General features: G+C 71.7%; 106 protein-coding genes and 1 tRNA gene (1 of these 107 only partly in view). 40 read left to right on the top strand and 67 right to left on the bottom strand.

Annotated features, from left to right (window positions below; genetic code table 11):
- From ACWEGE_RS34780 to ACWEGE_RS34760, 5 genes are all read right to left on the bottom strand, one after another.
- A protein-coding gene (locus tag ACWEGE_RS34780; protein WP_449664717.1) for an ATP-binding protein crosses the window boundary here: on the bottom strand, positions 1 to 807 show its 5' portion. The gene continues 615 nt to the left of window position 1, outside the view; the window shows 807 of its 1,422 coding nt (coding positions 1–807); the start codon lies at positions 805 to 807; the stop codon falls past the left edge of the window.
- Entirely contained in the window at positions 804 to 2,456 is a 1,653-nt protein-coding gene (locus ACWEGE_RS34775; protein ID WP_449664716.1) for an FAD-dependent oxidoreductase, read from the bottom strand. Before ACWEGE_RS34775 ends, ACWEGE_RS34780 begins: the two co-directional genes overlap by 4 nt.
- A 19-nt stretch (positions 2,457 to 2,475) precedes the next feature.
- Positions 2,476 to 3,393, bottom strand: coding sequence for a ribonuclease Z (locus tag ACWEGE_RS34770; RefSeq protein ID WP_449664715.1), 918 nt, complete (start codon positions 3,391 to 3,393; stop codon positions 2,476 to 2,478).
- A gap of 13 nt (positions 3,394 to 3,406) precedes the next feature.
- Positions 3,407 to 3,976: an HdeD family acid-resistance protein gene (locus tag ACWEGE_RS34765; RefSeq protein ID WP_176172590.1), complete on the bottom strand. Its 570-nt coding sequence runs from the start codon at positions 3,974 to 3,976 to the stop codon at positions 3,407 to 3,409.
- Between the two features lie 134 nt (positions 3,977 to 4,110).
- On the bottom strand, positions 4,111 to 6,276 hold the full coding sequence (locus ACWEGE_RS34760) for an RICIN domain-containing protein (protein WP_449664714.1): 2,166 nt from the start codon (positions 6,274 to 6,276) through the stop codon (positions 4,111 to 4,113).
- Between the two features lie 271 nt (positions 6,277 to 6,547).
- On the opposite strand from ACWEGE_RS34760, the gene ACWEGE_RS34755 reads away from it, so the two are divergent.
- Positions 6,548 to 6,620 (top strand) — tRNA-Ala (locus ACWEGE_RS34755).
- A gap of 22 nt (positions 6,621 to 6,642) precedes the next feature.
- On the opposite strand, the gene ACWEGE_RS34750 is transcribed toward ACWEGE_RS34755, so the two are convergent.
- On the bottom strand, positions 6,643 to 7,818 hold the full coding sequence (locus ACWEGE_RS34750; RefSeq protein WP_449664713.1) for a tyrosine-type recombinase/integrase: 1,176 nt from the start codon (positions 7,816 to 7,818) through the stop codon (positions 6,643 to 6,645).
- A 341-nt stretch (positions 7,819 to 8,159) separates the two neighbouring features.
- On the opposite strand from ACWEGE_RS34750, the gene ACWEGE_RS34745 reads away from it, so the two are divergent.
- Positions 8,160 to 10,292 carry an ATP-binding protein gene (locus ACWEGE_RS34745; protein ID WP_449664712.1) on the top strand — a complete coding sequence of 711 codons (2,133 nt, stop codon included), beginning with the start codon at positions 8,160 to 8,162 and terminating at the stop codon, positions 10,290 to 10,292.
- A 364-nt stretch (positions 10,293 to 10,656) separates the two neighbouring features.
- The gene (locus ACWEGE_RS34740; protein ID WP_449664711.1) at positions 10,657 to 11,127 is read left to right on the top strand and encodes a hypothetical protein; all 471 of its coding nucleotides are present in this window, start codon (positions 10,657 to 10,659) and stop codon (positions 11,125 to 11,127) included.
- A 675-nt stretch (positions 11,128 to 11,802) separates the two neighbouring features.
- Here ACWEGE_RS34740 and ACWEGE_RS34735 read toward each other — a convergent pair.
- Positions 11,803 to 12,633 carry an SDR family NAD(P)-dependent oxidoreductase gene (locus tag ACWEGE_RS34735; protein ID WP_449664710.1) on the bottom strand — a complete coding sequence of 277 codons (831 nt, stop codon included), beginning with the start codon at positions 12,631 to 12,633 and terminating at the stop codon, positions 11,803 to 11,805.
- A 37-nt stretch (positions 12,634 to 12,670) separates the two neighbouring features.
- Positions 12,671 to 13,027: a nuclear transport factor 2 family protein gene (locus ACWEGE_RS34730; RefSeq protein WP_449664709.1), complete on the bottom strand. Its 357-nt coding sequence runs from the start codon at positions 13,025 to 13,027 to the stop codon at positions 12,671 to 12,673.
- 78 nt (positions 13,028 to 13,105) lie between these two features.
- Here ACWEGE_RS34730 and ACWEGE_RS34725 point away from each other — a divergent pair, with 78 nt between their 5' ends.
- Positions 13,106 to 13,900 (top strand): MerR family transcriptional regulator, encoded by a 795-nt coding sequence (locus ACWEGE_RS34725; protein ID WP_449664708.1) that lies wholly within the window; start codon positions 13,106 to 13,108, stop codon positions 13,898 to 13,900.
- Between the two features lie 108 nt (positions 13,901 to 14,008).
- Here the strand turns inward: ACWEGE_RS34725 and ACWEGE_RS34720 are convergent, their stop codons facing one another.
- The gene (locus ACWEGE_RS34720; RefSeq protein WP_449664707.1) at positions 14,009 to 14,944 is read right to left on the bottom strand and encodes an LLM class flavin-dependent oxidoreductase; all 936 of its coding nucleotides are present in this window, start codon (positions 14,942 to 14,944) and stop codon (positions 14,009 to 14,011) included.
- Between the two features lie 91 nt (positions 14,945 to 15,035).
- Here ACWEGE_RS34720 and ACWEGE_RS34715 point away from each other — a divergent pair, with 91 nt between their 5' ends.
- From ACWEGE_RS34715 to ACWEGE_RS34705, 3 genes are read left to right on the top strand one after another with little or no spacing between them, the layout of a single operon-like run.
- Positions 15,036 to 15,836 carry an alpha/beta fold hydrolase gene (locus tag ACWEGE_RS34715; RefSeq protein ID WP_449664706.1) on the top strand — a complete coding sequence of 267 codons (801 nt, stop codon included), beginning with the start codon at positions 15,036 to 15,038 and terminating at the stop codon, positions 15,834 to 15,836.
- The gene (locus tag ACWEGE_RS34710; RefSeq protein WP_449664705.1) at positions 15,830 to 16,378 is read left to right on the top strand and encodes a MerR family transcriptional regulator; all 549 of its coding nucleotides are present in this window, start codon (positions 15,830 to 15,832) and stop codon (positions 16,376 to 16,378) included. Before ACWEGE_RS34715 ends, ACWEGE_RS34710 begins: the two co-directional genes overlap by 7 nt.
- Positions 16,347 to 16,646: a hypothetical protein gene (locus ACWEGE_RS34705; RefSeq protein WP_449664704.1), complete on the top strand. Its 300-nt coding sequence runs from the start codon at positions 16,347 to 16,349 to the stop codon at positions 16,644 to 16,646. The genes ACWEGE_RS34710 and ACWEGE_RS34705 overlap by 32 nt, the downstream gene beginning before the upstream one ends.
- Here the strand turns inward: ACWEGE_RS34705 and ACWEGE_RS34700 are convergent.
- Positions 16,630 to 19,341, bottom strand: coding sequence for a BTAD domain-containing putative transcriptional regulator (locus ACWEGE_RS34700; RefSeq protein ID WP_449664703.1), 2,712 nt, complete (start codon positions 19,339 to 19,341; stop codon positions 16,630 to 16,632). The genes ACWEGE_RS34705 and ACWEGE_RS34700 overlap by 17 nt on opposite strands.
- Before the next feature lie 261 nt (positions 19,342 to 19,602).
- Here ACWEGE_RS34700 and ACWEGE_RS34695 point away from each other — a divergent pair, with 261 nt between their 5' ends.
- From ACWEGE_RS34695 to ACWEGE_RS34685, 3 genes are all read left to right on the top strand, one after another.
- Complete coding sequence (locus ACWEGE_RS34695; RefSeq protein ID WP_449664702.1) at positions 19,603 to 20,052, top strand: peptidoglycan-binding domain-containing protein; 450 nt, start codon at positions 19,603 to 19,605, stop codon at positions 20,050 to 20,052.
- 263 nt (positions 20,053 to 20,315) lie between these two features.
- Positions 20,316 to 20,801 carry a hypothetical protein gene (locus ACWEGE_RS34690; protein WP_449664701.1) on the top strand — a complete coding sequence of 162 codons (486 nt, stop codon included), beginning with the start codon at positions 20,316 to 20,318 and terminating at the stop codon, positions 20,799 to 20,801.
- A gap of 443 nt (positions 20,802 to 21,244) precedes the next feature.
- Positions 21,245 to 21,910, top strand: a complete 666-nt coding sequence (locus tag ACWEGE_RS34685) for a hypothetical protein (RefSeq protein ID WP_449664700.1) — start codon at positions 21,245 to 21,247, stop codon at positions 21,908 to 21,910.
- 24 nt (positions 21,911 to 21,934) lie between these two features.
- Here the strand turns inward: ACWEGE_RS34685 and ACWEGE_RS34680 are convergent, their stop codons facing one another.
- The 3 genes from ACWEGE_RS34680 to ACWEGE_RS34670 form a co-directional block, all read right to left on the bottom strand.
- Positions 21,935 to 22,429 (bottom strand): allene oxide cyclase barrel-like domain-containing protein, encoded by a 495-nt coding sequence (locus ACWEGE_RS34680; RefSeq protein ID WP_449664699.1) that lies wholly within the window; start codon positions 22,427 to 22,429, stop codon positions 21,935 to 21,937.
- Positions 22,430 to 22,518: 89 nt separating this feature from the next.
- Positions 22,519 to 23,451, bottom strand: coding sequence for a LysR substrate-binding domain-containing protein (locus ACWEGE_RS34675; RefSeq protein WP_449664698.1), 933 nt, complete (start codon positions 23,449 to 23,451; stop codon positions 22,519 to 22,521).
- 69 nt (positions 23,452 to 23,520) lie between these two features.
- Complete coding sequence (locus tag ACWEGE_RS34670; protein ID WP_449664697.1) at positions 23,521 to 23,979, bottom strand: MarR family winged helix-turn-helix transcriptional regulator; 459 nt, start codon at positions 23,977 to 23,979, stop codon at positions 23,521 to 23,523.
- A gap of 57 nt (positions 23,980 to 24,036) precedes the next feature.
- Between ACWEGE_RS34670 and ACWEGE_RS34665 the strand changes: the two genes are divergently transcribed.
- On the top strand, positions 24,037 to 24,972 hold the full coding sequence (locus ACWEGE_RS34665) for an amidohydrolase family protein (RefSeq protein WP_449664696.1): 936 nt from the start codon (positions 24,037 to 24,039) through the stop codon (positions 24,970 to 24,972).
- Positions 24,973 to 25,117: 145 nt separating this feature from the next.
- Here the strand turns inward: ACWEGE_RS34665 and ACWEGE_RS34660 are convergent, their stop codons facing one another.
- The 3 genes from ACWEGE_RS34660 to ACWEGE_RS34650 form a co-directional block, all read right to left on the bottom strand.
- A complete protein-coding gene (locus ACWEGE_RS34660) occupies positions 25,118 to 25,873 on the bottom strand; it encodes a class I SAM-dependent methyltransferase (RefSeq protein ID WP_449664695.1) in 756 nt (251 codons plus the stop codon).
- Between the two features lie 165 nt (positions 25,874 to 26,038).
- Positions 26,039 to 26,959 carry a hypothetical protein gene (locus ACWEGE_RS34655; protein WP_449664694.1) on the bottom strand — a complete coding sequence of 307 codons (921 nt, stop codon included), beginning with the start codon at positions 26,957 to 26,959 and terminating at the stop codon, positions 26,039 to 26,041.
- Positions 26,960 to 27,103: 144 nt separating this feature from the next.
- On the bottom strand, positions 27,104 to 27,349 hold the full coding sequence (locus tag ACWEGE_RS34650) for a hypothetical protein (RefSeq protein ID WP_449664693.1): 246 nt from the start codon (positions 27,347 to 27,349) through the stop codon (positions 27,104 to 27,106).
- Positions 27,350 to 27,477: 128 nt separating this feature from the next.
- Here ACWEGE_RS34650 and ACWEGE_RS34645 point away from each other — a divergent pair, with 128 nt between their 5' ends.
- A complete protein-coding gene (locus ACWEGE_RS34645; RefSeq protein ID WP_449664692.1) occupies positions 27,478 to 27,690 on the top strand; it encodes a hypothetical protein in 213 nt (70 codons plus the stop codon).
- 25 nt (positions 27,691 to 27,715) lie between these two features.
- On the opposite strand, the gene ACWEGE_RS34640 is transcribed toward ACWEGE_RS34645, so the two are convergent.
- Positions 27,716 to 28,318 (bottom strand): response regulator, encoded by a 603-nt coding sequence (locus tag ACWEGE_RS34640; protein ID WP_449664691.1) that lies wholly within the window; start codon positions 28,316 to 28,318, stop codon positions 27,716 to 27,718.
- Positions 28,315 to 29,454, bottom strand: a complete 1,140-nt coding sequence (locus ACWEGE_RS34635; RefSeq protein WP_449664690.1) for a sensor histidine kinase — start codon at positions 29,452 to 29,454, stop codon at positions 28,315 to 28,317. Before ACWEGE_RS34635 ends, ACWEGE_RS34640 begins: the two co-directional genes overlap by 4 nt.
- A gap of 109 nt (positions 29,455 to 29,563) precedes the next feature.
- Between ACWEGE_RS34635 and ACWEGE_RS34630 the strand changes: the two genes are divergently transcribed.
- The 3 genes from ACWEGE_RS34630 to ACWEGE_RS34620 are packed head-to-tail and all read left to right on the top strand — an operon-like array spanning position 29,564 to position 32,639.
- Positions 29,564 to 30,448 (top strand): ABC transporter ATP-binding protein, encoded by an 885-nt coding sequence (locus ACWEGE_RS34630; protein ID WP_449664689.1) that lies wholly within the window; start codon positions 29,564 to 29,566, stop codon positions 30,446 to 30,448.
- 10 nt (positions 30,449 to 30,458) lie between these two features.
- Positions 30,459 to 31,178 carry an ABC transporter permease gene (locus ACWEGE_RS34625; RefSeq protein ID WP_449664688.1) on the top strand — a complete coding sequence of 240 codons (720 nt, stop codon included), beginning with the start codon at positions 30,459 to 30,461 and terminating at the stop codon, positions 31,176 to 31,178.
- A 27-nt stretch (positions 31,179 to 31,205) separates the two neighbouring features.
- Positions 31,206 to 32,639, top strand: a complete 1,434-nt coding sequence (locus tag ACWEGE_RS34620; protein ID WP_449664687.1) for an alpha/beta hydrolase — start codon at positions 31,206 to 31,208, stop codon at positions 32,637 to 32,639.
- A gap of 72 nt (positions 32,640 to 32,711) precedes the next feature.
- Here the strand turns inward: ACWEGE_RS34620 and ACWEGE_RS34615 are convergent, their stop codons facing one another.
- Positions 32,712 to 33,428 (bottom strand): SDR family oxidoreductase, encoded by a 717-nt coding sequence (locus ACWEGE_RS34615; protein WP_449664686.1) that lies wholly within the window; start codon positions 33,426 to 33,428, stop codon positions 32,712 to 32,714.
- 129 nt (positions 33,429 to 33,557) lie between these two features.
- On the opposite strand from ACWEGE_RS34615, the gene ACWEGE_RS34610 reads away from it, so the two are divergent.
- A complete protein-coding gene (locus ACWEGE_RS34610) occupies positions 33,558 to 34,487 on the top strand; it encodes an AraC family transcriptional regulator (protein WP_449664685.1) in 930 nt (309 codons plus the stop codon).
- 153 nt (positions 34,488 to 34,640) lie between these two features.
- Here ACWEGE_RS34610 and ACWEGE_RS34605 read toward each other — a convergent pair whose 3' ends face one another.
- The 7 genes from ACWEGE_RS34605 to ACWEGE_RS34575 all read right to left on the bottom strand — a co-directional run bounded on the left by ACWEGE_RS34605 (position 34,641) and on the right by ACWEGE_RS34575 (position 42,251).
- Entirely contained in the window at positions 34,641 to 35,252 is a 612-nt protein-coding gene (locus ACWEGE_RS34605; RefSeq protein WP_449664684.1) for a TMEM175 family protein, read from the bottom strand.
- A 58-nt stretch (positions 35,253 to 35,310) separates the two neighbouring features.
- Positions 35,311 to 37,455 (bottom strand): ATP-binding protein, encoded by a 2,145-nt coding sequence (locus ACWEGE_RS34600; protein WP_449664683.1) that lies wholly within the window; start codon positions 37,453 to 37,455, stop codon positions 35,311 to 35,313.
- A gap of 208 nt (positions 37,456 to 37,663) precedes the next feature.
- A complete protein-coding gene (locus ACWEGE_RS34595) occupies positions 37,664 to 37,861 on the bottom strand; it encodes a ferredoxin (RefSeq protein ID WP_449664682.1) in 198 nt (65 codons plus the stop codon).
- 13 nt (positions 37,862 to 37,874) lie between these two features.
- Positions 37,875 to 39,059 (bottom strand): cytochrome P450, encoded by a 1,185-nt coding sequence (locus ACWEGE_RS34590; protein ID WP_449664681.1) that lies wholly within the window; start codon positions 39,057 to 39,059, stop codon positions 37,875 to 37,877.
- 50 nt (positions 39,060 to 39,109) lie between these two features.
- Positions 39,110 to 39,451: a DoxX family protein gene (locus ACWEGE_RS34585; RefSeq protein ID WP_449664680.1), complete on the bottom strand. Its 342-nt coding sequence runs from the start codon at positions 39,449 to 39,451 to the stop codon at positions 39,110 to 39,112.
- Positions 39,448 to 41,325 (bottom strand): acyl-CoA synthetase, encoded by a 1,878-nt coding sequence (locus ACWEGE_RS34580; RefSeq protein WP_449664679.1) that lies wholly within the window; start codon positions 41,323 to 41,325, stop codon positions 39,448 to 39,450. Before ACWEGE_RS34580 ends, ACWEGE_RS34585 begins: the two co-directional genes overlap by 4 nt.
- Positions 41,322 to 42,251, bottom strand: coding sequence for a fumarylacetoacetate hydrolase family protein (locus tag ACWEGE_RS34575; RefSeq protein WP_449664678.1), 930 nt, complete (start codon positions 42,249 to 42,251; stop codon positions 41,322 to 41,324). Before ACWEGE_RS34575 ends, ACWEGE_RS34580 begins: the two co-directional genes overlap by 4 nt.
- 228 nt (positions 42,252 to 42,479) lie before the next feature.
- Here ACWEGE_RS34575 and ACWEGE_RS34570 point away from each other — a divergent pair, with 228 nt between their 5' ends.
- Entirely contained in the window at positions 42,480 to 43,136 is a 657-nt protein-coding gene (locus tag ACWEGE_RS34570) for a TetR/AcrR family transcriptional regulator (protein ID WP_449664677.1), read from the top strand.
- Between the two features lie 97 nt (positions 43,137 to 43,233).
- On the opposite strand, the gene ACWEGE_RS34565 is transcribed toward ACWEGE_RS34570, so the two are convergent.
- From ACWEGE_RS34565 to ACWEGE_RS34550, 4 genes are all read right to left on the bottom strand, one after another.
- On the bottom strand, positions 43,234 to 43,566 hold the full coding sequence (locus ACWEGE_RS34565; protein ID WP_449664676.1) for a hypothetical protein: 333 nt from the start codon (positions 43,564 to 43,566) through the stop codon (positions 43,234 to 43,236).
- Positions 43,567 to 43,634: 68 nt separating this feature from the next.
- On the bottom strand, positions 43,635 to 44,789 hold the full coding sequence (locus ACWEGE_RS34560; RefSeq protein WP_449664675.1) for a 4-hydroxybenzoate 3-monooxygenase: 1,155 nt from the start codon (positions 44,787 to 44,789) through the stop codon (positions 43,635 to 43,637).
- Between the two features lie 75 nt (positions 44,790 to 44,864).
- A complete protein-coding gene (locus tag ACWEGE_RS34555; protein WP_449664674.1) occupies positions 44,865 to 45,644 on the bottom strand; it encodes an AraC family transcriptional regulator in 780 nt (259 codons plus the stop codon).
- Between the two features lie 64 nt (positions 45,645 to 45,708).
- Entirely contained in the window at positions 45,709 to 46,695 is a 987-nt protein-coding gene (locus ACWEGE_RS34550) for a helix-turn-helix domain-containing protein (RefSeq protein ID WP_449664673.1), read from the bottom strand.
- 183 nt (positions 46,696 to 46,878) lie between these two features.
- On the opposite strand from ACWEGE_RS34550, the gene ACWEGE_RS34545 reads away from it, so the two are divergent.
- The gene (locus tag ACWEGE_RS34545) at positions 46,879 to 48,294 is read left to right on the top strand and encodes a M1 family metallopeptidase (RefSeq protein WP_449664672.1); all 1,416 of its coding nucleotides are present in this window, start codon (positions 46,879 to 46,881) and stop codon (positions 48,292 to 48,294) included.
- Positions 48,295 to 48,305: 11 nt separating this feature from the next.
- Here ACWEGE_RS34545 and ACWEGE_RS34540 read toward each other — a convergent pair whose 3' ends face one another.
- Both ACWEGE_RS34540 and ACWEGE_RS34535 read right to left on the bottom strand, forming a co-directional pair.
- A complete protein-coding gene (locus ACWEGE_RS34540; protein WP_449664671.1) occupies positions 48,306 to 50,258 on the bottom strand; it encodes a YhgE/Pip family protein in 1,953 nt (650 codons plus the stop codon).
- Positions 50,258 to 52,936, bottom strand: coding sequence for an MMPL family transporter (locus tag ACWEGE_RS34535; protein WP_449664670.1), 2,679 nt, complete (start codon positions 52,934 to 52,936; stop codon positions 50,258 to 50,260). Before ACWEGE_RS34535 ends, ACWEGE_RS34540 begins: the two co-directional genes overlap by 1 nt.
- Positions 52,937 to 53,047: 111 nt before the next feature.
- On the opposite strand from ACWEGE_RS34535, the gene ACWEGE_RS34530 reads away from it, so the two are divergent.
- Entirely contained in the window at positions 53,048 to 53,713 is a 666-nt protein-coding gene (locus ACWEGE_RS34530) for a TetR/AcrR family transcriptional regulator (RefSeq protein ID WP_449664669.1), read from the top strand.
- The gene (locus ACWEGE_RS34525) at positions 53,710 to 54,246 is read left to right on the top strand and encodes a DUF1990 family protein (RefSeq protein ID WP_449664668.1); all 537 of its coding nucleotides are present in this window, start codon (positions 53,710 to 53,712) and stop codon (positions 54,244 to 54,246) included. The genes ACWEGE_RS34530 and ACWEGE_RS34525 overlap by 4 nt, the downstream gene beginning before the upstream one ends.
- Here ACWEGE_RS34525 and ACWEGE_RS34520 read toward each other — a convergent pair.
- Entirely contained in the window at positions 54,239 to 55,018 is a 780-nt protein-coding gene (locus ACWEGE_RS34520; RefSeq protein WP_449664667.1) for a TetR/AcrR family transcriptional regulator, read from the bottom strand. The genes ACWEGE_RS34525 and ACWEGE_RS34520 overlap by 8 nt on opposite strands.
- Before the next feature lie 86 nt (positions 55,019 to 55,104).
- Between ACWEGE_RS34520 and ACWEGE_RS34515 the strand changes: the two genes are divergently transcribed.
- From ACWEGE_RS34515 to ACWEGE_RS34505, 3 genes are all read left to right on the top strand, one after another.
- Complete coding sequence (locus ACWEGE_RS34515; protein ID WP_449664666.1) at positions 55,105 to 56,220, top strand: FAD-dependent oxidoreductase; 1,116 nt, start codon at positions 55,105 to 55,107, stop codon at positions 56,218 to 56,220.
- Between the two features lie 156 nt (positions 56,221 to 56,376).
- Positions 56,377 to 56,655, top strand: a complete 279-nt coding sequence (locus tag ACWEGE_RS34510) for a hypothetical protein (RefSeq protein ID WP_449664665.1) — start codon at positions 56,377 to 56,379, stop codon at positions 56,653 to 56,655.
- Entirely contained in the window at positions 56,652 to 59,588 is a 2,937-nt protein-coding gene (locus ACWEGE_RS34505; protein WP_449664664.1) for an RNA polymerase sigma factor, read from the top strand. Before ACWEGE_RS34510 ends, ACWEGE_RS34505 begins: the two co-directional genes overlap by 4 nt.
- Here ACWEGE_RS34505 and ACWEGE_RS34500 read toward each other — a convergent pair.
- The 3 genes from ACWEGE_RS34500 to ACWEGE_RS34490 all read right to left on the bottom strand — a co-directional run bounded on the left by ACWEGE_RS34500 (position 59,566) and on the right by ACWEGE_RS34490 (position 63,041).
- Positions 59,566 to 60,201: a hypothetical protein gene (locus tag ACWEGE_RS34500; protein WP_449664663.1), complete on the bottom strand. Its 636-nt coding sequence runs from the start codon at positions 60,199 to 60,201 to the stop codon at positions 59,566 to 59,568. The two genes, ACWEGE_RS34505 and ACWEGE_RS34500, sit on opposite strands and share 23 nt — an antisense overlap.
- Positions 60,202 to 60,286: 85 nt before the next feature.
- Complete coding sequence (locus ACWEGE_RS34495; RefSeq protein WP_449664662.1) at positions 60,287 to 62,188, bottom strand: P-loop NTPase fold protein; 1,902 nt, start codon at positions 62,186 to 62,188, stop codon at positions 60,287 to 60,289.
- Between the two features lie 28 nt (positions 62,189 to 62,216).
- Complete coding sequence (locus ACWEGE_RS34490) at positions 62,217 to 63,041, bottom strand: DUF72 domain-containing protein (protein WP_449664661.1); 825 nt, start codon at positions 63,039 to 63,041, stop codon at positions 62,217 to 62,219.
- Positions 63,042 to 63,218: 177 nt separating this feature from the next.
- Between ACWEGE_RS34490 and ACWEGE_RS34485 the strand changes: the two genes are divergently transcribed.
- On the top strand, positions 63,219 to 64,112 hold the full coding sequence (locus ACWEGE_RS34485) for a TIGR03619 family F420-dependent LLM class oxidoreductase (RefSeq protein WP_449664660.1): 894 nt from the start codon (positions 63,219 to 63,221) through the stop codon (positions 64,110 to 64,112).
- A gap of 34 nt (positions 64,113 to 64,146) precedes the next feature.
- On the opposite strand, the gene ACWEGE_RS34480 is transcribed toward ACWEGE_RS34485, so the two are convergent.
- The 4 genes from ACWEGE_RS34480 to ACWEGE_RS34465 are packed head-to-tail and all read right to left on the bottom strand — an operon-like array spanning position 64,147 to position 67,028.
- Complete coding sequence (locus ACWEGE_RS34480) at positions 64,147 to 64,431, bottom strand: hypothetical protein (protein WP_449664659.1); 285 nt, start codon at positions 64,429 to 64,431, stop codon at positions 64,147 to 64,149.
- The gene (locus ACWEGE_RS34475; RefSeq protein ID WP_449664658.1) at positions 64,428 to 65,735 is read right to left on the bottom strand and encodes an erythromycin esterase family protein; all 1,308 of its coding nucleotides are present in this window, start codon (positions 65,733 to 65,735) and stop codon (positions 64,428 to 64,430) included. The genes ACWEGE_RS34480 and ACWEGE_RS34475 overlap by 4 nt, the downstream gene beginning before the upstream one ends.
- Position 65,736: 1 nt before the next feature.
- On the bottom strand, positions 65,737 to 66,525 hold the full coding sequence (locus tag ACWEGE_RS34470; RefSeq protein ID WP_449664657.1) for a MerR family transcriptional regulator: 789 nt from the start codon (positions 66,523 to 66,525) through the stop codon (positions 65,737 to 65,739).
- A gap of 50 nt (positions 66,526 to 66,575) precedes the next feature.
- Entirely contained in the window at positions 66,576 to 67,028 is a 453-nt protein-coding gene (locus ACWEGE_RS34465; protein ID WP_449664656.1) for a MarR family winged helix-turn-helix transcriptional regulator, read from the bottom strand.
- A 409-nt stretch (positions 67,029 to 67,437) separates the two neighbouring features.
- Between ACWEGE_RS34465 and ACWEGE_RS34460 the strand changes: the two genes are divergently transcribed.
- Both ACWEGE_RS34460 and ACWEGE_RS34455 read left to right on the top strand, forming a co-directional pair.
- Positions 67,438 to 68,100 carry a lytic polysaccharide monooxygenase auxiliary activity family 9 protein gene (locus ACWEGE_RS34460; protein WP_449664655.1) on the top strand — a complete coding sequence of 221 codons (663 nt, stop codon included), beginning with the start codon at positions 67,438 to 67,440 and terminating at the stop codon, positions 68,098 to 68,100.
- 165 nt (positions 68,101 to 68,265) lie between these two features.
- Positions 68,266 to 69,711 (top strand): RICIN domain-containing protein, encoded by a 1,446-nt coding sequence (locus tag ACWEGE_RS34455; RefSeq protein ID WP_449664654.1) that lies wholly within the window; start codon positions 68,266 to 68,268, stop codon positions 69,709 to 69,711.
- Between the two features lie 216 nt (positions 69,712 to 69,927).
- Here ACWEGE_RS34455 and ACWEGE_RS34450 read toward each other — a convergent pair whose 3' ends face one another.
- Positions 69,928 to 70,479, bottom strand: a complete 552-nt coding sequence (locus ACWEGE_RS34450) for a TetR/AcrR family transcriptional regulator (RefSeq protein ID WP_449664653.1) — start codon at positions 70,477 to 70,479, stop codon at positions 69,928 to 69,930.
- Between the two features lie 132 nt (positions 70,480 to 70,611).
- On the opposite strand from ACWEGE_RS34450, the gene ACWEGE_RS34445 reads away from it, so the two are divergent.
- Together ACWEGE_RS34445 and ACWEGE_RS34440 are read left to right on the top strand one after the other, a co-directional pair.
- Positions 70,612 to 72,066, top strand: coding sequence for an aldehyde dehydrogenase (locus ACWEGE_RS34445; RefSeq protein ID WP_449664652.1), 1,455 nt, complete (start codon positions 70,612 to 70,614; stop codon positions 72,064 to 72,066).
- Entirely contained in the window at positions 72,063 to 73,448 is a 1,386-nt protein-coding gene (locus tag ACWEGE_RS34440) for an MDR family MFS transporter (protein WP_449664651.1), read from the top strand. The genes ACWEGE_RS34445 and ACWEGE_RS34440 overlap by 4 nt, the downstream gene beginning before the upstream one ends.
- Here ACWEGE_RS34440 and ACWEGE_RS34435 read toward each other — a convergent pair.
- Positions 73,406 to 73,897 carry a carboxymuconolactone decarboxylase family protein gene (locus tag ACWEGE_RS34435; RefSeq protein WP_449664650.1) on the bottom strand — a complete coding sequence of 164 codons (492 nt, stop codon included), beginning with the start codon at positions 73,895 to 73,897 and terminating at the stop codon, positions 73,406 to 73,408. The two genes, ACWEGE_RS34440 and ACWEGE_RS34435, sit on opposite strands and share 43 nt — an antisense overlap.
- A 78-nt stretch (positions 73,898 to 73,975) precedes the next feature.
- Positions 73,976 to 74,590: a hypothetical protein gene (locus ACWEGE_RS34430; RefSeq protein ID WP_449664649.1), complete on the bottom strand. Its 615-nt coding sequence runs from the start codon at positions 74,588 to 74,590 to the stop codon at positions 73,976 to 73,978.
- Between the two features lie 85 nt (positions 74,591 to 74,675).
- Here ACWEGE_RS34430 and ACWEGE_RS34425 point away from each other — a divergent pair, with 85 nt between their 5' ends.
- Together ACWEGE_RS34425 and ACWEGE_RS34420 are read left to right on the top strand one after the other, a co-directional pair.
- Entirely contained in the window at positions 74,676 to 75,266 is a 591-nt protein-coding gene (locus tag ACWEGE_RS34425) for a GNAT family N-acetyltransferase (RefSeq protein WP_449664724.1), read from the top strand.
- Positions 75,267 to 75,810: 544 nt separating this feature from the next.
- Positions 75,811 to 76,023: a DUF5988 family protein gene (locus tag ACWEGE_RS34420; protein ID WP_449664648.1), complete on the top strand. Its 213-nt coding sequence runs from the start codon at positions 75,811 to 75,813 to the stop codon at positions 76,021 to 76,023.
- Between the two features lie 221 nt (positions 76,024 to 76,244).
- Here the strand turns inward: ACWEGE_RS34420 and ACWEGE_RS34415 are convergent, their stop codons facing one another.
- The 3 genes from ACWEGE_RS34415 to ACWEGE_RS34405 all read right to left on the bottom strand — a co-directional run bounded on the left by ACWEGE_RS34415 (position 76,245) and on the right by ACWEGE_RS34405 (position 78,363).
- Positions 76,245 to 76,913, bottom strand: a complete 669-nt coding sequence (locus ACWEGE_RS34415) for a response regulator (RefSeq protein WP_449664647.1) — start codon at positions 76,911 to 76,913, stop codon at positions 76,245 to 76,247.
- A gap of 116 nt (positions 76,914 to 77,029) precedes the next feature.
- Positions 77,030 to 77,695, bottom strand: a complete 666-nt coding sequence (locus tag ACWEGE_RS34410; protein WP_449664646.1) for a polysaccharide deacetylase family protein — start codon at positions 77,693 to 77,695, stop codon at positions 77,030 to 77,032.
- 2 nt (positions 77,696 to 77,697) lie between these two features.
- Entirely contained in the window at positions 77,698 to 78,363 is a 666-nt protein-coding gene (locus tag ACWEGE_RS34405) for a glycoside hydrolase family 11 protein (protein ID WP_449664645.1), read from the bottom strand.
- Positions 78,364 to 78,569: 206 nt separating this feature from the next.
- Between ACWEGE_RS34405 and ACWEGE_RS34400 the strand changes: the two genes are divergently transcribed.
- Entirely contained in the window at positions 78,570 to 78,905 is a 336-nt protein-coding gene (locus ACWEGE_RS34400; protein ID WP_449664644.1) for a hypothetical protein, read from the top strand.
- Between the two features lie 44 nt (positions 78,906 to 78,949).
- Here ACWEGE_RS34400 and ACWEGE_RS34395 read toward each other — a convergent pair whose 3' ends face one another.
- Positions 78,950 to 81,490, bottom strand: coding sequence for an ABC transporter permease (locus tag ACWEGE_RS34395; RefSeq protein WP_449664643.1), 2,541 nt, complete (start codon positions 81,488 to 81,490; stop codon positions 78,950 to 78,952).
- A complete protein-coding gene (locus ACWEGE_RS34390; protein WP_449664642.1) occupies positions 81,484 to 82,218 on the bottom strand; it encodes an ABC transporter ATP-binding protein in 735 nt (244 codons plus the stop codon). The genes ACWEGE_RS34395 and ACWEGE_RS34390 overlap by 7 nt, the downstream gene beginning before the upstream one ends.
- Positions 82,219 to 82,344: 126 nt before the next feature.
- On the opposite strand from ACWEGE_RS34390, the gene ACWEGE_RS34385 reads away from it, so the two are divergent.
- From ACWEGE_RS34385 to ACWEGE_RS34375, 3 genes are all read left to right on the top strand, one after another.
- Complete coding sequence (locus tag ACWEGE_RS34385; RefSeq protein ID WP_449664641.1) at positions 82,345 to 83,544, top strand: sensor histidine kinase; 1,200 nt, start codon at positions 82,345 to 82,347, stop codon at positions 83,542 to 83,544.
- Complete coding sequence (locus tag ACWEGE_RS34380; protein WP_449664640.1) at positions 83,532 to 84,188, top strand: response regulator; 657 nt, start codon at positions 83,532 to 83,534, stop codon at positions 84,186 to 84,188. The genes ACWEGE_RS34385 and ACWEGE_RS34380 overlap by 13 nt, the downstream gene beginning before the upstream one ends.
- 71 nt (positions 84,189 to 84,259) lie before the next feature.
- Positions 84,260 to 84,454, top strand: coding sequence for a hypothetical protein (locus tag ACWEGE_RS34375; RefSeq protein WP_449664639.1), 195 nt, complete (start codon positions 84,260 to 84,262; stop codon positions 84,452 to 84,454).
- A gap of 421 nt (positions 84,455 to 84,875) precedes the next feature.
- Here ACWEGE_RS34375 and ACWEGE_RS34370 read toward each other — a convergent pair whose 3' ends face one another.
- From ACWEGE_RS34370 to ACWEGE_RS34325, 10 genes are all read right to left on the bottom strand, one after another.
- A complete protein-coding gene (locus ACWEGE_RS34370) occupies positions 84,876 to 85,235 on the bottom strand; it encodes an HPF/RaiA family ribosome-associated protein (protein WP_449664638.1) in 360 nt (119 codons plus the stop codon).
- Between the two features lie 67 nt (positions 85,236 to 85,302).
- Positions 85,303 to 85,869, bottom strand: a complete 567-nt coding sequence (locus tag ACWEGE_RS34365) for a TetR/AcrR family transcriptional regulator (RefSeq protein WP_449664637.1) — start codon at positions 85,867 to 85,869, stop codon at positions 85,303 to 85,305.
- 59 nt (positions 85,870 to 85,928) lie between these two features.
- Entirely contained in the window at positions 85,929 to 87,242 is a 1,314-nt protein-coding gene (locus ACWEGE_RS34360) for an ABC transporter substrate-binding protein (protein WP_449664636.1), read from the bottom strand.
- On the bottom strand, positions 87,229 to 88,299 hold the full coding sequence (locus ACWEGE_RS34355) for a branched-chain amino acid ABC transporter permease (RefSeq protein ID WP_449664635.1): 1,071 nt from the start codon (positions 88,297 to 88,299) through the stop codon (positions 87,229 to 87,231). Before ACWEGE_RS34355 ends, ACWEGE_RS34360 begins: the two co-directional genes overlap by 14 nt.
- Complete coding sequence (locus ACWEGE_RS34350; RefSeq protein ID WP_449664634.1) at positions 88,296 to 89,147, bottom strand: branched-chain amino acid ABC transporter permease; 852 nt, start codon at positions 89,145 to 89,147, stop codon at positions 88,296 to 88,298. Before ACWEGE_RS34350 ends, ACWEGE_RS34355 begins: the two co-directional genes overlap by 4 nt.
- 24 nt (positions 89,148 to 89,171) lie before the next feature.
- A complete protein-coding gene (locus ACWEGE_RS34345; RefSeq protein ID WP_449664633.1) occupies positions 89,172 to 89,879 on the bottom strand; it encodes an ABC transporter ATP-binding protein in 708 nt (235 codons plus the stop codon).
- Positions 89,872 to 90,663 carry an ABC transporter ATP-binding protein gene (locus ACWEGE_RS34340; RefSeq protein WP_449664632.1) on the bottom strand — a complete coding sequence of 264 codons (792 nt, stop codon included), beginning with the start codon at positions 90,661 to 90,663 and terminating at the stop codon, positions 89,872 to 89,874. The genes ACWEGE_RS34345 and ACWEGE_RS34340 overlap by 8 nt, the downstream gene beginning before the upstream one ends.
- A gap of 222 nt (positions 90,664 to 90,885) precedes the next feature.
- Positions 90,886 to 91,863: an ABC transporter substrate-binding protein gene (locus ACWEGE_RS34335; protein ID WP_449664631.1), complete on the bottom strand. Its 978-nt coding sequence runs from the start codon at positions 91,861 to 91,863 to the stop codon at positions 90,886 to 90,888.
- A 684-nt stretch (positions 91,864 to 92,547) separates the two neighbouring features.
- Positions 92,548 to 93,795 (bottom strand): MFS transporter, encoded by a 1,248-nt coding sequence (locus ACWEGE_RS34330; protein WP_449664630.1) that lies wholly within the window; start codon positions 93,793 to 93,795, stop codon positions 92,548 to 92,550.
- A gap of 138 nt (positions 93,796 to 93,933) precedes the next feature.
- Positions 93,934 to 94,554 carry a thioesterase II family protein gene (locus ACWEGE_RS34325; protein ID WP_449664629.1) on the bottom strand — a complete coding sequence of 207 codons (621 nt, stop codon included), beginning with the start codon at positions 94,552 to 94,554 and terminating at the stop codon, positions 93,934 to 93,936.
- 86 nt (positions 94,555 to 94,640) lie between these two features.
- Between ACWEGE_RS34325 and ACWEGE_RS34320 the strand changes: the two genes are divergently transcribed.
- A complete protein-coding gene (locus ACWEGE_RS34320; protein ID WP_449664628.1) occupies positions 94,641 to 97,715 on the top strand; it encodes a BTAD domain-containing putative transcriptional regulator in 3,075 nt (1,024 codons plus the stop codon).
- Positions 97,716 to 97,763: 48 nt separating this feature from the next.
- Positions 97,764 to 98,534, top strand: coding sequence for a GntR family transcriptional regulator (locus ACWEGE_RS34315; RefSeq protein ID WP_449664627.1), 771 nt, complete (start codon positions 97,764 to 97,766; stop codon positions 98,532 to 98,534).
- A 262-nt stretch (positions 98,535 to 98,796) separates the two neighbouring features.
- On the opposite strand, the gene ACWEGE_RS34310 is transcribed toward ACWEGE_RS34315, so the two are convergent.
- From ACWEGE_RS34310 to ACWEGE_RS34295, 4 genes are read right to left on the bottom strand one after another with little or no spacing between them, the layout of a single operon-like run.
- Positions 98,797 to 100,107, bottom strand: coding sequence for a hypothetical protein (locus ACWEGE_RS34310; RefSeq protein WP_449664626.1), 1,311 nt, complete (start codon positions 100,105 to 100,107; stop codon positions 98,797 to 98,799).
- Positions 100,104 to 100,493 (bottom strand): PTS sugar transporter subunit IIA, encoded by a 390-nt coding sequence (locus ACWEGE_RS34305; RefSeq protein ID WP_449664625.1) that lies wholly within the window; start codon positions 100,491 to 100,493, stop codon positions 100,104 to 100,106. Before ACWEGE_RS34305 ends, ACWEGE_RS34310 begins: the two co-directional genes overlap by 4 nt.
- 12 nt (positions 100,494 to 100,505) lie before the next feature.
- A complete protein-coding gene (locus ACWEGE_RS34300) occupies positions 100,506 to 102,125 on the bottom strand; it encodes a PTS system mannose/fructose/sorbose family transporter subunit IID (protein WP_449664624.1) in 1,620 nt (539 codons plus the stop codon).
- A 6-nt stretch (positions 102,126 to 102,131) separates the two neighbouring features.
- Positions 102,132 to 102,608 (bottom strand): PTS system mannose/fructose/N-acetylgalactosamine-transporter subunit IIB, encoded by a 477-nt coding sequence (locus ACWEGE_RS34295; RefSeq protein ID WP_449664623.1) that lies wholly within the window; start codon positions 102,606 to 102,608, stop codon positions 102,132 to 102,134.
- Between the two features lie 337 nt (positions 102,609 to 102,945).
- Between ACWEGE_RS34295 and ACWEGE_RS34290 the strand changes: the two genes are divergently transcribed.
- Positions 102,946 to 103,890, top strand: coding sequence for an MBL fold metallo-hydrolase (locus tag ACWEGE_RS34290; protein ID WP_449664622.1), 945 nt, complete (start codon positions 102,946 to 102,948; stop codon positions 103,888 to 103,890).
- Here ACWEGE_RS34290 and ACWEGE_RS34285 read toward each other — a convergent pair.
- Positions 103,887 to 104,384: a MarR family winged helix-turn-helix transcriptional regulator gene (locus ACWEGE_RS34285; protein ID WP_449664621.1), complete on the bottom strand. Its 498-nt coding sequence runs from the start codon at positions 104,382 to 104,384 to the stop codon at positions 103,887 to 103,889. The two genes, ACWEGE_RS34290 and ACWEGE_RS34285, sit on opposite strands and share 4 nt — an antisense overlap.
- Before the next feature lie 76 nt (positions 104,385 to 104,460).
- On the opposite strand from ACWEGE_RS34285, the gene ACWEGE_RS34280 reads away from it, so the two are divergent.
- Positions 104,461 to 105,375: an EamA family transporter gene (locus tag ACWEGE_RS34280; protein WP_449664620.1), complete on the top strand. Its 915-nt coding sequence runs from the start codon at positions 104,461 to 104,463 to the stop codon at positions 105,373 to 105,375.
- A gap of 37 nt (positions 105,376 to 105,412) precedes the next feature.
- Positions 105,413 to 106,597, top strand: coding sequence for a glycoside hydrolase family 64 protein (locus ACWEGE_RS34275; protein ID WP_449664619.1), 1,185 nt, complete (start codon positions 105,413 to 105,415; stop codon positions 106,595 to 106,597).
- Here ACWEGE_RS34275 and ACWEGE_RS34270 read toward each other — a convergent pair.
- On the bottom strand, positions 106,594 to 106,767 hold the full coding sequence (locus tag ACWEGE_RS34270; RefSeq protein ID WP_449664618.1) for a hypothetical protein: 174 nt from the start codon (positions 106,765 to 106,767) through the stop codon (positions 106,594 to 106,596). The two genes, ACWEGE_RS34275 and ACWEGE_RS34270, sit on opposite strands and share 4 nt — an antisense overlap.
- A gap of 250 nt (positions 106,768 to 107,017) precedes the next feature.
- Here ACWEGE_RS34270 and ACWEGE_RS34265 point away from each other — a divergent pair, with 250 nt between their 5' ends.
- The gene (locus ACWEGE_RS34265; RefSeq protein WP_449664617.1) at positions 107,018 to 107,824 is read left to right on the top strand and encodes a PGAP1-like alpha/beta domain-containing protein; all 807 of its coding nucleotides are present in this window, start codon (positions 107,018 to 107,020) and stop codon (positions 107,822 to 107,824) included.
- Here ACWEGE_RS34265 and ACWEGE_RS34260 read toward each other — a convergent pair.
- The 3 genes from ACWEGE_RS34260 to ACWEGE_RS34250 are packed head-to-tail and all read right to left on the bottom strand — an operon-like array spanning position 107,814 to position 110,610.
- Positions 107,814 to 108,656: an ABC transporter permease gene (locus ACWEGE_RS34260; protein WP_449664616.1), complete on the bottom strand. Its 843-nt coding sequence runs from the start codon at positions 108,654 to 108,656 to the stop codon at positions 107,814 to 107,816. The genes ACWEGE_RS34265 and ACWEGE_RS34260 overlap by 11 nt on opposite strands.
- Positions 108,653 to 109,564, bottom strand: a complete 912-nt coding sequence (locus tag ACWEGE_RS34255; protein ID WP_449664615.1) for an ABC transporter ATP-binding protein — start codon at positions 109,562 to 109,564, stop codon at positions 108,653 to 108,655. Before ACWEGE_RS34255 ends, ACWEGE_RS34260 begins: the two co-directional genes overlap by 4 nt.
- Positions 109,561 to 110,610, bottom strand: coding sequence for a hypothetical protein (locus ACWEGE_RS34250; RefSeq protein ID WP_449664614.1), 1,050 nt, complete (start codon positions 110,608 to 110,610; stop codon positions 109,561 to 109,563). The genes ACWEGE_RS34255 and ACWEGE_RS34250 overlap by 4 nt, the downstream gene beginning before the upstream one ends.
- Positions 110,611 to 111,117: the final 507 nt, after the last annotated feature.

Genomic DNA, 111,117 nt, shown 5'->3' with positions numbered 1-111,117 from the left:
CAGCACGTGGTCCAGGTCCGCCGTGGTCAGCCCGGCGCGGACGTAGATGTCGGCGAGGTCCCAGCCGCCGTCGATGCCGCGGTCGTCGAACCAGTCGGTGATCTCGTCCTCGCGGTCGGCCTGCTGCATCGCCGTCAGCTTCTCGGCCTGCGCGACCTGCTTGACCAGGCGTTCCTGGACGTCGATGAGCTGGTAGAGCAGCTCGGGTTCGATGTCCTTCTTGGCCAGGAAGGCGAGCTTGTGGCGCATGCCGGCGACACGTTCGCGCAGGGCGGACGTCGCCCGGACGGCGGCCGCGGCCGGGTTGTTCAGCTCGTGCGTCAGACCCGCCGACAGCTCGCCCAGCGCCAGCAGGCGGCGGCGGGAGCCGATCACCGTGTCGCTGTTGCGCCAGCCGAGGTACATGCCCTCCAGCAGGTGCGTCGCCATCGGGAACCACTTGCGGAACTCGAAGGAGAACTCCCTGGACGGCAGCGCCAGGAACGTGACGTCGGAGAGCGCGCGCACGGTGGCGTTGTAGGTGTGCTCGGTCTCCTGGTGCACGAAGAACTGCGTCGCGCCGAAGTAGGCGCCGCGCTGGTCGGACCGGTTGGTCTCCACCTCGGTGCCGCTGACCATGCGCGTCATCCGGATCGCGCCGTTCAGCAGGACGTAGAAGCAGGTCGCCTCGCCGCCCTCGCTGATGACGGTCGAGTCGGCCGCGTACTCCTCGAGCACGGCGTTGGCGGCGATCCAGTCGAGCTGGTCTTCGGAAAGGTGTTCGAACAGGAAGAGCCCGCGAAGCTCCTCCCGCGGCAGTGCGCTCATTGTTCCTCCAGGTACCGGTGTACCAGCGTCACGGCCATCGCGCCCTCGCCGACCGCGGACGCCACCCGCTTGACCGACTGCGACCGCACGTCACCGGCCACGAACACGCCGGGGATGGACGACTCGAGGTAGTGCGGATCACGATCGAGCGTCCAGCCGGCCGGTCGCTGCCCGGCCTTCAGCAGGTCCGGCCCGGTGCACACGAAGCCGTGCTCGTCGCGGTGGATGTCGTCGCCGAGCCAGTCGGTGCGCGGGGCGGCGCCGATGAAGATGAACAGGTGCCCGCTTTCGACCGTCTCGGTGACGCCGTCCTCGCACAGCGTGATCCGCTCGAGGTGCCCGTCGCCGTGCACCTGCTTGACGGTGGTGTGCGTCCGGACGTGGATGTTCTCGATGCCGGCGATCTGCTCGATCAGGTAGTGCGACATCGACGCTTCGAGCGACTCGCCGCGCACCAGGATCGTGACGTCGCTGGCGTGCCGGGAGAAGAACACCGCCGCCTGGCCCGCGGAGTTCGCGCCGCCGACGATGTAGACGTGCTCGCCCTTGCACTCGGGTGCCTCGGTCGCGGCCGAGCCGTAGTAGACACCGCGGCCGCTGAGCTCTTCGACGCCCTCGGCTTCCAGAGCGCGGTAGGTGACGCCGCTGGCGAGGATCACCGAGTGCGCGGCGATCTCGCTGCCGTCGCCGAAGGTGATCACCCGCGCCGAGCCGCGGGCCTCCAGGCCGACGACGTCGCGCGCGGTCAGCACCTCGGCGCCGAACTTCTGCGCCTGGCGCCGCGCCCGGTCGGTCAGCTGCGCGCCGGAGACGCCGTCGGGGAAGCCGAGGTAGTTCTCGATGCGCGAACTCGTGCCCGCCTGGCCGCCGGTCGCCTTCTTCTCGACGAGCACGGTCCGCAGGCCCTCGGAAGCGCCGTACACCGCGGCGCCGAGGCCGGCCGGGCCGCCGCCGATGACGACGAGGTCGTAGAACTCCTGCGCCGGCCGGGTCGACAGGCCGACCGCGTCGGCGATCTCGCTGCCGGACGGGTTCTTGAGGACGGTGCCGTCCGGGGTGACGACGACCGGGATGTCCTTGTCGGTGGCCTCGGCGGCCTGCAGGATCCGGCAGGCCTCGTCGTCGTCGACCGAGTACCAGCGGTAGGGCACCGCGTTGCGGGCGAGGAAGTCGCGCAGGTGGAACGACGGCGAGTTGTAGCGGTGGCCGATGAGCTTGACCTCCTCGACCGGCCGGTCTCCGACCGCTTTCCAGGTCTCGACCAGCGCGTCGATCACCGGGTAGAGCTTCTCCTCCGGCGGGTCCCACGGCTTGAGCAGGTAGTGGTCGACGTCGACGACGTTGATCGCCTGGATCGCGGCGTCGGTGTCGGCGTAGGCGGTCAGCAGGGCGCGGCGGGCGTGCGGGAACAGGTCCATCGCCTTCTCGAGGAAGGCGATGCCGTCCATCTGCGGCATCCGGTAGTCGGCGAGGATGGCCGCGACGGCGTCGCCGCGCAGCTTGATCTCGCGCAGCGCGTCGAGGGCGTCCGGGCCGGAGTCGGCGCGGATGACGCGGTAGTCCTTCCCGTAGCGCCGGCGCAGGTCACGGGCGACCGAGCGGGACACGGCGGGATCGTCGTCGACGGTCATCAGGATCGGCTGGCTCACGAGATGCAGCCTACGGCGCTCACCGCCCGGTTGGGGAGGAACGCCGTTTCGGCACCTGGACCCGCTCCAGGTCCTCGGCCACCACGATTTCGCCGTCGAACTCCGCCCGCGCCTCTTCTTCGAACCGCTTCGGATCGGGGTAGCGCTGCGAGAAGTGGGTCAGCACAAGCTGCCGGACGCCGGACTCGGCGGCGACGCGGGCGGCCTGCTGCGCGGTGAGGTGGCCGAAGTCTCTTGCCAGTGAGGTGTCCTCGGCCAGGAACGTCGCCTCGATCACGAGCGTGTCGGCGTTTTCGCTGAGGGCGTACACCGCGTCGCAGAGGCGGGTGTCCATCACGAACGCGAACCGCTGGCCGGGCCGCGGCTCGCTGACGTCGTCGAGCTTCGTGCTTCCCAGCTGCCCTTCTCGCTGCAGCCGGCCGACGTCCGGGCCCGCGATGCCGCGTTCCCGCAGCTTCCCGGGCAGCATCGTGCGGCCGTCCGGCTCGGTCAGCCGGTAGCCGAACGCCTCGACGGGGTGGCTCAGGCGCCTCGCCTCGAGGGTGAGCTTCCCGGTGGCGATCGGGCCGTCTTCGGCGATCGGGTGTTCCCGCAGGTCGGCCTGTTCGTAGAAAGCCGTCGCGTGCCGCATCCGCTCGAAGTAGTGCGCGCCGGAGGCCGGGAAGTGGGCGTGGACCGGGTGGCTGACCTTGTCCAGCGACAGCCGCTGGATCACGCCGGGCAGACCGAGGCTGTGGTCGCCGTGGAAGTGCGTCACGCAGATCCGCGTGACGTCCGTGGCGGCCACACCGGCCCGCAGCATCTGGCGCTGGGTGCCCTCGCCGGGGTCGAAGAGGATGCCTTCGCCGTCCCAGCGCAGCAGGTAGCCGTTCTGGTTGCGGTGGCGCGTTGGCACCTGGGAAGCGGTGCCCAGCACCACCAGTTCGCGGGTCGACACCCCCGCACGGTACTCAGGCGGCCGGGGTGGTGCCGCCCAGTTTCCGCAGCCGGAAGGCCAGCACGAGCAGCATGATCCCGTAGAGCAGGGCGTAGATCCCGACGAGCAGCGCGATGCCGTACGCGCCGGCGATCGGGTTGATCACGATCAGGATGCCGGCGAGCACGGAGATCGCGCCGGCCGCGATGAGGAACGCCTCGCCCTCGATCTGCTTGCGCAGCCGGACCGCCGCGGCGATTTCGGCGATCCCGGTGATGATGGCCCAGAAGCCGACCAGCAGGGCCAGCAGCAGGACGGTGATGCCGGGCCAGACCAGGACGAGGATCCCGGCGACGATGCCGAGCGCGCCGAGGACGCCGTAGGCCACCCGGTGGCCGGTGTCACCCGGACGGAACGCCTGCATCAGGCCGCCGATGCCGTCGACGATCGCGTACACGCCGTACAGGATCGCCAGGACGAGGACGGTGGCACCGGGCCAGATCAGCGCGAAGAGCCCGAAGAGCACGGCGAACACACCGCGGACGGCCACCAGCGGCCACGCTTTGCGGGGTTCGACGACGGTGAACGCTGCGAAAGAGGTCATCTGCCGCTCCTGGATCGGATTGGGGCTCTCAGTATTGAGGCAGTTACCCCGTCCGGCTCCCGGAACACCCCGTTCGGTGTACTCGAATAGGACCGGCGTGCGCCGCGGCCGCCACCACGGCGCACGCCGGTTGCTCAGGGGTAACTCACCAGGTTGACGGCCTTGGTCCCGGACGGCGTGGCCGGGCCCGTGTTGTTGATCACGTGCGTGATCGTGCCCTGGTAGTTGAGCGACACGGTCACCATGTCGTGGAACCGGACACCCGGTGTGTTCGGCGCCTCGTACGCGTGCGCGCTCGCCACGGACGGGTTGGTGCTGAAGTAGCAGTAGCTGCCCAGCCCCCACGCTTCGTGACTGGTGACGTTCGGGCTCACCTGGTAGGCGGAGAAGCCCTGGGTGGAGCCGTTCATCCAGCTCGACTGGTTCGGGACGTCGTAGGGCATCTCGTTCTGGAAGAAGTAGGTCCGGCCGCCGTTGCCGTTCCAGACCACCTGCGTCTTCTGGTAGTGCTCGACGAACAGGCCGTACATCGTGACGTCGTTGCCGTTGACGATCAGGCCGGTGTCGGCGGTGTTGGTGGTCCAGCCGACGTACTCGTTGCGGTCGGCGTGGTCGGCGCGCCAGATCCACATGTGGTCGCCGATCACGTTGCTGCTGTTGACGACCAGGCTGTTCGTCGCCTTCCCGACGGCGGCACCGCCGATCCGGAAGAACACGTCGTGCAGCGACGTCGGGTCGGCCGCGTGGTTCGCGCTCGAGCCGGCCGGGCCGACCTGCATGAGCGTGTTCGAACTGGTCGTGCCCGCGTCGATCAGCAGGCCGGCGACCTTGATGCCGTCGACGTCGTCGACGGTCATCGCGGTGATGCCGTTGTCCGGGATCAGCGTGGCGATGCCGAGGCCGAGCACGACGGTGTCCGGACGGGTGACGCGCAGCGTCTGGTTCAGGTGGTAGACACCGGGCGTGACCAGCAGGTTCTTGCCGGCGGCGAGGGCGGCGTTCATGTCCGCGGCGGTGGCGCCGGGCTTGGCGATATAGAACTGGCCGATCGGGACGGACGTGCCCGGCGCGGTGCCGTTCGCCCAGGTCGTGCCGGACGCGTTGGTCCTGAGGCCGGGGACGAAGACCTGGTAGTTGCCGCCGCCGTCGACGTAGAGGAACGGCTTCTCGCGCACGACCGGCGTCTGGCCGACGGTGGTGTAGGGCGGCGACGGGAAGGTGTTCGCCGGGGCGCCCTGGACGCCCGCGAAGACCATGTTCCAGTTCGAGCCGTTCCAGCTGCCGAACTGCGAGTTGCGGGAGATCCACTGCTGCTGCGAGCCGGAGCGGACCTGGCCGTCGATCTTCGAGTCGGAGATCCAGCCGCCGCTGGCCCAGCCGCCGTCGTCGAGCTGCAGGTCACCGCGGACGTGCATGCGGCGGTAGGGCGCGGCCTGGCTGACGGCCCAGCGGTCGGCGCCGGAGTTCGGGGTCACGGACAGGTTTTCCGCGCCCCGCCAGAAGTTCTGGGTGGCGTTCTGCGGCGGGAACCAGTCGGCCTCGACGTGCACGGCGCCGTTGATGTTCACCGCGTCGGGGCTCAGCCCGAGGCCGAGGACCTGCGTGTAGAAGCCGACGTTGACGTCGTTGGCGTAGGTGCCGGGCTTGAACATGACGGCGTAGCGCTGGCTGCCGAACTGGTTGCGTTCCTGCTGGCCGAAGATGCTGTTGAGCCGGCTCTGGATGGTCGAGCTCGGCATGGACGGGTCGAAGACGACGACGTTCGGGCCGAAGTCGGGCTGGCTCGTGTCCACGGGGGTCAGCATGAAGGACTGGGCGGCGGTGCCGTTGCAGGCGTACTGCTGCAGCTGCACGTCGCCGGCGGAGGCGCCGGGGACGTCGAGGCACTTCCCGCTGTTGCGGCTGACGAAGTGGTACCGGCCGTTGCCTTCGTCGACGGCCTGCCACTGCTGGTTGGCCCCGCCCCCGTAGGTCCAGAGCTGGAGCAGGCCGCCATCGGCGGTGGAGACGTCCTTGACGTCCCAGGCCTCGGCCGGGTTGGTGCGGGCGTTGATCCGGAAGTAGCCGTCCCCGGTGGACTGGAACTGCCACTGCTGCGAGGTGGTCTGGTTGCAGGTGTACTGCTGGACAACGGTTCCATCAGCGGTCCCGGCACCCCTCGCATCGACGCACTTGCCGCTGTTGGCGGCGGCAACGGTGTACCACCCATCCGGGGTTACGGCGGCTTGTGCCGTCGTCGTCAGGTTCCCGACCAGGACCGACGCTGCCGCGAGCAGCGTGATCACCTGCCGTCTCGTCATCGAAGCCTCCTCTGCCGCTTCCGCGGCGTCCATCGAGAGGTGTGCCCGGTGTTGGAGACGCGGCGTAACGGGCGGGGACCTCGGCGTCACAACCGCGCAAAATGTAACGGCGGCCACAGTGGGGCGTCAATACAGGACTAAAAATAAGGTGTGAACGTGCAGGTCAGAGCGTTGTGGATCGCGAGGCGGGGTTGTTGGGACCCCCGCGTGGAGGGCCTCTGGGCGGGGTGTACTGTATGGGCATACGAGATGCGGAGTTCACCTTCGCCTCGGGGCTATGGCGCAGCTGGTAGCGCACCTCACTGGCAGTGAGGGGGTCAGGGGTTCGAGTCCCCTTAGCTCCACATCGTAAGGAACCCCTTCGTTTCAGCCGTTGTGGCTGGTCGGAGGGGTTTTCTGCATTCCGGGTTCGATCTTCGGTGATCGGCTTGCGGCGTGATCTTGTGCTCCTGGTGGGGCAGAACTGGAGCACCACCCACCGCTGATCCGACGTCGGTGCGGTATTCCTGCTGCTCCCCGGCTCGCCTGGCGGGTGACCCCCACCGTGGCGAAGAGGGGGACAACCGGCGCCACCCGCCCACCGTCGGCCACACTCGGTGACGGCGTCGGTGGTGGCGGGGCCGCTGTGTGCCAGCGCCGCTCGAGATCGTCGAGCAGCCGCTGCTCGACCTCCGGGGCGACGTGGGAGTAGGTCTCGACCACGCGGTTGTCCAGGTGATGGCCGAGCCGGCGGGCCTGGGCGATCTCCGGCGCGCCACCCGCGATCAGCCACGTCTTGTGGCTGTGCCGCAACCCATGAAAAGTCAACCCGGGCCGCACCGCCGCACAGCCCGCCTTCGTCCCGGATGCGTCGCTGCCGTCGACCGCGGGACGGAAGACCCGCCGGAGGAACGTCGAGCGCCACAACCAGGTTCCGCTCGGCGTGGTGAACACAAAACCATACGGGTGCTGCGCGAGGTGCTCGCGTAGTAGCACGACCAGGAACGGCGGCAACGCGATCGGCCCACCGAGCAGACCGGCCTGCTCGGCGATCCGCACCACCTGCTCCGGCATCGCCCAGATCCGCTCCGCCACGGCCCGCCGCGACCGCCGGCCCCGGCGCCGCCGTCGACGCACCGGATTGAACGGAATCAGCCGCTCATCGGCCGCATCGGTCAGCAGCATCGACAGCAGGTTCAGCTGGGAGCTCACGGTCGACGGGGCGAATTCCGTTCGCTCCAGTTCCCGAGCCCACTCGGTCACACCCAGCGCCGTGATCGCACCCAACGGCAGGGCGCCGAACTTCGGGAGGATGTGACACCGCAGTCGGCTGCGGTAGCTCTCGATCGTCCGCAGATCGAGATCCAGCGACCGGAACCACCGCGCCACCCACTCAGCGACCGTGACCGCGCTGTCGACCGGATCGATCCACACCCGCCGATGCCGATCCACCTCCAACCCGGCGGCATAGGCCACAGCGTCACGCCGCGAGCCAAATCCGGACACCGAACGAACACCGAAACCTTGCGCCGATACCTCACGCGCCACGACCTGCTGCCGCACTGCTCCACCCACGCCACAACGACCTCCACACCTGGATAAGACCAACGACGCGTTGGCCCCAACGGTGGAGTTCTCCGGCACAGACATCTCCAGCATCCGCCCTCAACGACTATGCAGCCGCCAGCCGGCATCCAAATGGGGTCTACCCCGATCTTGGAACAGTCCCGGTTCCGCCTTCGTCGGGTGATGCTCGCCAGGGGCTGTGCATGCGAGGCACTGGATCGGCGTCGACACCGACGCCTGCAAACGGGTGAACCGTGGCTTGGCCTTCCGATCGCACCGGACTACCGCGGGGATGCTGGAGCCGTACACCAGTCGCGAATGCTGAGTGAGGCACCAAGTTGGCAGCCGATTCGAACTCGACCAGCAATGAGCTGTCCGCCGGCGTGGTCTCCGGCGCTGTAGTGCAGGCCGGCGTCGTGCACGGCGGCGTCCACGTCGTCGGGTCGCCGCGCGAACACCTGGTGCCGCGGCAACTCCCGGCACCGCCGCAACCATTCGTCGGCCGCGAGGACGACCTGGCGGTGCTCGACGCAGCGCTCGGCCCGGGCGGTACTCCTGTGCTGATCTCCGCCATCCGCGGTGCGGGCGGGATCGGCAAGACGTGGTTGGCACTTCACTGGGCACACCGGCATCGGGATCGCTTCCCCGACGGGCAGCTGTTCGTGGACTTGCGTGGGTTCAGCCCGGACAGCGCGCCAATGCAGCCCGCCGCAGTCATCCGCGGCTTCCTTGATGCGCTCGGCGTCGATCCCGGTCGCATTCCGGTCGAGCCACAGGCACAGGCCGCCTTGTTCCGGAGCCTCGCCGCCGGCCGCCGGATGCTGATACTCCTGGACAACGCAGCCGACACAGACCAGGCGGTTCCGCTGCTGCCGGGCGGCGACCGTTGCCTGGTCGTGGTCACCAGCCGTCGGACGCTTGACGGCCTGATCACCCGCCACGGCGGCCGGCACGTGACTTTGAACATGCTGCCGGACGAAGATGCCCACGCTCTGCTGACGGCCAAGCTCGGCCCCGACCGACTCGCGGCCGAGCCTGACGCGGCGACCGAATTGATCAGGTTCTGCCGCGGCTTCGCACTCGCGCTCGGCCTCATTGCGAGTCAGGCTCAACTTCGGCCCCATCTCCCACTTTCCGAGCTCGTCACCGAACTACACGATCTCGGACTAGCAGCGCTGGACAACGAAGACCCCGTCGCCAGCCTCCCTGCGGTGTTCTCCATGTCGGTGCGCGTTCTGACGCAGCAACAGCGCACGGTATTCGCGTTGCTGGGTATCGCGCCTGGTCCAGATATCAGCCTGCCGGCCGCCGCCGACCTCACAGGCCTGTCCACGCTGCAGATACGCGCGGTGCTGGTGACGTTGGAGGAAGCATCACTGCTGGAGCGCCACCCCGGTGGTCGTTACAGGATGCATGACCTCATTCGCAGCTACGCCACAACCACCGCGAACGACCTGTCCGAGGCGGCGCGCGACGAGGCCTTGCGACGGGTGCTGGACTTCTACATCCACAGCGCAGATTCGGCGGACCGTCTCCTGGACCCGCACCGTCCGCCTCACCCACCTGACCGACCTGAAGTTGGTGCAGGTCGTAAGGCGCCATCAGATCTTCGGGCAGCACTGGACTGGTTCAATACCGAACAGCTATGCCTGTCGGCTGCTCAAAGCACCGCCTTCAATCATGGCTGGCACCGCGACGTCTGGCGACTGGCCTGGGTCTTGGATACCTTCTATTACCGGACTGGTCGTAGAGATGACCAACTCGCTGCGTGGCAGGCGGCGCTGAACGGCGCCACACGCTTGGCAGACCCCGCCCTCCTCACAATCGCCCACCGACGTCTCGGCTTCGTCAGGACCACACTTGGAGAGTACGAGGTGGGGATCGATCACCTGTTCCAGGCTCTCGAATTGGCCAGCGAACAAAAGGCCACCGATCAACAAGCTGAAACCCGCCGGATGCTCGCATGGGCACTATTACGCGCAGGTTCCAACCAGCAAGCCCTGGAAAACGCCACGCAAGCTCTCAGCCTGTACCGCACCCTGAAACAGCCCGCGGGGGAAGCCAACGCGCTGAACGCTGCTGGTTGGTGTGCAGCCAAGCTGGGTCAATACGATGATGCCCGCTCGTATTGTGAAGCCGCTCTCCTCCTGCATCGAAGCAACCTCAACCTCGATGGCGAGGCCAACGCCCTAGACAGCCTCGCCTACGTCGCGCACCACAGCGGCGACCACCGGCAGGCCGTCCGCGGTTACCGACATGCCATCGCCCTGAGCCGCACAATTGGTGACACCTCCCAGGTCGGCAGCAGTCTCGAAGCCCTCGGACATCCCTACGTCGCACTTGGCGAGTACGTGCAAGCCGGCAAAGTGTGGCAGGAAGCGCTGGACCTGTACCGGCAACAAGGCCGCACCGCCGACGCCGAGCGGCTCCGGCAGCAACTCGACGTCCTCGACCATTCCGCCGGTCAATAGCCATCATGGCGCCCTTCCGGTAGTACTTGGCGTGCGAGCAGTGCTCGGCAACCTTGCCTACCTCCGCGATCACATCACCCGAACGAAACCAAACACCGCTACACCGCCTCCCTCACTGAACACCTTGCCGTGCTGGACATCTCTGCGCGGATGCTCGCCCGGAGCGCGGGACACCCTGGCCAGCAGCCACAACCTCGCCGCCACACTCCGAGCGTTGGGGCGGTTGGAGTATGGCCTTGGCTCCGGAGCCTTTGTGCTGGTCACCGCACGATGCCCGGCCGTCCGAGTCCAGCTCAGCCGACGGGAGCGAAACGGCAAGTAAATCGGATGACGGCGGCCGTCGCCTCCCATCACAATGCCGGACGTGCGACTTACCTGGACGCTCAGGCACCACGGTTGGGCCCTCTGCTCCGTCACGGACGGGCACACCAGTGCCGAGGCGTTCGCGTCCTACGTCACCGATGGCCCCGAACAGCTACTGAGAGCCGTCGCCACAGTCGTCCTCCACGAAACGCGCACCCAGGCCGAGTTCGAGGCAGAACCCACCGTCTACCGGTGGTTCTTCCATCGCCGCGACAACACGGTCGCGATCCGCCTTGTCGAAGCAGCCGGCCGGAAGACGCCTGAGCACGCCGGAAGTCTGCTCTGGCGCAGCGACCAACCGACGACCACGCTCGCCAGAACAGTGCTCAGGGCGTTTGACACTGTCGTCGACGACCTGGGAGAGATCAGTTACCAAACCGAGTGGGGCCGCCCGTTTCCTCGACACGAACTCGAAGCTCTCCGGATCGCCTGGCGCAAAGCGTCCGCCACAACGGCTCATCGACGTCGGTGATCACCGATTGCACTGCCATGCCGATGTGCGGACGTTTGGCCCGGTCCACGTATGCCGTCAACATAGTATCCGACGAAGTGTAAATCATCCGCGCTCATGCGAGACAGACACAGGTTCGAGACCTCGTTGTCGCTCGTCGAGGACGAAGCGAACCTGGTCAGCACTACCGGTCCTGAGCTTTCGTTGACGTGGTGGACGATCCCGGCCTGCACGGCTTTCGGTGCAGCAAACAAGAAGTCGACGCCGGTCCTCTCCAGGTAAACTGCATAACCGGCGACTCCCGAGATAGTCAAGCCGAGGCACACGACAATGACCGATAGACCGGCTCGCTGTTCAACTCGCACCACCAGGCCGAGAACCCCGGTGCCAACTATGACGAGGCCGAGAACGGCCATTGCGATTTCGAGAAGGAGACTCAATCGCCTGGTCATGGGTCGGAAGGTCGGTGCAGCCGTCGCCGTGGCGGCCGCGGGCGCGGCTTGGCGCCGACGGGCAACAGCGGTTGCAGCAGCGCCCACTGCGCGTCGATCAAATCGGCCCGCGCCGTTGCCGCTGGGCCGGCCACGAGGTCTCCGGTGGTGCAGGTTTGCTTGGTCGCTAACCCGTCTACCTTCCCTATTTGATCACCGACACGCCGCCGCGATCACCCGCGCAGCCCGACCTTTGAAACACGGTCTAGAAGTCCGTGCTGCGTGAAAGCTTCTCGTTGGCTCGTAGCTCCACGAGGGCGTTCTCGTGCATCTCGGTGACGACGTCGTAGCCGGAGTTGCCGAGTACGATCCGGCGCGGCGGAACGGGTGCGTTCATCGCGCTGATCACGGCCCGCACTCCCCGCACGGGATCGCCCTCTTGCTTGCCGTTGTGTTCCACGAACGCCGCCTTGACGCTCTCGACCATCGGCATGTAAGCGTCGACGACCTCGGTGACGGACTGGTCCTGGAAGCCGGCGAAGGCATTGGTGCGGGTTGCTCCCGGCTCCACGACGAGCACCCGCACACCGAACGGCTCGACCTCGAGCCGCAGCGTCTCCGACAGTCCTTCGACCGCGAACTTCGCCGCCGAGTAGTAGCCGAACCCCTGCGCGCTGACGAGGCCCGCCACCGACGACATGTTCACGATCCAGCCGCCGCCGCGTGCCCGCATACCCGGCAGGACCGCACGCACGACGTCGACCACGGCGAACAGGTTGAGGTCGAACGTGCGGCGGATCGTCTCGTCAGGGGCCCCTTCGATCGAGCCGAACCAGCCGCGGCCCGCGTTGTTGACGAGCACGTCGATTCCGCCGAACCGCTCCTCCGCCGCCTTGACCGCCGCACGCACCTGCTGGGCATCGGTGACGTCGAGCTCGAGAACCAGCACGCGGTCGCCGTAAGGCTCAGCCCATTCCCGCAGCTCAGCAGGCCGACGGGCGGTCACCGCGACTCGATCGCCCTGGTCCAGTGCGGCCTCGGCGTAGACCAGACCGAACCCTCCGGGCGTCCCACCGGTGATGAACCACGTCTTCATGATTTTCTCCATTCAAGATCGACGTGCGCGGGTTCGGTCAGGCTGCGTGGTTGGCGATGACGAGTTCGGCGATGCGGTCATCCCGGAGCGTGAACCGGTAGTCGAGCTCGGCGACGCCACCCGGGAAGGTGCCCTCGAGCCGCACGGTCACCACCCAGTGGGTGTCGTCGACGCGGTGAGCGCCGACCTGCTCGGTCGTGTACTCGAACTCGGACCCGGCGTCCCGGAGGAACGCGTAGACCTCTTTGCGGCCGTGGAAAGTCTCGTCCTGGTCGACGACCACCGCGTCCTCGGTGAGGAACGACGAGGCGGTGTCGGCGTCGTGGACGACGTGGGCGGCGAAGAACTCGCGCACGGTGGCCGGGAGGGACGGGGAATCGGTGTGCTGTGTCATGAGCCCATCGTGTGAGCTCACGGCGTGGGAGGGTCAAGCCGTGGACTCTCCCCCGGGGAGAGAGTCCAGAATGGAGGGGTGCTGAGCATCGGGGAGTTTTCGCGGCTGACCCACTTGAGCGTGCGGACGCTGCGCCGGTACCACGAAGCGGCCCTGCTGGAGCCCGCCGTGGTGGACCAGACCACCGGTTACCGCTACTACGGCGTCGACCAGATCCCGACCGCGCAGGTCATCCACCGGCTCCGCGAGCTCGACGTCCCGTTGAGCGATGTGCAGCGCATCCTGCGGACCCCCGACCCCGACGTGCGGGCGGCCCTGGTCGCGGACCACCTGCAACGCCTCGAGGACGTGCTCGACCGCACCCGGGCCGCGGTCGTGTCGCTGCGGCGCCTGCTCCGGCCCGACCCCGCGCCGATCGATGTCGAGCTGCGTGCGGAGCCCGCGCGGACGGTCGCGGCGGTGGAGGCCGTGGTCGGGCATGGCGACGTCGAGACCTGGTTCGCCGGCGCGATGGCCGAACTGGAGGCGGCCGTGGGCGCCGCCGTGACCGGACCGCCGGGCGGCTGCTACGACAACGCTCTTTTCGAACAGGAACGCGGTCACGCGCTCGTCTACGTGCCGACCGCGGCGCCGCCTCGCACCGGACGCGTGCACCCGGTGGTTCTCCCGGCCGCGGAACTGGCCGTCACCACCCACGTCGGCGAGCACGACGGCGTCGAGGTCACCTACGGCGAACTGGGGACCTGGGTGGTGGAGAACGCGATGTCGGTGGCCGGACCGGTGCGGGAGGTCTACGTCGTCGGCCCTCGTGATGCAAGCGATCCCGCCGCGTGGCGCACCGAGATCGGCTGGCCGGTCTTTCGCGTCACCTGAAGCGCCGGTCCGTGCGGACAGCGGCCGCCCAGTACTCGGTGTCAGATGTGAACAGGTCGAGCGTCCGCTCGTGTCCTGCCCGGCGGTTGCGCCAGCATGCCGTCGCGGTTACCGTCCCGCCAGCTCGGCAACGACCGGCGCAAGAGCACCGGCGGCCTCGGCGCCGAACACGAAGTAGGAGAATCCCATCTCCTCCCGTCGCCGTTGAATCTCCTCGGCGGCGGCAGAAGGATCACTGGGCAGGAACGCCAGCGAGTCCGCGGCCCGGACGGCAGCGGGGTCGGTGTCGGGTCCGGCCATGAACGCGGCGACCGAGTCGCCGACCACCGGCACGTGCAACGCCAGTTCCACACCGCGGCGGTTCTCGAATTGTTCCACCCGTTTCCTCGTCTCGGCCCGCGTCTCGATCTGCGGCATCACGAAAGTCACCGTGTCGGCGAGTTCCGCGGCGAGCGCTTGCGCCTTCGGGCCGCCCACCGCCATGACCACCGGCGTGTGCCGGTCCGGGCCGTCGAGGTCACGCAGGGCCGCGACCACGTCACGCACCTGGCTCAACCGCCGGCCCGCCGGGGTGGGCGGCAGGCCCAGCTCACGGAGTTGGCCCGCGATCCCGGGCCGGCCGGTGCCGATGCCCATCTCGAAACGCCCCTCGGTGAGCACCGACAACGAGTGCGCCTCCCACGCGGTGATCCACGCAGGCCGGACCGGAGACGCGTACACCCAGGTGCCCACGCGCAAGCCGGTGATCGTCGCCGCCACCGCGAGCGCCGGCCCCGGTGCCGGCTGCCACTGCGGCACATCGGGCATCAAAATCGTCGAGTAACCGCTGTCGGCCAGCACACGCAGCTGATCACGCCAGGCCGGCAGGTCAGCGGTGATCGGCGCCACGACCCCGAACCGCAACGGCCTGTTCTCGCGTGCGGAGGTATCCGCCATGGTGAAGCCCCTTCTCCCGCGGCCCGGCCTGGTGCCGAGCTCATCCCTACCACGAACGAGCCACCGCGCATCCGACACAACCCGCCAAGCAATCCGGCGTCCGCTCAAGGGCTGATCGAAATCTTGAGCAGAAGACGCACGGCGACCAGCGCTGCCGAGGTTGACTCTGACGCAGGGTCAACCCCGCAGCATGGCTGCCATGACCACGAAAGCCAGTCAGTTCGAAGTCCACCGCAACGGCGTGACGATCTCGGTCTCCCGCGGCGGCCGGGGACGGCCGCTGGTCCTGTGCCCCGGGCTCCTCACCACACAGGCCGACCTGCACGAGCTGATCGACCTGCTGCGCCGCGACCACGACGTGGTGGCCTTCGACCTCCGGGGCCACGGGCTGTCCTCGCCCGCCGACGGGTACAGCTTCGAGGCGTTCCTCGGCGACCTCGACGCCGTCGTGACGGCGCTGGGACATTGCTCGCCGCTTCTCGTGGGACATTCGCTGGGCGCGGACCTGGCCGTGCACTACGCCGCCGGGCATCCGGGCGCGGTGACCGGGCTCGTTCTCGTCGACGGCGCGAACCCGGCACCCGAACCGTTCCTCACCGAGGCCGACCTGCCGGACTTCTGCGCGATGGCGGAAGAACTACGCCACGAGCTCGAGCCGGCCAAGGACACTCCGCGTCAAGTGCTCCTCAGCCCGCAGGACTTCCTCGACCTCAACCTCGAGATCGAGGAAGTCCGATCCGGCATCCTCGACCGGTACCGGAAGATCGACCGCCCGATCCACCTGATCATGTCGACCTCGATGGCGGGCAACGGCAATGATGCGCGTACGCGGTGGCGCAACCAGAACTGGCGGGCCGGCATCGAGCGGCTCACGCGCGAACGGCCGCACGTCACAACGTCGTGGTTCGACGCCGGCCACCGGCTCGTCGTCACCCACGCTCCGGAGATCGCCCGGCTGATCCGCGATACGCAGACGCCGGGGACACTGGACCGATGCTGACCATCGGCGAACTGGCGTCGTACGCGGGAGTCACCGTGCGGGCGGTGCGGCACTACCACGCCAAAGGGCTGCTGCCGGAACCCGAGCGCGACCGCTCCGGGTACCGGAGGTACGACGCCGGTGCCGTGGTCGAGCTGATCAGGATCAGGACCCTCGCCGAGGCAGGAGTCCCGCTGTCGCGGGTGCGGGAGCTGCTCCAGGCCGGCGAAGAGGAGTTCGGCGCGGCGGTCACCGACATCGACCGGCGGCTGCAGGCGGAAATCCGGCAGCGGCAGCGGCATCGCCGGCGGATCCGCCGCATCGCCTCCGGGGACAGTCTGGCGCTGGCTCCGGAGGTGGTCGAAATCCTCGACCGGCTGCGGGCGCTCGGCGTCGACGAGCGGATCGTCCGGGTCGAGCGGGACGGCTGGATCCTGCTCGCCGCGCACTCACCCGAGCGGGTCCCCGAGTGGGCGGCGCGCAAGCGGAAGCAGATCGCCGACCCCCCCGCTCATCGACTTCTACCGCACCTTGGGCGAAGCCCTCGACCGAGCCGACGGTGATCCGGAGCTGATCGAACTGGCCGACAGGCTGGCCACCTACATCACGCACCTGGCCGAGCAGGGTGCCGGCGACACCGACGTCGAACCACCCTTCGCCGAACTGATGGACGCCCTGGCCTTCGACACCGCCCCGCCGGCCCGCCGGCTGATCGAGCTGCTGAGAACCCGCGGCTGGACCGGCTGGACGAAACTCGAACGCGTCGACCCGGCACCGAGGGACGTGTCGGACATCCTCCCGGGTCGCGGATCGCTCAACGGCCCTCCGTGAGGCGGTCTCGCAGCCGGGCGTGGCGGAACTGGTACACCGCGCCTGCCTGGCGCAGCACACCGCGCCGGTGGGCGTCGGCGAGGAAGCGGTTCAACCGCGGAGGCGTGTGCCCCAACAGCGCCAGCCAGATCCGGCAGCACAAATAGGCGCCCCACGACCGCGAAAGGGTCATGGTGACGCCGACCGCGAGCCCGAAGACCGCGCCCGCCGCGAGCCCCAAGCCCAGGGAAATGTGGTGGGACATGGCAACGCCGCCGACGACGAAGCCGGCGAACCCGTAACCGAGGCAGCCGATGTGCCGGAACGCGAACCAGCCGAACAACGCCGACACGGCCCCGGCCGGCAGTGCCCGGACGAGGTGGAAAGGATCCCGCACCGCGCCGAGGTTCGAGTGTGGCGCACTGAGCGCGATCGCGAACGCGTAGAACAGCCCGATCGCCACGGCCACCGAAACGGCAAGGGTCAGCGTTGCGACCCGGTCCTGGGCATGGGTCGCCGCCGGGCTGGACGCCTGGGCCACGTCGGTCGGCACCTTCACCCAGACATGGACCCCCAAGCTGAACCCGAACACGGCGCCGAGCACAGCCACCGCGCCGAGCGGGAGCGACCAGACCAGCCCGATCGCGACGCTGATGGCGAGCCCGATCGCGAACCGGCCGAGGAACGGCCAGACCGTGCCGTGGAACCGGACCTCCACTCGCAGCGGCCCCGCCCGCGTGCCCCAGCCCTGGGCAGCACAACCACCGACGGCGGTGGCCAGCCCGTAGACCGTGGCCATGAGGGGGCCGTTGGCCAGCTGGCCGGCGAGTGAGAACAGACCTGCCGATGGCAGGCCCAGGAGAACGCCCCTGGCGGGCCTCGGTACCGACCGCACCAAGAGCCACCAGGCGATTTCGGCGGTTTGGGTGCGCCGCAGATGGTGGGCCAGGAACGTCAACCATCGCCGGGCCTGGTCCGGGCGGTATCCGCGGACCGCGGTGCCCGGCGGCCGGGGACGTCCGGCGTAGGAGGCCGGCAGGAACGCGTCGAGCAAGTGGTCTTCGACCGCGGCGCGATCCGGGAAGCGTCGCCTGTCGGAAAGCTCCGCCGGGTCACTGGCGGGATCGCGGTAGGCCGCGCGGGCCAAGTCGACCATCAGCGGGGTCGACAGGGCCTGCGCGAGCGGGCTGTCGCCGCGGCGGCGCAGGTGGTCGACGACGGGTTGCCAGCGTGTGTCGCCCGCGTGCTGGCGCGCGGTGAGGAACCGGATGGCGTCGTCGAGCCGGACGGGTTCGATCTCCACCACCGCGGCCCCGGCCAGGATGGCGCCGTGCCGGACCGCGGTCTCGTACTCCTCGGCCCGGCACGACACGACGAGCGGGCGATTCCCCGCTATCGCTTGGTCGAGGGCGTCGATCGCGGCGGCGTGCATCCCGGGCGGCAGCTCGTCGAGGCCGTCGAGCACCGGTATCACCCGCTCATCGGTCACCAGGTTGGCCGCGGCGTCGGGTCCGTACGCCGAGGCGTTGCGCAGGCCGGGGTGGTCTTCCCGCAATCTGCGGGCCAGCCAGTGGTGCAGGTGCTCCCGGCAGGGGTTCCAGGACGAGAGCGGAAACAGCACCGGCGTCGGGTCCCCCGGGGTGCGGTCGGCCAGCAGGGCGAGCGTCAGCAGGATCGTCAGCACCGTCTTTCCCGACCCCGGTGCGCCCAGCACGACCAGCCGGCGCACCGGAAGCTCGCGGAACTGTGCCGCCAGTTCGGAGATATCGCCGCGGAGCACGTCGTTCACGGCGGTCACCGGCCGGCCGGTGCTCGACCACCGCACCCGCAACGGCGCCGGGCGGTGCAGCGACCGGATCTCGGCTTCCGCGGTCCATTGCCGGGTCACGGCGGTGGCCAGTTCGCGCACCGCCCGGTCGAGTGGTGCGTCCGGTACGTGTCGGTCACCGACGGTGGGGCCTGCCTGCGGCCCGGGGGTGGCCAGGCCCGGGTCGGACGTCAGGATCCGCTGGTGCAGCCGGCGGAGGTCCGCACCCGGGTCGATGCCGAACTCTTCGGCCAACCGCACCCGGGTCCGTTCGTAGTGGGCGAGGGCATCGGCTTGACGGCCGGATCGGTACAGCGCGAGCATCAGCTGCGCGGCGAGCCGCTCGTCCCACTGGTGTTCGCCGGTGCGGGTGAGCAGTTCGGGGACAAGCTCGGCGTGCTGACCCTGTTCCAGCCGCAGATCGGTCAAGTCGAGCTCGGCGGTGAAGCGCTCCTTCTCCAAGATGTCGCGGACACCGTTCAGCCACGGGCTGTCCACGCCGGAGAACGGATCGCCCCGCCACAACGCCAGCGCCTCGTCGAACAGGGCGATCGCAGCGGAGCCGTCGGCCGCCCGGGCTTGCCGAACCAGCTCGCGAAACCGGTGCGTATCGATCAGGGCTTCGTCGACGGTGATCAGATAGCCGCCTGATCGCCGGACGATCTCCGCCCCGGCCACGGGGGCCAGCGCTCGGCGCAACCTGTGCAGGTAGCTGTAAAGCGTGTCTCGTGCGCTTCGCGGTGGCCGGCCGGCCCACACCCGTTCGATCAGGTGGTCGGCGGACACGAGCCGATTGGCGTCCACCAGCAGGACAGCCAGCACCGAACGCTGTCGAAGAGGCCCCAGATCGACCAAGCGGCCATCGACGCGAGCCTCGATGTCCCCCAGCAGACGGAACTCAGCCGTCATCATCCCACCCTCGCCGCACGATCCCGAACAATCGTTCACCAACCCGACAGCCGGACAGTCTGTAACCACCCTTACCGCATGTGGCCGCGGGGCGGCAGGTTCAGCAGCGGGCCGGCGTCCGATCCCGCCTTCGACGACCCTGGCCGGTTCGCCTCGAAACCCGCTCCCACCAGGGGATTCAAGATGGGTTCCAGGTCCGCGTCCGGACTGCCGTGGAGGTTTGTCCGTGCAGTCAACGAGCCGGAGAGAAAGGAAACGAGAATGAGTGACTTCCGGAAGACGCTCGTCGGGATCGCGGTCGTCGCCGCGGTGGCCGCGGGCGGCGTCGTGGGTGCGGGCAGTGCCTTCGCGGCAGCTGAACCAGTCGCGCAGGCCGCGACGAACCACGAATCCGCCGCGCTCGCCGTGGACAACCTCGGCCTGAGCACCGGCGAGGCCAAGTCCGTCCAGGATTTCTTGATCTACAAGGGTTACAACCCCGGCCCGGTCGACGGGCAGCTGGGCACGGCCAGCTGGAAGGCCATGCAGCGCTACCTCAGGGACTACCGCTACGGCTACCAGGGGAAGATCGACGGGATCGCCGGCTCCGAGACGATCAAGGCCCTGCAGCGCAGGCTCGCGGACGGCTTCGGGTACACCGGTGAGATCGACGGGGTCGCCGGTCCGGCCACCAAAGCCGCGTTCAAGTACTTCGCCAACTTCTGGAGCTGACGCCGGCGTTCATTCCCCGACACGGCGGTCAGCTGCGTGGCTTGGGGTACGCAGCTGACCGCCGGTGGATGCATGAGCGGTTGTGGCGACGAGACCGCGCCTTCGCCCAGGATCCGGATGCCCGCATCACCGCGGTTCCCGGTCGGCCCTGCCGCGAAAGGGTCGAAGCCGCGTTGACGGCCATCAGGGTTGTATCGGCGAGACGGGCCGAACGTTCCCGACGCGCCAGGCAACCGCCGCGGGCTTCCTGGCGTGCTGAAGGCATGACGTCGTCGAGGTCCTGGCTGCCCGAGGCGGCCCTGTTGTGGCTGCCACTGGTGGTGCTGGTCGGCGGGCTCGCGGTGGTGTGGACCGGCGTCGTCATGGCCGCGGACGTGAACCGGTCGGCGGGGCTCTTCCCGGGGCGCGTCGTCTCGACCGACGTCCGGGAGTACTCGACCGCGTACGTCCGGTACACCGGGCCCGACGGGGTGACCAGGACGGAGGCCTTCGAGCACCATCAGGGGCGCGAGATCAGGTCGGGGCGCCAGGTGCAGATCCGGGTGTGGCCGGACGAGCGCCGCGCGGAATTGGACCCCGGTGACGAGCACACGCCGGTCATCGCGGCCGGCAGCCTGCTGACCCTGCTCGGCGCGGGCGCCACCGTCCTGCTGTTCATGTGGCATCGCGGCGTAAGGCTGGATCTGAAGCTGGAGAAGTGGCGGGAGCGGTTCGACGCGGGCTTGTGGTGGCTGTCCCGCTGGCGGTGACGTCCTGCGAGCCCGGCGGAAGAAGAGCGTGGTCCGGTGTTCGTTCCAGCGGCCGGCTGATGAGCGGAGTCCCGGCAGTGTGGACGAACTCCGCGGAGTTCCGAACCGCCGCGCCCCTGGTTCGCGGACTCAGCCGCGGAATTCACCGAGCCAGGACCAATCACCCGGCCGGGTCGCGAGCCGTTCGAGAACCTCCGCCAATCACCGACCCGAATTACCCCGACTCCGGCGCACCCGACCCTTCGTTTCGACCTTCCGGGCTGGTTTCTGCGTTCCAGGTTCCGCGGCGTGATCTTGTGCTCCCGATGGGGCAAAACCGGAGCCGGCGTGGGAGTGGGTCCAGATCACCGGGTTGTCCAGGTGATGCCCGACCCGATCGACCCGTCTTGCCGTGGAGAGCACGCCGGCGTCTGAGGCCCCGGGCCGGCTGCTTGGATGTCGGTGTGACCGTGTACGACCTCGCTCGGCACCTGCCCGCCATCCCGGACCTGCGCCTGCTGTGCCGCGCGCTGGCCGTCCTGGACGTCGTGCTGAGCCCCGGCAGCGAGGACCGATACCACCGGTACGACCTCGCTTGGGCGCCCGGCGAGGAGCTGGCTTCCATGCGGGACGGCTCAGGCAACGAATACTCCATCGTGTTCACCGCCGCCGGGGCCTGCGTGCGCGGGTTCGACCACGAGTCGCCGATGAGCCCGTACGCCACCGACGACCAGCAGCCGTGGCCCGGTGTTCTCGACGCCGTGCCCGAGGTGTTCCGGGCGTTCGTGGCGGACCCGGCGTTCTGCGACGAGTTCGGTACCCCGTATGTCACCGTCTGCCTATGGCGTCAGCACCTCGATGCCACCTGGCGGCACGGGGTCATCGACTTTCCCGACCGCGGCGACGACGGGGCCGACTGGCTGTTCGTCCTGCTGACCGATCCCACGCCCGAGGCCTATCAGGACTGGGCGCAGGACTACTACGAAATGCCGGTCGACCTCGACGCGGTACGGCACGTCCACACCGGACGGCCGCTGACGCCCAGCGTCGTGACCGCGCTCAACCCGGCCACCACCCTGGCCGCCGTCGCCGGCCGTGTCGCCGCGATCGGTTACCCGATCCGCTCGTGACGTCGGATCTCGATTCCGGGCGAGTCATCGCGTTGCCGCGTGGGTGATTTCGGCTCGCATCCGCTCGTTCGGCGTCGCGATGTCCCACACCCGGACCACGCCCTGCGCGTCACGGTAGGCGCCGGTGCCGCCGGTGATGGCCATGTCGAGCGGGCTCTCGCCGGTCACCCAAAGCGCTTGCATGGTCAGCGATCCCTGCTCGAGCCTCCCCGTGAGCACGCACTGGGTGGTGACCTTGGCGCCGTCGACCTGGACGACCTGGCACGAACCCCCGCCTTGCCCGACCCGGTGACCGTCCTTGAGCAGCCAGCCGGAATACACGTAGAGATCACCCACACTGGTGCCGGCCGGAGGCAGGTCGGGGGCCGCGTACTGGTCGTTCTCGACCCCCAGTTCCAGGATTTCGGGATGCGCCGGCCGGCTCGCCGGGCCGCTCTCCGCCCCGTAGGCACTGATCCCGCCACCGGCCAGCAGCGTCCCCGCAGCAGCCACGACGACGGCCTTCTTCAGCGTTGTCATCTGATACATGATCTTCTTCCTCGTCTCCGGATTGCGTCCGACACGAGAAAGTTATGACGCCGAGGACATCATGACCAAGACCAATATCGCTATGGCGTTATAGCCGTGGTGGTATGCGACCCGCCGGACATCCAGTCCCAGCCGATGATCGTGTCGCGCAACCCGCGGGCGGCGGCCGAGAGGTGGTTGCCGGCGCCCCAGTACAGGGTGAGCGTCCGGCGGCAGTCCGGGGCGTCGACCGCGATCCAGGCGGCCGACGTGCTGGGGATCGAGCGTTTGGCGAGGTCGGGAACGAGGCCGACACCGAGGCCCGCCTTGATGAGTTCCGCGATGGCGCCCAGCTCGTCGCCCTCGCAGACGATCTTCGGGGTGAGGTCGCGGGCCGCGAAGAGCCGGTCGAGCAGCCGGCGGTGCCAGTGCCCTTCGCCGGCGGCGATGAAGGGTTCGTCGGCCAATTCTTCGACGGTCACCGAGGTCCGGCCCGCCAGCGGGTGATCGAGCGGAGTGGCCAGCCACATCACCTCGTCCAGCAGCGGGACGGCGTCCAGCCCGTCGGTGTGGATCGGCTGGGAGGCGACGCAGAGGTCGACGTCGTGGGCCAGGAGGCGGCGGGCCATCTCCGCGGCGGAGGTCTGGCGAAGTTCGACTTCCACGCCGGGACGAGCCTGCTTGAAGGCCGCGAGCGGCCCGATGAAGGTGAGGAAGGTTTCCGAGGCCAGCCGCACGGTGCCGAAGCTCCCGCCGACGGCCTCGGCGACGGCCCGCCGGCCCGCTTCGAGTTCGCCGAGCGCGCGTTCGACGTAGTCGCGGAAGATTTTTCCGGTGTCGTTCAGCCGGAGCCGCCCGGCGCGATCGAACAACGGCGTGCGGAGTTCGCTCTCCAGGCGGGCGATGGTGCGGCTCAGTGACGGCTGGGCGACGTGCAGCTCGTCGGCCGCGTGGCTGAGGTGCTCCAGTCGCGCCACCACGAGGAACTGCCTGAGCGAGTTCAGGTCCAATGGCCGCCATACCTTCCTGACCATAACCGCGCGCTGATGCCGATCTAGGGCACGATAGCTCTCCGGCTATGGCTTCGAGGTGCGGCACGGTGATCAGCCGAGGGTGATCACCGGCACGAGCTTGTGGAGCAAGGCAACGAGCTGCCGGCGTTCCTCGGGGGAGAACACGCCGAACGCCTCCGCCTGACGCTCGCGCCGGCGGGCCAGCAGGCGGGTCAGCCGTTCGCTGCCGTCCGGGGTCAACGTCACCAGGACCTTGCGTTCGTCTTCGGGTGATCGGCGACGCACCACCACTCCGGCGGCTTCCAGCTGCTGGAGCATCCGGGTGGCCGTGGGGATGGACACGTCGGCCGCGGCGGCGAGCCGGCCGACCGGCAGTTCCGGCTCGGCCGCCAGGGGCTCGAGGAGGGTGACCTGGGGTAGCGACAGCCCGCCGTCGCGGTCCGCGCCGGCCGAGCGGGCCTTGCGCATGGCGAAGAACACCGCGTCGGCCGCCTGGACGAGCTCGTCGACCTCGGCGGCGGTCGGTGGGTGGTTGCCGGTCGTCGTCACGGGAGTTAGTCTAACAAAGTAATAGTTAGCAACCTAGCTATTAGGAGGCTAGGCATCATGGGTGACCGGATCGACGTCCACCAGCACCTCCTCCCCGCCCGCTACCGGGCAGCGCTCGAAAGCAGCGGCACGACGGCGGGCGGGTGGCCGACGCCTTCGTGGAGTCCCGGCGACGCGACCGCGATGATGGACGACGCGGGCATCGCCACCGGAGTGCTGTCCATCAGCGCACCGGGCGTCCACTTCGGCGACGACGCCGCGGCCCGTGACCTGGCGCGCGAGGTGAACGACTTCCAGGCCGAGCTCGTCAAGGACACCCCTGATCGCTTCGGGCACTTCGCCGTGCTCCCGCTGCCGGACTTCGACGGCGCTGTCACCGAGGCGGTGCGCGCACTCGACGAGCTGCACGCCGACGGCGTCGTCCTGCTCTCCAACGCCCGGGGCCGCTACCTGGGCGACCCGGCGTACGAGCCATTGTGGACGGAGCTGGCCGCGCGCCGCGCCGTGGTGTTCGTGCACCCGGCCGAGCCGCCGATCGCGCGGCTCGACGGTTTGCCGAGCCCGCTGCTGGACTTCCCGTTCGACACCACGCGCACCGCACTCGACCTGGTGGCGCACGGGGTGTTCGACCGGCACCCGCAGCTGCGGATCATCCTTTCGCACGCGGGAGGTTTCCTGCCGTTCGCGGCACACCGGTTCGCCGGCGCGGCGATGTTCAACCCCGGTACCACTCCGGACGGCATCCTGGCCGGGCTGCGCAAGTTCTACTTCGACACGGCGTTGTCCGCCTCGGCGACGTCGCTGCCGTCGCTGTTCGCTTTCGCCGAGCCGGGTCACGTCCTTTACGGCAGTGACTTCCCGTTCGCGCCGAAGGAGTGGCGAGGCGAGTTCGACCGGTACCTCACCACCTACGACGGCCCTGGCGCGGAACGGTTCCCCGACATCGACCGCGGCGCGGCGGAGGCGTTGTTCCCCCGGCTCACCACCGGCTGACGTCGTTAAAAAATCGCGCCGGGACCGGCTCTTCCGCACGGAAACAATGGACCGATCCGGGCCGAGCCGACACGGAAGGCCGGCGCGGCGCAGGATCGTCGACTCCGCGCGCCGGCCTGCCGCCTGCTCCCGGACATCCCGTTGTCTACACCTTGCTCGCCACCACCAGGTAGTTCTCGGCCTCAAGGGTGAACGTGCTCATTTCCGTCCGGAGTCCGACCCGGTGCAACTCGGCTTCGAGTTCGTCGTACCGGTAGGGCCAGCTCGACAGCAGTTCCGAGCGGGCAAGAACCGACCCGGCCGGATCCACCTGCGCGATCGCAATCTCGATGTGGTGCTCGTCCTCCCAGTTCGGCGCAATGTCCCAGCGGTAGACCACGACGGCATCGCGCCCGTTCCGGCGGACGAGTCGGTCACTGATGTCCAGCCGGGAACCCCTGGCCCGCACGAGTTCCCAAGTGCGGGACGTGAGTACCAAGCGTCCGCCACGGCGCAGAAGCCGTGACATCGACGCCAGAGCAGCAACCCTGCTTCGCGCGCCCTCGGCATGGTGCAGCGAGTTGCCGACGCAGAACACCATGTCGAAGGTGTCGTCATCGAAATGACCGGGCAGCTCTTGCCAGTCCGCCCGCACTGTCCGGACAGCTGCCCCGAACTCCTCGGACAACTCCGCAGTCCGGCGAACCATCGCTTCGCTGGCGTCAGTGGCGACAACGCGCATGCCACGACCGGCGAGGCCAACCGCCAACTGTCCGGTCCCGCAGGAACAATCGAGGACGTGAGCGTTCGGCGGCAGGAGACCGAGGACGTCGTCGAACGACGAAGCGAACTCCGCCGGAGCCAGCCTTGCGTCCGAGATGAGCCACTCGTACACCTCGGCAAGCGTGTTGTAGCCACTCACAACCACTACCTCCGTCACGCGGCAGACCCCACGGTGGCCATCAGTACATCAGCGAGGCAAGCCGGTCACCAATGGTTTTCGCAGGGGCAACGCGTCCGCGCACGCCGCCGTCCGGATGCCTTGGGTCGCTGGTCAGTTTCCCTCAGCCTGGACGTCTTCCTCGGCTCATGGCACGCGGACGATCGCCTCCGCCGGTAGTGGCCACTCCGCGGTGACGACGCTGAGCCGATCCCCGTACGGAAAGCGATCACCCTCGTCGGCAGGTAGCGGACCGCGGACGAAGCACCGATGCAGCAGCAGTTCGCGTCGCTGGTCCAGCGGTTCTGTCTCCTGCTCGGACCAACCGGCCCGAAGCGCCGGAGGATCGCCGCCTACGTCCACCTCTCCGTCCCAGTTCAGGTGCAGGCCGTCCTGATCGGAGTAGAACCGGGGGAAGGATGTCCGCCACTGCGAGTTCGAACCCCAGCCGTGTGACAGGTCGTCGGTACGGCGTTCCCCTCGGCGGAAGGTGAAGTAGAGCGTCGAAGTCGTGGCCACCGTGGCGTCCACGAGGTGCCGAGGCGCTCGCACCCGCACGCCGGCGCGGGCGAACAGCAGGTCTCCGAACCACAAGCCGGGCCACAGCACTTCCTCCACCGTCACGCCGGTCGCGGACGGGTCTTGCACGACGGCGACGACTTCGTGATGGAACGGCGAGTACGTGTCCGCGCGCTCGAACGGGGTCAGTCCGATGGCCGAGAAGAACTCCGTGTGCATCGCTCGCCCACTGACGTCCATTCGGGTGGCGCGCTCATCTGGGAGACGAAGCCCGGCATCGAGGTGGCTGTCAGCGCAAAGCCGCTCGATCAGGTAATCGCTGACCCGGCTGAGCCCGTACAGCTTCATGATCCGCCAGGACTGCTCGTCGTCCCCGGTGTACCCGCCGGCAGGCAACCGCTCCCGGCGACGCAGTGGCGCCAGTTCGGCCAAGTGCTCGGCCGCTGCCGTCCGCTGGCCGCTCAGGTACTCCCAGCACGCACCGGACTCGTCACCGTGGTCGAGCACGCCTTCGTACAGCCGCCGGAAGTACAGCCAGTCGAGTTCCACGAGGTGATCATGACCCAGCCGGCCGACACCCGCAACGAGGTTCCTCGCCGGTCAGAACCATTGGGGTGCCAACACAAGCGGCGCCCATGGTGCACTGGAGGCGGCGCGCCGAGCAGATGATGCAGGCCTCTCGCGCAACCACCGCTACCTGCTCATGCGCAGGAGCAAGGCGACCGCGTCCTCCGAGTGGGCTGGTGGCGCGAGTACCTCCTGCAGGAGCAAGCCACGCATCGCGGCAATGGTGACGGTGGCCGAAGTCAGCGCTTCCTCCGGGGCGTGCCCTTCGCGTTCCGCCAGCGAGGCCAGCACCTTGGTCAGGTCGTCGAATGTGCCCGGCCGGGCGGCCTCGACGAGGGTTTCGTTGTCCCGGGAGCGCTGCGCCTGGAGCATGGCCGCCAGGACACCCGGAAGGGACCCGAAGTGGTAGCGCAGGAGAGCGTGGCTGGTCTCGGCTCTGGCGGGGATCTCACGCAGCCGGGCGAGGAGCCGCTCGCGGGCGTCGCCGTTGCGTTCCGTGCTTGACTACTGAAGCAAACCCACGCCGACGCGTTCCTGGGCTTCCTCACCGGGGAACGGCCGTCTACCAGAACCTCGCGAAGAACGCGGCCACCGTCCTGCACCGCCTGACCGCCCGCGGCGGGTCCGTCACCAGCGCGGTCCTGCGCGAGACGCACGTGACCGGCCTGCAGGCCTCGTTCCTCAGCTACCTCAGGACCTGCCGTGCCCGGTGAGCGCCCGTGCCGAGGTGCAGGAGGCTTACAGCCAGTCGTGCTCACGGGCGTATCGGGCCGCTTCGTGGCGGGTGCGGGTCTGGGTCTTCTGCATCGCGTTGGACAGGTAGTTGCGGACCGTGCCCTCCGCGAGGTGCAGCTGCCCGGCGATGTCGGCCACCGCAAAACCCTCGCGGGTCGCGCGCAGGACGTCCAGCTCGCGGTCGGTCAGCGGGCAGTCGTCGACGACGGCCAGCGCCGAGACGTCCGGGTCGATCCAGCGCTTGCCCGCGTGCAGGGTCTTGATCACCGAGGTGATGTGGGCCGGTTCCGCCGCCTTGCTGACGAAGCCCTGGACGCCGAGCTTCAGCGCCTTGCGGAGCACGCCGGGGCGGGCGTGCCGGGTCAGCATCAGGATCACCTGCTCCGGCCGGGCCCGGCGGATCCGCTCGACCGCGCCGAGCCCGTCCACGCGGGGCATCTCGAGGTCGATGACCAGCACGTCCGGCCGGTGTTCGAGGGTGGCCGCGACCGCCGTTTCGCCGTCGTCGGCCTCGGCCAGTACCGTGATCTCGCCTTCCAGCGGCAGCAGCGCGGCCAGTGCCTTGCGGAGCAGGGCCTCGTCGTCGGCGAGCACTATCGTCGTCATCGTCGGGCCTCCTTGGGCGCGGGGAAGGCCGCCGCGGTGCGGAAACGGCTGCCGGAGTGCGAGACTTCCAGCTCGGCGCCGTGCTCCGCCAAGCGCTGCCGGAGCACCGCGAGCCCGCCGAGCTCGGGCGGGCCGGTGTCCGGGGCGCCGTCGTTGACGATCGCGATCCCGCGCCGGGTCAAGGTGATCCCCACCTGGCGGGCTTCGGCGTGGCGCAGGATGTTGGTCGTCGTCTCGCGCAGGACCTGGCCGAGCAGCTCGCCCGCGGCGGCGTCCACTTCGGACTCGCGCTCGACGCGGACGTGGATGCCCGCGGCCTCGAAGAGGTTCTTCGCGTTCTCCAGCTCGGCGGACAGGTTGAGCCGCCGCTGGGCGTACGCGAGTTCCTTGGTCCGGTCGATGGTTTCCCCGACCAGCTCGTGCACCTCCCGCAGTTCCTCGCGCGCGCGGGCGGGTTCGCGGTCCAGGAGCTTCTCGGCCAGCGCCACCTTCAGCTTGACGACGTGCAGCGTGTGGCCCTGGATGTCGTGCAGGTCACCGGCGAAGCGCACCCGCTCCCGGCTGACGGCCAACTCCGCTTCGCGGTCGCGGGACTGTTCCAGCTCCGCGATCAGGTCGAAGAAGCGCTGGCTGACGAACATGAAGGCGGTCGAGACCAGCATGGCGGCCGCGGGGACGGCGGCGAACTGGAACAGCCGCCAGCCGAACCGGTCGTCGTGCACGAGCACGTTCGTCGCGCCCAGGAGCGCGATCAGGGCGGCCAGCCCGCCGAGCGCGGCGAGCCGGTGGCGCGGCAGCGGCGGGATGAGGTACGAACCCACGACGGACAGGCCGAAGAACGCGGCGGTGTCGTCGGTCAGCGCCCCGGCCAGGCAGACGACCGAGGCGACGACCAGGCTCGGGCGCGCGACGCGCAGGTAGTCGCCCGCGGTCCAGCGCTCGGCGGTCGCCAGCGCCGCGACCAGCCCGGCGACCTGGATCACGACGTGCCACCAGGTCCGGGCGGTCAGGAACAGCAGCAGCACGCCGACGATCACCAGCGGCGGCACGGTCGTGATCAGGTTCAGCCGGCGCAGCCGCTCCTGGACGCCCCCACCGGTCCAGGAGCTCCTTCGCGCGATCATCGGCACTTCCACGAACCCGAGCGTATCCGGCTGAGCGGGCACCACCAGTGACACCACGTCACATCCCTGGGTGACGTCGCCGCACTGCCGGGCCGCGCCGATCCACGGTGGACTTCGAGGCATGTCCACGACACCGGTCATCGACGTCGATCGCCTCACCCTCACCTACGGCGGCTTCCCCGCCGTGAAAGACCTTTCGTTCCAAGTGGATCGCGGGGAGCTGTACGCCCTGCTCGGCACGAACGGCGCCGGCAAGACCTCGACCCTGGAGACGGTCGAAGGCCACCGCGCACCGACCTCGGGGGCCGTGCGGGTGTTCGGCAAGGACCCCCGCGACCGCGCCGCCGTCCGCCCGCGGCTGGGGATCATGCTGCAGGAGAGCGGGTTTTCCGCCGACCTGACCGTGCGCGAAACCGTCGGCCTGGTCGGGCGGCTCACCGAGCGGCACGACGACGTCGGGCGCGTGCTCGGCGTCGTCGGCCTGACCCGCAAGGCGGGCACCAAGGTCGGACAGCTGTCGGGCGGGGAGAAACGGCGGCTCGACTTCGCCACCGCCGTCTACGGCACGCCCGAACTGGTCTTCCTCGACGAGCCCACCACCGGCCTCGACATCCAGTCGCGGGACGCGCTCTGGGACGCCGTCGACCGGCTGCGCGAGGACGGCTCCACCGTCGTGCTCACCACGCACTACCTCGAGGAAGCGCAGCAGCGCGCCGACCGCATCGGGCTCATGCACCAGGGCGCCTTCTACCGCGAGGGCACCGTCGCCGAGCTGACCAGGACACTGCCCTCGACCATCCACTTCGGACTCCCGGCCGACGCGCCGTCGCCGCCGCTGCTCGCCACCCGGGGCGTGGACGGCAAGTACCTCGTCGAGACCTTCGGCCTGCAGAAGGACCTGCACACGCTGCTCGCCTGGGCGCAGGACGAGGCCGTGGAGCTGCTCGACCTGCAGGCCGGGCCGACGCGGCTCGACGACGTCTTCCGCGCCATCGAAAACTCCTGAGAGGACGAACATGCTGACGATCGCCCGCGGCGAGCTGCTCCAGCTTTTCCGGAACCGGCTCGTCCTGGTCACCGCCCTGGTCCTGCCGGCCGCGCTCAGCGCGTTCTTCATCGCCCGGCACGACCTGTTCGCCGAGGTGGGAAGCCTCGGCTACATCGCGACGCTGACGTTGTTCTTCGTGCTGGGCATCGGCCTCTACACCACGACGGTGACGACGCTGGCCGCCCGCCGCCAGAACCTGTTCCTCAAGCGGCTGCGCTCGACCGCGGCCGGGGACGCCGGGATCCTCGGCGGGCTCCTGTTGCCGGTCACCGCGATCGCGGTGGTCCAGATCGCCGTACTGCTCGCGGTGCTGGCCGTGGTCACCGGGAAGCCGGCGAACCCGCTCCTGCTGGCCGCCGCCGTCGTGGCCACCGTGGTGATGATGCTCGCGCTCGGCCTCGCCACGGCCGGGCTGACGAACTCGCCGGAACACGCGCAGGTGACCACACTGCCGATCAGCATCGGCGTGATCGCGGTGGCCGGCTGGGTCGGCCTCACCGGCACCGGCGAGCTCACGCTGCTCAAGCGCCTGCTGCCCGGCGGTTCGGCGGCCGAGCTCGTGCTCGACGCGTGGAACGGCGGGAAACCGGCCGCCGATTCGCTGGTCCTCTTCGCCCCGACCCTCGCCTGGGTCTTCGTCGCGGTCGTGCTGGCGACGCGGCTCTTCCGCTGGGAACCGCGCCGCTGACCGCGGTGCGAACGAAAGGAAATTCCGATGCGCAAAGCACTACTGGCCGCGGCGATCGCCGTGGTGGGCGCGACGACCGTCGTCCCCACCGCCTCCGCCGCACCGAACGCCCTGAGCTGGGGTCCGTGCCCGGCCGGGGCCTTCCCGACGCCGGACCTGCAGTGCACGACCCTGAAGGTCCCGCTGGACTACCGGGCGCCGGGCGGGCGCACGATCGACATCGCCGTGTCGCGCCTGCCGAGCAAGAACCCGGCGAAGCGGCGGGGCGTGCTGCTGACCAACCCGGGCGGTCCGGGCGGCGGCGGTCTCGACTACCCGCAACTGCTGAAACTCGTGAAGCTGCCGCAGGACGCGCTCGACACCTACGACATCATCGGGTTCGACCCGCGCGGGGTCGCGCACAGCACCCCGGTGACGTGCGACCTGACGCCGGAGCAGATCGCGGTCGGCAACCTGCCGTACGCGCACGGCCCGGCCGACGTCGTGAAGCAGGCCGCGCTGGCGAAGCGGGAAGCCGAGCAGTGCGCCGGGTCGAAGACCGGATCGATGCTGCCGTACGTCACCACGGCGAACACCGCGCGGGACATGGACCGCATCCGGACGGTGCTCGGCGAGCCGAAGCTGTCCTTCCTCGGCGCGTCCTACGGGACGTACCTGGGCGCGGTGTACACGACGCTGTTCCCCGAGCGCAGTGACCGCATCGTGCTGGACAGCAACCTCGGGCCGGGCGGCTACGACATCGCGGCGATGCGCGGGTTCGGCCGGGGCATGGAGGACCGGTTCCCGGACTTCGCGGCCTTCGCCGCGGCGCACCCGGAGTACGGGCTCGGCCGCACGCCCGCGCAGGTGACGGCCAAGTTCCACGAGCTGGCCGCGCGGCTGGACCGTACCCCGATCGAGGGCATCACCGGCTCGGTCTTCCGCGGCCTGACGTTCAGCGGCCTCTATTCGACCGACCTGACGCAGCTGGCCGAGGACTGGCAAGGGCTCGACGAGGGCCGGGCCCCGAAGCCGCCGGCGGAACCGGTGACCGGGGTGGAAAACCTGCTGGCGTCCCGGTTCGCGGTGATCTGCGGGGACTCGGCGTGGCCGCGGTCGATCGCGAGCTACCAGCTGGACGTCGCCGTCGACCGGGTCCGGTACCCCTTGCTCGGCGCGGCGAGCGCGAACATCGGGGCGTGCGCGTACTGGGCGCCGCCGGCCGAGCCGCCGGTCCGGATCACCGGCCACGGCCCGGCGAACGTGCTGATGGTGCAGAACCAGCGTGACCCGGGCACGCCGGTGTCCGGGGCCCGCAAGCTCCGCGCGGCGTTCGGCGAGCGCGCCCGGATGATCACGATCGACCAGGGCGGGCACGGGGCCTACCTGTTCACGCCCAGTACGTGCGGGAACGCGCTCGTGACCGAGTACCTGGTGAGCGGGAAGCGGCCGGACGACACCTTCTGCGCCGCGGGAAGCTGACCGCGAGCGGTCGGTGCCACCCCGATCATGGGTCGCCGCGGCGGCCCATGATCGGCCTCGTCCCCTGGCCCGCTATCCGCGGGGCACCGTCTCCAGGACGAATCCCCGGGGCGGCCCGGACAGCGCGGCCTTCGCCTCGGCGCCGAACCGGTCGGCGATGATCTCGGTGGTGCCGGCCTCGATCCCGTCGAGCGCGGTCCGGACGACGTCCACCGGATCGTTCATCACCGCGTCGCTCGCGTGCGTGCGCATGGTCTCGGTCGCGGTGGGGCCGAAGACCACGCCGCTGACGAGCGTGTCCTGACCGGCCAGCTCGAGCCGGACGCCGTTGGTCAAGCTCCACTGCGCGGACTTGGCCACGGCGTAGGCGTTGTTCCCGTCGTAGCTCAGCCACGACAGGTTCGACAGCACGTTGAGGATCGCGCCGCCGCCGTTGCCGCCCAGCACCGGCGCGAACGCCCGGATCATCGCCAGGGTGCCGTAGAGGTGGACGTCGAGGGTGGCCCGGATCTTTCTCAGGTCGCCGTCGACGAGGTTGACCCCGTAGGAGACTCCGGCGTTGTTGACCAGCAGGGTGACGTCCCCGGCCGCGGCTGCGGCCGCCGCGACCGACGCGGGGTCGGTGACGTCCAGCGGCAGCACCTCGACGCCCGGGAGATCGACCAGCTCCGGTCGGCGTGCCGTGGCGTAGACCTTGGCCGCGCCCCGCTCCAGCAGTTCCCGGGCGAAGTGCTCGCCGAGGTCCCGGTTGGCTCCGGTGACGAGTGCGGTGGCTCCGCGCAGTTGCATTGTTCCCTCTCTTCGCAGTTGTGCCGTACCGCCAACGTATGGGCCCGCGAAGCGGCAAACGATGGCTGATCGCGTCAGATTTTTAGCCGTCTGCCTCACTCGGCGAGAGTGATCGGTACTGTGCAGGTCATGGACGTACTGGCCGACGTGCTCGCCGTTTCCGGTGTCCGGGGCACGATCGGCACCCGGATCGAGGCCGGCGGCACGTGGGGGATCCGCCTGGAGGACTGCCCCGGGGAGACGATGCACGCCATCACGTCCGGCAGCGCGTGGCTGGTCGTGGACGGCGAGCAGCCGCGCGAGCTCACCACCGGCGATGTCGTGCTGCTGGCGGCCGGGACGGTGCACACGCTCGTGAGCGCGCCCGGTGCCACGGCCCTGGCCTGCGACGCGGAGGGCGCCGCTCGGGCCCGCGAGTCCGGCGGGATCGTCACGATCGGGTCGGCGCCGGCGCGGACCCGGCTGGTGACCATGCACTACGACCACGACCCGGCGGTGCGCACCCAGGTGCTCCGCGCGCTTCCGCCGCTGGTCCACGTGCGCGCCGATACCGGCGCGGCGTGTTTCGACGACGCGGTGCGCCTGCTCGGCCGAGAGCTCGCCCACCCGCAGCTGGCGACGGCCGCGGTGCTCAACAGCCTCGCCGACATCATGCTGATCCAGGTGCTGCGGGCCTGGCTGGCGACCCGGCCCGCCGAGCAGCACGGGACGTGGCTCGGCATGCTGGCCGACCCGGTCGTCGGGGAGGCACTGGAACGCATCCACCGTGAGCCGTCCCGGCCCTGGACCGCGACCACCCTGGCGTCGGCGATCTCGGTGTCCCGCGCGACGCTCGCCCGCAGGTTCCCGGCGGCGATCGGGCAGAGTCCCGGGGCGTACCTGACGCAGTGGCGGATGGACCTCGCCGCGGTCCGGCTGCGCGACACCGACGACACGGTCGAAAGCGTCGCCGCCGGGGTCGGTTACACCTCGCTTCCCGCGTTCAGCAGGGCCTTCAGCCGGGCCCACGGCAACGCGCCGGGTCGGTACCGCGCACGGGCGCGCGAGGCATCGGCGTGACGGCTCCCGGGCGTGGCCGGACCGGGCGCAACCGCTGGCAGCCGATGGTGCCACCACAGCTCTCGCCGCCGCTCCGTCCACTTCGGATCAGATACGCGAACCTGGCCGGCGGTCCGAAGCCGCGGCACCGACGGCCCCGCGGATCACGGCGGCCTACCGGTCGGCGCGGCGCGCCCTAAGCCAGAAGGCGATCCTCGCCGGGAACAACAGCAGCAACAGGACGTAGTAGCCGAAAGGCGGCTTGATGAACCCCACCACGACCGCGAGCGCGAACACGACCGAGCTCAGCACGTGGTTCCAGAACACCTCGTCCGACACCGGTTCGGCGTCCCCGCGGATGTCCGGGTCCCGGCGGATGATGGCCACCATCGTCGTGTGGCACAGGCTGCTGGCCAGCAGCGTCCCCAGGTAGAACAGCACGGTGAAGCGCTCGGACTGGTAGGCGCCGATCAGCTCGGTCGGGAAGGGCAGCAGCGCGATCGTCAGCAGCCAGCAGAAGTTGACGCGGATCAGCGCGGAGCTGTACGACCGCACGTGTTCGAAGATCCGGTGGTGCACGCCCCAGAAGCGGCCGATCACGACGAAGCTGAGCAGGAAGCTGACGATCTTCGACCAGTTGTGCGTGACCGCCTCGACCGCCGGCTTGTGCTCCGCGACCAGCTCGGGTACCAGGTCGGTGAGCGGGAGGACCAGCAACGTCAGGGCGATCGCGACCACGGCGTCGGTGAAGAACACCAGCCGCTCGGACGACTTCTTCTGCTCCACGCGGACATCAAACACCACACTTCCGGGGCCACGACCACCGCCGCCGCCCGACGGCGGGTCAGCTCGACAGCAGCCTCCGAACGCGAGCGGCGTCGGCGTCACGGCCTTGGTCCTCGTACATCCGCAGCGCCTCCCGCCACGTCGCGCGCGCGAGTTCGTGCCGGCCGAGGGCGGCTTGCGGGTGGCCGAGCCGATCCAGGCTGTTGACGGCCTCGGTCGTGTTGCCGAGGGCGCGGTGCCGGCTGACGGCCTGCTCGTAGTACGCGATCGCCCGGTGGTAGTCGCCGGTGTGGTGGGCGATGTAGCCGAGGCTGTCCAGGGCCTTGGCCTCACCGATGGGGTTGCGGTGGCGCCGGTGCCGGGCCAACGCGGTCAGGCAGTCGCGGCGCGCGCTGCCGTAGCGGCCCAGTTGCGCCGCGAGCCAGCCCGTCGCGTTGAGCGCGAACGCTTCCAGCACCGGCTGGTCCAGGTCGCGGAACAGCTCGCGGGCGCGAACGGCGTGCTCCAGTGCCTGCCGGCTGTCTCCCCGGTGTTCCCACGCCCACGCCAGATTCCGATGGCTCTGGGCCTGCCGGTCCACGTCGCGGTGGTGCTCGGCCAGGCGCAGGGCGCGCTGCATGTGCTCGATCCCTTCCCCCGGACGCCCCAAGGCGGTGCAGGCGTGACCGAGGTGCTGGTGGGCGTCGATGCGGGCGACGGAGTCGGGCAGCTGCCCGGCGGCGTCCAACGCCGCTTGCCACACCCGGAGCCGGTCGACGCGGTGGCCTCGCCGCCAGTGGAACGTGTCCAGCGCCCAGGCCAGCTGCCACACCTCGGCGTGCCACCCCTGGTCTGCGGCGGCGTGGTGAGCCGCCAGCAGCGTGGGGTGCTCGGTCTCCAGCCACGTCATCGCGGTCGATGCGTCGGACAACGGCGGGGGGTGCACGCCGGGGGCGGGCGGCCCGAGCCGGATGGGCGGGCGGTGCGGGTCGAGGAGGCGGTCGGCGGCATACGCGACGTGCAGCTGGAAATCGAGCACCCGCCGCAGCGCCGCCTCCCGGGTGTCCCCGGCTTCGCGCCAGTGGTCCGGATCCGTGGCGAACAGGCGGATCAGGTCGTGCATCCGGTACCGGCCGGGGGTGTGCTGCTGGACCAGGGACGCGTTCTCCAGCTCCCGCAGCACCAGCCGCGTCCGGTGCGCGGGGAGGGCCGCCAGCGCCGCGACGGCGGGCAGGCTGATGTCCGGGCCGGGCGCGATCCCCAGCAGCTCGAGCAGGTTCGCCGCCGGACCGCTCAGGGCACGGGTCGACCAGGACAGGACGACGCGCAGGTTCGAGTGCAGGTCCCCGGCGTCCAGCCCGTCGAGCCGGACGGCCGTGTCGCGCAGTTCCTCGGCCAGCACCGCGAGCGGGAAGCCGGGGTGGTGCTCGATGCGCGCGGCGACGATCCGGATCGCCAGCGGGAGCCCCGCGCAGCAGGCCAGCAAGCCGGCCACCGCTTCCGGCTCGGCCGCCATCCGCTGCGGGCCGAGGTGGTTCGCCAGCAGGTTCCGGGCGTCGGCGGCGGGCAGCACGTCGAGGTCCAGCAGGCGGCCGCGGCCGGTGCCCAGGCCGGTGAGCCGACGCCGGCTGGTGACGATCACGGTGCAGGCCGGGCTGCCCGGCAGCAGCGACCGCACCTGGTCGACGCCGTCCGCGTTGTCCAGCATGATCAGCATCCGCCTGCCGTCGACCAGGCTCCGGTACAACCCGATCTGGGCCTGCAGCGACCCCGGGATCCGGTCGGGATCGACCCCGAAGGCGTCGAGGAACCCGCGCACCGCGACGGCCGGCTCCAGCGGTGCGCCCACCGGGGAAAACGCCTGCAGGTCGACGAAGAGCTGGCCGTCGGGGAACCGATCCTGGTGGGCGTGCGCCCAGTGCAGCGCCAGCGCGGTCTTCCCGATCCCCCCGGTGCCGGCCAGCGCGGAGATCACCACGGCGGCGCCGGAGGGGGCCCCGCCGGTGTCCAGCGCGGCACTGAGCTGCGCCAGTTCGGGCAGGCGGCCGACGAACCGGCCGGGCGCGGGTGGCAGCTGCCGCGGAACCGGCGCCCGGTACGGCTGCTGCTGGACGATGTGGGCGAAGGTGCCGGCCTGGACCACAACGCCCGAAACGGTCTCGGCGGACACGGTGTTGCGCACCGGCGGCTCTCCGGCGCCGTGGGCTCCTTCGTGCTCCGTCATCCACCGCACCTCCGCCTCCTGCGGCGGGACACAGGACCCCACCCGGCGAATCCTCGTGACCGCTCCGCACAAGGTCGTCCGCTCACAGCGACCCGTTACGCGGCGCTCGCGAGAGCCGGCGACGCCTCAGTGGCGCGTTCCCTCCTGCGGCTGGATCACGCGGTAACGCAGGTGGGTGGTGGCCGCAGTGACCCGGGCCGCCGTCGTGTCACGGGAGCTCCCGCAGCGCGGCGACCGGGCACGAGGTGACGGCCGCCCGGGCGGCCGCGAGCTGCTCCGGCGGGATGTCGGTGCCTTCGAAGTGGTGGACGAGTTCGGCCTCGTCGTCGAGTTCGAAGATCGCGGGGGCCTGTTCGGTGCACAGGCCGTGGCCTTCGCAGCGGTCGTGGTCGGCGGAAATCTTCACCGGGTGTCCCCTTTCAGGCCGGGACGAGTTCGATCGGGAGCCGCTCGAGGCGGTGGATGATGTTGTTCCGCGCCCACTCGGGGGTTCCGGCCGGCTCGATCCTGCCGACGCGGGCCACGAGCGCGCGCAGCATCGCCTGGGTTTCCATGCGGGCCAGGCCCTGTCCGGCGCAGCCGTGCGTGCCGTGCCCGAAGCCGAGCTGGCGGGCGGCGTCCCGGCGGACGTCGAACTTGCCGGGGTCGTCCCACACCAGCGCGTCGCGGTTGGCGGAGGCGTAGAGGACGAGGACACGGGAGCCCGCGGGCAGTGCCGTGCCTGCCACCTCGGTGTCGCGTGCGACTTTGCGGCTGAAGGCGCGCAACGGCGATTCGTACCGGACGATCTCGTTGACGGCGTTGGGGATCAGGCTCGGGTCGTCCTTGAGGAGCTGCCACTGGCCGGGGTGGGTGGCGAACAGGTGCAGGGCGCTCGCGATCGCGCTGAGCGTGGTGTCCAGGGACGGCGCCAGGTAGTCGATCATCAGCGCCGGGCACTCGGCGTGGGCGAGCTTGCCGTCGTCGGCCGCGCGCAGCAGGTCGTCGCCCATGCTGCCGGGCAGGACCTTCCGCTGCTTCGCGACGGTGTGCGCGAACCGCGCCATGCCGAGGCCGGCCGGGACCGCCTGCACCGCCTGGCCGTTCAAGGGCCCCAGGATGTCGAAGGTCGCCGCGCCCCACCGCAGCAGGTTCTCCCGCCCCTCCACCGGCCACCCGACGAGGTCGGGGACCACCGCGGCGGGCAGGGCGGCCGCGACTTCGACGCCGTCGACGGTGCGCCGGGCGAGTGCGGCGTCGACGATCTCGGCCGCCTGGCGGTCCACGACGTCCCTCATCGCGCGCAGCGCCCGAGGCGTCAGCCGGTGGGCGACCAGGGCCCGGCGGCGGGCGTGGTCTTCGCCGTCGCTGTTGAGGGTCGTGCCCCGGGAGAGCCGGTTGGCGACGGGATTGAGGGCGACGCCGTCGCCGGAGACGAAGGTCCTGTCGTCCAGCAGCACGGCCTTGCATTCGGCGTAGCGGGGCAGCGCGTGGACCTTGTGCTTGGGCAGCCACACCACCGGGCCGAGTTCGCGCAGGTTCGCGTAGTGCGGGTACGGGTCCAGGATCGCTTGCGGTGAATAGATGTCCGGCCGGTACACCGGCACTTCGTGGCGTCGGGGCATCGATGCTCCTGGTCAGGGGTAGCGGCATCCGGTGGTGACGACGGGCACGTTCACGGCGACACCCCGAGGGCCACGAGGTAGCCGGCGACGAGCACCGCGCAGACGATCGCCGGCACGAGGTCGCGGACCCCGTCCCGGTTGCGCACGTGCGTGACGAGGGCGCCGGCGAGCAGGAGGAGCAGGCCGGCGCCGGCCAGGGCGCCGAGCACCGGCACGGTCAGGCCGAGCAGGAGACCGGCGGCGCCCGCGATCTCCAGTGCCCCGATGCCGCGGTAGGCGGTGACGGAAAACCCGGTGTGCGTGGCGCGTTCCCGCATGGGCGCGAGCGCGAACAGCTTGGCCGCACCGAGGAGGAAGAAGACGACCGCCACGAGGACGGACAGGACGATCATGAGTTCCCCTGGAGTGTCAGGCGGGTGGGCACGGTGTAGCGCGCGAGAGCCGCCGTCACCTTCGGTTCGTCCACTTCGGACGGAAGGGTGACGGCGGCGAGCACGGTGCCGTCCTCGATCACCGCGTCGACCGTTACCCCCTCGAACGAGGCGAGTGCTTCGGCGATCGCACGACGGGTGGCGTCGGCGCGCAGGGCGAGTTTGTAGGGCTTGCCGACGTCGGTCACGGGCAGCGCGTCGAGCACCGTGACGGCCTTCGGCGCGGCGGCGCGCTCGGGTACCCGGTCGGCGGCCCAACCGAGCAGGTCGGCCTCGGTCGCGGTGGCACCGGGTGTGAGGGTCACGTAGGCGACGGGCACCTCCCCGGCGTGCTCGTCGGGGCGGCCGACCGCGCCGGCCGCGGTGACCTCGGGGTGGGCCAGCAGGGCGTCCTCGATCATCGCCGGGTCGATGTTGTGCCCGCCGCGGATGATGAGGTCCTTCGCCCGCCCGGCCAGGTGCACGAACCCGTCGGCGTCGAGCCGGGCCAGGTCACCGGTGTCCAGCCAGCCGTCGCGGAGTTTGCCGAGGCCGTCCAGGACGTACCCGCCCTCGTCCCGGCCGACGACGTAGCCGGGGAACACGGTCGGGCCGCTGATGGCCAGCACCCCGGTCTCCCCGCGGGGCAGCTCCTCCCCCGTCTCCGGGCGGACGACCTTCATCCGCTGGTAGGGCAGGCGCTGGCCGACGGTGCCGGGGCGCGGGAAGCCGGGGAAGCTGCGCGCACTGGCGCAGGTGGCTTCGGTCAGCCCGTAGCCTTCGACCAGGGTGACGCCGGTGTGGGCCTGGAACCCGTCCCGCACGGCCGCGGGCAGCGGCGACGCGCCGACCATGGCGTAGCGCAGGCTCGAGATGTCCGCGTCGACCGGGCACTGCGCGAGCACCGCGTACACGGTGGGGACCGCGCTCATCGCCGCGATCCGGTGGTGCTCGACGATCTTCCAGAACTGCCCGTACAGCGCGGGTTCGCGGTAGCCGAGCGGACCGGCCCACACCGCGTGCTGGCCCTTGAACAACGGCGCCAGCAGCGTGACGACCAGCGCGTTGACGTGGAACAGCGGCAGCGCCGCGAACACGACCGAGCCGACGTCCAGCAGCGAGTTCGCCGCGATCATCCACGCGTCGGCGACCTCGTTGGCGTGCGTGTGCGCGGCCAGCTTCGGGGCCCCGGTGGTGCCGCCGGTGTGGAACAACGCCGCCAGGTCCGACGCCACCGGGGGTTCACCGGCGAACCCGGAAGAGTCCATTGTGGAGGCGAGCTCGGTGAGGTAGCCGACCCGCACCCCCTCGATGGCGGGCAACGCGGCCGGTTCGCCCGCCGCGCCGGTCGGGCGCAGCACCAGGACGACGTCCAGCTCGGCGGCCAGCGTCCGGGCGGTGTCCCAGGTTTCCGGCGCGAGTTCCGGCCCGGCGGTGACCAGCACGCGCGCGCCGGACCGGCGGAGCAGCTCGCCGAGGTGGTCGCGGGACAGGCCGCCGTTCAGCGGGGCCGCGATCCCGGCCAGCTGCGCGGCCAGGGTCGCCGGAACCAGGTCGGCGCAGTTGGGGGCCATCAACGCGACCGCATCGCCCCGCCGGATCCCGAGCTCGTGCAGCAGGTTCGCGTGGCGGTGGACGTCGGCGAGCAGCTCGGCGAACGTGCGGCGGACGGGCGCACGCCACCGCGCGGCCTCGGGCAGCACGGTGGTCGCCGCGTGGTCCGGCCACCACCCGGCGGCCCGCAGGAGCAGGGCGTAGGTCGACTCCGGCAGGCCTCGTTCGGCGAGCGGGACGGCCTCGATCGCGGCCAGGTCGGCGGGGCCGGCGTACGGCGGCCACAGGGATGCGCCGCTCATCGCCGGTACCTCACGACCGTGCGCTGGGTGCCCAGGTCGAGGGCGCCGTCGTCGGTCGCGATCGACGCCTCGACGACGTCGCCGTCGGCCAGGTACTTCGGGTTTTTCGCCTGGCCCTTGAAGAACAGCTGCCACTTCAGTGCCGGTGGCAGCAGCGCGGCGATCTTTTCCACGGCTTTCGGCGGTGCGGACAGCGCGGTGCCGGCGGGAGTCCCCGTCAGCACCAGATCGCCGGGATCCAGCCGCTGGAACCGGGCCAAGGCCCGCAGGGCCTCGAGCGGGCGGTGGATCATGTCGGCGCCGACGACCGCGTCCTGGCGGACCGTGCCGTTGACCGAAAGCCGCAGCCGCAGGTCGGCGAACCGCTTCAGCTCGCCGGCCGCCAAGAGCACGAGGGCGGGCCCGACCGGGGTGAACGTCGGGTACGACTTGGCCTCGTAGAACTGGGTCTGCGGCAGCTGGACGTCGCGGGCGGAGACGTCATCGGTGACCACCAGGCCCGCGATGCACTCCTCCGGCGCGGTGATTTCGCTGCCGACCGGGATCGCCCGGCCGATGACCAGCCCGATCTCCACCTCGTAGTCGAGCAGCCGCACGTGGGCCGGCTTGACGACGTCGTCGAACGGGCCGCTGATCGATCCGGACGTCTTGCGGAAGAACGTCAGGGGAACGGTCTTCGGGTCCATCCCGGCGTCGGTGACGTGCGAGGTGAAGTTGGTCATCTGGGCGACCACGCGGCAGGGCGCGGTGACCGGGGAGACCAGGTCGAGCCAGGCCACCGGCACGGTGTCCGTGGCCGCCGCCGTGATCGCCGCCCGGTCGGCGAGCAGTTCGGCGGTGGTCGTCGCCGTCGTGGGGATCTTCGCCGCGCCGGACGGAGTGGCGACGTACCAGGCATCGGCGGTGCGCAGGACGGTCAGGCTCATGAGCGGGCCACTTTCAGCAGGCCCAGCAGGCGCCGGGCGTCGAACAGGTCGCGGTCGCCGCAGTGCTCGGCCATGAACCCGGCTGGATCTCCCAAGGCGCCTCCATCCACGTTGATGACGACATCGTCACTTACGAGCATATCCTCAGTCAAGCACTTCTGACGATTTCCTCACCAATGACGCGATGGGCTACGATGCGACGACGACCAGCGAAGACGGGAGCACGGGATGCCGGAGCACGCGCCGAGCCGGCTGGAACGGCGCAAGGCGCGCACCCGCGCGGCCCTGGTCCGGGCCGCCCAGGCACTCATCGCCGAGGGGAAGACCGCGGTGCCGATCCTGGAGATCACCCAGGCCGCGGACGTCGGGATGGGGTCGTTCTACAACCACTTCGAGACGAAGGAGCAGCTCTACCACGCAGCGGTCGAGGACGCCCTCGACGTCCACGGCGCCCTGCTGGACGAGCTCACCGCCGGACTGGACGACCCGGCACAGGTCTTCGCGCAGAGCTTCCGGCTGACCGGGCGCCTGCACCGGCGCCATCCCGGACTCAGCAAGGTGCTCCTGCACCACGGTCTCGAGCTCGCCACGTCGGAGAGCGGGCTGGCCCCCCGCGCCCGCCGCGACATCGAAGCCGCCGTGCGAGCCGGCCGCTTCACCGTCACCGACACCGAACTCGCCATGGTCACGGTCTCCGGGGCCGCACTCGGCCTCGGCCACCTGCTGCACCGCCGGCCCGAGCGCGACGACGCCGCCACGACCGACCAGGTGACCGAGGACCTGCTGCGCATGCTCGGCCTCACCGCCGCCGAAGCCCACGAGATCTGCGGCCGCCCGCTGCCCGACCTCGACGCCACCGCGATCGGCCCGGACACCGCCGCCTGAACCCGGCGAGCCCCGGCTCGGGGAACCACAGCTGCCGCGGACGTCAGCTCGCCGGCACGGGTGGCCGGAGGAGGTTCTCCACTCGGACAGTTGCCGATCACCGGGCCACGCCGAGCGGTGCGGCCGGCCCTTGCCCGCGCGCCGAGCGGGCGACGAGGTAGCCGGGCACGTCGTCCGGGGCCACCTCGTCCTCGAACCGGCCGTGCTCGTCCTCGAACGTCACCGCGTCCAGTCCTTCCGCGACGATCGCCTCGATCGAGAAATCACCGACGGAGAACGACAGCCACCAGTTCCAGGGTGTCCCCGGCGCGGGTTCCGCCTCCGGGCCGACCTCGATCGAGGCCGGGCCGGTCACGGCCAGTACCGGAAGCCACCCGTCGCGCCACTCGAGCACCGTCGAACGCTCGCGCCGCCACCTGCCCTCGCTCATCCCCGTCCATTCCCCCTTCAGGCTCAGGTGACCGCCCATCTTGGTCCCCATCCGGTCAGCCGCGGACGTCAGCTCACCGGCACGGGTGGCCGGAGGAGGTTCTCCAGGTTCGCTCGCGCGACCCGCTTGAGGAACTCGCCGCGGTAGGTGGTGTCGCCGGAGTCGTGCATCGTGTCGGTCATCGCGACCGCGGCTGCCTGTCGTTCCCACGTGTGGGCCAGGCAGGTGTCCGAATAGCGCTCCAGCAGGTTCCCGTCGTCCTTTTCGACCTGGCGGATGATCGCCCGGGCGAGTTCCCCGGCGTCGTGCAGGGCGAGGCTCATTCCCTCCGCGCTCATCGGGGAAATCAGGTGCGCCGCGTCGCCGAGGAGGTGGAGCCTGCCGTAGCTCATCGGGCTGAACACCACACCGCGCAGCGGCACGACCTGCCTGCTGACGATCGGTCCCCTCGGCACCGGTCCGCCGAACCGCGTTCCGAGCTCGCTCCAGACGCGTTCGTCCGGCCAGTCCTCGACGGTGTCGGTGACCGAGCACTGCAGGTAGACCCGGCTCGCGTCCGGGCCGCGGGTGATCCGGGCGGCGAAGCCGCGGGAATGCACCGCCATCACGGCCGGCGGCTCGGCGGGCACCTCCGTCATGACGGTCAGCCAGGCGTAGCCGAACTCGTGGGTGTGGCAGGTGAGGAAGCCGTCGGGAACGGCCGTCCTAATGACGCCCTGGTGGCCGTCGCTGCCGGCGACGAAGTCGCAGCCGATCACCGTGGCCGAGCCGGCGGCGTCGCGGTAGCGCACCTGGGGACGCCCGGTGTCGAGACCGGCCAGTGCAATGTCCGTGGCCTCGAAACGGAGGTCGCCACCGTCACGCAGGAAGATCCTGATCAGGTTCCGGACCAGGATCTGCTGCGGGACGAAGACCCCTTCGGCGTCCTCGTGGTCGTCCATGTGCCATTCGCGCTCCGCACCGTCGATGATCAGCGGCATCGGCGCGTCGGAAGAATCGTGACCGGGCCCCTCGACGGCCTCTCCCACCCCCCATTCGCGCAGGACGCGCACGCCGCGGGCGTCGAGCGCCCCGGCCCGCTGCCGGTTCTCGACGTGCTCGCGGCTGTGCTTTTCCAAGATGACGCAAGCGATTCCGCCGCGCAGCAGGAAGGTGCCGAGCGCGAGCCCGGCGACCCCGCCGCCCACGATGACCGCGGTCGTGTTTTCTTCTGTTCGAGTCATGATCGCCACTGTGGCCAGGGCCGGCGAGTGCCGTCCACCGATAACCCGACGTCCGATAACGGAAACCCGCCAACGTCACTGATCGCCGCGGTCGCGCAGGCCGGCCTGGTAGCGCCCGGGGGTTTGCCCGACGACGGCGGTGAACGCCTCGATGAAGGTCGAGGGGTTCGACCACCCGCAGGTGATCGCGGTGTCGGTGACGGAGTCGCCGCCGGTGAGCCGGATGAGGGCGTGGTGGATGCGCAGGACGGTGCGCCAGCGGTGGAAGCTCATGCCGAGGTCGGTGTGGAACAGGCGGCTGAGGGTGCGTTCGCTCGTCCCGGCGGCCCGCCCCAGTTCGGCCAGGGTCGTGCTCCGGCCGGGGTCGGCGTGCAGGAAAGCGGTCGCGGCGCGCAGCCGGTCGTCACGCGGCTCGGGCAGGTGGAAGGACTGCTCGGGAACCTCGCCGAGTTCGTCGAGCACCACCGCGCGCAGCCGCCGGTCGGCCTCGGCGGACTTCCCCCGGTCGCCGGTCAGCGCCAGGATGCCCTCGCGCAGCAGGGGCGACACCGCGAACACGCAGGGGTGCTCGGCCAGGCCGCCGCACTCGTCGGCGGGGACGGCGAGGAGGCGGGCGTCGGTCCGGCCGTAGAAGCGGTGCGAGTGCTCGAAACCCGGCGGCGTCCAGGTGATCCGGTCGGCGGGCGCGATCCAGGTGCCGTACTCGGTCGTGGTGGCGAAGGCCCCGGCTGCCGCGTACACCAGCTGCCCGTCGCGGTGGGAGTGGCCGGCGAGGTGGTAACCGTGCGGAAGCCAGCCCGCGCCCTGCGGCGTCCGATCGTCCGGCAGCGCGGAAGGTGCGCGGGTTTCCTGCATCGGACGTCAACCTACCGGCGGTACGGCACCCGCGGCAACGGACCGCGGGAACACGAAGGCGGGCTCAGGTCTCCTCCCGGCGCAGAGCCGCCGCCATCCACTCCTGGACCTCCGCCGTCCCGGCCGGGTCGGGTTCGGGGGTGCCGTTGATCGTGGCCACCAGTCGGCCGTACCTGACCATCAGGTCCATCCCGGTCAGCTTGGCGCGCGTTTCCGCCGATCTCTTCCGGTCGAAGCCGGCCATGCTGCGGCGGGCCTTTTCGATGTCGTGCGTCCCGGTCATGGCGGCGACGAAACCGGCCGTGTCGGCCGCCATCCGCTCGGCGATGTCGCGGGCCTGCGGGGAATCCGCCGGGACACCCGCCTGCTGCGCCGCCCGTGCCTCCAGGAAGAGCTCCCGCTGACGCTCGGCCCGGGCCAGCATTTCCGGGGTGGCCATCAGCTTGCCCCGTTCGGTGCCGAACGCGCGGCGGAAGAAGTTCCGCAGCTCGGTGCGGAACTGCTCGTCCTGCACGATTTCCGCGAGTTCGATCCACGCCTCGAGCTGCTCGGTGGACGGCTCTTCCGGCAGGTGCGGCCGACGGCTGTGCAGCCGTTCCACGTAGCCGGGGTGGACGTCCAGGCCGTCGGTCACGAAGTCCCAGAACCGGCTGATGAGGTGGTCGCGGTCGTCGTCGGACATCGACACGAGCTTGTGCATCAGGCTCACCTGGTCCGTCGTCGTGCGCTGCCGCACGATGGTCCGCAGCACCGCGCGGCGCGCGTGGAACTGCCGCAACTGGTCCTCGACCAGCCGCAGATGCCGGGCGGCCAGGTCCTGGAGCGTGTTCTCCGCGGCCAGCACCCGGCGGATGTCGTCCAGGCCGGCGCCGAGGTCGCGGAGGGTGCGCACGAGTTCCAGCCGGGCGATGGCCTGCACGTCGTACTGCCGGAAGCCACCCTCGGTGAGACCGGTGGGCGCGACGACACCCTCGTCGGCGTAGAACCTGATCGCGCTCACGCTCAAACCGGTGCGGCGGGCGACGTCCCCGATGGGGTAGAGCTCGGTCATACCCGCCACTGTGCGGTCTCGACCGGCTTGAGAGTCAAGGTGCTGCCGGCTGCGGGCCGCGATCCTCGGTGGCCCAACCGGCCAGGAACCGCCCGAACCGGACTTTCGAGGCCCCGCAACAGGGTTGATCCGCGCGCGGGATCCGACCTACTCTTCAGCGTCGATGCTTGCCGAGGAGGGCCGATGCGAGGCGCCAACCCCAGTCGTGGCCACTTGCTGGTCGTCTCTTGTGTACTGTCCGCCGGTCTGCTGGCCGCGACGAGCCCGGCCGCGGAGGCGGCGCCGCGGTTCTCCCCCGGTGCGCCGGGCGCCGGGGACCCGTACTTCCCCGACATGGGCAACGGCGGCTACGACGTCGGCCACTACGACATCCGGCTCGCCTACCACCCCGACACGCAGGCGATCGACGCGACGACGACGATCCTCGCCACGGCCACCCAGGACCTCTCCCGCTTCGACCTGGACTTCCAGGGGCCGCTGACGATCAGCGCGCTCACGGTGAACGGCCGGAACGCCGGCTTCACCCGCAGCGGCGCCCAGGAGCTGGTGATCACCCCGCCGTACGGCCTGCGCAAGGGCAGCCCGTTCGTCGTCTCGGTGAGCTACGCCGGGGTCCCGCAGAAGATCGACGACCCCGCGCTCGGCCTCTCCGGCTGGGTCACCACCAAGGACGGCGCGGTCGCGCTCAACCAGCCGATCGGCGCCGCGACCTACTACCCGGTGAACGACACCCCCGCCGACAAGGCGACCTACACCCAGACCATCACCGTGCCGTCCGGGCTCACCGTGCTGGCCAACGGCGAACCCGGGCCGACCACCACCCGCGATCACCAGACCACCTTCCGCTGGTCCATGAACCGGCCGATGGCCAGCGAGCTGAGCATGCTCGCGATCGGCCGGTACAACACCACCCGCGGCACGACCACCGACGGCCTGCCGAACATCACCGCGATCGGCCAGTCGATCGACACCAAACCCGGGCAGGGCAAGGTGTTCAACCAGACCACGGCGCAGATCGTCCAGTGGGAATCGTCGGTGTACGGGCCGTACCCGTTCGACTCGACCGGCGGCGTCCTCGCCGACGTCGGCGTCCACTACGCCCTCGAGACGCAGAGCCGGCCCGTCTACGACCAGCGCACCAGCGACGTCGACGGCGACCTGCTCGCCCACGAGCTCGGCCACCAGTGGTTCGGCGACAGCCTCACCCCGGCGCACTGGTCGGACATCTGGCTCAACGAAGGCTTCGCGACCTATTCGGAATGGCTCTACCAGGAGAAGTTCAACAACGTCCCGGTGCAGCAGACCTTCGCGGAGACCTACGCCGGCGAGAAGGACTGGAGCGGCAAGGTCGCCGATCCCGGGCGCGACCACATCTTCGACGACCTGGTCTACAACCGCGGCGCGATGGCCCTGCAGGCGCTGCGCACGAAGATCGGCGACCGTGCCTTCTTCCAGGTGCTCACGCGGTGGCCGGCGACCCACCGGTACGGCACTGTCTCGACGTCGCAGTTCGTCCAGTTCGTCGAACGGCTGACCGGCCGCGACCTCGGCTCGTTCTTCGACACCTGGCTCTACCGGCCGGGCAAGCCGTCCCTCTGACCGCGGCCGCCTCAGGCGATCGCCGGCGGATACGCGTGGCGAAGGCTCCTGGCGGACAGGTAGCGGCGGCGGTCGGTGACCAGGATCGAGACGAGCGTGCCGGCCACCAGCCACGCGGCGAGCTGGGCGACGCCGGTCGTGAGGCCGGTGCCGTCGGTGGCCGCGGCGCGCAGGGCCAGGACGGCGCCGTGGGTCGGGAGGTAGTCCGCGAGAGCGTAGAGCGGTCCGGGAAGCGTTGACACGACGCCGGTGGCGCCCGCCAGGACCAGCACGGCCAGCGAGGCGATCCGGCCGGCGCGGCCGAAGATCGCCGTGGCGGCCTGGTTGAGGGCGACGAACGCCGAGGCGGCCAGCAGCGCGATCAGCAGGAAGCCGATCGCGCCGGCGAAGCCGAGTTCCAGGACGGGGACGGCGATCGCGGTGATGGCGAGCGCCGCGAGGGCGGCTGCGGTCGCGCCGGGGATGGCGGCGCGGAGGATGATCCGCCAGGTGGGCTCGCGCGCGGTCAGGACGCCGTCCGGCACGGCCCGGGTGACGATGTAGGTGGCCAGTGCCAGCGCCCAGAGGGCGAGCGCGGCGAACAGCGTCAGGGCCAGGGTGCCGATCGGGGTGCCGCCGGTCGTGGCGGTGCTGGGGTCCGCGGCGACGGTCTTGAGGTGGGCGCGTTCGGCGTCGGTGTAGCTGGGCACCTGGTCGCGGCCCTGGTCCAGCTGCGTGGCGAGCTCCCCGGCGCCGTCGGCGGCTTTCTTGGTGCCGTCCTCGAGCTGCCCGGCGCCGGAGGCGAGCTGCTGCGCGCCGGAGTTCGCTTGCCGGACGCCGGTGTCGAGCTGCCGCGCGCCACTGGCGGCGGACGCGATGCCGGCCGCCAGTTGCCGGGACTTCGTGGCGAGCTGGGCGTTGCCGTCGGCGACCTTGCGGGACCCGGTCGCCAGCGCCTGGACGGAGTCGCGGGTCTTCACGGCGTTGGCGCGGACGGTGGCTTTGACGCCGTCGATCTTCCCGGCGTCGGTGGTGAACCGGTCCGCGGCCTGCCGGAGCTCGCCGCAGAACGCCGGGGTGCCGGTGCACTCGTCGGCGAGCTGCCGGAACCGCTGGGCCGCGCTGCTCGCCGAGGGGACGGCGTCGATCGCGGCGATGATCCGGTTGGCCAGCGGCACGACGACGCCGGCGAGCTGTTCGTTGCCGTCGGCGACCTGGTCGGCGCCGTCGGCCAGCTGCCGGGTCAGCGCGGGCAGCTGCGCGGTGTCGCGCTCGGCCTGGGTGAGTCCGGAGGCGAGCTTGCCGGAGCCGGTGGCGAGCTGCGCGGTTCCGACGGCGAGCTGGTCGGCGCCGGTGCGCAGCTGCCCGGCGGCGTCGTCCAGCCGGCGCGTACCGTCGGCGAGCTGCGCCGCGCCGTCGGCGGCCTGGCCGACCTTCTGGTGCAGGGTGCTGAATCCGATGTAGACGTTGTCCAAATAGGTCTGCACGACCTGCTGGTTCAACGTCCGCTGGGTGGCTTGGGCGATGTGGTCGGCCAGGCCGGGATCGCCGACGCCGGCGGCGTCGGACGTCTGCACCTGCAGCTGGGCCTGGCGGGCGTCGAGGGGTTTGGCGGTGGCGGCCGAGGTGGCGCGGGCGGAGAAGTCCTTCGGGATGGTCACCGTGGCCGAGTAGCTGCCGTCGGCGAGACCGGCCGCGGCGTCGTCGGCGTCGGTGAGCACCCAGTCGTAGGCCGAATCTCCGCTGTGGGTCAGGTATCCGGCGAGCTGACGGCCGAGCGGGATGGTCTGCCCGTTGACCTGGACGGGTTCGTCGTTGTTGACCACGGCGGCCTTCGCGGTGCCGTGGTTGGCCGCGGGCGCCCAGAACGCCCACGTGAGCAGGCCCATGACGATCAGCGGGACGGCGATCAGGCCGGTCCAGGTGCGCCAGGTCAGCGGGCCCGTGGCGAGGGCGCGGGCGGAGTCGGCGAAGGGCTTGAGCATCAGGAGACCTCGGCGGGCTGGACGGCGGTGAGGGCGTGCAGGTGGGCGTCCGCGGGCAGCAGGTCCGCGATGCGCTCGGGGTCCTGGCAGGTCAGCACGAAGGTCGTGGCGCCCCGCTCGGCGACGAGCCTGCGGACGTGACCGCGGAGGTCGGCGCGCAGCACGAGGTCGACGTCGTCGACCACGACGAGCCCGGCGTCGCCGTCGCGGGCGATCTGCCGGGCCGGGTCCTTCACGGCCCGGCACGGGATGACGGCGACGTCGCGGCGCAGGGCGTGCGTGTGCTGGGGCAGCACCCGGCCGAGCACCTTGAGGTCGCCGGTGAACTTCGTGACGCGCCCGGCGAGCGTGTACGCCAGCGCGGTCTTGCCGCAGGCGCCCGCGCCGTGCAGCACCAGCACGCCGCCGCGGGGCACGCGCAGGTCGACGTCGCGGTACACCGGACGGCCGCGGTCGTCCTCCCAGCGCAGGTCGCGCGCGCTGATCGCCTCGTCGGTGCCGGGCCAATCGGCGAGCCGCAGCTCGTGCACGAGCGCGTCGCCCTCGGCGTCGAACACCGGCAGCGCCCGGTCGAGCTTCGGTGGCAGCCCCCAGGCACGGCGGCCCAGCAGCGCCAGGACCGCGGGCACCAGCGTCATCCGCACGACGAAGGCGTCGACGAAGACCCCGACGGCGAGGCTGAAGGCGATGGGTTTGATGGTGGCGCTGCCTTCCGGGACGAACGCGGCGAACACCGCGAACATGATCACCGCGGCGGCGACCACCACGCGCGAGGCGGAGACGAACCCGGATTCGATCGCGTGGTGCGGATCGCCGTGGTGGACGTAGTCCTCGCGGATCCGCGAGACGAGGAAGACCTCGTAGTCCATGGCGAGTCCGAAGAGGACACCCATGAGGATGATCGGCAGGAAGCTGATCACGCTGCCGGTGTGCGTCACGCCGAGGGCGTCCGCGAGGTGTCCTTGCACGAACACGAACGACGTCGCGCCGAAGGCCGCGGCGACCGAGAGCAGGTAGCCCGCGGTGGCCTTGACCGGCACCCAGATCGAGCGGAACACCATGGCCAGCAGGATCAGCGAGAGCCCGACGACGAGGATCCCGAACGGGAGCAGGGCGCTGCCGAGCTGGGTGGAGACGTCGATGCCGACGGCGGTGATGCCGGTGACCGCGGTCTGCGTCCCGTAGACCTCGCGGAAGTGCGGCTCCAGGCCGCGCAGCCGGGCGACCAGTTCGTCGGTCTGCGCGGAGTCCGGCGCGGTGGTGGGGATGACCTGGATGATGCCGGTGTCGCCCTTGGGGTTCGGGGTGGCCAGCGGGACCGAGGCGACGCCGGGGACGCGGCGGATCTCGCCGGCGATCTTGTTCACCAGGCCGATCGGGTCGGTGCTGGTGATGATGTCGGCGGTGACGATCAGCGGGCCGTTGTAGCCGGGCCCGAAGTGTTCGCCGACGACCTCGTAGGTGTCGCGGGCGGGGCTGCCGTGCTCCTCGGTGCCGTTGTCCGGCAACGCCAGCCGCAACGACGTGGCCGGGATCGCGCAGACGGCCAGGCCGGCCACCACGACCAGCACGGTGACCAGGGGTGCCTTCGTCGCGGTGCGGACCCACCAGCGCGCGATCTGCGGTTTCCGGCGGGGCCGGGTCTTTCGCGGTTTCGGGGCGCGCGGCCGCAACCGCTTGCCCGCGAAGGACATCAGCGCCGGCACCAGGGTGACGGCGATCGCGACCGCCAGCGCCACGGCGACCGCGGCGGCGACGCCCATGGTGGTCAGGAACGGGATTCCGGCCACGGCCAGCCCGAGCAGGGCGATGACGACGGTCAGGCCGGCGAAGATGACCGCCGAGCCGGCGGTGGCGGTGGCGCGGGCGATCGACTCCTCGACGTCGAGGCCTTCGGCGAGCTGGTCGCGGTGCCGGGACAACAGGAACAGGGCGTAGTCGATGCCGACGGCGAGCCCGATCATCACCGCCAGCATCGGTGCGGTGGAGGAGATCGGCGTCACCAGCGTGGCGAGGAAGACGAGCCCGATCGCGACGCCGACCCCGAGGACCGCCGTGACCAGCGGCATCACCGCGGCGATCAGGGACCGGAACATCAGCACCAGGACCAGCAGCGCGATGAGCAGGCCGACGCCCTCGGTGGGGCTGAGCTTCGGGACCCGGTTGGAGAACGCGTCGCCGCCGGTGTGGACCTTCGCGCCGGTCTGCCGCCCGAGGTCGTCGGCGATCGTCGCGAGCTGGGTCTTGGTGGCCGGATCGACCGCGGCGAGCTGCACCTTCAGCGGCACGGCGATCAACGCGGCCCGGCCGTCACCCGACACCGCGCCGGTGACGTTCTCGTCGAAGGGGTTCACGACGGTGGCGACCTGGTCCAGCTTCCCGATCCGGGCCACCGCCCGCGCCACCGCGGCGCGGTTGCCCGGGGTGTCGGCCTTCGCTCCCTCCGGGACGACCAGGACCAGCTGGGCCGACGTGCCGCTGACTTCGGGGAAGACCCGGCCGAGGTGGTCCAGCGCGTCCTGCGACTCGGAGCCGGGGATGGCGAACGCGTCGTCGGTGCCGTGGTTGAACACCAGCGCCGCGCCGCCGGCGACCGCCAGCACCACCACCCACAGCGCCAGCACGAGCACCCGCGCACGGGCGGCGGCGCGGCCCAGCCGGTAGAGGAACGACGACACGAAGACTCCTGACCACGTTGGATACGTCGTGTATCGTAATACAGGATGCATCCGATGCGCAGTGCATCCCGTCACTCCGCCGGGTGAGCCGGGGAAAGTAAGGTGAACGACATGGCGACCACCAGCACGGACCTGGGCACCCCGAAGGGCATGACCCGGCGGCGCGCGGAGACCCGGCGCCGGGTCATGGCGGCGGCCTACGAGGTGTTCACCGAGCTGGGCATCCGCGACGCCCCGGTCGAGCTGATCTGCGAACGGGCCGGCTTCACCCGCGGCGCGTTCTACTCGAACTTCGCCAGCAAGGAAGCGCTGTTCCTGGCGATCTACGAGGTGGAGATGCGGGAGCGCGCCGAGCGGCTGCGCGTCGCCGTCGAAGAGGCGGCCGGCCGGGCCACGCCCGGTTCCGTCGACGAGGTGCTGCAGGAAGCCGGCCTGCTGTTCATGGCGTCCCTCGCCGCCGACGAGACGTGGTACCTGCTCAACGCCGAGTTCCGCGCCCAGGCCATGCGGCAGCCGGAACTGCGCGAGCCGACCGCGTCCGCCGAGGGCCGGTTCCACGACGCGCTCGCCGGCATCCTGCAGAACCTGCTCGCCCGGCTGGACCTGCGGCTCGCCGTCGACCCGCGCAGTGCCGTCGTCACGATCGTGGCCCTCTACGAGACCATGCTCGAACGCGCGATCCTCGACGAGCTCCCCGACCGGGCCGACAGCCGGTACCTGACCGACGTGCTCCCCCGGCTGTTCACGGCCCTGGTCGCCCCGGGGGACGAGGGGTGAAGAACGCGGTCCGGCGACGGCTCGCCGCCGCCCGGCGGCAAGCCCTCGGCTACCCCGAGATCGGCGAGTCCCTCTCGAGCGGGCCGCCGCCGTCCGGCTATCGCCTCATCGAGCGGACGGCCGAGTTCGACGGCGGTTTCGCCGCGGCCCGGGAACGCCTTTTCGGCTGGGAGATGCAGCGGAAAGCCGGCATCGCCGTCCATCCGCCGGACGCCCGGTGCGAAGCCGGGGCGACCGTCCTGCTCCGCCGGTGGTTCCTGGTCCTGCCGGTGTACGCGCCGTGCCGCGTGGTGCGGGTGATCGACGAAGAGGGGTGCGCCGGTTTCGCCTACGGCACGCTCACCGGTCATCCCGAGTGCGGCGAGGAGTCCTTCGTCCTCAGGGAAGCGGCCGACGGCACGCTGACGTTCACCATCCGGGCGTTCTCCAAGCCGGCCCGCTGGTACTCCCGCCTCGGCCGGGTCCCGGCGATGTTCGTCCAGGACGCGATAACCCGGAAGTACCTGACCGCGCTGGCGGACCGAGCTACTTGATCTTCGTTGGATCATCGCGGCCATCGGCTCGTGGCGGCCGTTCTGTCCACGACCGAGGACCGCCGAGGTTGTCCACGATCAGGCCGAGGGTGAATTCGAACCGGTCCTCTCCGGTGCCGGAAGTCAGCTCGGCGGCATACCGGCGAGTCTGCGGAAAGGCGGCGGACGGCAGTGCCGCGAACCGGCTCAGCAGTTCCTCGCGGCCGACGACCCATTCGTCGTCCGGGTTCTTGCGCCGCTGCCGGACCAGTGACTGCTCCAACGCATACGCGCTGACGTAGAGGGACAGCGCGTCGAGGGCCCACGCGGCCGTCTGCGGTTCGATTCCCCCGGCGAGCAGGATCGCGAAGAGTCCTTCGCGGACCCGCAACGCCTCGAGGTTGGTGGGGACCGTGCCCAGCGCGGCCCGGGACACCCCCGGGTACCTCAGGTACTGGTCGCGGATCTGCGTGTAGACGTCGAGGATCTGCGTTCGCCACCTGGCCGGGTCCGGTTCGGGCAGCACGATTTCGGAACAGAGCCGGCCGACGAGCAGGTCGTCGATGTCGTCCTTGTTCACGATGTGCGCGTACAGCGACGACGGCCCGGTGCCGAGCACCGCGGCGACCCGGCGGATGGTCAGCGCGTCGTAGCCCTCGGCCGCCACGACCTGCAGGGCCGCGTCGGTGATCCGGTCGACCGTGATGGGCCGCTTGGGTGACGGCGGAGCAGCGGGGTCGCCATCGGGCTGGGCGTGCCGGGCTGCTCGGCGCTGCCGGGGGTCGGAGGGCATGCGGATCACTATAGCTTGCGACGAACTTAGTTCCACTGCTAGAACTTAGTTCGTAAGCGACGAACTAAGTTCAGAAGGGGTGTCGGATGCGAGTGACCATCGCCGGAGCCGGGCTGGGCGGTCTGTGCCTGGCGCAGGGTCTGCGCGGCGCCGGGATCGAAGCCCACGTGTACGAGCGGGACGCCGCGATCACCGCGCGGTTCCAGGGCTACCGGCTCGTGCTGAACCCCACCGGGCTGGCCGCGCTGCGGGACTGCGTGCCGCAACGCTGGCACCCCCTGCTGGACGCGATCACCGGCGACGTCTACGGCGAGCGGCTGGTCCTGGACCCGCAGCTGAACAGGATCGGCGAGCTCGGCCCCGGCCGGACCGGGACCGTGGTCGACCGGCAGGTGCTGCGCCACCTGCTGCTGACCGGGCTCACCGTGCACACGGGGGCCGCGCTGACCGGCTACGACGTCCTGGCCGACGGCCGGGTCGAAGCCCGGTTCGCGCACGCGGACCCGGCCGTCGCCGACCTGCTCGTCGGGGGGGACGGGATCGGCTCCGCGGTCCGCGCGGTGCTGTCGCCGCGGACCACGCCCACCGACACCGGCGTCCGGTTCGTCATCGGCCGCACGCCGCTGACCGGGGAGTTCGCCGGGCTGGCCCCGGCCTTCGGCTCGAAAATCGCCGGAAACGGCGTGAGCCTGCTGCTCGGCGCAATGCGGTTCCGCACCCCGCCGAAGGAAGCGGCCGAAGCACTGGCGCCCGAAGTGGTCCTCCCCGACGTCCGCGACTACGTGCGCTGGGCCATGATCCTGCCGCCGGACGGCTCACCCGGCGAGCTGACCCCGCAGGAGGCCGTGCTGTCCAGGATCGAGGGCTGGCACCCGGACCTGCGCACGCTCGTCGAGCGGTCCGACCCGGACCACAGCACCCTGCTGCCCATCCGGGTGGCCGAGCCCCGCGAGCGCTGGGCGCCCGGCCCGGTCACGCTGCTCGGCGACGCCATCCACGCCACCTCCCCCACCGGCGGCAACGGGGCGAACACCGCTTTGCGCGACGCCGCCTTGCTGCGCCGGTGCCTGACCGAGGGCCGGCCGGACCTCCTCTGCGCGATCGGCGGCTACGAACGGCAGATGTTCGAGTACGGCGCCGACGCCGTGCGCCACAGCCTCGACGCGCTCCCCGCCTACGTCCCCCACCCGGACTCGGTCTGACCGCAGCTGGACAAAAGGCGGACAACCGGGGCGAACGCCTACCCGGTACCGGTTCCGCCCGCGAAAATGGCTGCGGAATTTTTCGCGTCACGCGGGGAGAAACCGGCCCGGTGCGCCACGAGTCAGGCGACACGGTTGCCGACCTCGGGAGATGCCATGGACGTCCTGCGCTCCGAGCAGGAAGAAGACCGCGCCTTGGTGGCGCGGCTGCACGACGGTGACTGGAGCGCGCTCGACGTGCTCTACGGCCGGTACGCCCGTCCGGTTTTCCAGCGCTGCTGGCGGATCCTGCGCGAACGGAGGCTGTCGTGGGAGATCACCCACGACACGTTCGCCCAGTTCGTCGGGCACCTGCCCTGCCCGTGCGGGCAGCCGGCGCGGGAATGGCTGCTGGAAACCGGCACCCGCCTCGCCACCCGGAGGGCCGCGCGATGACCGAGGCGGAGATCTTCGAACACTGCCGCACCAGCGTGCGGGCCTACCTGCGGCGGCACGTGCCCAACCCGGCCGACCTCGACGACTGCGTGAGCGAGGTCGTCCTCCGCGCCCTGGTGGGCCTGCGCCGGGGCGCCGAGCCCGACGTGCTCGAGGCCTGGCTGATCGGCATCGCCAAGAACGTGCTCAAAGAACGCTACCGGGCCGCCAAGGAGCACGAGCTGCCCGGCGAACTCGCGCAGGAACCGGGTGAGCCACAGCTGGAGCTGGCCCGGACCGACCTGCCGGACCTGCCTTCGGAGTACGAACTGCTGCTGGGCAAGCAGCAGTTGTGGGCCACGCTCGACGCGGCGACCCGCGGGCTCGGCGACGGCCTGGCCGCGATCATGCGCGTCCACCTGCGGCTCACCATGGAACGCGGGCGCCACGTCGTCGGCGCGGAACTGGCGGCGGAGCTGGGCCGGCCGGTCGACGTGGTGAACCGGCAGCTGCAGCGGTCCCGGCTCCGGATGCTCGACGCGATCGCGGCGCTCGTCCTCGCCCGCACCGGCCGCGCGGACTGCGCCGGGCTGTGCGAGGTGCTCGACGCCGGCCGGCTGCGCGCGGGACGGCGGCTGCTGCTCGACCCCGAGCGGACGCGCGCGGTGCTCAAGCACGCCGCCGGTTGTGCGACGTGTTCTCCGCGCGTCGAGGAAGCCCGCGACTACAGCCGCTGGGCCCTCGGTCCCGGGCTGCTGCGCCTGGCCGAGGACGACGAGGAACGCCGCCGGGCGCTCGTCGCGCTGCTCGACCGCCTCGGCGAGGGCGGGATCTCGTCGGCGCCGGCGCAGGCGGCGGCCGCGCTGGCCGTGCCGCTGCCGATGGCGGGACCCGCGAACCTCGCGGGCCGGCTGCTCACGTCCCGGCCCGCGCTCGTGCGCAAGGTGGACGGGGTCACCCGGTTCGTGCGGGACAACCCGGACGTGGCGCACCGGATCGCGGCCGCGGCGACGGGCGGGCTCGCGGCCGCCGCGGCCATCGTGGCCGCGGTGCTGGCCGGTTCCGACGGCGGTGGCGTGCCGCCGCTCGCCGAAGCCCCGCGCGCACCCGGGACGACCGCGCCCGCCGCGGCGACGCCCACGGTGAGCGCCCCGGCCGCCAAGCCGGTGGCCCTGACGGTCCCGGAGAGCACTCCGCCGCCCAGCACGACCTCGCCGGGGAACGGCGTGCCACCGGCGCCCGGCTCGTCCGCGGCGCGCCCGGCCGTCCCACCGCCGGCGACCACGCCACCCGCCACGGTGCCCCCGACCACGGCGCCGCCCGCCACGTCGACACCACCGACCACAGTCCCACCAACCACAACGCCGCCGACCACAGTCCCACCGACCACGGCGCCGCCCACCACATCGACACCACCGACCACGGTCCCACCAACCACAGCGCCACCGACCACAGCGCCGCCCACGACGGCACCGCCCACCACCACTGCGCCGCCCACCACGACGGCACCGCAGCCGAAGCCGATCACGATCGACGCCACCGGCGTCTCCTACACGACGATCACCATCTCCGGCGTCGGCGTGCGCGACTCCCGGCAGGCCCAGACCCTGGACCTCGCCCCAGGCCCGTACACCCTCGCCACCCCGGCCGGCCAGGTGCTCCCCTTCCGCGTCACCGACGACTACCGCGTCCGCTACGACCTGCCGCCGGACGGTCCGCTGACCGGCTACGACAGTTCGACACTGACCGTGCGCGGGTACGGGATCACCTTCGACGTGTCCGATGTGGACTACTACAACATGGCGGTCGGCGGCACCGGTTTCCCGGTGCCGCAACCGGTCCGGCACCTCAACCTGCTGCCGGGCAGGCACAACGTGGTGACGGCCAACGGGAACTCGCTGCCGTTCACCGTCACCGAAGCGGGCGAGGTCAGCCTGCTCGCCGATCCGCACCACCTGCTGACCTGGGACCGCGGGGTGCTCGCCGTGCACGGCCTGCCGGTGACCCTCGACGCGACCGGCGCCGACTACTACAACATCACCGTCAGCGGCGCGGGCTGGCCCGCCCCGCAGGCGGTCCGCACGTTCCGGCTGCTGCCCGGCACGCACTCGGTCGTCACGGCGAACGGGAACTCGGTCCCGTTCACCGTCACCGCGGACGGCACCGTTACCTACGCCGACGCCCTCGACGGGGTGTTGAAGCTCGCCGGCAACGGCAAAACGCTGCAGGTGCACGGCTTCCGCGTCACGCTGGACGCCACGGACACCGACTACACCAACACGACCGTCAGCGGCACGGGCTGGCGTACCCCGCAGGCCGTCCGCGAACTCCGGCTGCTGCCCGGTGCCCACCGGGTGGTCGCGTCCGACGGGTCGAGCGTGCCGTTCACCGTGACCGCCGACGGGCTCGTGCGCTCCGGCAGCCCGCTGCTCACCGCGACCGGGGCCGTGCTGGCGATCCACGGGCTGCCGGTCACCCTGGACGTCACGGACCTCGGCTACGCCAACGCGTCGATCGAGGGGGTGGCGTTCGGGACGCCGAGGCCGGCGCGCACGCTGCGGGTCTTCCCCGGCGCCCACCGCGTGGTCACCGGCGGCGGGCCCACGGTGGCGTTCACCGTCGACGACCGCGGTTTCGTGGGCTACGACCCGGCGTTGCGGGGCCTGCTCACCGGCGAGGGCGGCCGCACGCTCGCCGTCCACGGCTCCGGAATCACCTTCGACGCCACCGGGTCCGGGTACCCGCAGTTCGGCGTCGAGGGCGTCGGCTGGTGGGACGCCCGGCAGCCCCACGTCGTGCGGCTCCTGCCGGGCACCCACTACGTGACGGCGCGGGGCGGACGGCGGTACCCCTTCACGGTGACGAGCGCCGGCCGCGTCACGTACGCGACCGGCCTCGACAGCGTGTTCGCCGGCCGCGACGGCACGACGCTCACGCTTCGCCCGCCCGGCTGACCGGCACGCGGACCCGGTCCACCCGGGCCGGGTCCGCGTCCGCCCGCAGCCACGCCAGCACGTCGACCTCCTTGACCCGGATCCGCACCGGCGCGTAGGTGTCCGGGTCGATGCCCTTGTAGCCGTGCCGGACGACGCCGTCGTGGATCCGTTCCGACACCACGACCGCCAGGTCGGTGCCGGACCGCGCGAGGAACTCGTAGAGCGGTTCGCCGTCGACCAGCCGGCACGCGAGCTTCACGTCTTCGCTCACCCACCGCGGCCAGGCGCGCAGCAGCTCCCCCGCGTGCACCGCCAGCCGCAGCCGCATCCGCCACGCCGGTGCGACGACGGCGTTGTACGCGTGCAGCTCGGCGACGAGCCGCGGCACGAACGGGTCCAGCAGGTCCGCTTTGGACACCGCGGCCGGCACGATGACGAGCAGCCCGTCCCCGCAGTCCTGGCTGGACAGCCGCCACCAGCCGACCCCGGCCGCCCGGAAGGCGGCCCGCATCATCTTCGCCAGCGCGGCCCGCGCCCGCAGCTGCGCGAGGTTGTCCCAGCGGGACGACCCCGCGATGTCCACCACCACGATCGACCGGTGCACCGGCCCCCTCGACCCCACACTCAGCATCGGCTGCTCCCTTCTCGGTACAGCCTGTTCGTGGCGCGGCCGCGGCGGTTCTCCCCGGCACCGCCCAAGATTTTTCCGGCCCGGCTCAGAAATCGAGGTAGGCGCCGCAGTCCGGGCAGAAATCGAGGTTCGACGAGGTGCCGCACTGGGCGCAGACTTTGTCCGGCCGGGACGCCGCCGACGAGGGCGGCGCCGACGAGGACAGGGCCGGCTCGATCGCGGGCTCGGGGACCTCGATCGCCCGCAGCGCCGCGGGGTCGCGCAGCCGCTCGAGCAGGTTGGCGCGCCGGTCGTGGTCGCCGAAGCTCCACAGCAGGGTGAACAGGTCCCGGTTCTTGGACAGCTCGACGATCGGCTCCGGCAGGTGCTGCTCGAGGCCGGCGAGCACGTCCGCGGGGTCGCCGTTGGCCAGCCCGGTGGTCTCGCACAGCCAAGCGACGTCCTCGGCGCCGGGTTCCCGGCGGGCCAGCAGGGCCGTGCGCAGGCGGGCGAGCTCGATCAGCTGCCGGATGACGTCCTGCTGCGGCTCGGTGACCAGCAACCGGAAGAACGCCGGGAAGTACAGCCGCAGCAGGAGGAGCTTGATGTGCTCGTCCGGCCACAGCCGCGCCGAGCCGGAGTCGAGCTGGTGGGCGAGCACGAACGTGTTGAGGAACCGCTTGACCCGGCGCGGGTTGCGCTGGCTGCGCTCCACGATCAGGGCGAGCTCGGCCTCCCCGAGCAGCTGTTCGACGCCGCAGTGCCGGGCGCACAGCCGGGCGAGTTCGCGGGCGTGCGCGGGTTCGGGAGCGCCCACGGTGTGGTCCACCTGGATGATCTTCTCCAGGTACGCGGGACCGCGCGCCTTGTCACCGCGGGCGGTCGCCAGTGCTTCGCCGACCACGTCGGGGTCGTAGCCGATCACGAACACCAGCCCCGGCGCGTCCAGGTACAGCCGGATGGCCTCCAGCACCCGGGCGACGTTCTCCGCCGAGCAGCGGTCGAGGTCGTCGACGAACACCACGAGCAGCCGCCCGGTCCGGAGCTTGCGGTCCCGGCCTGCCCAGTCGCCGAGCGCGCGCTGGATCTCGGTGCGGATGACGTTGCGCTGCGGAGCGTCGAGCGCGAAGAGCCGCCAGACCTCGTCGGCGAGGGTGCGGGCACCGAGCCAGGAGCCGAACACCATGAACGGCAGCCGGAGCCACGAGGTGGCGTTGGTCTTGCGGATGACGCGGCGCAGGACGTTGCGGTCGAGTTCGCGCAGCACCGAGCGGAGCAGGGTGGCCAGCGCGTCGGACCCCTCGGCGGTCCACGCGTTGAACCAGGCGACCCGCACGCGCCGCCGGCCACGCGCCTCGAGGTGCCGCCGGACCAGCTGCATGAGGCTGCTCTTGCCGGCGCCCCACCCGCCCTGGATCCCCAGCGTGAACGGGGTGACGACCTGGGTGTCGAGGATGACGTCGGCGATGCGGCGCGCGGTGGCGTCGGCGTCGAGGAGGTCGCCCTCGCGTTCGATCGGGTGGTCGGCGAGCAGGTGGTAGGTGTCCGGCGGCGGCGCCTCGACCAAGCCGGGACGGCGCGGCTCGGTGGCGCGCGGCTGGGCCAGCACCATGACGCGGACCCGGCCCAGCACCTCGGTTTCGCCGGACTGGCCGCGCACCCGGACGGCCACGTCGAGCTGCCACGGCGCCCCGGCCGTCCCGGCGGCTTCGGCGTCCGGCGCCGCCACGGTGAACTCCAGGGTGCCGTCCTGTTGCGGTAGCAGGGTCAGTTCCGAGCGTGGGTGATCCACGGCCGTCGCCGGCGAGGTGACCACCTCGACCACGAAGCGCTCGACGATCACGCTCGTGTTGAGCACGCGGACCTGCACGGTGAACGCCCCGTTCGGGGGCACCGCACCCGGTGGGCCGGTGACGGTCAGCCGGGGCGGGGACGAGGCGTCGCGGGGCACCACCACCGACCGGGACACGGGCGGCGGCAGCGGCCTGGGCGTCGGCTCGGTGGGCATCGGTCTCCCCTCGGGTCGGGCCGTCGCTTCAGAACAGGGTCGCGGGCTCGACCGGTTCCGGCTCGGGCAGGGGGTCCAGCTCGGGCACCAGCGCCCGGACGTCTTCGTGGAACCGGCGGGCGAGCGCCGGCGCGTCGTCGTTGTCGGGGGTGTGCACGAAAACCGTCGGCGACCGGCCCTCGCGCAGCCAGGCGGCGACCACCTCGGTCCACGGCCGCCACCCCTCGGCCGTCTCCTCGACCGAGTCCCGGCCCAGGTAGCGGACGATCGGCCGGTCGGTCAGCGCCCGCGTCCGCCGCGGCAGCCGCGGCTTCTTCGCCCAGGCGTCCTGCTCGGCCTCGCTCACCGGCGGGCGCCGGAAGAAGACCGTGGTGTCGAAGGGCACCCACTCGGCAGCCGCGTCGGCGAGCGCGCCCTCCAGCAGCGACGCCGAGCCGGCGTCGGTGAAGAACCCGGGGTGCCGCACCTCCACCGCGCGCCGCAGGCCGGCCGGGAGACGGCGCAGGAAGCGGCGGAGGGCATCGACGTCCGCGGGGCCGAACGAGCCGGGCAGCTGGGTCCACAGCACCGCCCGGTCGCCGAGGGGCTCGAGCGCGTCCAGGAACGCGCGCATCTCGGCCTCGACCCCGGCGAACCGGCGCTCGTGCGTGACGACCTTGGGCACCTTGACCACGAACCGGAAGTCGCCGCCGGTCTGCCGCGCCCAGGCTTCGACGGTGGCGCGGGCCGGTGTCGCGTAGAAGGTGGTGTTGCCTTCGACCGCGTTGCACCAGCCGGCGTAGGCGCGCAGCCGTTCCTTGGCCGGCAGCGACGGCGGCAGGAACCGCCCGGACCACGCTTTGTGAGTCCACATCGCGCACCCGACGTGAAGACCGGCCACCGGCGTCAGCTCCCCTCGCTCGTGGCTGAACCTACCCCGGATCCCGGACGCCCGGGATCGTCGGCCGCCAACTGCTTGAACGCGCAACTGGATGCGAGTAGTAGTGGCAGGAGGACCGATCGGGTCCGTTGACACTTCAGGGGAGAAGCAATGCCACTTGGTTTCAGCCTTCCGGTGTTCGGCAAGGCGGCGGCCACGCCGGGCGGGATCGCGCGGTACGCGCGCGAGGCGGAACGGGCGGGCGCGGCCGGGCTCTGGGTCGGCGACCGGCTGCTGTCGCCGGTCGACCCGGTGGTGCCGTACCCGGGCTACGACACCATGCCCGAGGAGTTCCACACCGCGCAGGACCCGTTCACCGCGCTGGCCATCGCCGCGGCCGTGACCGAGACCGCGGTGCTCGGCTCCAGCACGATCAACGCGACCCAGTACCAGCCCGCCAACTTCGCCCGGCTGCTGACCAGCATCGACGTCGCCAGCAACGGCCGGTTGCTGCCCGGGCTGGGCATCGGCTGGTCGCCCGACGAGTACGACGCCGTCGGCGTACCGATGTCCGAACGCGGCAAGCGGCTCGACGACCTGCTCGACCTCCTGGAAACGTGGTGGTCCAAGGACACCGTCAGCCACGAAGGCGTCGGCTACCGGATCGCGGAGTCGAACGTCGCGCTGAAGCCGGTGCGCAAGCCGCCGATCCACCTGGCCGGCTTCGGCGAGAGGTCGCTGCGCCGGGTCGCCGAGCGGGCCGACGGCTGGCTCCCGGTCTGGTCGGTGCCCGAGCAGTTCCCCGCCGACGTGATCACCTCGACGCTGGCCAAGCTCCGCGCCGACGCCGAGCGGGCCGGGCGCGACCCGCAGGCGCTCGGGGTGGCGCTGCGGGTGAACGCCGCGCCCGGCACGGAAGCGGAGACCATCGCCGAAGGGGTCACCAAGATCGTCGAGCTGGTGTCGCCGGACCACACGTTCGTCGACCTCACCTACCTGACCGGCAGCGTCGAGGAACACCTCGACCTCACCGGCCGGCTGCTCGAGCTGACCGCCAAGGGCTGACCTCCGGTGCGGGAGCCCCCGGCGGGGCTCCCGCTCACGGTCGCCGGGGCGGACCGGCGAACCGCTTCCAGGCCGCCTGCCGGGTGACGCCGAGCGCTCCGGCGATCTCGTCCCACGTGACGCCGCAGCCGCGGGCGAGCCCGATCTCCGCGGCCAGCAGGCGCTCGGCGGCCCCCACCAGCCCGGCGGCGCGGGGAATCCAGTCGCGGAACTCGGCCGGCCCGCACCCGGCCTCCGCCGCGGCCCGGTGCCACCCGGCGAAGTCCGCGCAGGCCCGGCCCAGCGCAGCCACGGACTCGGCGTGAGCGTGCAGGTTCACGCTTGGATGAAGGTGTGCCAAGGCGAGATCCGGTCGATGTGCACGACGGCGTCGAACGCCTCCAGGGGATTCACCAGCTGCTTGTACGGTCCCTGCCGGGTGCCGTCGATCTCCGCGAAGCAGCGCGCCACTTCCCCGTCCGCGGGGACGTCACGGAGGTCGAGCAGCGCGAGCGGCGCGCCCGCGCTCGCGAGCAGCACGTCGAGGCTGCCCGGCTCGGTGAACGGGGCGACGTCCTCGTAGCACACCTCCGTGTGGCCGGGCGGGGCGCCGGGCAGCGGCCGATGGGTGAACACGCGCCCGCCGTTGTACGTGGTCGCGATGACGACCATCCGGTCGCCGAGCGAGCGGGCCAGGTGCTGGCCGAGCATGACCTGCTCCTCGTTGATGATCGGCGGCACGCGGTAGGGCCAGCGCTGCAGGTGCCCGTTCGCCGCCCCGACGACGACGCGCTCCTCCCGGCCGAGGATCCATTCGACGTTGTCGGCCATCGCCGCGTCCCGGACATTGGCGCCGGCGTACGTGCGCTCCGGCGCGGCGGCCAGGTTGGCCAGGAAGGCGTCGGCGTACCGGGCGGTGACCGCGCACTGCAACGCGATGTCCGCCCGGTCCGCGTCCACTGTGGAGTAAGGGACGCGCAGGGCGCGGAGGCGTTCGGTCAGCTCGCCGATCCGGGCGGTCAGCTCGTGGCGGTGGGCGGCGCCGAGGGCCACGTACGCCTGCAGCGCGGGCGCGGCCCAAGCCAGCCCGGTGCGGTCGGACGGCAGGTAGTCGAACAGCGGCAGCAGCTTCCGGCGCGCCGCCGCCGCGTAGGCCGGGTCCGCCTCGTCCAGGAACGCCAGCGCGGCCACCACCCCCGGCCGGGCGGACGCGCTGGAGTCCGGGATGTCCATGCCGTAGAAGCGGAGCTTGCGGTCGTGCGTGCGGTTGTGCTCGCGCATCCACGTCAGCTGGTCGCGCATCTCCGCGCACTTGCCCATGTGGTAGGTGATCCCGGTGTGCAGGAGGCGGTCCAGGTCGCCGTCGCCGCCGAGCACCCAGTCGTGGACCGCCCAGCCCTCGGGGAAACCGGACTCCATCGCGAACCCGGTGAACCCCATTTCCTCGGCGAGGAACCGGGTCACCAGGTGCCGGAGCCGGTAGAACTCGTGCACCCGGTGCGTGCTTTCGCCGATGGCCACGACGCGCGCGTCGCCGACGATGTCCCGCAGCGGTTCGAGTTCGTGCCGCCCGGCGTCGTCCGGTTCGAGCGTCCGCAGGCGGACGAGGTTTTCCCGGAGCCAGCCGGTGATGTCGATGTCCATTTCAGCCGTCCTCGCGGTCGTCTTCGGTCGTGGTGCGGGCCTTGCGCAGGTAGTCGACGACCTCGGCGGCGCTGCCCGGGCCCGTCCAGCCGAGGCGCTCGTCGAGGTCCCGGCCCAGCCCGGCCCGGTTCTCCTCCCACAGCGCCGTGGTCGCCGCCTCGAGCGGCGGACCGCCGGGGTGGAACGCCGCCGCGATCTCCCGCCAGCGGGCGGCCAGCGCCTGCACGGCCGGGTCGTCGACGGGTGTCCCGTCGAGCAGGTGCCGCCGGAGCCCGGCGAAGAGGCCGAGCCACTCGGTCTTGAGGGTCTCGACCGCCCCGCCGCCCAGCTGTGCGACGCGTTCGGTGATCGACGTGAGCTGAGCCGCCGAGAGGTACCGGCCGGCGTCGACGGACATCGGCTCCAGCGCGACGAAGAACCGCTCGGGTTCGGGCATGGCCCCTTCGGCCAGCCGGGCGAGCAGGCCCCGCAGCCGCTGGGCCGATTCCTCGATGCGCGCGGCCCGGGCTTCCAGGTCGGCGAGCTGGGCGGTCAGCAGGCCGCGCAGGGAACCGGGGTCGTCCCGGGCGTTCCGGAGCACGGCGGCGACCTCGTCCAGCGAAAGCCCCAGCCCGCACAGGGTCCGGACGCGGTAGAGCCGTCGCACGTCGGCCTCGGTGTACCGCCGGTGCCCGGCCGGGGTCCGTTCCCCCGGTGACACCAGGCCGATGCGGTCGTAGTGGTGCAGGGTGCGCACCGTGACCCCGCCGGCCTCGGCCAGCTCGCCGATGCTCCACCTGCGGTCGCTCATCCTCCGACCGTAGAACCTGACGCGACGTCAGGTGCAAGCGCAGAAACCGCTCACCCGGTCGGCAGGCCGGCCCGCTCGTCCTCCATGTTCCGCCGCAGGACGGCGACGGCCGACGCCAGCTGGTCGAGCGCCTTCCCGGTCAGGGGACCGGCGAGCCACGTCCCCAGCGCGTCTTCGAAGGTCGGCGTGGCGGCGTCCAGCAGCCGTCGCCCCTCCTCGGTGAGGACGATCAACGACGACCGCCGGTTCTCCGGGTTCGGGCGGCGGGCCGCCCAGCCCGCGGCCTCCAGCCGGTCGACGCCCTTGCTGGTCGCGCCCACGGTGATGGCCACCTCGTGGGCGAGGTCCCCGACCCGGCAGCGGTCGCGGTGGCCGATGATCCGCAGGAACTCGAACTGGGCCGCGGTGAGGCCGTGCTCGGTCCGCAGCCGTTCGCCGACGACGTTGTGGAGCCGCGTCTCGTAGCGGACGAGGTCCGAGAAGACCTGCTTGACGTCACTCACCCGACCACCCCTTCCCTGAAATGTCGTTCCGTGGAACGACTTCGCCCGAAGGCCGGTGCTGGCACCGGCCGGGCGGAACGAAAGGCCTGACCGGCTTCCCCTGCTCGACACGGCCGCGAAGGCCGGGGTGCGGGACGCTACTCGATTCGGACCGGCCGCCTCGCAACGGGTCGGTGCCCGCCGGCCGGATCGCCGTCCGCCGCCCCGGCGGCAACACCCGCCGACCGCGACCGCGGAAGCGAAAGTTTCGCCGCGGAATACGTTCTTTTCGAAATCGGATCCGACGGGGAATAACCCCAGTCCGGCTCCGGTTATTGGTTGACGTTTGTCCGGATCGCGCCTAAGCTGCTGCCACCCTGGGAGCGCTCCCATATGAACCGCGCGTTCTTCCGAGAATGGAGGCTCATCCATGCGTAGGCGCATCTTTTCCGGGTCCCGCACCGGACGGCGGGGGCTCGTCGCCCTGGTCGTCGCCGGGCTGGCCTGCCTGTTCGTCGGGGTGCCCGCCGCCTCGGCGCACGGGACCATCGTCAGTCCCGCCACCCGGGCCTACCAGTGCTGGAAGGACTGGGGCAGCCAGCACACGAACCCGGCCATGCAGCAGCAGGATCCGATGTGCTGGGCGGCGTTCCAGGCCAACGCCGACACCATGTGGAACTGGATGAGCGCCCTGCGGGACGGCCTGCACGGCAACTTCCAGGGCGCCACGCCCGACGGCCAGCTGTGCAGCAACGGCTTGTCGCGCAACAACTCCCTCAACACCCCCGGCCAGTGGCGGACCACCACCCTCGGCGCCAGCTTCTCGATGCACCTCTACGACCAGGCCAGCCACGGCGCCGACTTCATCCGGGTCTACGTCAGCAAGAACGGCTACGACCCCACCACCCAGCGCCTCGGCTGGGGCAACCTCGACCAGGTGACGCAGACCGGCCGCTACGCCCCCGCCAAGGACATCACGTTCAACGTCCAGACCTCCGGCGGCTACCGCGGCCACCACGTCGTCTTCACGATCTGGCAGGCTTCGCACCAGGACCAGACGTACATGTGGTGCAGTGACGTGAACTTCGGCTAGACACATTCCGGGCCGCGTCGAACGGGAGCCGTTCCGTTCGACGCGGCCCGGCGATGTTCTTTCCTGACCGATTTTGAGCGTTTCGCTTCGCAACCCTGGCCGGTTTCCCGGACGAGGTGTTACCAGTGTCTCGACGCTGCGCAGGGATCCGGAAGGAACGAACCGATGAAACCGATGCTCCGCAGGACGCTTTCCCGGGCGTTGGAGTTCTTGGCCGTGTCCGTGCTCGCCGTGGGACTGCTCGCCGCCGTCCCGCCGCAGGCCCAGGCGTCCACCGCCGGGTTCAAGGGCGTCAACTGGGCCGACACGCGGGACAACTTCGTCAACGGCGTGCTGTACGTCTCCGGCCTGACGGCTTCCGACACCCACGACTCGGCCGCCGTCACCGCGGACCAGGTCGTCGGCCAGCTCTACTCGATCACCGGGGCCAACACGGTCCGGATGCCGATCAACGAGCCGACGGTCGCCGGCTACTGGAACACCTACACCGGGGCGATCGACGCCGCGCTCGCCAAGGGCAAGGTGATCCTGGCGTACTGGGCCTACACCGGCGGGAAGCCGCCGGACACCGGCCGGTTCCAGCAGATGTGGGACACCGTCGTCGCCAAGTACGGCGGCAACCCGAACGCCTACTTCGAGGTCGTCAACGAGCCGTACGGCCTCGGTACCGCCGACCTGAACAACTTCTACACCGCCTGGCTGGCCCGCTACCCCGGCGTGCCGCGCGGCCGGGTGATCCTCGACGGCGCCGGCCTGGCCCAGAACGTGCCCGCGGTCGGCGGTGACCGGCGGCTCGACGGGACGCTACTGGCGGCCCACGACTACTCGTTCTTCGCCGGCTACGAAAGCGAACCCGAGTGGGCCGACCACATCGGCGGCTACATCGGCGCGTACGCGGACCGGACCGTGGTCACCGAGTGGGGCGGCCCGATGTCGCCCGGCAGCAAGAACGGCGTGCACTACGACACCCTCGACTACAGCATCCCGAGCGGCTCGTTCTTCGCCGACTACATCCGCGGCGTCAGCGGGAAACTGCGGAGCCTCGGCATCGGCAGCGTGTACTGGCCGGGTCTGCGCGACGGTGACTGGTACAGCATGACGACGAAGGCCGGCACCGGTGCGGGCATCAAGCTGTCGCTGTCGAACCCCAGCGGGCTGACGCGGCTGCGGTACGCGTGGGGCGAAGGCACCGGCGGCGGCACGTACGTCCGGATCGTCAACGCCGCCACCGGGCTCGCGATCGACGGCATGGGCCGGACCACCGCCGGGTCGAGCGCCGGCCAGGCGAGCGGCGACCCGAGCCGCTACGACCAGCAGTGGGTGATCGAGAACTCGGGCAACCGCGTGCGCGTCAAGAACCGCGCCACCGGCCTCTACCTCGACGGCGCGGGCCGCACCACCTCCGGCGCCGCGGCGACCCAGTACACCGGCGGCAGCAGCGCCAACCAGCAGTGGTCGGTGGTGACCGACGCGAACAACGTCCGCATCCGCAACGGCAGCACCGGGCTCTACCTCGACGGCATGGGCCGCACCGGCAGCGGCGCCGACCTCGGCCAGTACGCCGACAGCGGCAGCGCCAACCAGCGCTGGCGCATCGTCGCCGCCGGCTGAGCCACCCAGCCCGCACACCCGAAGGGCCGGCCGGCGTACCCGAAAGGTCGGCCCGCGTACCCGAAGAGTCGGGTTTGCGCACCTGAGCGGTCGGCCCGCATACCCGGAGAGTCGGTTTGCGTGCCTGGCGGGTCGTCTTGCACTGGCCGGTGGCCGACCCGCCAGGTGTGTGAGCCGACCTTCCGGGTCCGCGAAGCGCACTCCGGCCGGGCGTTCCTAGCCGGTGCTGTCTTTGCCGAACGCGCGCAGGAACGTGTCGACGATGACGTCGGCGGCCTGCGCGTCACTCAGCTCGGGCAGTTCCCTGGTGGACAGGTGGACCAGGGACCCCAGCACGTTGCCCGGCCAGCGCGGCGGCAGGCCCGGCCGCAGGAAACCCTCGTCGGTGGCCCGCTCGAGGAACCGGTCCACCTCCTCGACCGCGCGCAGGCGGCGGGCCCAGATCTCCGGGTCCGAGCGCATCCGGCTCACCTCGGTCGGCCAGGTGCGGTTGACCCCGACGATCCCCTCGACGTACCGGTGCAGGGCCACCGGCACCGGTGCCTCCCGCAGCCGGGCCGCCTCGATCGCCGCTTCGATCGCGGCCAGGCGGGCCTGGTAGACCGCCGCCAGGAGCTCCTCGCGGCCGGTGAACCGGCGGTACACCGTCCGGCGGTCCACCCCGGCCTCCGCCGCGATCGCCGCGATGCTCGCGGCCGGGTCCTCGGCGAGCATGCGGGCGCCCGTGGTCAGCAGCAGTTCGAGGTTGCGTGCGGCGTCGGCTCTCACTCCCCCACCATACCGCCACATCGCTGAGACACTCCAACGAAGTAACGCCCCTGTGCAGTGACTCACAGATGCGCGCCTTGCTGCCAATAAGTGCTACGTTGATGTGGCAGATAGTCCATCGAGGAGGCAGCAGTGATCACCTACGAGGAACTCTTCATCGGCGGTGCATGGACCGCTCCGAGCAGCACCGAGCTGCTGGACATCCGGTCCCCGCACGACAACTCCGTGCTCGGCCGCGCCGCGCAGGCGCTGCCCGCCGACGTCGACCGGGCCGTCGCGGCCGCCCGGGCCGCCTTCGACGAAGGCCCGTGGCCGCACACCTCGCCCGCGGAACGGATCGCCGTCGTCCGCAGGCTGGCCGCCCTGCGCGAGAAGCGCGCCGACGAGATCGCGGCCCTCATCTCCGCGGAGAACGGCTCCGCGCTCTGGTTCACCAAGGCCGGCCAGCCCGGCCTCACCCGCCAGGCCAACGCCTACCTGAAAGCGGCCGAAGAATTCGGCTGGGAAGAGACCCTGGCGCCGTCGGACCCGGCCGCGCCGTTCCGGTCGGTCGTGCGCCGGGAGGCGATCGGCGTGGTCGCCGCGATCATCCCGTGGAACTCGCCGTTCTCCTCGGCGACCGCCAAGATCATCCCGGCGCTGCTCGCCGGCAACACCGTCGTCCTCAAGGTGTCGCCGGAGAACTCGCTGAGCATGAACCTCCTGGCGGACCTGCTCACCGAGGCCGGCCTGCCCGAAGGCGTCATCAGCGTCCTGCCCGCCGACCGCGAGACCAGCGAATACCTGGTCAAGCACCCGGGCGTCGACAAGATCGCGTTCACCGGGTCCACCCGCGCCGGGCGCCGCATCGCGTCGCTGGCCGGGGAACAGCTCAAGCGGGTCAGCCTCGAACTCGGCGGCAAGTCGGCCATGATCATCCTGCCGGACGCCGACCTCGGCGCCGCGATCCAGGGCGTGAAGTTCGGTTCCCTGCTCAACAACGCCGAATCGTGCATCGCGCAGACGCGCATCCTCGCGCCGCGCAGCCGCTACGAAGAGGTCGTCGCCGGACTCAAGGAGCTGGTCGAATCACTCGGCGTCGGCGACCCGGCCGACGACCGCACGTTCATCGGCCCGATGATCCGCCGCGACCAGCAGCAGCGCGTCCTGGACTACGTCCGGCTCGGCGTCGAGGAGGGCGCGCGGCTCGTCACCGGCGGCCCGGACGTCCCGGCGGGACTGGAAGCGGGCAACTACGTCACGCCGACGCTGTTCGCCGACGTCGACAACGCCATGCGCATCGCGCAGGAGGAGATCTTCGGCCCGGTCCTGGTCGTCATCGCCTACGACGACGAGGACGACGCCGTCCGCATCGCCAACGACTCCGAATACGGCCTTTCCGGCGGGGTGTGGTCGGCCGACCCGGCGCACGCGCTCGCCGTCGCCCGCCGCGTGCGGACCGGCACGGTCACCGTCAACGGCGCGCCGATCGGCTTCGACGGCCCGTTCGGCGGGTTCAAGGCCAGCGGCCTCGGCCGCGAGTACGGCGCCGTCGGCCTCGGCACCTACACCGAATACAAGACCATCACCGTTCCGGACGCGAAATGACACTCGACACCCCCGTCAGAACCCCGGTGCGGCCGGCCATGACGGCGCTGGTCCTCGCCGTCCTGCTGGCCGCGCTGGACCAGACCATCGTCGCCACCGCGCTGCCCCGGATCGCCCGCGACCTCGGCGGGTTCCGGGACATCGCCTGGATCACCGCGTCCTACCTGCTCGCCTCGACGGCCGCCACGCCGCTGTGGGGCAAGCTCGGCGACCTGCTGGGGCGCAAGCGCCTCTACCTCGTGGCCACCACGGCGTTCCTGGTCGCGTCCGCGCTGTGCGGGCTGGCGCAGGACCTGCCCCAGCTGATCGCCGCCCGCGCGCTGCAGGGCCTGGCCGGCGGCGGGATGATCGTCCTGACGTTCGCGCTGGTCGGCGACATCGCCGCGGCCGAGGACCGCGGGCGCCTCCAGGGCCGGTTCGGCTCGGTCTACGGCGTCGCCAGCATCGCCGGGCCGCTGCTCGGCGGCCTGTTCACCGACCACCTGTCGTGGCGGTGGGCGTTCGGAGTCAACGTCCCGGTCGGGCTGGTGGCCGTGGTGCTCGCGGCGCGGGCCCTGCCCGCCACGGCCCGCAGGCCCGCGGCCCGCATCGACTACGCCGGCGCGCTGCTGCTGGCCGGCGCGGCCACCGCGCTGGTGCTGATCACGTCCTTCGGACCGCGGTGGGGCTGGACGTCACCGGGCACGCTGGCCCTCGCGGCCGGCGCGACCGTCCTCATCGGACTGGTGATCCCGGTCGAACGCCGCGCCACCGCGCCGGTGCTGCCGCCGGCGATGTTCGCCTCGCGCACGGTCGTCGTCGCCGCGGCCGTCGGGTTCCTCGCGAACGTGGCGATGTTCAGCGTCCTGGTCTACCTGCCGACGTACCTGCAGGTCGCCGACGGCGTCTCGGCGACGCTGTCCGGGGTGCACCTGCTGCCGCTGGTGCTCGGGCTGGTCGTCAGCCAGTCGCTCGCCGGGCGCTGGGTGGCATCGCCGGGTCGCCTGCGCGCCGTTCTGGTGACCGGGATGGCGGTGAACGTCGCCGGGCTGCTCCTGCTGAGCACCCTGGCGCCGGGCACGACGCAGCTCGCGCTGATCGCGTACTTCGCCGTCACCGGGGTGGGGATCGGCATGGTCCCGATGGTGGCGCTGACCGCGGCGCAGAACGCGGTGCCGTCCGCCGACATCGGCGCCGCGAGCGCGGTGGTCACCTTCGCCCGGTCGATCGGCGCCGCGTTCGGGGTCGCCGTCTTCGGGAGCCTGCTCGGCGAGGACGTCGCCGGGAACATCGGGGGCGCCTTCCTCGCGATCACCCCGGTGGTCGTGCTCGGCACCGTCCTCGCCGCGCTGCTCCCCGCTCAGCGCTGTTCGGCGAGGGCGGCGAACATCCCGGGCTCGTAGGAGCCGCCCTTCTGGTGCACGATCACGGCGAGCCGGTTGGCGGCGTTGATCAGGGCGACCAGCGCGACCAGCGTGGCGACCTGCTCGTCGTCGTAGTGCTCGCGCACCCGGGCCCAGGTCTCGTCGGAGACGCCTTCGGCGGCGTCGGCAAGGCGGGTGCCCTCCTCGGCCAGCGCGAGCGCGGCCCGTTCGGCTTCGGTGAACACGGTCGACTCCCGCCAGGCGGCGACGAGCGCGAGCCGGACGGCCGATTCCCCGGCCGCGGCGGCCTCCTTGGCGTGCATGTCGAGGCACCAGCCGCACCCGTTGATCTGGCTGACGCGCAGGTTGACCAGTTCGCGGGTGCGCTTCGGCAGCGGCGAGGAGTCGATGACGAGCCCGAGGTTCGCGAACCGCTTGCCCAGCCGGGAGCCGGTTTCGGTGCCGAACAGGTCGATGCGCATGTCCATGGTGTCCCTCACTCGTGTCGTCGGGTGGATCCCGGGTGGATCGACCTCAAGACACCGGCGGGGCGAAGCCTGTGACACTCAGTTCCCGGGGGCGGCCACCTGGAGTTCGACGCGGTGCCGCAGGTAGTCGTCGGAGTGGGTGCGCGCGAGGCGCACGGCCTCGGCGACCAGCGGGTGCAGCTCGGCGGGGAAGTCGGCCGGGTCGAGCGTGAGCTCGGGCAGGAGGCAGCGGCGGACGTCGAGGTCTTCGTTGGCCACGAACTCGCGCAGCGCGGCGCGGTTCCAGCGGTCCTGGAGGTCGTCGATCGGCTCGAGCGCGGCCCAGTACCAGGCGCGGGCCGCTCCGGCGCGTTCCGGGTTCGTGCCGGTGGTGAGGATTTCGAGCAGGGTCTCCTGCGTCCGGCGGGCGCCGAAGGCGGCCACGAGCGGATCGACGAACTGCCGGTTGCAGCTCGGATCCCGGTCGAGGACCGCCGCGCGCACGAGGGGGCCGAAGAACGGCTCCGGCAGGTCCGGGTAGTCGCGGCGCAGGTAGCCCAGCGCTTCGCGCAGGACGCCGCGCTGTTGTTCTTCGCGGGCGGGGGCTTCGGCCGTGCGGGCGGGGAGGTGCGTGCGGCACAGCTCGAGCAGCTCCACCAGGCAGCGTCCGAACGCGTCGGAGCCGGCCCGATCCGGCAGCGGCATCAGGTTCATCGTGTCCTGTCCTTCGCGCCCGACGGCGTGGCCGTTACCTCGCGGGGCTGTACCATCACTGCCGATGAGCTGGGCGGGGTGGAAGGTGCGGTTGCGGGAGGTCCGCCCGGCGGATCACCGCACCCTGATCGGGTTCGACCGCGACTCCGGCCACCAGCTCGGCGGCTACCGCCACTGGGCGACCCACCGCGGCACGGCCGATTCGGGCGAGGACTTCCACTTCGCGATCGAGACCCTGCACAACCGGACGCTGGTCGGCTCGATCTGGCTCCAGGCCGACCCGGCCAGCGGCCACTTCAGCTACGGCATCGGGATCGGGCCCCAGTACCGCCGCTGCGGCTACGCGGCCGACGCGGTGACGGTCCTGCTGGCGTACATGTTCGAGCTGCAGCGGTACCGCAAGTGCGAGGTCAGCATCAACGGCAGCAACTTCGCCTCGTTGGCGCTGCACGGAGAGCTGGGCTTCCGCGAGGAGGGCCGCCCGCGCGACACGGAGCTGCGACGCGGAGAGGTCCGCTACCCGGTCCTGATGAGCCTCACGGCGGCGGGTTTCGCAGCGCACCAGCCGGCTTTCATCGCGGCCCGGGGACCGGTGCGCCCGTGGCGGGGACGGCACTGGCGAACGCCGCGACGGGGACGGCACTGGCGCCCGGAGCACTTGAGACCGGCCCGCTGAGGCCCGGCACAGCTCAACCCCCGCACACCCGCCCCGCTCAACCATCGCACGCCCGGGCCCGCTCGGCCTTCCTGGCTCGGCCCGGCTCAGCCCGCCCGACCGGCCCATCACCCGTCAGCGGGCCGTCACCGGACCCGGCCGGTCGCCCACCCTCCCCGGAACCCCTCCGCATCCAGCCACCCCGCCGGACCGGGACCTGCTCCGGCGCGTACACCCGGTCCTCCCCCGGATACGGCAGCTGCCACCCGTGCATCGGGTGCGTCCACGCGGAGAGACTTAGGCACCGCAAGTGACCGGGGCGGGCGACCGGAGTGAACGCTGCGGGAACGGCGTCCGACCGGCCGTCGCCGAGGCGGTGAAATGTCCGAGTTGCCCGGCCCCTTGCCGCGCCGGCGCCACCACCCCTGAAGAAATAGCCGTCAACCCCTATTCCAAAGCATTTCGAATAGGAGGCCGAAATCTTGACACAGCATTCCGCATTCAGGCATCGTCGAGAGACGAAGGCCACATTCCCCGTCTCGACGAACCCCACGGAGACGAAATCATGACGAACATCAAGGTGACGCTTTCCGGCGGCCCCGCCGAGCTGATCGAACGGCACCGCGAATGGACGGTCGGGAGCATCGGCGAAGTCGCGAAGGTCAGCTTCGGCGCCGGCTACGAGCACTTCTCCCACGCCGGCGAGTTCACCACGACCAGCAGCGGCGACCAGGTCCCGGTGTTCACCTGGTGCGGCCGCACCCGCGTCGCCGAGTGATCCACCCGGGTCTCCACCTCCGGGTGGTCCCGCTCCACCCCGGCACCGCACTAGCTTCCTTTCCGTCGGAACCACCCCGGAAAGGAAAGCCGTGAACGAAGTACTCGGTTTCATGCTCCTCCGCTTCGCCGTGATCGGCGGCGGAATACTGCTGCTCGTCCTGCTGCTCGGGGTGGCGTTGATCGTGCTGAAGAAACTGGGGCGGTGACGGCGCCCCGGCACTAGCGGGTGAGACCGCGGCCCAGACCGTGCTGCACGGCGTAACGCAGCGCCTCGATCCGGTTGCGCACGCCGATCTTCGCGAACGCGTTGTTGATGTGCGTCTTCACCGTCGCCTCGGCGATGACGAGCTCGGCCGCGATCTCGCCGTTGCTCAGCCCGGCGGCGATCAGGCCGAGCACCTCGGCCTCGCGCGCGGTCAGGCCGTCCGGCAGCCGGTCCTTTTCGCCGCCGCGGCCGGACAGCGCGGACGCCACCCGGCCGGACACCCCGGCCCCGAAGGTCAGGTGCCCCGCGACCACGGCCCGCAGCGCGGCCCCGATCTCGCCGCGGCCGGCGTCCTTCGTCAGGTACCCGCGCGCCCCGGCGGCCAGGGCGCCGGCGATCGATCCGTCGTCGGCGTAGGTCGTCAGCACCAGGACGGCGACGCCGGGGTGGTCGCGGACGATCCGCTCGGTCGCTTCGACCCCGGTCATGACGGGCATGGTGAGGTCCATCAGCACCGCGTCGACCCGGTCGAGCCGCCGCAGCAGGGCGAGCGCTTCGGCACCGTCGGCCGCCGAACCGGCCACCTCGACGTCGTCGAGCAGGCCCATGAGCGCCACCAGGCCTTCGCGCACCGCCTGCTGGTCGTCGACCACGACCACCCTGATCACCCGCGGCTGCACCATGATCCCCCTCCCGGCACCGGGAGGGAGGCTACCACCGCCCGGCGGCCGGAGAATCCACTGTGGAGGAACGGAGGGTGGCGCGGCGGGTGCATGCGCCGCGCCACCCACCACCCGCCTCAGCCCGGGGCGACCGCCCGCCCCGTCTGCGGCGAGATCATCCCCGCGCACAGCCCGCGGCTCGCCAGCGTCCGGGCGATCTGCGGGATGGCGGAGAGGGTGTTGGCCGGCCATTCGTGCATCAGGATGACCTGGCCGTTCGTGAGCCGGGCGTTGGCCGCGACGATCGCGCTGACGCTCGCGTTGTTCCAGTCTCCCGAGTCGACGTCCCAGATGATCTGGCGGAGGCCGTACTTGGCCGCCACCGACTGGACCGTCGCGTTGGTTTCCCCGTACGGCGGGCGGAACAGCCGTGGCGTGCCGCCGCCCGCGGCCGAAATCGCCTGCTGGGTCCGGGAAATCTCGGAATCCACCTGGGCCTGGCTCTGCTGGGTGAGGTGCGGGTGGGTGTAACTGTGGTTGCCCACCCACATGCCCGCGCTCGTCTGCGCGCGGACCTGCGCCGGGTACGCGGCCGCGTACTGGCCCTCGTTGAACATCGTGGCCCGCAACCCGTTCTGCTGCAACGCGTTCAGGATGGCGGGGGTGTGGGCGTTCGACGGCCCGTCGTCGAAGGTCAGGCCGACGTACCCGGTGCACGCGGCCGCGCCGGCCGCCGGCGTGACGGCGATGGTGCCCGCCACGGCGATGGCCGCCGTGGCCAGGAGAGTGCTCCAAGCGCGCATGGTCAGCCCACCGTGATGTTGGAGTTGCCGCTGCTCTGGTAGCCCTCCGTCGCCAGGATCATGTAGTAGTTGAAGCTGCCCAGCCGCATGTTGGCCCGGCCCCAGGCGTCGAAGTGGTTGCCGGTGGTGATGCTGCCGCCGGTGCGGCGCTGCTGGCGGACGCTCCAGTACTGGTTGAACGTCTTGTTGCCTTCGACGGACGGCGCGTTGTACCGGGTCGTCTGGTAGATGTCGTACGTGCCGCCGTCGCTGGTCACGGTGCCCTTGTACGTCCCGGTCGGGCGCCAGCTGCCCCAGTTGTCGACGATGTAGTACTCGACGAGCGGGTTGGACGTCCAGCCGTAGAGCGCCAGGTAGCTGTTGCCGGAGGGGTTGAAGCTGCCGGAGTAGTTCACCGTCCGCCGGCTGCCGTTGCTCCAGCCCTTTCCGGCGACGAAGTTGTTGACGTTGCTCCAGTTGGTCCGGTAGTTGCCACCGGAGGAGAGCGTCATGGAGACCGAGCCGCCACCGGCGGTCCAGAACGAGTAGTAGTACCCGTTGTCGGTGCCCGTCCGGTTGGACGTGATGACCGTGTCGGCCCAGGCGGTTCCGGGCAGGAATGCGGCGATCAGCGCAAGGACGGCGCCGCCGGCGAACGCCCTGCTGCGGCCGCGTTTCTTGGTGAGCATGCTTCCTCCTCGTCGAGGCTGGCAGGCAAGCCAGGATGGCAAAAGCATGCGAGTGGTCCCGCTGGTCGGGCAATAACTTTCGGAAAGTTTCGATGCTCCCGCGGCGCGGAACTTCCGTCAACCCCTGGGAATTGAGGGGATTTGCTTATCCCGGAAAACGCTAGCGTGGGCGCCCACATCGTTTTTCCCACCAACCGGGGGTTCACATGAAACGCATTGCGGCGGTGGTCGCGCTCGGGATCGCCGCGACGGCCCTGCCTCTGGCGGCGGGCACCGCGTCCGCGGCGGAGCCGGCGGAATCGGTCACCTGCGGCAACTACTCGACGCCGAACCCGTCCGGCCCGTACGCCCGAGACTACTATTGGGGCAACTGCGGATCCGCCACCACGAAGATCGAGGTGTGGGGGCTGGCCTATGGCGGCGGCGTCCGCACCAAGCAGGGCGAGAAGTGCGTCCCCGCGGACACCGCGGTGCTGATCGGCCAGACGACCCAGTACCTGGTCACGTCCTTCGAAGGGGTGGACACCCACACGGCCTGCTGACGCACCGGCGGGGTGAGCCGGGCCCGGCTCACCCCGCCGTCCCCTCACTCGCGGACGCCGATCGCGTCGATCGGCCGGGCCCGCAGCGCCACCGACGTCGCCACCCCGATCGCCACCATCCCGAGCGCGGCCGCGCCGGCGATGATTCCGAAGTAGACGGACGGCGCGCCGGCCGGGACCGGCGTGCCCCGCAGCCCGAAGTTGAGCAGGGCCAGCGGGATCAGGGCCACCAGTGTCCCCAGCGCGACCGCGATCCCGACCGTGGTCAGTGCTTCGAGCCGCATCATCCGGGTGACCTGGCGGCGGGTCGTGCCCACCAGCCGCAGCAGCGCGAACTCGCGGCCGCGCTGGGCGGTCGTCAGCACCAGCGTGTTGGCCACCGAAATCGCCAGGTAACCGACGATGACGCCGGCCGCGACCAGGTTCAGGTAGAACTGCGCCTGCCGTTCACCGCCTTCCGGGGCGGTGAGGACCGACGCCGGGGCCACCACCAGACCGGGGTATGGCACCGCGCTCAGCGCCGAAGCCACCGCGCCCGCGTCGGCGCCGGGCTGCCGCCGGACCAGCACCGAGTCGTCCATGCGGCCGCCGATGTGCTCGCGGGCCAGCGCGACCGGCAGCACGAAGTCGCCGAAGGCCAGGTCGTGCGTGTACGTGGCGACCAGCCGCAGCTTGGCCGGGACGCCGTCACCGAAGTAGAACTCCACTTCGTCGCCGAGCTTCTTCTCCAGCCAGTCCGCTTCCGAGCGGCTCAGCGCGACGGTGTCCCCGGTCAGGTCGGCGAGCTTCCCGGAGTCGACGCCCAGCTCGAGGACCGCCCCGGCGCGGTCCCCCGCCAGGCCCTGTGCGGGCGTCCGCCGGACTTCCACGCTGTCGCCCACCGGCGTCGCGGTGATCACGGACGTGCGCACCACCGGCGTCGCCGCCGCGACGCCGGGCACCCGGCCGGCTGCCTCCGCCACCTCCGGCGGGACGCCGCCCGGGGCGCTCAGCACGTAGTCGGCGGTCGTCGACCGCGCCGATTCCTGCTGGGCGGCCGCGGTCATCGCGGTCGGCCCGTAGAACGTGGCGAGCGCGAACGCCACCGCCAGCATGAGCGGGGTCACCGCGGCTGCCACGCGCCGGGCGTTGGCGTGGGCGTTGGCGCCCGCGAGGTACCCGCTGATGCGCCAGAGCCGCGTCAGCACCGGGGCCAGGAACCGCACCACCAGGCCGGTGACCTGCGGCCCGACCACGGCCAGGCCGATGACGACGACGAGGGTGGCCATCGTCGAGATCGCGGCGGCGATGTCGCCGCGCAGGAACAGCGGGACGAGCGCGCCGCCGGCCCCGGCCAGCACCAGGCCCCAGCCGGTGAGCACGCGGCCCCGGCCGAGCTCGCGGCGTTCCACCGCGGCCTCGCCCAGCGCCTCGACGGGCCGGATCGACGACGGCCGCCGCGACGCCGCCCAGGCCGCCAGCCGGGCCGCCCCCAGCCCGAGCAGGAGCGCGGCCAGCAGCGGCAGCGGGCCGATCGCCAGCTCGAAGTCGGCCGGGACCACGCCGATCGCGGCGAACGCGTCCCGCAGCCCACCGGCGACCGCCAGCCCCAGCCCGCTGCCCAGCACCCCGGCGGCGAGCGCGATCAGCGTCGTCTCGGTGCCGATGAGCTTGCGGATCTGCCGCGGGGTCGCCGCGACCGCGCGCAGCAGCGCGAACTCCCGGCGGCGCTGGTTGATGGTCAGGGCCAGCGTGCTCGCCACCACGAACACCGCGACCAGCAGCGCGAACCCGCCGAACGAGCCGGCGATGGCCAGCAGCAGCGTCCGCGTCTGGCTGACGTCGAGGAACTCGATGCTGCTGCGCTCGACGCCGGTGGCCACCTCGGCGTCGCCGGCGACGGACCGCACCCGCTCGGCGAGGGTCTCCGGCGTGACACCCGGTTCGGCGAGGACACCGATCGCGTGCACCTGGCCGGGCCGCGCGGCCAGCTCCGCGGCCCGGTCCGGGGTGAAGAACAGGGCCGACTGGCGCGAACCGCCGTCGACGACCCCACTGACCTTGAACACGACCGGCCCCGACCGGGTGGTGATCCGGACCTGGCCGCCGATGCCGACGTCGGCCCGGCGCGCCAGGTCGGCGTCCAGCACGACCTCGTCGGCGGCCTTGGGCGCGTCCCCGCCGCGCAGGGCGAACGGCGCCAGCGCGGCCGCGTCCCAGTTGTGCCCCAGCGACTCCCGGTCGGCGAGCACCCGGCCGTCACGGGTGACGACCTGCGCGGGGAAGCTCTGCTCGGCCACCGCGGCGCGCACGCCGGGGACCGCGGCGATCCGCCCGGCCAGCGCCGCCGGGACCGACGGCTGCTCGCCGACCTGCTCGGCCGACAGGATGTCGGCGCCGGGTGGGCGCACGGTCTGCGCCCCGCCGACGACGACGGCCGCGGCGGCGTAGCGCTGGGTGGGGACGCCGGCCCGCAGGCCGGATTCCATGAGGATCCCGCAGGCCGCCACGAGTGCGGTGCCGCAGAGGATGGCGATGAAGGCGCCGGCGAACCCGCCGAGCCGGGTCCGGATCGTCTGCCAGGCGATGGTCAGCACGCTCACCACTCCCCGAGGTGCGTCATCCGCTCCGCCACCCGCTCGGGGGTGGGGTGCGGGAGGTGGCCGGCCAGCTTGCCGTCGGCGAGGAAGAGGACGCCGTGCGCGGCCGAGGCCGCGACCGGGTCGTGGGTCACCATCAGCACGGTCTGCCCCATCTGCTCGACGATCGCGCGGAGCAGGTCCAGCACCTGCCGCCCGGTGCGGGTGTCGAGGGCCCCGGTCGGCTCGTCGGCCAGCACGACCTCGGGCCGGGTGACGAGCGCACGGGCGATCGCGACGCGCTGCTGCTGCCCGCCGGACAGCTCCGCCGGGCGGTGTTCCAGCCGCTTCGCGATCCCCACGCCCTCGACGATCTGCCGCAGCCACTGCGGGTCCGGCTTCCGGCCGGCCAGGCGCAGCGGCAGCGTGATGTTCTGCAGCACGTTCAGCGACGGCAGCAGGTTGTAGGCCTGGAAGACGAACCCGATCCGGGTGCGCCGCAGCTCCGTCAGTTCGCGTTCCTTCAGCCGGCCGATCTCGGTGCCGCCGAGCAGCACCTGCCCCGACGTCGGCCGGTCGAGGCCGGCCGCGCAGTGCAGGAACGTGCTCTTGCCCGAGCCGGACGGGCCCATCACGGCGGTGAACGTCCCCCGCGCCACCTCCGCGGTCACCCCGTCCAGCGCGGTGACCGCGCCGTCGCCGGCGCCGTAGACCTTCCGCACCCCGGTCAGTTCCAGCGCATACGCTGTGCTCATTTTGCGATCCCCTTCGTTCTCTCCCAAGGAAAACTAGGCCGGGGGAGGCGGCGGATCGATCCCGTGCGGAGGTGGATGCGGGGTAGCGCCAGCACTACCCCGGCGGTGGGGTGGGACACTGTCGCGGTGACGACCCGCCTGCGCGAGTGCTGGTCGGCGGCTCGCTACCTGGTGGTCGGCGCCGGCACGTCGCTGCTGTCGATGCTCGCCCTCACCGGGCTGTTCGCCGTGCTGCTGCTGTGCCCGTTCGGCGTGGGGATCCCGTCGCTGGCCCCGGCCGTCCGGCTGGCTCGGCGGCCGGTCGGGATCGACCGCCGTCGCGCCGCGCGCCGGCTCGGCGAGCCGATCCCCGAGCCCTACCGGGACGGCTCCCCGCTGAAGGACCCGGCCACCCGCCGCGACCTCGCGTGGCTCGCGATCCACGCCGCGACCGGGATGTTCCTCGGCGCGCTCGCGATCGGGCTGCCGCTGGGCGCGGTCCAGCAGTTCGTCACGGTGATCATCTGGCCCGCGGTGCCGGGCGGGCTCGAAGGCTCGCTGGGCATCATGGTGAACTCGTGGCCGCGGGCCGCGCTGGACCTGCTCGTGGCGGCCGCCATGGTTGCGGGGGCCCTGCAGCTGCCGCGGCTCGCGCGGTGGCAGGCCCGCACCGCGCGGAAGCTGCTCGCGCCCGCCCCGGGCGTCGTGCTGGCGGACCGCGTCGCCGAGCTGACCGCGACCCGGGCGGCGGCCCTGGAGGCGCACGGCGCCGAGCTGCGGCGCATCGAGCGTGACCTGCACGACGGCACCCAGGCGCGGATCGCGGCGGTCGTGCTGCAGCTGGGCATCGCGGACCAGCTCTACGAGCGCGACCCGGCCGCGGCCCGCGACCTGCTGGTCAAGGCCCAGGACACCGCGACCGACGCGCTGGCCGAGCTGCGCACGGTCGTCCGCAGCATCCACCCGCCGCTGCTGAGCGAGCGCGGGCTGGCCGGGGCGGTGCGCGCGCTCGCCGAGCACAGCCCGGTGCCGGCCGTCGTCGACGTCGAAGACGGGAGCGGCCGCCCGGCCGCGGTCGAGGCCGCCGCGTACTTCGTCGTCGCCGAGGCGCTGGCCAACGTGACCAAGCACGCCGACGCGTCCCGGGTGGACATCCGGCTCGGCGGCACGGATTCGCTGCTGCGCCTGGAGATCCGCGACGACGGCCGCGGCGGCGCCGACGAGTCCCACGGCAGCGGGCTGGCCGGCATCCGCCGCCGCGCCGAAGCGTTCGACGGAACCCTCACCCTGACCAGCCCACCCGGTGGGCCGACCGTGCTGCGAGTGGAGCTGCCATGCGGGTCGTGATCGCCGAGGACGACGCGTTGCTGCGCGAAGGCCTCGCCCTGCTGCTGAAGACGGCGGGCATCGAGGTGGCGGCGGCGGTCGACAACGCCGAGGACTTCCTGGCGTTCGTCGAGGGCGACCGGCCGGACGCGGTGGTGATGGACGTCCGCATGCCGCCGACCCACCGCGACGAGGGCCTGCGCGCCGCGGTCCGCGCCCGCGAGATCCACCCGGCGCTGCCGGTGCTGGTGCTCTCGGCGCACGTGGAGACGAGCTACGCGGTCGAGCTGCTCGCCGACGGTGTCGGCGGGGTGGGTTACCTGCTCAAGGAGCGCGTCGGCAAGGTCGAGCGGTTCCTCGACGCGCTCGAGCGGGTCGCGAAGGGCGGCACGGCGATGGACCCCGAGGTGATCGCCCAGCTGATGGCCCGCCGCCGGGCGGCCGACCCGCTGGCCGCGCTGACCGCCCGGGAGCGCGAAGTGCTGGCGCTGATGGCCGAGGGCTACAACAACAGCACGATCGCGGAGCTGCTGGTGGTCAGCGACGGGGCGGTGCTGAAGCACATCCGGAACATCTTCGCGAAGCTCGGGCTGCCGTCGGACGAGGGCGCGGGCCACCGCCGGGTGCTGGCGGTGCTGGCCTACCTCGGCCGCGATGCGGGGTAGCGCAGGCGCTACCCCGCATCCGGGTGCGCACGGCATCGATCTCGAAGCCGCCGGTTCGTAGTGTTCCGGTCATGACAAACACCACCGCACCCACCCGCACCGCGACCCCCCTCGTCCTCTGGCCGGTCCTGCTCGTCAGCGCCGCGGTCAACGCGGTCGGCTCCTTCACCGGGCTGGCCGACCCGATCCGGATCACCGCAGGCTCGATCGCGACGGTCGCCCTCGTCCTCCTGGTCGTCCACTACGTCCGGCGTAGGCGGGCGTAGGTCGCCCGCCTGCGCCGCGACGCCCCAGAACGGGTTGGCCGCCGCCCCGGTGAGCACGGGGCCCGCCGTTGCCCCCGACGGCGAAGGACAGCGCTCCCTTGGGTGAACGCCGGCGTCACGAGCACCGCTGGGACGTGCGCGGCCGGCGCCACCGCGACCCAACCCGGCCGCGGTGATCCCGGCGAAGCAGCCCGCTCCGAAGGCGCCGAGCACCACCGGTGCCGGAGCGACGCCCGCCGCCGCCAGGTAGGTGAAGACGCCGAACGTGGCCGCGTTGACCATTGCGGCCACCGCCGGCAGCCCGGCCGGCGGCCGCAGGACGGCGAGTTCGGACGGCAACCCGGGAACGGGGGGGTTATCGGGCCGCCGGGAAGACCGGCCGCCCGGTCTTGGACACTTCGGGGCTCGACAGGTGTCGGAACTAGCCGATCCCCGGTTCTTCCGGCGCGGGCATGTGCCGGATGCTGTCACTGCCCTTGTGGTCGTGGGCGCGGTCGTACCGGGTCTCCAGCGCCCGCACCAGCTTGTGCGTCGCCCCGGTGTACGCATCGTCCACAGTGGCCGCGTGGTGGGTGACCGCCACCGGCTGCTTGCCGCCGGGACGGGCCTCGATCACGCACTTCTTGTCTTCCGGTCCGGCGCCGTCTTCGCCGAGGTGCACCTCCACCCGGGTCAACCAGCCGCCGAAGCGGGACAGGCTCTCCTCCAGCCCGGTGGTCACGTGGGCGGCCAGCCGTTCGCCGCCGTGGACGTTGTGGTCGGTGTTGACCTGGATCTGCACGAGCACCCTCCCGTGTGGACAGCGGTTGCTGCCGGTCAGTACCACGGCCGCCGCGGCGTCAAACGGGTCAGGGACGCAAGCTCCGCAGCATCAGGTCCGCGAAGTGCTTCCCCACCTGCTCCCCCGACAGCTCCCCGTCGGCGTGGTACCACATCCCCAGCCGGTGGATGGCGCCGAAGTGGTAGTTGATCACCAGGTCGGCCGGCACGTCGGCGCGGAAGACCCCGGACCGCTGCCCCTCGGCGACCAGGTCGCGCACCCGCTCGTGGTAGGTCCGCCGCTCCGCGCGGACCTGGACCTGCTTGGACTTCTCCAGCAGCGGGAACGACTGGAAGAACACCGTCGCCGCGTCGAGGTCGGCGATGCTCGTGACCACGACGTCGGCGATGATCGCGTGCAGGCGCTCCGGCAGCGGGAGGTCCGACTCGGCGATCGTCACCATCCGCCGCGTCTGCATCCGCAGCATCGCCGCGTAGATCTCGAAGAGCAGGTCGTCCTTGGACTCGAAGTAGTGGTACAGCCCGCCCTTGGTGACGCCGGCTTCCTCGACGATCTCGCGGACCGTCGTCGCCTCGAAGCCCTTCTCGGCGAACAGCCGCACCGCCGCCCGCACGACCTTCTCCCTGACACTCATGCCGCCACCCTATGTGAGCGGACGGGCCGGCCCGCGACGCCCACGAGCCGGCCCGGTCGTCACTTGCTCACCAGGTTCACCTGCTCCGGAGTGGCGCGCTCACCGGAGTACGGCGTGATCGCGCCGGTGCCACGGTCGGTGACCGCCGGTGGCTGGAGCACCGTCGTCGTGGTGTCCGGGTTGATCTTGAACACGTACGCGCCCGTGTAGCCGGCGTGCGAGTCCTTCGAGAACCCGAACGGCGTCAGGCCCGGCCCCTTGAGCGCGCCGGAGCTCATCGCGTCGACGACCTTCTGCCGCGTCGGGTCCGGCCCGGCCGCCTTGAGCGCCTGCCCGAACGTGTAGGCCTGCACCATGCCGAACAGCACGGTGTTGGTGAACGGCTCCTTCGCGAGGTACTTGTCGTGGATGCCCTTGAAGTAGGCCACCCACGGGTCCGCCGTCTGGGCGACGTCCGGCAGGTACCCGGTGCCGATCAGGCCGGCCAGCAGCTGCCCGCTGGAGACGCTGGCGCCACCCCGCTTGGCGAAGTCCTGCAGCAGCCCGGACAGCGTCGCCGGGTCCGCGCCGATGCTGCTCACCACGAACTGCGGTTTGTACCCGATCTTCGCCGCGGCCAGGATCGACAGCGCGGTGAACGCCGGGATGCACGCGCAGACGACGACCTCGGCACCGGCCGCCTTGAGCGCGGACAGCTGCGGCGTGACGTCGGTGTTGGCGCTGTCGTAGCCCTGCCGGGCGACGACCTGGTCCTTGACGAACTGGTCGAGCCCGGCCTGGGTGTCGCGGCCGACGTCGTCGTTCTGCGTGAAGTAGCCGACCTTCTTGCCGGCCAGGGTGTCCTTGACGTACTTGCCCTGGATCTTGCCTTCCCGCGTGTAGTCCACCTGGTACCCGAAGGTCATCGGCGCCTTCTGCGGGTCGTCCCAGGCGAGCGCGCCCGAGGACACCAGCAGGTCCGGCACGCCTTCGGCGTTCAGGTAGTCCACGACCTTGGAGTGCGTCGGCGTCCCGAGCCCGCCGACGATCGCGAAGACCTTGTCCTGCAGGACGAGCTTCTTGACGACCTCGACGGTCTTCGTCGGGTTGTAGCCGTCGTCCTCGACCTTGTACTCGATCTTGCGGCCGTTGATCCCGCCGCCGTCGTTGATCGACTGGTACACCGCGCGGGCGCCGGCGGAGATCTTGCTGTACCCGGGCGCGGCCGGGCCGGTGAGCGGCTGGTGCGTGCCGATGACGACGGTGTCCTTCGTGACGCCGACCGCCGAATCGGCGGCCTGCGGCCCGCCCCCGTCGCTCTCCCCCGCGCCGCCGCACGCGGCCAGTGCCAGGGCGAGGGCGACGAATCCCGCGCCGTACCTAGTGGTTCTCATGGTTCTCCTTCTTCTGGGCGGGCTTGCGGAGAAGCACGCGGAGCCGCTGGAAACCGCCTTGAATGCCGCGCGGGAAGGCGAGCACGACGACGATGAGGATCACGCCGTACACCGCGAGGGGGAGGTTGTTGGCCACGTCGGTGTTCAGGTGCAGGACGTCGGCGAGGTCTTCGGACCAGGCCTGGAAGTACACGAGCGCGACCGCGCCCCACAGCGCGCCCCACAGGGACCCGAGCCCGCCCAGCACCACCGCGGCCAGCAGGCTCAGCGACAGCGCGGGCGTGAACGAGCCCGGCGCGGCCGTGCCCAGCAGGAACGCCTGCAGGCCACCGGCCAGCCCGCCGCACACCGCGCTGACCAGGAACGCGAGGATCTTCGTGCGCCCGACGGCGATCCCGCTCAGCGCGGCGGCGACCTCGTCGTCGCGGACCGCGCGGAAGTCCCGCCCGAGCCGGCCGCGGACGATGTTCACCACCAGCACGAGCGCGAGCAGCACGCTCAGCCAGACGATCCAGGTCTGCCAGCGCAGTTCCGGGACGCCGACCCCGGCCGGTCTGCTGTGGACGGTGAAGCTCAACCCGTTGCTGCCGCCCAGGAAGCCGGGGAACTTCCGGGTCAGCGCGGGCAGGCCGACGGCCAAGGCGAGGGTCGCGCCGGCGAGGTACGGGCCGCGCAGCCGGGCCGCCGCCGCGCCGGCCAGCAGCCCGGCGAGCCCGCCGGCGGCCGAGGCCAGCAGCAGGTCGGCCCACAGCGGGAACGACGGCACCCGCCGCACGAGCAGCGCGACCGTGTAGGCACCGATGAACATGAACGCGCCGTGCCCCAGCGATACCTGCCCGGTGAGGCCGGTGAGCAGGGTCAGCCCGGCCACCGCGATCAGGTAGTAGCCGATGGTCGCCAGGCGCAGGTTGGTGAACTCGTCGGTGACCAGGGTCAGCAGCACGACCACCGCGAACGCGCCCAGCGCGGCGAGCGCGTGGACGAGCAGCGGCGGCAGCGTGCGGGACTTCTTCTCCGGAGCCACCACGACTTCGGACGGTTGGGTGCGGACGGTCATACCCGCCTCACCTTGGCCCGGCCGAACAGCCCGCTGGGCCGCAGCGTCAGCACGACCACCAGGATGGCCAGCGCGGCGATCGTCACCGTCTCCGGTCCGAAGTAGCCGGACACATAGGACAGTCCGACGCCGAGCACGAACCCGCCGGCGATGGTGCCCAAGGGGTTGTCGAGGCCGCCGAGCACCGCCGCGGTGAGCGCGTAGACGAAGACGCCGTCCAGCACGTTGGGGAAGAGGAACGGCGGCGTGGCCAGCAGCCCGGCCAGCGAGCCGACGGCCGCGGCCAGCCCCCAGCCGGCGGTGAGCATCAGCCCGACCCGCACGCCGAGCGTCCGCGCCACTTCGGGGGCGAACGCGGCGGCGCGCATCCGCAGGCCCAGCGGCGTGTACTTGAACACCACCAGCACCAGCGCGGCGATGGCCACGACGACGAGCACGACGAACAGGTCGTTGGCGGAGAACCGGCCGCGGAAGTCGAAGGCGTACGGGAACGCCAGCGGCTCGTTGGACCAGATCATGCCCGCGACCGCCTGCAGCACCAGCAGGAGCCCGAGCGTGACGATGATCGAGCTCAGCTCGGAGCGGTGCCGCAGCGGCCGGATCAGCAGCCGTTCGGTGGCCACGCCCAGCGCGGTCCCGGCGACGATGGCGACGGCGAAGCCGAGCCAGTAGCTGCCCGTCGCCTTCGTCACCGAGTACGCGAGGTAGGTGGAGATCAGGGCGAGGGCGGGTTGCGCGAAGTTCACCACCCGGGTGGCCCGGTAGATGATGACCAGGGCGAGCCCGAGCGCCGCGTACACCGCGCCGGCCGAGATCCCGCCGAGGGTCAGGTCGAAGAAGTCCTGCATACCGGACCGTTACCTCCGTGTCGTTCAGAAACCCAGGTAGGCGTGGCGGAGGCCGTCGTCGGCCAGCAGTTCCGCCGCGGTGTCGACGGCCACCACCCGGCCGAGCGCGAGGACGTACCCGCGGTCGGCGATGGACAGCGCGGAGTGCGCGTTCTGCTCGACGAGCACGACGGTGAGCCCGGTCGAGGCCCGCAGGTCGCGCAGGATGCCCATGATCCGGGCGGTGACGAGCGGCGCGAGGCCGAGCGACGGTTCGTCGAGCAGCAGCAGCGACGGCCGGCTCATCAGCGCCCGGCCGATGGCGAGCATCTGCCGTTCGCCGCCGGAGAGCGTCGATGCGGGTTTCGCCGAACGTTGCTCCAGGACCGGGAAAAGCTCGTACACCTCCGCCCGCGCGGCGGCCCGGTCGGCGCGGTCCCGCCGCCACAGGGCGCCCAGCCGGAGGTTCTCCTCGACGGTCAGCTCGGTGATGACGCCGCCGCCTTCGGGCACGAGCGCGATGCCGCCGCGGGCGATCCGGTCCGGCGCCAGCCCGGTCAGTTCCGTGCCGTCCCAGGCGATCCGGCCGGCGCGGGCGGGCTGCAGGCCGCTGATCGTGCGCAGCAGGGTGGTCTTCCCGGCCCCGTTCGCCCCCAGCACGGCGGTGATCCCGCCGCGCTCGACGGTGATCCCGACGCCGTCGAGCGCGCGGACCGCGCCGTGGGCCACGGACAGCTCTTCGATCTCAAGCACCGGAAGCCTCCTCGGCGGGGTCGCCGAGGTAGGCCTCGGCCACGCGGGGGTGGGCCTGGATCTCGGCCGGGCTGCCCGCGGCGATCACCTCGCCGAAGTTCAGCACCACCACCCGGTCGCAGACCTGCATCACCAGGTCCATGTGGTGTTCGACGAGCACGACCGCCATCCGGCGCCGCAGGGAGAGGATCAGCTTCGAGAGCTCGGCGAGCTCGGCGGACGAGAGCCCGCTCGCGGGTTCGTCGAGCAGCAGCAGCTCGGGTTCGGCCACCAGCGCCCGCGCGAGCGCCACGCGCTTGCGCACGCCGTAGGGCAGCACGCCGGGCAGCCGGTCGGCGAGGTCGGCGATCCCGAGTTCGCCGAGGGTCGCCCGGGCCCGCCCGGCCAGCTCGGCTTCGTCGCGGGCCGAGCGGCCGGCGCCGACGAGGGCCGGGAGCACGCCGGTCCGGGCGTGGCGGCCCGCGCCCGCCAGCACGTTTTCGAGCACCGTCAGCCCGGGGAACAGCCCGAGACCCTGCAGCGTCCGGACGATCCCGAGCCGGGCGAGGTGCTCCGGGCGGTGGCGGACGAGCGGGCGTCCCCGCCACAGCACGCGGCCCTCCTGGGGCCGGACGAACCCGCAGACGACGTTGAACAACGTCGTCTTGCCCGCGCCGTTGGGCCCGATGACCCCCACGACGGTGCCGGCGTCGACGCTCAGGTGGACGTCGTGCAGCGCGGTGAGACCACCGAAGCGCACGGTGAGGCCGTCGGCCACGAGCAGGTCTTCACCCGGAGGTGTCATCGACGACATTCCTCTCCCACCATGTGGACAACGCCGTACCGCGCGGTCGGTATGAAGAGGGTGGGCTGCGGCGGCGGCCGTGTCAAGGCACGAATCACCGAAACCGGACGAGCGCCGGCGGTCTGAAAATTTCGGCACACCGGCCGGTCACGAGAAGTCCTGGCGCGCGAAAAAGGGCGGGTGCGCGAGGCGCACCCGCCCTTTCGGCAACCGGCCGCCGGCTCAGCCGGTGCCGGTCTGCGGGGCGATCATCGAGGAGGCGTCGATCTTCGTCTGGATGACGCCGAGCTGCTGCAGCAGGTCCGGCACCCGCTGGATGCGGCGGGCGTCCAGGCTGGACCCGAAGGTGGGCATCACCATCAGGCTCGCGATGTCCTGGTCCACCTTGGCGTTGCGGACGACCAGCGGTTCGATCCGCGCCCGGTCGACCGCGGCGCGCGTGGCGTTGAGCATCGCGCGCTGGAACGCCCGCATCGTCTTCGGGTGGTCCTGGACCCACTTGGCGGTGGCGCCGTAGCCGGTGAGGGGGAAGTTCTGCGTGCTGCCGCTGGCGGCGTCGATGACCGGGAACGCACCCGCGGTCCGGGCGGCCTGGGTGAGGAACGGTTCCGGCTGGTAGGCCGCGTCGACCCGGCCCTGCGCCAGCGCGGCGCTCATCTCCGGCAGCGGCATCGGCACCCACTGCACCTTGCCGGGGTCGACCCCGTGGTCGCGCATCACCGACCGGGTCAGCACGTCCGAGGCGGCGTTCTTCGAACTGATGGCGATCCGCCTGCCCGAGAGGTCGCCCACCGTCTTCACCGGCGAGTTCGGCACGGTGACGACCTCGTTGCTGCGCGGGCTCGCCGACGTCCCGTCGGTGACCAGCTTGACGTCCGCCGAGCCACTGCTCTTGGCCAGGAAGAACAGGGTGTAGGTGGACAGCGCGAGGTCGTCCTGGCCGCTCGTCATCCGGCTGAGCGTTTCCTGCCCGCTGGTGCCGACGTCGGCCTGCACGTCGAGGCCCTCGGCCTTGAAGTACCCGCCCTCCTGGGCCAGCCAGAGCGGCGCGAGGTCGACGGTGGTGAGGATCGCGACCCGGATCGACGGCTTTTCGACGTCACCGGCGGCGGCGGGGCTCTTGAGCTGGCTGCACCCGGTCAGCAGAACGGCGACCAGGGCGAGCACGGTGAGCCGGCGGGTCGAGGCGCGATGAAGCATGCCACTCCTCGGAGAAGATTATGGGGACCACGGAATACGGCTCGTTCGGCCGTGATCAGCGGGACTGTAGATGACGATTTCCCGGCCCGCAAATGCGTTGCCGAGAAATACATCACGCCAGGTTCACGCGAAAGAGTGACAAGAGAGCCAACGGGTAACCCACTGACAGGGTGGACGCGACCGACGGAAAGTAACCTACGCATAGGCGTTGATTATCGTGATCTTGCCACCCCAGGTGACAAGCTCGGGTTGCGCTGATCGTCGTAACGCCACCGAGTGGCCAACCGACTGCTTGGAGTAACCCCTCACCCCCGGGTACCGGCACGCCAGATCGACCGCCCCACCCCGGAAAAGAACAATCAAAAACGGCGAACATCCATTAATCGCCAACCGGATACCAGGGCGGAAAACTGATTCTCATGCTCAATTCCCGAGCCAGGAGAACGGATTTACCCGAATTGGATCTCCGGCCCGGCGCGCGCGAAGGCCGGCCGCTCCGCCGGCGCCGGAAAGTCCGGCCGGGGTGCTGCTCGGAGGCCCCCAGACCGCGAAGCAGCGGGACCGTCACCAGGGCGCTTTCCCAAGGCGTCCGGGATCCGGACGCCGAGGAGAACGGATTCCGGCGGATCCCCGGGAAAGCGGGTGGATGTTCGGCGCAGGTTCGCCGAGAAGGCGGAACGCCGGCTAACCACCCGCCGCGGTCTCGACGGGCGTCGCGAAGCGGCGCAATCCCGGCGTCACCGCACCCACCAGCGCCACCGCCACCACGCACAACAGCCCGCCGCTGACCAACGCGAACGCCCCCGAAGCCGCACCCGCGACGAGGCCGCCGCGCAGGTTGCCGACGTCCGGGCCCGCCTGGCCGACGATCTGCTCGGCCGCCGACACCCGGCCGAGCAGGGCGTCCGGGGTCGCCAGCTGGACCAGCGCGCTCCGCGAGACCACCGCGACCGTGTCGGCCGCGCCCGCGACGACGAGACAGGCCAGCCCGAGCCACCGGTCCGGCGCCAGGCCGAACCCCGTCAACGCGGCGCCCCAGCCGGCCGATCCCGCGAGCATCACCCACCCCGGCCGCGATCGGCGCGTGAACGTCCCGGAGAACACCGACGCCGCGACGCCGCCGACCGCGACGGCCGAGAGGAACAACCCGAGCGTCCGCGGGTCGCCGCCGAAGCGCTCGGCGTTCACCAGCGGGAACAGGCTCATCGGCATGGACAGCACCATGGCCGCGAGGTCGGTGAGCAGCGCACCCCGCACGACCGGCGTCCGCACGAGGAAGGCGAGCCCGTCGAGCACGCCGCCCAGCCCTGGCCGCGAAGGCTCGCCGCCGGGCCGCATCGCCGGGAGGCCGGAAAGGCCGTAGAAGGCCAAGCCGAACGTGAGCGCGTCGACCAGGTAGCAGCCGCCGACACCGGCCCAGCCGAGGACCAGCCCGCCGAGCGCCGGGCCGAGCAGCATCGCGCCCTGGAAGGCGATCCGGTTCAGCGCCAGGCCGGCCGGCAGCTGCTCCGGCGGCAGCAACCGCGGGATGAAGGTGCGTGCGGCGGGGCCGCCACACGCGACGAAACAGGACTGGACCGCCACCAGGCCCAGCACGGCGACCACCGGCACGTCGCCGAGGAACCCTTGCACCGCCAGGAAAACCGAGCAGACGGCTTGGCCGGTCGTCGCGACCAGGGCGACCTTCCGCCGGTCGACGCGGTCCACGAGCGAACCGGCGAACAGGCCGAACACGATGAGGGGAAGCGCTTGCGCGAGCCCGACGGCCCCGGTCCACACGGTGCTCCGGGTCTGCTCCCAGACCTGGAACATCACGGCGACGAGCGTCATCTGGGAGCCGAAGCCGGAGAAGACCCGGCCCAGCCAGAGCCGCCGGAACGGGGGCGAGGTGCGCAGCGGGGTGAGGTCGACGAAGGCGCGGGTCAGGGGCATGGCCGCATCACCCGGCAACTATAACAGCGCTTGTACATTGTCACGCCAGAGCGCCCCGATGTGGCCTTCGGTGCGTCAGACGCAACCAAGGCCGCCTTCGGGCGCTTGGTCGATCCACGGCGAGGACTCGAGGACGGGCTACGTCCCGGTCAGCTTGGGTGCCGGCGTCTGCTCCGCCATGGCGGAGATCAGGTGGGCCGACCGCAGGACGGCGTCACGCAGCAGCGCCGCGCTGTCCTGCGCCCTGGCCGGCGTCAGCACGAACCCGGCGCTCGTGTGCTCCCCCCAGCCGGTCATCACATGCGGCTCGCCGAACCCCCGGATCGGCGACGGCAGCGGCGGCGCCACCGGCAGGTGCGCGTCGCTGGCCAGCAGGCTGACGTCGGCGCGGCCCGCCTGTTCCGGCACCGCCCGCGCGGCACGGGACGGCGGCGCCTGGTGCGCCACGACGAGTGCCCGCGGGACCCCCAGTCCCGCGGCCACCCGGCGCTGGGCCAGCCGGTAGGCGACCAGGGCGCCCAGCCCCGCGCCGAACAGCACGTGCGGGCTCTCGAGGGCTCCGGCCAGCTCCCCGGCCAGCGCCTCGACCAGCAGCCACATGTCCCGGTAGGGGTGCTCGTCCCGGCGTTCGCCCCGGCCCGGCAGCTCCACGACCTGCACCGCGATCCGCGGATCGCGCCAGGCCCGGTAGCGGCCGGCGGCTTCCCCGGCGTCCGGGAAGCAGACGAACAACAGACGCTGCACGTCGTCTCGGTCCACCCGTGGCCTCCCTTCCAGCCTGCCCGGGGATATGGTCGATCACGGCACTTCCGTTTCGCTTCGGTCCGTCTTCCGGGGGGCATCACGTGCGCTACCGCCTGCTCGGACCGGTCACCGTCCTCGGCAACGGCGGCCCGATCCGCCCCGGCGGCCAGAAGCAGACCTCGGTGCTCGCCGCGCTCCTGCTGAACGCCAACCGCGTGGTGACCGAGGACAGGCTCATCGACCTGACCTGGGGCGAAAACGCGCCGCCGAGCGTCCGCGGGCGGCTCCAGGTGCACATCTCGGAACTGCGGAAGCTGCTCGGCCGCGACGTCATCGTGCGGCGCGCGCCCGGTTACCTCATCGAAGTCGCCCCGGGCGACCGCGACCTCGACGTGTTCGACGCCGAAGTGGCCAAGGCCAGGGCGAGCTCCGGGGCGGACGCCGTCACGCACCTGCGGGCCGCGCTGGCGCTGTGGGAGGGCACGCCGCTCGGCGGGGTGAGCGAGGCGCTGGCGGAGTACGAGGGCCCGGCGCTGGCCGAGCGCCGGCTCGTCGCGCTGGAGGAGCTGTACGAGCAGGAACTCGTCGCGGGCCGCCACGGCGAGGTCGTCGGGGAGCTGCGGCGGCTGGTCGACGAGCACCCGTTCCGCGAGCGCCTCCGGGCCGCGCTGATGCTCGCGCTGCACCGCTGCGGCCGCACCCCGGAGGCCCTCGAGATGTACGCGCGGGCACACGAGCTGCTGGTCGGCGAACTGGGCATCGAACCCGGCCAGGCCCTGCAGGACCTGCGGATGCGGATCCTGCGCGGCGAAGGCGAGCCCGCCCCGCCCGCCCCGGTCGCCCCGCGGCCCGCCGAGCTGCCGCTGGACGTGCGCGGGTTCGCCGGCCGGGCACCCGAGCTGGCCGCGCTCGACGAACCCGGCGACGTCTGGGTGATCACCGGCACCGCCGGCGTCGGCAAGACCGCGCTGGCCGTGCACTGGGCCCACACCGCCCGGACCCGCTACCCCGACGGCCAGCTGTACGTGAACCTGCGCGGGTTCGACGCCGACGACGAGCCGCTCACGCCCGCCGCCGCGCTCGCCCAGCTGCTGCGGACCCTCGGCGTCGACCTGCGGGACGTCCCGCCCGGCGTCGACGACCAGAGCAAGCTCTACCGGTCGCTGCTGGCCGACCGGCAGGCACTGGTGGTGCTGGACAACGCCCGCGACACCGCACAGGTGCTGCCGCTGCTGCCGTCGTCGGGGCGGGTGCTGGTGACCAGCCGCCACCGGCTCGACGAGCTGGTCGCCCGCGTCGGCGCGCGGTCGCTGGGCCTGGTGCAGCTGCGCGAGGCCGACTCCCGCGCGCTGCTGACCGCGCTGCTCGGCGACCGGACCGCGGCGGAGCCGGAAGCGGCGGCCGAGCTGGCCCGCCTGTGCGGCCACCACCCGCTGGCCCTGCGGATCGCCGCGGCGAACACCGGCGTCGCCAGCATCGGCGAGCTGGTCGACGAGCTGCGCGGCGACCCGCTGGCCCACCTCGGCTTCGACGGCGAAAGCGCGGTCGCCAAGGCGTTTTCGGTGTCCTACCAGGCGCTGGCGCCCGCGTTGCGGCAGGCGTTCCGGCTGCTCGCGCTGGTGCCGGGCACCGACTTCACGGCGGTCGAGGCGGCGGCCCTGCTCGAGACGCCGACCGAGCCGGCGACCCGGCGGCTGCGCGGGCTGATCGCGGCGAACCTCCTGGAGGCGCACGCGCCCCGCCGGTACCGCTTCCACGACCTCGCCCGCCGCTACGCCGAGCAGTGCGTCCGCGCCGAGGAGGACGAGCCCGCGCGCGAGGCGGCGTGGGAGCGGCTGTTCACCGGTTACTGCGCGGCCGCGGACGCCGCCGTCGCGCTGCTCGGCGCGCGGATCGTGGCGCTGCCCCGCGAGGACGCGCCGTCGGCGCCGAGCCCGGTGGTCTTCGCCGGCGCCGCCGAAGCCGTGGCCTGGCTGGACGTCGAGGTGCCGAACCTCTCGGCGGCACTGCGGCAGGCCGCGGCCCGCGGGCCGTACCCCGGTGCCTGGTACCTCGCCGACGCCTTGCGGCGGTTCTTCCACGACCACGGCCGCCGGGCGGAGTGGCTCGAGCTGGCCCCGATCGTGCTGCGCGCGGCGCAGGACCACGGCGCCCAGCCCGCCGAAGCGCTGGTCGAGCTGTCCATCGGCGGGGCGTACTTCCGCGAGGGCCAGCACGAGGCCGGCATCCGGCACTCGGAGAAGGCGGTGCTGGCCAGCCGCGCGTGCGGGTGGCGGCAGTGCGAGGCCACGGCGGTGGCGAACCTCGGGGCGATGCTGGAGTGGACAGGGCGGCTGTCCGAGGCGGTCGAGCACAGCCGTCGCGCGATCCAGCTGTTCCGCGAGCTGGCCAACCGGTCGGGCGAGGCACTGGCGCTGAACTCGCTGAGCTGCCACTACCGGCAGCTGGGCCGGCTGGAGCAGGCCGAGGACTGCCTGGTGGAGGCGATCGCGCTGGCCCGCAAGGAGGACCTGGCGTTCTGGGAGGCGGCCAACCTCGCCGACCTCGGCTGGGTGCTCATGGCCACCGGACGGCTGGCGGAGTCCGGGGAGATCCTCGACCAGGCCCTGCAGGCGTTCCGCGACCTGGGCTCCAGCTTCGGCGAGGCCACGGCGTTGAACGTGGTGAGCGCCCTGCAGATCGCCCGCGGCGACCACGCCGCGGCGGTGGCGACGGCGGAGGCGGCCCTGGCGTGCGTCCGCCGTGACGGCGACCGCCAGGTCGAGGCGGCGGCGCTGATCGCACTGGGCCGGGCGGAGGAGAGCCGCGGTGACTTCGGTGCGGCCGAACGCGTCCTGCGCGAGGCCCGCTCGCTCACGGCGGAGTCGGGACTGCGGGGCCAGCTGGCCGAGGCGGCCGCGACGCTGGCGCGGGTCCTCGCCGCCGACGGGCGTCCCGGCGAGGCGGGCGAACACGCGCGAGCGGCACTGGACGCCGCCCGGGCGGGCGGGTTCCGGGTGGTGGAAGCCGAGGCATTGCTGGGGCTGGCCGCGGTCCAGGCGGCGGCGGGCCGGTCGATGCTGGCCGGGGGAACGGCCCGGGAGTCGCGGGCGCTCTACCGCGCGGTCGGGCACGTGACGGGCGAAGCGCAGGCGGCGGAGTTCCTCGACCGGCTCGGCGAGGAGGCCACCGGCTGAGCCGCGCCGGGTGTTACTTCCCCGGCGCTCGCGCGACATACTGAAGACATGCCCCGTCCGAAACACGTTCCCGCGAGCGATCTGCGCCTCCCGGAGGCGCTGCAGCCGGGGCGGCCGAAGGGCGACCAGCTGCGGGAGATCCTGGAAGGCGTCGCCACCGAAGCCGGGCCGGGCCGGCTGATGCCGTCCGAGCGGTTCCTCGCCGAGCACTTCCAGGTGGCCCGCGGCACCGTGCGGCAGGAGATCAACCGCCTGGTCGCGGACGGCGTCCTGTACCGCCAGCACGGCACCGCGACCTTCACCGCCGAACGGCAGGCCGCGCACATCGACATGCTGACCTCGTTCACCGAGGACATGCAGGCCCGCGGCGTCGTGCCGAAGACGAAGGTGCTGCACGCCGAGGTCGAAAGCGCGGGTCCGCGGATCGCGGGCCGGCTGAACGTGCCGCCGGGCGCCCGGGTGTTCCGGCTCGAACGCCTCCGCTACGTCGAGGACGAGCCGTTCGCGGTCGAGCGCACCAACCTGTCCGTCGACCGGTTCCCGGACATCGAGCTGTTCGACTGGGAAACCCAGTCCCTGCACCGCACGATCGAGGAACGCTGGGGCGTGCGCCCGGAGTGGAACGACACCGCGATTTCCGCGGTCCTGCCCAACAGCAACGACGCCGCCCTGCTCGGCATCGAAGCCACCCAGCCGTGCCTGATCATCGAAGGCACGCTGCACGACCAGAGCGGCGGCGTCATCGAAGCGGGCCGGTCGCTGTACCGGGCCGACCGCTACACGGTCTTCACCCAGGCACGCCGCAGCCCGGCGACCTGATCGGGCACCCCCCGGCGACGGCTGGTTCCTGGCCTCGTTCACCACGACGGCGGCAGTGCTCGCGGTCCTGTCCGCGTACGAAGAACGGCAGCCCGGGGCGTTCGGGGTGTCGGTGTTCGGCCTGGTCGGGTATGCGCTGCCGCTGGTGAGGCGGCTGGGCCGCACAGGGTCGACCCGGCGGTCCCCGCCGCCTTCGTGCTCGGCGGCGCCGGGGTCCTCGGGGTCACCGCGGTCCGCTTCGGCTCCCCGCTCCGCCGCCGGCCTAGCAGCGGCTGACCTGGTGCGCCCGCAGGACCTTCAGGCAGTGCTCCACCAGCTGGTCCGCCGCCTCCGGGGCGAACAGCGTCACGTACGACTCGTAGATCCCGTCGCGGTGGCCGTCGGCGTCCGGCAGGTACCCCAGGTAGCCGTCCGTGTAGCCGATCACGCGGGTGTGGCGGAACGGGCTGCCGCGGCGGATGCGCAGGCCCAGCGACGCGAACAGCTCGAACGGCGTGTGCAGCCAGGCGACCTCCCCCAGCGACACCACGCTGACCGGCACCTCCGCGCAGCCCGTCGGCCGCCCGCCCGCCGCCATCGTCGCCAGCATCGCGCAGCCCTCGTAGCGGGTCTGCGCGATGCGGACCGCCGGGTGGTCCTCGCCGTGGTGGGCCAGCTCGCGCTGCCACTCCTCCTCCGCCACCTGGCGCAGCTCGAGGCTGTCCTCGAGCGACGGGATGTCGCGGTAGGGCAGGTGCAGCGTCGACCGCGTCAGCCGGACCGGGCCGGCCGTCGCGGGCGGGGGCGAGACCGCCGCCAGCGTGCGCGCGATCGACGTCGCCAGGTGGCCGCCGAGCGTGCGGACCTCGGCGTGGTCGCGGCCGCGCCGGACGAACCGGGAGCTGGCGTCGCCCGCCGCGCCCTGCAGGAACGCCGCCACCGGCTGGCCGACCAGGGTGGCCAGCTCGCGGCGGGTCGCCCCCGGCCAGTCCGCTGACCAGGCGAGGTTGTCCGGCCCGAGCACGGTGGGGTGGCTCGCGTAGTCGAACAGCAGCGCGGCCGGGCTCCCGTCGTCGCGGCGCAGCTCCAGCACCCCGAACGACGTGTCGTGCGGCCCGTCCGGCCGGTAGCGGTTGCCGCCGACGGCGCCGGTCGACCCCGCGTGCCAGCGGGCCCGGACGCGGCTCCGGCAGGCCCGCAGCCGCAGCGCGGCGCCGGTGACCTTCTCGGCCATGCCGCCGACCAGCCCGGCGTCCCGCTGTCCCGGCAGGCCGGGGTGCAGCGGGCCGGTCCAGCCCTCGGGCCCGGAATGCGTGTGCGACGCGCAGACCAGCACCCGGTCCGGGTCGATCTCCACCGCCGCGGCGACGGCGTCGGCCAGGGTGCGGGTCAGGCGCGCGTCGACGGCGAGGGCGTCGAGCGCCACCCACACCACGCCGGGGTCGTCCTCGGTGGACAGCCAGATCAGCGACGCTTCGAGGTCGTCGTGCGTGCCCGTCGCGACGCCGTGCCGGGCCAGGTAGCCGCCGAGCGGGTGCCCGGGCCCCGGCGTGATCCGGACGTCCTGCGCGGCGAGCAGGAGCGCGGCGGTCACCAGGTCGATTCCAGGACGTCGACGACGCCGTCGCGACCGGCGGCGCGCGCCACCCCCGCGAGCTCGGTGACGTCGTCGGTCGTGTGCAGCAGGACTTCCAGCAGCATCGGCAGGTTCAGCCCGGAGACCAGCTGGATTCGCGGGTGCCCGGCGGCGAGCGTGCGGACGGCGTTGAACGGCGAACCGCCGTGCAGGTCGGCGAGCACCAGCACGCCGGGGGCGTCGCCGGCCAGCACGAGCACGCGGGCGCCGAACTCCTCCGGGCTGTCGCGCGGGCTCAGCTCGCAGACCTTGAGCCGCGCCTGCGGGCCGAGGATCATCTCGGCGGCTTCCCCCACGCCGGACGGCAGCCGGCCGTGGCCGGCGAGGATGATCGGGACGGACATGGGCGGATCCCCCTAACTCTTCGCCGGGGCCGATGGCGCGAACCAGCCGAGCCACCCCAGGACGACCCCGGCCACGACCACGATGCCGATGACCCAGACCGGCCGCAGCCGCGCCTTGACCGTCAGCAGGTACACCCCGGCGGTGACGAGCACCGGGAGCAGGAACGGGAGCAGCTCGTCGAGCCGGTCCTGGATCGCCACCGCCTGCGTCACCGGCTGCCCCTGGACCGTGGTGGTCTGCCGGTAGGTCAGCGTGGTGACGACCTTGACGATCGACGGGATGAACCCGCCGAGGACGACGAACCCGAGCACGGTCGCCCCCTGGGCGACGCGCGCGAGCGCACCGGCCGCGAGGTGCCCGGCCAGCCGCTTGCCCTCGCGGTAGGCGAAGGAGAACTGCCAGCGCCGGACGAGCGCGTACGGCACGAGCACCATGACCGCGGCGAAGGCGGGGCCGAGCCAGTTGCCCTGCAGCGCCCACGAGGCGCCCATGGTGAAGATGATGCTGTTGTAGAGCGCGAAGACGACGGTGTCGCCGATGCCGGCCATCGGCCCCATCAGCGCGACCTTCGTGCTCGCCGCCGACTTCGGCGTGCCGGCTTCTTCGAGCGCGACGCTGGAGCCGAGGATCAGCGGGCCGCCGACGAGCACCGAGGTGTTGAAGAACTGCAGGTGCCGCTGCAGGCCGGCGACGTAGTCGGCCTTCTCCGGGTACAGCCGGCGCAGCACCGGTTCCATCGAGTACGCGAACCCGAGCGCCTGCATCCGCTCGTAGTTCCAGGAGATCTGGCTCGACCAGAAGTACCGGCGGAACACCCGCCGCAGGTCCTGTTTCGTCAGCCGGGGGTCCACTGTGGACTCTTCCGCGGCCGGTTCGGGCACGGCGATCGCCGGTTCGTCGCGCTTCAGCGTCACGAAGAGCATCGCGACCGCGACGCCGATCAGCGCGATCCCCAGCACCGGCAGGTGCAGGTAGGCGAACCCGACGAACCCGATGAGCAGCAGGTACCAGTACCGCGACAGCTCCATCATGCCGAGCAGCAGCGCGAAGCCGACGGCCGGCAGCAGCGACCCGGCCAGCGTCATGCCCTGCACGAACCCGGCCGGGATGCTCGCGGTGATGTCCTTGACCAGCCCGCCGGAGGCGGCCAGCGCGGCGAGGAACGTCGGGACGGCCCGCACGGCCACCCACGGGACCAGGCTGACCCAGTGGATCGTCGCCAGGCCGCGGGCGTTGCCGTCGGCGGCGTAGCCGTCGGCGCGGTGCACCAGCGCGGTGGTGACCATCTTGCCGACCGGGTCCAGCGCCGCGAGCAGGATGGCGGCCGGCAGCCCGACGCCGATGCCGATCGCGGCCTGTGCGGCCGGGGCCCCGGCGGCGCCCGCGGCCAGCGCGGTGCCGACGATCGCGCCGGTCTGGTAGTCCGGGATGGTGGCGCCGCCGTAGGTGTAGACACCCAGCGCCGCCAGCTCCAGCGTGGCGCCGATCAGCAGGCCGAGCAGCGGGTGGCCGGTGATCAGGCCGGCCACCGAGCCGGCGATCAGCGGGCGCTGGGCGTAGATGAGGAACGGCCCGAGGCCGTCGTACGTGCAGTAGATCGCCCAGAGGGTCAGGGCCAGCGCGACGAGCATGCGGAGCTAGAGCCCTTTCCGGTCGAGCAGGGAGAGGAAATCGGCGGGTTTGTCCTGCGGGAGCAGCTGCGTGACGAGCGGGATGCCGGTGGCGGCGAGCTTGCGGTAGGCGTCGGCCTCGTCCGCGGTGACCGCGACCGAGCGGGTGACCATGGTGGCGGGCTCCCCCGGCCGGGGGGCCACGTTGCCGACGTTGACGACCTCGGGCCGCAGCCCGCCCTCGACGAGGCGGAAGACGTCCCCGGGGTGCTTGGCGATGACCATGGCGCCGGCGCCGGGTTCCCCGGCGAGCGTGGCCTCGACCGACAGCACGTCGGTGGGCAACCCGCGGGCGGCCTGCGGGAGCAGCACCCGCTGGAGTTCGTCGGCGGCGACGTCGTCGTTGCAGACCACCAGCCGGCGCACGCGGAGGCGGCGGGTCCACGCGACGGTGACCTGACCGTGGATGAGCCGGTTGTCGATGCGGACGTGTGCCCCCGTCATTTTTCTCCTCCCGGCCGGCAGGAGACATACTGGTTCGTACCAGTATCTGTGTCAACATGCCGGTGACCGGCCTTCGCGCGGCCGACGGAAGGACCCCTCAGACCTTCCGTCGGCCCACGAGCGCGAAGTCCCCCTGGATTTTTTCTCCCGGACCCTCCCATAAAGGTATATACCAGTATCGACGGTTGTGATCGACTGTCAAGACCCGGTCCCCGGCGAATCCGAAAAATTCTCGACCGGTCGGCCGACCGAAATTGGGGAAACATTCCAGGGGGAATCCGCGCAACCTGACCCGGGCACCGTCGTTAACCGCATCGTCCGTTCAGGGGAGGAAAGCATGCCGGCCGTCAGATCGAACATCGTCCCGCTCCGGCACGCGCGGCCCGGAGTGGTGGCGTACGTGAAGAGCCCGGCCGAGTGGTTCGTCGCGAACAGCGGCTGGATCCAGGGCACCGAGGGCGTCGCGCTGATCGACACCTGCGGCACCGAGCAGGCGACCCTGGAACTGGTGCGCGACGTCCGCAAGTACGCCGGCGACCAGGAGCTCACCGTCGTCATCACGCACGCGCACGGCGAACACCACAACGGACTCGGGGTCGCCCTGCGCGAGGGCGGCACCGCGCTGGCCGCCCCGGGCAGCCTCGAGCTGGTCAAGGCCGGCCCGCAGACGTACGGCAACGTCTTCACGTACACGCGGTGGGGCGTGCTCGAGCCGCCGTCACCCGACGTGGTCCACCCGGTGACCGGCTGGCACGAACTGGACCTGGGCGGCGCGACGGTCGACGTCGTGGCGGTCCCGGGCGTCGCGCACACGGCGGGCGACCTGGTGGTGCACGAGCCGCGGTCGGGCACGCTGTTCGCCGGCGACCTGGTGTGCATCGGCGACACCCCGATCGCGGTGCACGGCTCGATCCCCGGCTGGCTCGACGCGCTCGACTGGCTCCAGGACACCTTCCGCCCGCGCACCCTCGTCCCCGGCCACGGCCCGGTGGCGACCCCCGCCCACCCGGCGTTCCACGCGATGCGCGTCTACCTGGAGTGGCTGCTGGAGGCGACCGTGCGCCAGTCGAACTTCACGAAGCTGGCGAAGCAGGCGTCCCTGCGGTGGCCGTCGTGGCGCAACCCGGAACGCCACATCGGGAACCTGATGCGCGCGTACGCCGACCAGCACGGCCGCAAGCTCGACGTCGACCTGGCGGTCGACGCGGTACTGGCCGCGGCCGGGGGCCGGATCGACCTGGACCTGCTGCTGAACGGCGAGCCGGTCCGGCAGATCTCCTAGGGAGCCGAACCACCCAGGCTTTCCAAGAGCGTCCGCAAGGTCGACGCCAGCTCCTCCCGCTCCCCCGCGTCCAGCGCGGCCAGGATGCGGTGCTCGGTCTCGACGTGCTCGGGCAGCGCCCGGTCGATGACCTCGCCGCCGGCCTCGGTCAGCCGCACCCGGACCCCGCGGCCGTCCGCCTCGTTCGGGGTGCGCTCCACCAGGCCCCGGGCCTCCATCTTGTCCAGGCGCTGGGTGATCGCCCCGGACGTCACCATCGCCGAGCGCATCAGTTCCGTCGGGGTCAGCCGGTACGGCGGCCCGCTGCGGCGCAGGGTCGCGAGGACGTCGAACGTCGCGCGGTCCAGGCCGTGGCGGGCGAACGTCCGGCGCAGCTCCGCGTCGACCAGCGCGCTCAGCCGGGACAGCCGGCCGATCACCGCCATCGGGGAAACGTCGAGGTCGGGGCGCTCGGCGTGCCACTGCGCGAGCACCCGGTCCACGTGGTCGGCCATCTGCACAGCGTAACCGATGCCTTAGTGGTAAGTGAAAGGCTAGCTAGTTACCTTAGTACTGAGGTAATCTACCTTAATGCTAAACAAACAGCTCCTCCTCACCGCCCTCGCCCCGGCCATCTGGGGCACCACCTACCTCGTCACCACCGAGTTCCTGCCGCCCGACCGCCCGCTGCTCGCCGCCGTCATCCGGGCCCTGCCCGCCGGCCTGCTGCTGGTCGCGCTCACCCGCCGCCTGCCGAAGGGCGACTGGTGGTGGCGGTCGCTGGTGCTCGGCACGCTGAACATCGGCGCGTTCCTCGCCCTGCTGTTCGTCGCCGCCTACCGGCTGCCCGGCGGGGTCGCCGCCACCCTCGGCGCCCTGCAGCCGCTGCTGGTCGCCGGTCTGTCCACCGGCCTGCTCGGCGAACGCCTGACCCGGCGCACCGTGCTCGCGGGGATCGCCGGCGTGGCCGGCGTCAGCCTGCTGGTCCTGCAGTCGTCGGCGCGGCTCGACGCGATCGGCGTCGCCGCGGCGGCCGGCGGCGCGGTCGTGATGGCCACCGGCGTCGTGCTGAGCAAGCGCTGGACGTCCCCCGCCCCGCTGCTGGCGACGACCGGCTGGCAGCTCGTCGCGGGCGGGCTGGTGCTCGTGCCGGTCGCGCTGGCCGTCGAGGGCGCGCCGCCCGCGTCGCTGTCCGGGGCGAACCTCGCGGGTTACGCCTACCTCGCGCTGATCGGTGCCGCGTTCGCGTACGCCCTGTGGTTCCGCGGGATCCGCGCGCTGTCCGCCACCCACGTGACGTTCCTCGGGCTGCTGAGCCCGGTCGTGGCCACCCTGCTCGGCTGGCTCGTGCTCGGCCAGCGGCTGACGCCGTGGCAGCTGCTGGGCGCGGTGATCGTGCTGGGCGCCGTCGTGGCGGCGCAGCGGCGGCCGCTGGTCCGGACGGGGGACGATGATTATCAGCCTTTGACAACCGCTCGCCGGGCCGCCGACGCTGAAATGGTCTGAACAACTTGCGATCATCGGCCTCGACGAGGAGGCGCCCGTGCGCACGAAGACGTCCGTCCGGCAACGGCTGGTGGTGCTGGCCGCGGCCCTCGCGGTGGCCGCCGCGACCGCCCCCGCCGCCGAAGCGGTGCCGGCCACCATCCCCCTGAAGATCACCAACAACTCCGGCCGCGGCGATCCCGTCTACCTCTACGACCTGGGCACGAACCTGGCGACCGGGCAGCAGGGCTGGGCGGACGCGAACGGCACGTTCCACGCCTGGCCCGGCGGCGCGGTGCCGCCGATCCCGGCGCCCGACGCGTCGATCCCGGGCCCCGCGAACGGCCAGTCGATCACCATCCGGATCCCGAAGTTCTCCGGCCGGATCTACTTCTCCTACGGGCAGAAGCTGGTGTTCAAGCTCGCCACCGGCGGCCTGGTGCAGCCGGCGGTCCAGAACCCGTCGGACCCCAACGCCGGCATCCTCTTCAACTGGTCGGAGTACACGCTCAACGACGGCGGCCTCTGGATCAACAGCACCCAGGTGGACATGTTCTCCGCGCCGTACGCGGTCGGCGTCCAGCCCGTGGGCGGCACCACGAAGAGCACCGGGCACCTGAAACCGGGCGGCTACAACGGTTTCTACACCGCGCTGCGCGGCCAGCCGGGCGGCTGGGCCAACCTGATCCGGACGCGCTCGGACGGCACGGTCCTGCGCGCGCTGGCGCCTTCCCACGGCATCGAAGCCGGCGCGCTGCCCTCGAACGTGCTGCAGGACTACATCGACCGCGTCTGGACGAAGTACAGCTCGTCGACGCTGACCGTGACGCCGGTGGCCGACCAGCCGAACGTCAAGTACTACGGCCGGGTCTCCGGCAACACCATGAACTTCACGAACACCTCCGGCGGGTTCGTGACGGCGTTCCAGAAACCGGACTCCGACAGCGTCTTCGGCTGCTACAAGAACCTCGACGCGCCGAACGACGTCCGCGGCCAGATTTCGCGCACGCTCTGCGCGGGCTTCAACCGCTCGACGCTGCTGACCAACGCGAACCAGCCGGACCCGAGCTCCGCGGGCTTCTACCAGGACGCCGTGACCAACCAGTACGCGCGCAAGATCCACGCGCAGATGGCCGACGGCAAGGCGTACGCCTTCGCCTTCGACGACGTCGGCCACTACGAGTCGCTGGTCAACGACGGCAACCCGGCGACGGCCTACCTGACGCTCGACCCGTTCAACTAGAGCTTCACGACGGTTCGGCCCGGCGCGACCGGCGTGTCCCCGAGCAGTTCGCCCGGGGGCGCGCCGGTGCGCACCGGCACCGGCTGCGCCCGCCCCCGGACCTCCACCACCGGCGGGCCGCACCCGACCAGCTCCACCACCAGCACGACGAGCACGACAATCCGACCCATCTCCACCACTCCCACCGGGCACACGACACCGGCCTTGGGCCCGGTTCGGAAAGTCCCGCCCTCTCACCGGATCGGCTCAGCCGGACCCGAAGCCGGAACTCGCGTGATTCCGGCCGGAACTCGCGTGATCCGGGCCGTGACGGCTCCAGACACGCGAGTTCCGGGCTCGATCACGCGAGCTCCGGGCTCGATCACGCGAGTTCCGGCTTCCATCACACCGGCCGAGCGGCAGCCGGGTCATCATGGAGCTGTGCGGATCACGGCTTGGTGGGGCGGGCTCAGCCCGCGGCGGCGGCTGATGCTGAGCAGTGTCGCCGTCGCCGTGGTGGCCGTGGTCGTCGCCGCGCTCGTCGCCGCGTCCGGGGCCAAGGCCGCGCCGGACGCCGGGACGCCGGACCAGAACAAGCCCGGCCCGGTGCTGCTGGTCCCCGGCTACGGCGGTGGCCGGGGTGCGCTCGAAACCCTCGCCGAGCGGATCCGGCAGGCCACCGGCCGGACCGCCGAAGTGCTCACCCTGGCCGGCGACGGCACCGGCGACCTCGTCGAACAGGCCGCCGTCCTCGCCGAAGCCGTCGAGAAGGCCTACGAGCAGGGCGCGCCCTCGGTCGACGTCGTCGGGTACTCGGCCGGCGGGATCGTGGTGCGGCTGTGGGTCGGCCGGGAGAACGGCGACCACCAGGCCCGCCGGGTCGTGACGCTCGGCGCGCCGATGCACGGCACCGGCCTGGCCACGGCGGGTGGCGCGCTGGTCCCCGGCGGCTGTCCCACCGCGTGCGTCCAGCTCGCGCCGGGCAGCAGCCTCCTACAGGAGCTGGCCAAGCAGCCGCTCCCGCCGGGCCTGCCGTGGCTTTCGCTCTGGACCGACAACGACGAGACGGTGACGCCGCCGGACTCCGCCCGGGTCGACGGCGCCGTCAACGTGTCCCTCCAGCAGGTCTGCCCGGGCAACCCGGCCGGCCACGGCGACCTGCCCACCGACCCCGCCGTCACCGAGATCGTCCTGCAGGCCCTCGGCACCACCGCGCTCGAAGCGCCCACGGAGTGCCTCAGCTCGTGACGTCCTTCGTCGCGAAGTTCGCCCACGCGGCCCCGAAGAACACCACGATGTAGCCGGCCTGCAGCAGCAGCCCGTGGTCGATGTTGCGCCACAGCACCGGATCGCGGAAGAAGTCGATCCAGGACAGCCAGTAGTGCGTCGGCAGGTAGGGCCGCACGGACGCGGCCGCGTCCAGGGTCTCCAGCACCGTGCTCGTGATGAGCACGGCCAGCCCGCCCAGCGCGGCCCCCAGCGCCGAATCGGACACCGTCGAAAGGAACAGGGTGATCGCCGCGAACCCGAGCAGCGACACGACGATGTAGGTCACCGCGCCCAGCAGCCGCAGGCCGAGCGCGGAGGAGCTGAGCGACTGCCCGGACAGCGACGTCACGCCGGCCGGCTGCCCGCCCGGGCCCGCGACGCCGGGTGTGCCGCCGGTGCCGAACAGGATCACCCCGAGCACCAGCGACGTCAGCACCACGATGACGATCGCCGCGGTCACGTACACCGCGAGCGCCACCATCTTGGCGGCCAGCAGCCTGGTCCGGCCGACCGGCCGCACCAGCAGGTAGCGCAGGGTGCCGGTGGCCGCCTCGCCCGCGACCGCGTCGCCCGCGGCGACGGCGACCGCGATCGGCAGGAACAGCGGCAGCACCAGGGCGAGCGCGGCGGCCGGGTACAGCGCGCCGTCGTTGACCACCGCCGAGAGGAACGCCCCGCCCTGCCCGGGCGGCGGCGCGAAGTCGGCCGTCGCCAGGAAGACGCCGACGATCGCCGGCAGCAGGCACAGCAGCAGCACGCTGAACCAGACCCGCGGCCGCAGCGCGAGCTTCCGCAGTTCGACGCCGATCATCCGGCCGCCCCGAACCGGTCCGAGCCCGGACCCGTCACGTCGAGCACGACCTGCTCGAGCGTCCGCTGTTCGGCGTGGATCGACGTCACGCGCACCCCCGCTTCGACGAGCAGCGCGTTCAGCGCCGCCGGATCGGCGTGCCGGATGACCAGCCGGTCGCCGTCGCGGGCTTCGAGCTGCCCGTCGAGGACCGCGGCCGCTTCGGCCGCGTCCGGCGTGCCGACCAGGATCCGGCCGGTGGCCGCGCGCAGCGTCGCGAGGTCCTCCTCCAGCACGAGCCGGCCGCGGTCGACGACGCCGACGCGCGTGCACAGCTGCTCCACCTCGGCCAGCAGGTGGCTGGAGAGGAACACCGTGGTGCCACCGGCGTTCAGCGCGACCAGCAGCTCGCGGATCTCCTTGATGCCCTGCGGGTCGAGCCCGTTGGTCGGTTCGTCGAGGATCAGCAGCCGCGGCCGCCGCAGCAGGGCGCCGGCGAGCCCGAGCCGTTGCCGCATGCCGAGCGAGTACGCCTTCACCGGCCGCTGGTCGACCCCGCCCAGCCCGACCTGTTCGAGGGCTTCGTCGACGCGACGGCGCCGCGTGCGACGGCCACCCCCGCGGCCGGCGGCGTCGAGCAGCGCCAGGTTCCGGCGCCCGGACAGGTGCGGGTACGCGGCCGGGCCCTCGACGAGCGCACCGACGTCCGGCAGCACCTCGGCGACCCGCTTGGGCACCGGTTTCCCGAGCACCTCGATCTCCCCGGCGGTCGCGTAGACCAGGCCGAGCAGCATCCGGACCAGGGTGGTCTTGCCCGAGCCGTTGGGGCCGAGGAAGCCGTAGCGATCGCCTTCGCGGACTTCGAGGTCGACCGCGTCGACGGCCACCGTCCGGCCGTAGCGCTTGGTCAGCGCGCGCGTGACGATCACGGGCCGCTCCGGCGCAGCCGGGACAGCTCGTCGGCGACGGACTTCAGGACGCCGGGCGTCACCGTCCCGGCGAGCAGGTAGGACCGCCGGGACACCGACGACCGCACGACGCCCAGCGAGAGCGGGGTGATGGACAGCTGCACGACGCTCCCGGCGGCCAGCTTGACCTGCGCCCCACCGGCCTTCCCGGCGGCGTCACCCGCCGCGTTGGCCACCGTCCGCGGAACGGCGATCACGGCGAAGGCGGCCAGCCCCCGCCCGTAGAGGGCGGCGCCCTGCACGCCCCCGAAGTTCTCCGACACGACGGGCCGCCCGGCGAGCGACGTGGGCAGCGGAACCTGGCCGAACGCGCCGAGCGTGTCGGCGACGTCCGGCGCGCTGGTGACGTTGAACCCCGACCCGAGCACCGGCCGCGGCGCCTCGACGACCGGCGTCGTCTGCTCGAGCTGGAGGAACTCGGTGACCAGGATCGGGGCGTCCTGCCCCCGCGCGGTCACCTCGACCCGCACGGCCACCCCGGTCGCCGGATCCGCCCAGACGTCAACCCGCCCGACGGTGGTATCGGGATCGGCGGGCACGAGCCGCACCCCGGACGCGGCAACCCCGGCAACGTTCCGCCCCGGCAGCGCACTGACGGGGTCGCCTTTCGCAGCCCGCAAGATCCGCCGCGCAAGTTCGGGCGGCAGCAGGTCCCCGGCCCGCGGCAGCCGGAGCGCCGGCTCACCGATCAGCTCGGTGAGCGTGTTGTCCCCGTAGTCCCAGGTGTATTCCCCATCGGGCAGCCGGTAGACATCGTGCTCACCGGCGGTCCCGAGAATGTCGACGCGGTACCGATCGGGCCCGGCGTACCAGGCCCGCATCGGCGTCCGCATCGAGAAGAGGGCGGTGACGGCCCCGAGGTTCGGCAGCTCCGGAAGGGCGAGCGACCCGGCGCTTTCGGCGTAACCCTGGTACGGCTTTTCGGCGGAGCCCAGCACAAGGGCCCGAAGCCGCTCGGGATCAACGGCCGCCCCGGCGGGCGAGAGAGCGGCAACAACGGAGGGCACGGAGACAAGCACAGAGGCAACGGCGGCGACCACCGCCCACCGGCGCCGCCTCCCGTACCGCAACACCATCGGCCATCACCTCTGACGTCCTTTGTACGCATGGTCATGGGCCCACAGCTAGTGGAGAAGACCGATCCCGCAACGCGGACGCACTGAGCAGCCCCCGATTTCCACGCTAGCGGAGGGCACCGACAAGCCCGGCGCCCTCCACCGCACGGGCCAGGGGTTACCCACAGTCCGAACCACAACGGCGAGTTGTACACAGCCGACGCGCGAACCGCCGGCCGGCAGCGCAGGCCACCACACCTCCCCGAATACCGACCCCCCTCCAACCCGGCGGCCGGGCGAGCGAGGCAACCAACGACGTCACCAGACCTCCCCCGCCCCTCATCCCAGCCTTCCCTTCAGCCGGCGGGCGGGTTTGTCAAGGCATGCCCTACGACCGGCGGCCGGTGGAGGCGCACCGGGCGCGGTCCGCCGCGTCGGTCCGGGTGTCCGCGCCCGCCG

This window comes from Amycolatopsis sp. NPDC004747, assembly GCF_053601335.1.
Note: the sequence above shows the minus strand (reverse complement) of the source record. Positions and strands in the feature narration are given on the sequence as shown.

Excerpts from the sequence above, each read along its gene's own strand:
- ACWEGE_RS34555 (WP_449664674.1), bottom strand. The coding sequence starts at position 45,644 with ATGCAGGAAACCCGCGCACCTTCCGCGCTGCCGGACGATCGGACGCCG.
- ACWEGE_RS34470 (WP_449664657.1), bottom strand. The coding sequence starts at position 66,525 with ATGAGCGACCGCAGGTGGAGCATCGGCGAGCTGGCCGAGGCCGGCGGG.
- ACWEGE_RS34560 (WP_449664675.1), bottom strand. The coding sequence starts at position 44,789 with ATGACTCGAACAGAAGAAAACACGACCGCGGTCATCGTGGGCGGCGGG.
- ACWEGE_RS34675 (WP_449664698.1), bottom strand. The coding sequence starts at position 23,451 with ATGGTCAGGAAGGTATGGCGGCCATTGGACCTGAACTCGCTCAGGCAG.
- ACWEGE_RS34690 (WP_449664701.1), top strand. The coding sequence starts at position 20,316 with ATGACGTCGTCGAGGTCCTGGCTGCCCGAGGCGGCCCTGTTGTGGCTG.
- ACWEGE_RS34735 (WP_449664710.1), bottom strand. The coding sequence starts at position 12,633 with ATGAAGACGTGGTTCATCACCGGTGGGACGCCCGGAGGGTTCGGTCTG.
- ACWEGE_RS34700 (WP_449664703.1), bottom strand. The coding sequence starts at position 19,341 with ATGACGGCTGAGTTCCGTCTGCTGGGGGACATCGAGGCTCGCGTCGAT.
- ACWEGE_RS34615 (WP_449664686.1), bottom strand. The coding sequence starts at position 33,428 with ATGCAACTGCGCGGAGCCACCGCACTCGTCACCGGAGCCAACCGGGAC.
- ACWEGE_RS34715 (WP_449664706.1), top strand. The coding sequence starts at position 15,036 with ATGACCACGAAAGCCAGTCAGTTCGAAGTCCACCGCAACGGCGTGACG.
- ACWEGE_RS34420 (WP_449664648.1), top strand. The coding sequence starts at position 75,811 with ATGACGAACATCAAGGTGACGCTTTCCGGCGGCCCCGCCGAGCTGATC.
- ACWEGE_RS34510 (WP_449664665.1), top strand. The coding sequence starts at position 56,377 with ATGGACGTCCTGCGCTCCGAGCAGGAAGAAGACCGCGCCTTGGTGGCG.
- ACWEGE_RS34575 (WP_449664678.1), bottom strand. The coding sequence starts at position 42,251 with ATGAGCCTGACCGTCCTGCGCACCGCCGATGCCTGGTACGTCGCCACT.
- ACWEGE_RS34600 (WP_449664683.1), bottom strand. The coding sequence starts at position 37,455 with ATGACGGAGCACGAAGGAGCCCACGGCGCCGGAGAGCCGCCGGTGCGC.
- ACWEGE_RS34625 (WP_449664688.1), top strand. The coding sequence starts at position 30,459 with ATGCTGACGATCGCCCGCGGCGAGCTGCTCCAGCTTTTCCGGAACCGG.
- ACWEGE_RS34485 (WP_449664660.1), top strand. The coding sequence starts at position 63,219 with ATGCCACTTGGTTTCAGCCTTCCGGTGTTCGGCAAGGCGGCGGCCACG.
- ACWEGE_RS34440 (WP_449664651.1), top strand. The coding sequence starts at position 72,063 with ATGACACTCGACACCCCCGTCAGAACCCCGGTGCGGCCGGCCATGACG.
- ACWEGE_RS34665 (WP_449664696.1), top strand. The coding sequence starts at position 24,037 with ATGGGTGACCGGATCGACGTCCACCAGCACCTCCTCCCCGCCCGCTAC.
- ACWEGE_RS34360 (WP_449664636.1), bottom strand. The coding sequence starts at position 87,242 with ATGAGAACCACTAGGTACGGCGCGGGATTCGTCGCCCTCGCCCTGGCA.
- ACWEGE_RS34650 (WP_449664693.1), bottom strand. The coding sequence starts at position 27,349 with ATGCTCCAGGCGCAGCGCTCCCGGGACAACGAAACCCTCGTCGAGGCC.
- ACWEGE_RS34315 (WP_449664627.1), top strand. The coding sequence starts at position 97,764 with ATGCCCCGTCCGAAACACGTTCCCGCGAGCGATCTGCGCCTCCCGGAG.
- ACWEGE_RS34355 (WP_449664635.1), bottom strand. The coding sequence starts at position 88,299 with ATGACCGTCCGCACCCAACCGTCCGAAGTCGTGGTGGCTCCGGAGAAG.
- ACWEGE_RS34695 (WP_449664702.1), top strand. The coding sequence starts at position 19,603 with ATGAGTGACTTCCGGAAGACGCTCGTCGGGATCGCGGTCGTCGCCGCG.
- ACWEGE_RS34570 (WP_449664677.1), top strand. The coding sequence starts at position 42,480 with ATGCCGGAGCACGCGCCGAGCCGGCTGGAACGGCGCAAGGCGCGCACC.
- ACWEGE_RS34585 (WP_449664680.1), bottom strand. The coding sequence starts at position 39,451 with ATGATCGTCCTGTCCGTCCTCGTGGCGGTCGTCTTCTTCCTCCTCGGT.
- ACWEGE_RS34475 (WP_449664658.1), bottom strand. The coding sequence starts at position 65,735 with ATGGACATCGACATCACCGGCTGGCTCCGGGAAAACCTCGTCCGCCTG.
- ACWEGE_RS34455 (WP_449664654.1), top strand. The coding sequence starts at position 68,266 with ATGAAACCGATGCTCCGCAGGACGCTTTCCCGGGCGTTGGAGTTCTTG.
- ACWEGE_RS34390 (WP_449664642.1), bottom strand. The coding sequence starts at position 82,218 with ATGAGCACAGCGTATGCGCTGGAACTGACCGGGGTGCGGAAGGTCTAC.
- ACWEGE_RS34545 (WP_449664672.1), top strand. The coding sequence starts at position 46,879 with ATGCGAGGCGCCAACCCCAGTCGTGGCCACTTGCTGGTCGTCTCTTGT.
- ACWEGE_RS34340 (WP_449664632.1), bottom strand. The coding sequence starts at position 90,663 with ATGACACCTCCGGGTGAAGACCTGCTCGTGGCCGACGGCCTCACCGTG.
- ACWEGE_RS34380 (WP_449664640.1), top strand. The coding sequence starts at position 83,532 with ATGCGGGTCGTGATCGCCGAGGACGACGCGTTGCTGCGCGAAGGCCTC.
- ACWEGE_RS34300 (WP_449664624.1), bottom strand. The coding sequence starts at position 102,125 with ATGCTCGTCGCGCTGGCCCTGACCCTCTGGGCGATCTACTGCACGTAC.
- ACWEGE_RS34540 (WP_449664671.1), bottom strand. The coding sequence starts at position 50,258 with ATGCTCAAGCCCTTCGCCGACTCCGCCCGCGCCCTCGCCACGGGCCCG.
- ACWEGE_RS34580 (WP_449664679.1), bottom strand. The coding sequence starts at position 41,325 with ATGAGCGGCGCATCCCTGTGGCCGCCGTACGCCGGCCCCGCCGACCTG.
- ACWEGE_RS34435 (WP_449664650.1), bottom strand. The coding sequence starts at position 73,897 with ATGGACATGCGCATCGACCTGTTCGGCACCGAAACCGGCTCCCGGCTG.
- ACWEGE_RS34270 (WP_449664618.1), bottom strand. The coding sequence starts at position 106,767 with ATGGGTCGGATTGTCGTGCTCGTCGTGCTGGTGGTGGAGCTGGTCGGG.
- ACWEGE_RS34710 (WP_449664705.1), top strand. The coding sequence starts at position 15,830 with ATGCTGACCATCGGCGAACTGGCGTCGTACGCGGGAGTCACCGTGCGG.
- ACWEGE_RS34610 (WP_449664685.1), top strand. The coding sequence starts at position 33,558 with ATGGACGTACTGGCCGACGTGCTCGCCGTTTCCGGTGTCCGGGGCACG.
- ACWEGE_RS34530 (WP_449664669.1), top strand. The coding sequence starts at position 53,048 with ATGGCGACCACCAGCACGGACCTGGGCACCCCGAAGGGCATGACCCGG.
- ACWEGE_RS34680 (WP_449664699.1), bottom strand. The coding sequence starts at position 22,429 with ATGACAACGCTGAAGAAGGCCGTCGTCGTGGCTGCTGCGGGGACGCTG.
- ACWEGE_RS34305 (WP_449664625.1), bottom strand. The coding sequence starts at position 100,493 with ATGTCCGTCCCGATCATCCTCGCCGGCCACGGCCGGCTGCCGTCCGGC.
- ACWEGE_RS34550 (WP_449664673.1), bottom strand. The coding sequence starts at position 46,695 with ATGACCGAGCTCTACCCCATCGGGGACGTCGCCCGCCGCACCGGTTTG.
- ACWEGE_RS34285 (WP_449664621.1), bottom strand. The coding sequence starts at position 104,384 with ATGGCCGACCACGTGGACCGGGTGCTCGCGCAGTGGCACGCCGAGCGC.
- ACWEGE_RS34590 (WP_449664681.1), bottom strand. The coding sequence starts at position 39,059 with ATGCCCCGACGCCACGAAGTGCCGGTGTACCGGCCGGACATCTATTCA.
- ACWEGE_RS34335 (WP_449664631.1), bottom strand. The coding sequence starts at position 91,863 with ATGCTTCATCGCGCCTCGACCCGCCGGCTCACCGTGCTCGCCCTGGTC.
- ACWEGE_RS34760 (WP_449664714.1), bottom strand. The coding sequence starts at position 6,276 with ATGACGAGACGGCAGGTGATCACGCTGCTCGCGGCAGCGTCGGTCCTG.
- ACWEGE_RS34415 (WP_449664647.1), bottom strand. The coding sequence starts at position 76,913 with ATGGTGCAGCCGCGGGTGATCAGGGTGGTCGTGGTCGACGACCAGCAG.
- ACWEGE_RS34640 (WP_449664691.1), bottom strand. The coding sequence starts at position 28,318 with ATGACGACGATAGTGCTCGCCGACGACGAGGCCCTGCTCCGCAAGGCA.
- ACWEGE_RS34490 (WP_449664661.1), bottom strand. The coding sequence starts at position 63,041 with ATGTGGACTCACAAAGCGTGGTCCGGGCGGTTCCTGCCGCCGTCGCTG.
- ACWEGE_RS34730 (WP_449664709.1), bottom strand. The coding sequence starts at position 13,027 with ATGACACAGCACACCGATTCCCCGTCCCTCCCGGCCACCGTGCGCGAG.
- ACWEGE_RS34505 (WP_449664664.1), top strand. The coding sequence starts at position 56,652 with ATGACCGAGGCGGAGATCTTCGAACACTGCCGCACCAGCGTGCGGGCC.
- ACWEGE_RS34495 (WP_449664662.1), bottom strand. The coding sequence starts at position 62,188 with ATGCCCACCGAGCCGACGCCCAGGCCGCTGCCGCCGCCCGTGTCCCGG.
- ACWEGE_RS34350 (WP_449664634.1), bottom strand. The coding sequence starts at position 89,147 with ATGCAGGACTTCTTCGACCTGACCCTCGGCGGGATCTCGGCCGGCGCG.
- ACWEGE_RS34400 (WP_449664644.1), top strand. The coding sequence starts at position 78,570 with ATGAAACGCATTGCGGCGGTGGTCGCGCTCGGGATCGCCGCGACGGCC.
- ACWEGE_RS34365 (WP_449664637.1), bottom strand. The coding sequence starts at position 85,869 with ATGAGTGTCAGGGAGAAGGTCGTGCGGGCGGCGGTGCGGCTGTTCGCC.
- ACWEGE_RS34260 (WP_449664616.1), bottom strand. The coding sequence starts at position 108,656 with ATGATCGGCGTCGAACTGCGGAAGCTCGCGCTGCGGCCGCGGGTCTGG.
- ACWEGE_RS34405 (WP_449664645.1), bottom strand. The coding sequence starts at position 78,363 with ATGCTCACCAAGAAACGCGGCCGCAGCAGGGCGTTCGCCGGCGGCGCC.
- ACWEGE_RS34515 (WP_449664666.1), top strand. The coding sequence starts at position 55,105 with ATGCGAGTGACCATCGCCGGAGCCGGGCTGGGCGGTCTGTGCCTGGCG.
- ACWEGE_RS34620 (WP_449664687.1), top strand. The coding sequence starts at position 31,206 with ATGCGCAAAGCACTACTGGCCGCGGCGATCGCCGTGGTGGGCGCGACG.
- ACWEGE_RS34290 (WP_449664622.1), top strand. The coding sequence starts at position 102,946 with ATGCCGGCCGTCAGATCGAACATCGTCCCGCTCCGGCACGCGCGGCCC.
- ACWEGE_RS34410 (WP_449664646.1), bottom strand. The coding sequence starts at position 77,695 with ATGCGCGCTTGGAGCACTCTCCTGGCCACGGCGGCCATCGCCGTGGCG.
- ACWEGE_RS34295 (WP_449664623.1), bottom strand. The coding sequence starts at position 102,608 with ATGACGGGGGCACACGTCCGCATCGACAACCGGCTCATCCACGGTCAG.
- ACWEGE_RS34430 (WP_449664649.1), bottom strand. The coding sequence starts at position 74,590 with ATGAACCTGATGCCGCTGCCGGATCGGGCCGGCTCCGACGCGTTCGGA.
- ACWEGE_RS34330 (WP_449664630.1), bottom strand. The coding sequence starts at position 93,795 with ATGCCCCTGACCCGCGCCTTCGTCGACCTCACCCCGCTGCGCACCTCG.
- ACWEGE_RS34500 (WP_449664663.1), bottom strand. The coding sequence starts at position 60,201 with ATGCTGAGTGTGGGGTCGAGGGGGCCGGTGCACCGGTCGATCGTGGTG.
- ACWEGE_RS34460 (WP_449664655.1), top strand. The coding sequence starts at position 67,438 with ATGCGTAGGCGCATCTTTTCCGGGTCCCGCACCGGACGGCGGGGGCTC.
- ACWEGE_RS34280 (WP_449664620.1), top strand. The coding sequence starts at position 104,461 with ATGCTAAACAAACAGCTCCTCCTCACCGCCCTCGCCCCGGCCATCTGG.
- ACWEGE_RS34565 (WP_449664676.1), bottom strand. The coding sequence starts at position 43,566 with ATGAGCGAGGGCAGGTGGCGGCGCGAGCGTTCGACGGTGCTCGAGTGG.
- ACWEGE_RS34630 (WP_449664689.1), top strand. The coding sequence starts at position 29,564 with ATGTCCACGACACCGGTCATCGACGTCGATCGCCTCACCCTCACCTAC.
- ACWEGE_RS34520 (WP_449664667.1), bottom strand. The coding sequence starts at position 55,018 with ATGCCCTCCGACCCCCGGCAGCGCCGAGCAGCCCGGCACGCCCAGCCC.
- ACWEGE_RS34375 (WP_449664639.1), top strand. The coding sequence starts at position 84,260 with ATGACAAACACCACCGCACCCACCCGCACCGCGACCCCCCTCGTCCTC.
- ACWEGE_RS34765 (WP_176172590.1), bottom strand. The coding sequence starts at position 3,976 with ATGACCTCTTTCGCAGCGTTCACCGTCGTCGAACCCCGCAAAGCGTGG.